The sequence below is a fragment of the Microbispora bryophytorum genome (assembly GCF_006874465.1).
In the GTDB taxonomy this organism is placed as follows: domain Bacteria; phylum Actinomycetota; class Actinomycetes; order Streptosporangiales; family Streptosporangiaceae; genus Microbispora; species Microbispora bryophytorum.
The window spans coordinates 281560-369963 of sequence record NZ_VIRL01000005.1 but is presented as its reverse complement, the minus strand read 5'-3'; the positions used below and the strand labels follow the sequence as shown (position 1 = coordinate 369963).

The window sequence follows — 88404 nt, the reverse complement described above, 5'->3', positions numbered from 1 at the left end:
CAGGGCCGTGAGCAGGAGCAACAGCATCGTCACCGCTGTGGTGTAGCGCGCCTGCAGCGAGTGCAGAGACGGCATCGGTCTCACCATTCTCCTGCCGCACCCGTGGACGGCCGGCACCTTCGAGGAAGACTTGGACGATTCCGTCCACTTTGATGCTATTTGCCCGATTCTGTCAAGCGGGTGCACATGTCCTGACGTGGCCTTTCACCTGGCCCAACGCCATGTCGAGGGCGACCATGAGGGGCCGTTCGCCCTGCATGGTCTCGGCGAGCAGGTAGCCGCCCTGCAGGGCGGCGATGACCGCGACGGAGAGTTCCCGGGGATCCGCGCCGGGGTCGAGCTCGCCGCTTTCCCGCATCCGGGTGAGACCGTCCGCGAGTAATCCCTGCCACCTGGCGAAGACGGCAGCGAGAGACTGGCGGGCGTCGTCGCAGCGGCAGGCGAGCTCGTTGGCCAGTGCGCCGATGGGGCATCTGTAGGGTTCGCTTCGGCCGTAACCCTGCGACTAAGGGCGGCCTGCCCCCAGGGCACGGGGCGCCGCGAGGCGAGCTCAATTCTCAAGCGCTCACATGCTCACTCTTCAGCGGGAGTACCGCCCGCGGATCCGCCACGGATGCCAGGGGCGGCCCGTACTTTGCATCGGAGAACGCTCCCTATGGCGGCCAAACCGGCCGAGAGACTCGTGCATCCGGTGCCGGTGCGACCCACAGCGAGGAATGAGGGTCTCAGTCACGGCGGCCCATCAAGAATCTCCGCCGCGTCCTCGACGGCGGCATGGCATCCCTCGGTCATGTGCACCCCGGCGGTGTTCAGGATGACCTCGTCCACGCCCGCCCGCTCGTATTCGCCCAAGGCCGCTCCTATCCGCTGCGGGGTGCCGAAGAGGAAGATCCCGTCCTCGACGATCCGGTGCGCGCCGGACACCGGATCGTACGGATTAACATCGCAGCCGGCTTGGCGCGGCTCCGTACCAGAGGCTGGTGCGTTCGCAGGTCGATGTCAGCGGCGTGTGTAGGAAGTTCGCGACCGAGACGGCCCCCGGCCAGGGCGCCGGAATCTCCGCCATGTTTCCGGGCCATCGCCGGTCAGTCCGGGAACGGCGTGCCGGCGCCCCCGGTGAGGTGCTGGTACACCTCCCAGGCGTTGCGCTCGACAAAGTTGTGCAGCAGCGTGCCGTCCTCGGCGACGGCCCACACGGCGGTCCCGGTCATGCGGATCGGCTCCTGCCTCGGTGGCGTGCCGAGGACGCCGTTGTTCCCGCCGGTGAGGATCCACCGTGAGCAGACCCGGCTGCCGTCCTCGTTCTGGAACGTCTCGACGGTTTCCAGGCGCATATCGGTGATCTTCGATTGGAAGGCCACGACCCATTCCTTGAACGCCTGGCGGGAGACGACGTCCACGCCGCCCGTCGTGATGACGAAGTCCTCGGCGACGAACCGGTCGATCGCCTCCACGTCGTACGGCGGGTTCCACACCGTCCGCCAGAAGTCGTGCACGATCTCCACGGAGTTTCTGCGCCTCATCCCCGGTCGCCCCCATTCGCCGTGCCGTCCCTTTCGGGTGTCGATACCCCAGGTGGTCGGGGCATACCGGCGGCCAGGGCGGCGAACTCGGCGACGAGCGGGTCGCGGCGGCCCGACACCCAGGCGAGGGCCACCTCGTTGGGCGGGATGTCGAGGATGGGGACGTAGACGACGTCGGGCCGCTGGTAGTACATGGCCGTCGACTCCGGGAGGATGCTGATCCCCCGGCCGGTGGTCACGAGTTCGAGCTTCTCCTCCACGGTGCGCTCCGCCGTACCGGCCGGGACCTGGCGCGGCTCGCGCATCTCCGGGGCGACGCGGCTCCACTCCGGCACGGCGTCCGGATGCTGGAGCAGATGCTCGTCGGCGAGGTCGGCGATGCGCAGTGACTCCTCGCCGGCGAGCACCAGTTCGGCGTCGGCGACCAGCTGCTCCCCGGCCGCCGTCAGCGCGGTCCGGCGCTTGTCGCGGGTGAACAGCGGCAGCCCGGCGCGGTCGCCACCACCGGTGTGGGGCCGGCACCGCGCTCGAAAGGGGCCGTCCCCGGAGCGCGGAGCGGGTGAGCCTCCCGGCCCTGACGTCAGGGAGCGCGTCGCGCCGCTCCCGCCAGGTGTGATGCCATGGGTGGCGTGGAATTGCGGGAACTGCGGGTGTTCGTCGTGGTGGCCGAGGAGGGTGGCATGTCGGCCGCGGCGCGCCGGCTGCACATCAGCCAGCCCGCGCTGTCGCAGACTGTCGGCATGCTGGAGCGCCGGCTGGGGGTGAAACTGCTGGTCCGCAGCAGCGCGGGAGTGCGGCTCACCGAAGAGGGGGTGACCCTGCTCGCAGAGGCGCGAGCCGTACTCGCCCGGCACGACCGGGCACTGCGGACGATGGCCGCGTACACGAGCGGGGACGGCGGGGTCCTGCGGGTGGGGATTCCCCTTGAGCTGCCGTCCGACCTGCTCGGACCGGCGCTGGACCGGCTTGCGGTGGCCCATCCCGGCACCCGTACGCAGGCTCGCCACCTGTCCACGGCAGCGCAGCTGGCCGCGCTGCAGGCCGGCGAGCTCGACGTGGGCCTGCTCCGGGAGCGCCCCGCCGGGCACGAGTTCGACGCGATGCTCGTGGCCAGGGAGAAGCTCGGCGTGCTCCTCGCCGCCGAGCAGGCCGCCGAGCTGCGCGGTCCCGGCGGCATCCGCTTGGATGCGCTCACCGGGCTGGAATGGGTGGGCTTCCCGCGCTCGGGCAGCCCTGCCTGGTTCGACGAGCTGACCGCGATCCTGCGCAGCCACGGCCTGGATCTCGGTCCCGCCGCCCCCGAGGGTCAGGAGCTGATCGCGGAGGTCAAGCTCGCCGCCGTGAGCGCGGGCAGGGCTTTCGCACTGGCACCGCCGAGGTGGCCGCAGCCGCTCCCTCCGGCCGTCGCGTGGTCGGCCCTGGTCGGCCACCCGCTGATCCGGCGCACCTGGGCGGTGTGGCCGGCGACCGCGCGCCGCCGCGACCTTGCCGACTTCGTCGCGGGCTTCCGTGAACCGGGTGACGACCAGCCGAGATGACCGTCGCGGCCACACAGAGCCACATAGAGACCGCGCAGAGACCGCACGAGCCCGGCCAGGGACCCGCGCAGGGGATCGAGCGCGCTGATAACCGGAGGCACCAGTGGCATCCGGGCGCGCGCCCGCCCGGATGCCGGCTCGGCTCGGCGACGGAAGATTGGGCGACGGGCTTCACACACGTGAGCGGCCTCCCTCGGCGGAGGCCGGGCGCCCGGCGCTCGTTCGGTGGGATACGTTCTGACTGGACGCCGGAACGGCGAGCGCCACGGCCAGGCAAGACGAGGAGATCAGGCACATTGCCCGACACGCACGACCGCGGGGACACTCGTGGAAAGGCCCCGGCCGACTCCGGCGGTGCACGGACCGGTCTGCGGGCCGACTGCGCGAACTGCTTCGGGCTGTGCTGTGTCGCGCTGCCCTTCGCCGCCTCGGCCGACTTCGCGATCAGCAAGGACGCCGGGCGGCCGTGCCCCAACCTGCGGGACGACTTCCGCTGCGGCATCCATTCACGTCTGCGGGACAGCGGCTTTCCCGGCTGCACCGTTTACGACTGCTTCGGCGCGGGGCAGAAGGTCTCGCAGGTCACCTTTGGTCGCAGCTGGCGCGACGAGCCGCGGACCGCGGCACGGATGTTCGAGGTCTTCCCCGTCGTACGGCACCTGCACGAGCTGCTGTGGTACCTGGACGAGGCGATGTCCCTGCCGGAGACCCGCCCGATCCACGCCGAGCTGCGCGGCGCGTTCGAGGAGACCGAACGCCTGACCATGGGCACTCCCGACGACCTGCTGGGCGTGGACGTCGCCGCCCACCGCGAGAAGGTCAACGTGCTGCTGCTGCGGACGAGCGAGCTGGTGCGGGCGTCGGCCGGGGGCCGTGCCGCCGATCGTGCCGCGGATCGTGCCGCCGACCGCAGAGGAGCCGACCTCATCGGCGCCCGGCTCAGGAAGGCGGACCTGCGCGGAGCCAACCTGAGGGGCGCCTACCTCATCGGCGCGGATCTGCGCGGGGCCGATCTGCGCGGCGCGGATCTCATCGGGGCGGATCTGCGCGGGGCCGACCTCGGCGGCGCCGACCTCACGGGGAGCGTCTTCCTCACCCAGGCCCAGGTGAACGCGGCCAGGGGAGACGACGCCACGAAGCTGCCCCCGGCCCTCACCCGTCCGGCGCACTGGTCGGGCCCGCAGGCCGGCCCGGCCTCCGCGGCGGGCCGGGCCTCCACCCGCAGCCCGCGCCCCCGCCGCGGCCGCGGATAGTCCGCGAAGCTGCCGGAAGTCCTGAGGTCTTCCGGCCCCGGGATTCAGGCGAACGCGGTGCGGTGATCGTTCGCCCAGGTGGAGAACGTACGAGCCGGACGACCGAGCACGCGTTCCACGTCCTTGGTGACTATGGCGTTGCCCCCCTGTGCGACCATCCTGGAGCCGTTGACCGCGATCTCGGCGAAGGCGGGATCGACGCCGGCGGCGAGCATCCGCTCCTTGTAGACCTCCAGCGGCACGTCGGTGGCCGTGATGCGGCGTCCGATGACCTCGCCCAGGATCGCGGCCTGGTCGGGGACGCTCAACAGTTCCGGCCCGGTCAGCGTGAGGACGCTGCCCGCCTGATCGTCGGACGTCAATGCCCGCACGGCGGCTTCGGCGACGTCACGAGGGTCGACGAGGCCCTGCCTGCCGGTCCCCGTCGTGTTCGGTATCGGCTTTCCACGGCGGAGCTGACCGGCCCAGCGCAGCGCGTTGGAAGCGAAGCTGGACGGGCGCAGTATCGTCCATCGCAGGCCGCTCGCGCGTATGGCCCGCTCTCCCGGCAGATGCCAGTCCCCGACCTTGACCTCGGTGTTCTGGCCCGTGCCGATGGCCGACACCTTCACCACCTTGCCGACCCCGGCGGCACACGCGGCGGCCAGCATCGCCTCATCATGCTCGGCCAGCCGCGGCCCTGGGGCACTGAGCAGGAAAAGCGATTCCGCCTTGTCCGCCGCCCGCGCAAGGGAGCCCGGCTCGCCGAAGTCGCCCCGCACGACCTCCACGCCCGGTGGCGGCGTGATCGCCGCCGGGTCCCTGGTCATCGCCCGCACCCGCTCACCCATGGCCGCAAGCAACCGGACCGTCTCACTGCCGATGGTGCCCGTCGCACCTGTCACAAGAATCATGGTCACCCACCGTGTCAGCCCAGGTGCCGTGATCCATAGGAACTTTCGGCATGGTCACAGTGCCGAGCGCCGCTGGGTAACGTGAGGCCGTGCCTCTCGAACTCCCGATGGCCGTGCCGGGCCCGTTGCGGTGGCTGGTCAGCGAGATCACCTCCATAAGGGCCTGCGCGCCGTATGAGCGGACGCCGCTCGTCCACGTTCCCGACGCCGACACCTCGCTGATCTTCCGGACGACATGGGCGCGGCGCAGCGCTTTGCTGGTGGCCGGGCCGCGCACCCGCGCCTCCTACCATGCGGGCAAGGACTTGCCGGTCTGCCTCAGGTTCAGGCTGCGCCCAGGCGCCGCCCGGCTCCTGCTCGGAGTCCCGATGACCGAGCTGGTCGACCGGGTCGTCGACCTGGAGGAGTTGTGGGATGGCGCAGCGGGGCTGACCGCCGAGCCGGCCCGGCCGGGAGACGACGTGAGGCGCGTCCTGCAGCGTCTTCAGGCGGCGTTGCCGGCCCGGATCACCGGCCGGTCCAGTGCGGACCTGGCCCGCGGCGAGCTGGTGCGCGCCACCGCGCAAGCCCTGCGCGACCAGGCGGGGCAGCAGCGCGAGCCCATCGCCGTCATCGCCCGGCGGCTGGCCGTCAGTGAGCGTCATCTGCGTGATCTGGTCCGCGACGGCATCGGCGTGCCGCCCAAGCGCTTCGAGCGCATCGAACGCGTGCGCCGGGTGCTTGCCGGCGGCAGGGCCCACACCGCGTGCTGGGCGCAGCTCGCCGCGACCGCCGGTTTCTACGACCAGTCCCACATGGCCGCCGAGTTCCGCACCCTGATGGGCGTGCCTCCGGCCGCCTTCTTCGCGGGCCGTCTCCCCTCCCTGCAGCACTGCTGACCGGCTCACGACCGGTTCGGCTCGGCCCCGAGAGCGCCCCCGAGAGCGGCGGCGAGGTCGTCCAGGTGCGCGGCCACCGGGCCGAGCGTCAGCACGCCGCTGCCCGCCCCGGCCAGCTCCCCGGCCGCGGGCAGCAGCGCGGCGTGGGCGCGTTCCATCGTCGTGCGGTCCCCGAGGGTGAGGGCCGCCCGGGCGGTGAGGCACCACAGGGCCTCCGTCAGCAGGTCGCGCGGCGGTTCCGGGAGCGCGCGCAGCGCTGCGGCCGCCTCGGCGCGACGGCCGCGCGCCAGCAGCACCACGGGCCGGGCCCACGGCGCGTACGGCCCCCAATCGGCAGGTTCGACGTCGGGCGGGTGCTGCCCGTGCCGCAGGCGCAGGCACAGCAACGCGAGCGGCAGCAGGCCGTGCTCCATCCCGGGCATGCCGGCGCCGTCCAGCCGGGCGGCGGCGTCGCGGTAGGCGGCCTCGGCCTCCTCCGCCGTCGCCCGGCCGGTCGCGTCGAGGCGCAGCGCCCGATACCACGCGGTGAACACCCCCACGAGGGGCCGCTCGTGCCGTACGGCCAGGCGCTCGGCCTCGGCGGCGTGGGCGTCGGCGGCCGTGAAGTCCGCGAGCGCCGACCTGGCCTGCATCCGGATGAGATGCCCGAGCACCTCGAAGGTGACCAGGCCGTGCCGGGCGGACAGATCCACCAGGTCGGCGCCGATCTCGTCGCGGCGGGCGGCCAGGCCCGTCCGCTCGAAGGTCTGCATGAACAGGCCGCTCAGCGCGAACGCCAGCAGCGCGGGGTCGTTCAGGCGGCGGGCGATCTCCTCGGCCTGCCGCGCCGCCCGCGGCCCGTCGCCGAAGCGGTCGCCGCGCGACTCCAGCGCGATCGTGGCCAGCAGGCGGGCCCGGGCCGCCTCGTGATCGGAGGGCAGCGTGGCCAACGTGGCCAGGGCGGCCAGCGTGCGACCGGCCGCCGCGACGATGCGCGCCGCCTGCCCGGGGTCGTCGGACCGGGTCCAGATGGCCGGGACGTCGAAGGCGCCGATCACCCTGGCGGTCAGCTCCGCGTCGCCGAGCTCCTCGGCCGCCTCGACGGCGGCCATACGGTGCTCGCGCGCCGCCCGCAGGCCGCCGCCCCCGGTCACGGCGAGGTCGCGCAGCAGTCCTGCGGTCGACTCAAGGCGGGCCCGCGCCCCGGAGGCGACCGTGCGGTCGTACGCGGCGGTCACCTCGGCCCACACCCGTTCGGCCGTGCCGCGCACCGAGGAGCCGAGGTGGGAGGATTCGAGGTGATCGGCCTGGCGCAGGATGTCGGTCTCCAGGCGGCGCAGCCCCGGGCCCGGGTCCACTCCCAGCTCGTCCACCAGCAGTGCCCGCGCCCGGCGCAGCACGGCGAGCGCGTCGCCCTGCCGCCCGCTGCGGTACAGCGCGAGCGCGAGCAGCCGCCAGGCCTCCTCTCGCCAGGGGTGCCCGGCCGCGTGCGCGTCCAGGTCGGGCACCGCCTCGGCCGCCCGGCCCAGGGCCAGTCGCATCCGGGCGTGACGCTCGACCGCGTGCAACCGGAGCTCGGCCAGGCGGGAGCGCTCGGCGCGGGCCCAGTCCTGGTCGGCGAACTCCGCGTAGGCGGGGCCGCGCCACCACCCCAGCGCCTGCTCCAGCCGTCCGAGCCCGTCTTCGGGGGACAGATCCGCGGCCACCGCGTGCTCGAAGCGCCAGGCGTCCACCGCGTCGGCGCCGGCCCGCAGGGCGTACCCCGGTCCCTCGGTGACCAGCAGCCGTGCGGGGGTGCGGGGCGGCCGGTCGGGTTCCAGCGCGCGGCGCAGCGCCGCCACGAACGTCCGCACGGCCCCGACCGCGCCCGCCGGCGGTTCGTCCCACAGGTCGTCGACCAGGCGGGTGACCGGGACGACGCGGCCGCGGGCGACGATCAGCCGGGCCAGCACCGCCCGGTGCCGCGGCCCCTTCAGGGCGATCGCGCAGCCGGCGCCGTCCCAGGCCGTCACCGGCCCCAGCACTCCGAACGCGATCCCCACCTGCGGCCCCCTCCAGGTCACGGCACCTGTCACGGCACCTGTCACGGTAGCGCGCTGACCGGATGCTCATTCAGGCCCGGCAGCCTGGGGGCATCTGATCCCGCACAGAAAGGGGGGCGCGTCATGGCGCCTGTCCTTCCCGATTTCGACTACCTTCGCGTGCCGGTCGCCGACGGTGTGTCGCTGAACGCGGCCGTCGCCGGGGCGGGGAGCCCCATCGTGCTGCTGCACGGCTTCCCCCAGACCCACCTGATGTGGCGGCACGTCGCCGCCGACCTGGCCGCCGGTCACACCGTGATCTGTCCCGACCTGCGCGGGTACGGCGCCAGCGACAAACCGGCCGAGGCCGGTCGCGAGACCTATTCCAAGCGCACGATGGCCGCCGACGTCGTCGCCCTGGCGCGGGCGCTGGGACATGAACGGTTCGCGCTGGCCGGGCACGACCGCGGCGCGCTGGTCGCCTTCCGCGCCGGGCTCGACCACCCGGCTTCGATCAGCCACCTGGCGTGCCTCGACGTGCTGCCCACGCTGGACATGTGGGAGGTGATGCACGGCGCGGGCGCCGCCGTCGGATTCCACCTGTACCTGATGGCCCAGCCGCCCGGCCTGCCCGAGCGGATGATCGGCGCGAGCGCGGACGCCTTCTTCGGCCACTTCCTCGACGTCTGGACCCTCGACCGCGAGGCGATCCCCGCCGGCGTACGCGCCGCCTACCTGGACGCCTGCCGTACGGCGGTGCCCTCGATCGTGGCGGACTACCGCGCGTCGGCGGGGATCGACGCCGACCACGACCGGGCGGACCGGGAGGCGGGAAACCGGCTGCGGATGCCGGTGACCGTGCTCCAGCAGGACTGGGGGGCCGCCCTCGGGTACGACGCGGGGGCGCTGTGGGGCGCCTGGGCCCCCGACCTGGTGCACACGACGGTCAAATGCGGGCACTTCATGGCCGAGGAGGACCCGGCTGGCGTCGCCGGGGCCCTGCGCGCCCTCCTCACCCGCTGATCGGCGGCGCGGGTGCGCCCGCGCCGCCGGTCCGGCGAGGGTCAGCAGGCGACGTCGGCGGGCGGGAGCGTCCCGATGACGAGGAAGGCGTCGACCCGGCCGTTGAGGCAGGCGTCGCCGAAGGCGGGGTAGGGCGCGTGGGTGTGCGCGTCGATGGTGACCATGCGCGAGCCCCGGATGCCCGCCGCCACGGCGCGGCCGTTGGCCACCGGCGCGGCCACGTCCCGCAGCGCGGCGGTCACCAGGACCCCGGGCGCCCGGCCGGCCGGCAGCCGCACCGGCTCGTCCGCGATCCTGGGCCAGAAGGCGCACGGCGTGATGTTGGCGTTGGCCGGGCCGAACAGCGGATAGCGCGCGCTGTAGGAGGCGAGATCACGCTGGTAGTCGCGGAGATCACGCGGCCAGGGGCCGTCCCCGCACCGGTAGGCCATGTTGGTCGCCGTGTGGTTGTCGGCCGGGACGCCGGGCACCCCCGGGGGCGGCAGCGGGCGGACGGGGAACGGCACGTAGGGCTCCCGCCCGGCGGCGACGTCGGCGAACGCCGCGGCGACCAGCCCGAAGGAGCGCTCGTCGTAGATGCCCGCAACGAGCAACGTCCCCAGCTCGCCCGACGTCCAGGCGTGACCCGCGACGACGATCGGAGCCGTCGCGGCGCGCCGGATCAGCCCCGCGACGGCGTCGGTGACCTCCCGCGCCGTGCCGCCGAGGCCGTACTCGGCGTCGCGCTCGGCCGTCCAGGCGGCGAAGGCGCCCGTCCCGGCCTCGAACGCCGGGGTGCGGTCCAGCTCGTACGGCCGCCACGCGTCGTCCGGGTTGACGGGGCTGTCCAGCACGAACCTGTCCACCCTGCCGGGGAACAGGGCGGCATAGACCGCCCCGAGCATCCCCGCGTACGACCCGCCGAGGTAGGAGATCTTCTCCTCGCCGAGCGCGGCCCGGATGACGTCCATGTCCCTGGCGGCGTTCGCCGTGGTGGCGTGCGGCAGGGCCCACCCGGAGGCGCGCACGCAGTCCCGCGCGTACGCGCGGGCCTCGGCCGCGTCGGCGGGGAGGCTTCCGGGGCCGGCGGTGCGGACCCGGTAGCCGCCGGGCTCCTCCACGGCCTGGCCGCAGCCGATGGGCGTGCTCCGCTCGACGAACCGGATGTCGAAGCCGATCAGGTCGTAGCGCGCCCGCACCTCGGGGGACAGCAGGGGTGCCAGGCTCGACGGCAGCGGCACGCCCGGCCCGCCGGGGCCACCTCCGGTGGTGAGCAGCACGCCGCGGCGCCGCGCCGGGTCGGTCGCGGGCAGCCGCGAGATCGCGATCGTGATCGTCCGGCCGCGGGGACGGCGGTGGTCGAGCGGCACGGTGACCTCCGCGCAGCGCAGGGCGGGGTCGTCGACCCCGGCGCAGTCGCCCCAGCGCAGGGGCCGCGCCGGATGCCGGTGCGGCCCCTGCCACGGATGCTGCTGCGCCTCCTGCGGGGGATCCTGCTGCGGATTCCGATTCGATGAGAGGGCCGCCGTGTTCACCGCGCCTGCCGCCGGGTGCGCCGGCGAGAGCAGCACGATCGATGCAGCGACGGCCACGATCCGCGCCGCGCCTGCCCAGTACGTCATGCGACCCACACTGATCAACGGGAGCCGCGCGCGCCACCGGCCGGCCTCCGTGCGCCGCTCGGCGGGGGAGCACGCGCTGCTCCGGGGCGCGGCCCCCACGCCCGCGCGTGAAACTTTCCCGGCCTGCCCTCGCTTGATGCGACAGCTTCGACCGGGTTGACAAGGGGCGGATGAATCCAACACCCTTTCACTATTCAAATAGTGAAAGGGTGGTGCCGCTTGATCGAGTTCAACCTGGACCGCGGCTCGGGGGTCTCGACATACCTGCAGCTCGTTCACCAGGTAAAACAGGCGCTCCGGCTCGGTACGCTGCGGCCGGGCGACCAGCTGCCGACCGCCCGCGAGGTGGTCGAGAGCCTGGCCATCAACCCCAACACCGTGCTCAAGGCATACCGGGAGCTGGAGCGCGAGGGGCTGGTCGAGGGGCGGCCGGGGATGGGGACCTTCGTCCGGCAGGGCATCGCGGGGGCGACGCTCGCCGAGCACACGCGGCTGCGGCGCGGTCTGGAGGCATGGGTGCGCGAGGCCCGCGCGGCCGGGCTGGATCAGGAGGACCTCCGAGCGCTGTTCGCCGTGGTCCTGAGCGACGCCGCGAAGGAGGGCGTGGCATGAGACCGGCGATGGAGGCGACCGGGCTGGGGGTCCGCTACCGCCGCACGTGGGTGTTGCGCGACTGCTCGCTGTCGGTGCCCGCGGGACGCGTGGCGGCGCTCGTCGGGCCCAACGGCGCGGGCAAGACGACGTTGATGCACGCGGCCGTCGGGCTGCTGAAGCCCGCGCTGGGAAGCGTCCGCGTGGCCGGCGAGGTGGCATTCGTGGCACAGGACAAGCCGCTGTACGAAAGCTTCACCGTCGCGCAGATGCTCGCCTTCGGCCGCCGCATGAACACCCGCTGGGACGCCGCCGTCGCCGCCGACCGGCTGGCCGGGCTGGGCATTGCGCTGGAGCGGAAGGTGAGCGGGCTGTCGGGCGGGCAGCGGGCGCAGGTGGCGGTCACGCTGGCGCTGGCCAGCCGGCCCGATCTGCTCGTGCTGGACGAACCGCTGGCCAACCTCGACCCCCTCGCGCGTCACGACGTGATGCGCTCGATCATGGCGGAGGTGGCCGGGCGGGAGCTGACCGTGCTGCTGTCCTCGCACGTCGTCTCCGACCTTGAGGAGACATGCGACTGGCTGGTGGTGCTGAACGGGGGCCGGCTGCAGGTCAGCGGTGACATCGAGGAACTGCTCGACGGGCATCTCGTGCTCACCGGGCCGGACGGGGTGCCGGCGGCGGGGACGCGGGTGGTGAGCGCGAGCCGCACCGGCAGGCAGGTCAGCATGCTGGTCAGGGGCGCGCCCCCGCTCGATCCGCGCTGGCGGGCGCGGCGCCCTGGGCTGGAGGAGCTCGTCATGGGCTACCTGCGCAGCCCCGAGTCGGCGGTGCTGCCGCATCTGGCGGGGGTGGACGCGTGATCTGGGTGACGTGGCGCCAGCACCGGCCGCAGATCTTCGTGACAGCGGCCTTCCTGGCGCTGCTGGGGGCGCTGCTGCTGGGGTCGGCGGTGGAGGCGAGCTGGTACGTGAGCGCACACGCCCGGCCCGGCTGCCCGGAGCCCGCCCTGTCGTGCGGCGACCTGGCGGCGGCGCTGGCGCGGCGCTACGACGCGGTCTACTCGGTGTTCGGCTGGATGCCGCTGGTGGCGCCGGCGTTGATCGGGGCGTTCTGGGGTGCGCCGCTGCTCGGCCGCGAGTACGAGCGCGGCACCCACCGCCTGGCCTGGACCCAGGCCGTGCCCGTGTGGCGGTGGCTGGCGGTCAAGCTGTCGGTCCTGGGCGGGGCGGTCGTGGCGGGTGGGCTGCTGCTGTCGCTCATGGTGAGCCTGTGGCGTCCGGTGTTCAGGTCGGGGGGCGACTCCACGTTCGGCAACATCGGCGTGTTCAACATGGTCGGGGTGGAGCCGGCGGCGTGGTGGTTGTACGCGTTCGCACTGGGCACCGCGGCGGGCGCCCTGTTCCGGCGTACGCTGCCCGCGATGGCGCTGGTCGTGATCGGGGTGACGGTGACGATGTTCACCCTGTTCCGGCTGAGCGACCACTACGCCGAGCCGGCCCGTGTCGAGCTGTCCGGCACCGTGGTGCTGGACGACCGCGACGCCCGGCTGGTGAGAGCCGCCTGGGTGGAGCCGTCCGGGAGGGAGATCGCCGAGCCGCCGGACAGCGGCTGCGCACGCCGCGTGGACGTGGGGCAGAGCGGCAAGAACGCGGAGGCGTGGCAGGCGTGCCTGTTCGGCAAGGGCTACCGGTACGCGGTGTACTACCAGCCGCCGTCCAGGTTCTGGCGCTTCCAGTGGACCGAGGCGGGGATCCTGGCGCTCGCGTCGGCGGCCCTCGGCGGCCTGGCCGTGCGCCGCACTCTCCGCCGCCCCGGCTGACAGGCGAGGTCCGTCCGATCACCCGGCGGGAGTGAAGCGGGACAGGTCGTAGATGCCGAGCGCCTTCTCGATGTCGGCGACCTGGCCGACCACGCCTTCGAAGCCGCGCGGCCCGAAACGCCGGTGCTCTACGTCCTCGAAGAGCTCGGCCAGGCGGAGGAACTCCTTGGCGGGCACGACCTCACGGAATGCGGGAAACACCACCGTGTCCTCCCGCGCCTCGTGCGGCTCGTACATGCGGACGAACGCCGCCATGTCGGCGACCAGGGTGTGGGCGGCCCCGGCCCCCGTCGCGTGCCGGGTGGCGGTGAGGATGCGCCCGGTCAGCGCGCGTCCTCGGCGGTGTTGCAGCAGCAGGACCGAGACGGTGCCGGTGAGCCTGCCGGCCTCGCACAGCCGGGGGAAGACGTACTTCTCCTCCAGATGCTCGTGGTAGTCCTCGATGAAGCCGCGGATGATGCGGGCGGCGGCGTTCAGCGGCTGCGCGGGCGTCCGCTCGCCGGCCTCGATCCGCCGGATGCCCTCCCGGTAGACGAGCAGGATCCGCTTCAGCACGCCGTGCTCGCGCATGAGGTCCTCGGGCGGAGTCACCTCCGCCTCCTGCTCAGGCACGGCCGCCGCCGCGGGGACCGCGACGGTCACCGCACCGGCGAGGGCCGCGGCGGACAGGCCGAGCAGGTCGCGGCGGCGCACCGCCGGTGAATCACGATCGTCCACGCCGTCTCCGTCCCTCGCCCGGTCGTCGGGTGCCGCCCGCGCGCTCGCGTGCGATCGGAGACTCCCCGGCGCGGCCGGACGCCATGCGGCGGCGCGGGTAAACGCTTCGCCTGGCGCCGGTGGTGGGAGCGCCGGAGGTGACCGGCCCGGCCCGCCGAGGTCAGGACCGGTCGGCGGGCTGGAACAGCTCGACGAGATTGCCGGCGGGGTCGGGGAGCAGGATCTGCCGGCCGCCGGGGCCGGTGACCACCTCGCCGTGGAAGGACAGTCCCGCGGCGTGGAGCCGGCCGATCTCGGCGTCCAGGTCGTCGACGACCAGCAGGATGCGGTTGCGGCCCGCGCCGGCGGCCTCGGGGGGTGTGGCGCGGGCACCGGAGCTGGCGGGCCCGGACAGCAGCAGCCGCAGCGGCCCGCGCACCACGTCGGCGAAGGCGGGTCCGGCGCCGCTGTTCAGGGTGAAGCCGAGATGGGTGGTGTAGAAGCCGACGGCCGCCCGGACGTCGTCGACGAGGTAGCGGACGCTGGCGTAGTGGCCGGTCACGGTCATGAGTGAGCCTCCGGAGTATGAGCCAGGACGGGCAGTAGGTAACGGATGCGCGTGTCGATGTCGGCCGCCGCTCGGACGAGCGCGGCATGGACGTCCTGCTCCGACCGGCCCGCCGCAGCCGGATCGGGGGTGCTCCAGTGGATCCGCCGAACGTGGTCGCCGAACTCGGGGCAGACTTCGCGGACCTTGTCGCACAGCGTGATGACGTAATCGAACCGGTGGCCGCGCAGCGTGTCCAGGTGGCGGGGCCGCCGGTCGGCGATGTCGATGCCGTACTGCTCGCGCAGCACGCGTACGGCGTGCGGGTGCATCCGAGCCGCGGGCCGGCTGCCGGCGCTGGTCACGGTCACGCGACCGGCGGTGTGATGGCGCAGCAGGGCTTCGGCGATCGGTGAGCGGGCGCTGTTTCCCGTGCAGGCGAACAGCACCGAGAGGCGGGGCCACCGCGACGGAGGCTCCGGCGGCTCCGAAACGCCCCGCAGGTCGGGATGCAGGGCCGGATGCAGGGCGGCCCCGGCGCCGGCCAGGGCCTGCGCGCAGCGGTCCAGGTCGAGCCGGTAATAGCTGTCGCGGCCGTCGCGGCTGCTGCGGGTCGCGGTGACCAGGCCGCCGTCGCGCAGCAGCCGCAGATGATAGGAGACCAGATTCTGCGGCGCCTCGACCAGCGTCATCAGCTCACGGACCCGCAGGTCGCCTGCGGCGAGCTCGGTCAGCAGCCGCCAGCGCAGCGCGTGGCCGGCCAGCCGCACGAACGCCGGAAGGGCTTGATCGGACGACGCCATGAGCCGGACAATACATCAAATCGATTTGATGAAACAGCGTTTGATGGAACACTGCCGACGAGGCGGATTCCCGGCCTCGTGGCGGTGAGCCTGACGGCTCGAAGTGGAGGAGTGATCGTGGGGGAGAGCGTCGCGGTGGGGTCGATTCGTGAACTGTTGCGGGGGCTTGCGGTCTTCGACACCGAACTTCCGGGGTTCGACGCCGACGCCGCGCCGTCCGACCCGGTCGCCCTGTTCGTGGAGTGGCTGACCGCGGCGGTCGAGGCCGGGGTGCGTGAACCGCATGCGATGTCGCTGGCGACCGCCGACAGCCGCGGACGGCCATCCTCCCGCGTGCTGATCTGCAAGGATCTCGCGGCGGACGGCACCTGGTATTTCGCGACGGGCGCGGGCAGCCGCAAGGGACGGGAGCTGGCCGTCACTCCGTACGCCGCTCTGTGCTTCCACTGGCCCGAGCAGGGCCGTCAGATCCGGGTGCGGGGCACGGCCGTCCCGGAGGACGCCGAGCGCGGCGCCGCCGACTTCCTCGCCCGTTCCCCCGGCGCGCGTGCCGACGCGCTGACCGGCCGCCAGTCACAGGTCCTTGACCACCCGGCCGACCTCGACGCCGCCCTCCGCGCGGCCCACGCCAGGATCGAGGCCGACCCCGGGGTGGTCGCGCCGGAATGGACCGTGTACGGCGTGCACGCCGAAGAAGTCGAGTTCTGGCAGGCCGACCGCGACCGCCGGCACACCCGCCTGCGGTACACGCGCGAGGAGACCTCCTGGGCGCGGCACCGCCTGTGGCCCTGAGACAAACCACCGTGAGCGGACATCAATGGAGGTCGCCATGGGCACACCGGCCCGGGCAGGGGAGGGGCCGCTGGAGCGCCGGCTGGGCCTGACCGACGCCGTGGTCATCGGGCTGGGCTCGATGATCGGCGCGGGGATCTTCGCCGCGCTGGCGCCGGCGGCGAAAGCGGCCGGGTCCGGGCTGCTGCTCGGGCTGGCCGCCGCGGCGGTGGTCGCCTACTGCAACGCGACCTCCTCGGCCCGGCTGGCCGCGCGCTACCCCGCCTCCGGCGGCACCTACGTGTACGGCCGGGAGCGGCTGGGGGAGTTCTGGGGCTACCTGGCGGGGTGGGCGTTCGTGGTCGGCAAGATCGCCTCCTGTGCGGCGATGGCGCTGACCGTCGGCTCCTACGTGTGGCCGGAGCAGGCCCACGCGGTGGCGGCGGCGGCCGTGGTGGCGCTGACCGCGGTCAACTACGTGGGAATCCACAAGAGCGCCTGGCTCACCCGGGTCATCGTCGGGGTGGTCCTCGCGGTGCTGGCCGCCGTGGTGGTCGCCGGTCTGACCTCCGGCGCCGCGGACCCGGCACGGCTGGACGTCGGCTCCGACGCCACCGCCGGAGGGGTGCTGCAGGCGGCGGGTCTGCTGTTCTTCGCCTTCGCCGGTTACGCCCGCATCGCCACCCTCGGCGAGGAGGTGCGCGACCCGGCGCGGACCATCCCCCGCGCGATTCCGCTCGCACTCGGGCTCACCCTGGTCGTCTACGCGGCGGTCGCGGTGTCCGCGCTCGCCGTGCTGGGCAGTGCGGCGCTGGGTGACGCCGTCGCGCCCCTGGCCGCCGTCGTGCGGGAGGCCGGGCATCCCGGCCTGGCCCCGGTCGTACGGGCGGGCGCCGCGCTCGCCGCGACCGGCTCGCTGCTCGCGCTGATCCTCGGGGTGTCCCGCACCACGCTGGCCATGGCCCGCGACCGGCACCTGCCGCACGCGCTCGCCGCCGTCCATCCGCGCTTCAAGGTGCCCCACCGCGCCGAGCTGGCCGTCGGCGCGGTCGTGGCGATCCTGGCCGCGACCGCGGACCTGCGCGGCGCGATCGGGTTCTCCTCCTTCGGCGTGCTGGTCTACTACGCCCTCGCCAACGCCGCCGCGTGGACCCTCAGCCCCGATGAGGGACGGCCGCCGCTTGCCGTGCCCGCCGTCGGTCTGGCCGGGTGCCTGGTCCTGGCCTTCTCCCTGCCGCTGTCGTCGGTGGTCTCCGGGGCCGCCGTACTGGCGGCCGGCGCCGCCGTCTACGCCCTGCGCCGGGCCGTCACCTGACGAGCGGCGCTTGAGACTCGCGGGCCGTTACCATGAGCGGATGCGACCCGAAGCCTCAAGTCAGGTGAACCGCAGGGCGCTACGCCCGGTCGATCTGGCGCGGGAGGCGGGGGTCTCCACCCAGCAGATCCGCAACTACGCCGACGCGGGAATCCTCCCGCCCGCCGAGCGGACGGCCGCCGGCTACCGCAGGTTCGACACGCGGCACCGCGAGGCCCTGCTCGCCTACCGGGCGCTGGCCAAGGGGTACGGGTGGGAGGCCGCCCGTTCGATCATGCTGGCCGTGCACGACGGCGACCTCATGGGCGCGCTCGCCCTCGTGGACGCCTGCCATGCCGCGCTGCATCAGCAGCGGCTCGCCCTGCGGGCGACGGGGGAGGCGCTCGAAGCGGTCGCCGGGCAGGATCCCGGTGGCCCGGCCGCGCCGCAGTCCGCTCTGCGGATCGGGGAGGTGGCCGCCCTCCTCGGCGTACGCACCTCGGCGTTGCGGGTGTGGGAGGCCTCCGGGCTGCTGACGCCGCAGCGCGAGCCCGGCACCGGCTACCGGTGGTACGGCCCGGCCGAGGTCCGCGACGCCCGGATGATCCACATGCTCCGCCAGGGGCGATATCCGCTCGCGCGGATCGGGGACGTGCTCGACGGCCTGCGCCGCACCGGCAGCACCGAGGCGCTGCGCGCCGCCCTGTCCGAGCGCGGCGCCGCCCTCGCCGCCACGGCCATCGCGATGCTCGAAGGATCGGCCCGCCTGCACGACTATGTCGCCGGCGCACGCCGACAGGCCTGATTCGTTGATCCTTATGGCCTCTTAACAACTAGACTCCTAAAGTACTAGGAACCTAGTTGAATAGAGGTTCCAATGATCGAGTTCTACCTGGACGGCCGGTCCGGTCTCTCGCCGTACCTGCAGCTCGTCCAGCAGGTGCGGCACGCGCTGCGGCTGGGCCTGCTGGATGAAGGCGATCAGCTTCCGACCGTCAAGGACGTGGTGGCGCGGCTGGCGATCAACCCGAACACGGTGCTCAAGGCCTATCGGGAGCTCGAACACGAGGGGCTGGTGGCCGCCCGGCCGGGGGTCGGGACGTTCGTGACCAGGACGCTGACGGACGCCTCACTGGCCGCGCACGGCCGGCTGCGGCAGGACCTGCGCCGATGGCTGACCAAGGCCCGCCTGGCCGGCCTCGACGACGAGAGCATCGAGGCGCTGTTCATGACCACCTTCCGGACCGCCTCCCAGGAGGGCATCGCGTGAGCCCCGTCTTACAGGCCCGGGACCTGGCCAAGAAGTACGGCAAGCGGTGGGCGCTGCGCGACTGCACCATCGACATCCCGGCCGGCCACGTCGTCGGGCTGGTGGGCCCCAACGGCGCGGGCAAGACCACCCTGCTCAAGCTGGCCGCCGGCCAGCTGACGCCGACCTCGGGAACCATCACCGTGCTGGGCGGCCGTCCTGTGGGGGACCCGGCGCAGCTGGCCAGGATCGGATTCGTCGCCCAGGACACTCCGGTCTACGCGGGGCTGAGCGTCGCCGACCATCTGCGCCTGGGCGCCCGGCTCAATCCCGGCTGGGACGCGACGCTCGCGCGAGAACGCGTCGAACGGCTCGGCCTCGATCCCCGGCACCGGGCGGGGAAGCTGTCGGGCGGGCAGCGCGCCCAGCTCGCCCTCACCCTGGGCCTGGCCAAACGGCCCGAGCTGCTGATCCTGGACGAGCCGGTCGCCGCGCTCGACCCGCTGGCCCGGCGCGAGTTCCTGCAGGGCCTGATGGAGGCCGTCGCCGAGCACGAGCTCAGCGTGGTGCTCTCCTCCCACCTGGTCTCCGACCTGGAGCGGACCTGCGACTACCTGATCGTGCTGGTCGGCTCGCACGTGCGGGTGGCGGGGGAGGTCGAGGAACTGCTGGCCACCCACCACCGGCTCACCGGCCCGCGCCGCGACCCCGACCGCCTGCCCTCCGATCAGCATGTCGTCTCCGCCAGCCACACCGACCGGCAGAGCACGCTCATCGTCCGCACCGACGCCCCCATCCACGACCCCGCCTGGCGCGTCAGCCAGGTCACCCTGGAAGACCTCGTCCTGGCCTACATGGAGGCACCCGCCCCCACGCACCTGCGACCGGCCCTGGAGGTGCAGCGATGATCTGGCTGACCTGGCGCCAGTTCCGTGTCGCGGCCGGGGCGACGGCCGCCGCGCTCGTCGTGCTCACCGTCGCCCTGGCGCTGACCGGGCCGGGACTGGCCTCCGGCTACTCCGCCGGGATCACCGCCTGCACCAGGGACGGCGACTGCGCACGCTTCTTCGACCGGTTCTTCGACGACTACCAGACACCGTTCCTGGCCGTGACCGTCATCGTGCTGATCCTGCCGGCCCTGCTCGGTCTCTTCTGGGGGGCGCCGCTGGTCAGCCGCGAACTGGAGGCCGGCACGCACCTGCTGGTGTGGAGCCAGAGCATCACCCGCGCCCGCTGGCTGGCCGTCAAGCTCACGGTCGTCGGCGGGGCCGCCGTGGCCGCCGCCGGAGTGTGCAGTCTCGTGGTGACCTGGTGGTCGGCCCCTCTGGACAAGTCCGCCGCGCCGGGCTTCACGCTGATGGATCCCCTGGTGTTCGGCGCGCGTGGCGTCGTCCCCATGGCCTACGCGGCGTTCGCGTTCGTGCTCGGCGTGACCACGGGGCTGATCGTCAGGCGCACCCTGCCCGCCATGGCCCTCACCCTGGCCGTCTTCGCGGCGGTTCAGATCGTCATGCCGTTGACGGTCCGCCCCCACCTTCTCCCTCCGGTCGCCTCATCCTTCGCGCTCGGCCCGGAGAACGTGGACGCGTTCAACAAGTCCAGCGACGAGGAGTTTCCGCAGGTGATCCTGGATTGGGCGATACCCGGGCACACGGGCGCCTGGGTGCTGTCCAGCCGCCTCACCGATCCGTCCGGACGCGTGGCCGGCGGCGACGGCGCCCCCGTCACCGTTCGCGTGTCCATGACGTCCGGACCGTGCGCGCCGTCCCAGCAGGCCCAGGATCCGGGCCGGGGCTTCGACGCCTGCATCGCCGAGATCAACCGGCTGGGCTACCGGCAACGGGCGACCTACCAGCCGTTCGAGCGTTTCTGGCCGTTCCAGTGGATCGAGACCGGGATCTACGTTCTCCTCACCGCCGGCCTCGCCGGTCTCTGTTTCCGGTGGATCCGCGGGCGCCTGTCATGACCGCCAAGTCTGTGACGGCCGGGCTCGTGCTCTTCCTGGCGGCGGCCTGCACCGCGACACCGCCGCGGACCCAGCCCGCCGCGACGACCACCGGCGGATCGCCCGTCTGCGCCGAACCCCAGGGAAATCCCCCCCCGGAGACGCCCACCACGATCGACGTCGTCGAGCAGGCGTACTTCTGCATCCTCGCCAACTACTACGGCAGGGCCACGCTGGACACCCGCGCACTGCTGACCGCGGGATTCGCCGCCTTCACCCGGGAGCTCAACCGCGGCGGACGCGACCTGCCCGAGGCGACGATGCCGGCGTTGACCGGTGACCGCCACGCCGACTGGGCGGCGTTCGAGGCGGCGTGGCGGCGCGTCGCCGGCCGACTGCCGGACGACGCCGAACTCCAGAGCAGGCTGGCCGCCGCCACCCTGCAGGCCATCGTGACCGGCCTGGGTGACGACCACGCCCGCTGGGCGCACGGCGCCAAGCGGCCACCGGACTCCTATGACGGCGACCAGTACGGCCTGGGCCTGCGCGCCAACGTCGGCCCCCAGGTGAGCGCCGACCCGGGGACCGCCCTGCCCCCGCTGTTCGTCACCGCCGTGCTGGGCGGACCGGCGAAGGAGGCCGGGCTGCGCCCCGGCGACGTCATCGAGTCGATCAACGGATCGGCGCCCTTCGTCGACGGAGCGGTCACCCCGGCCGCCGTCGCCGCGCTGTACCCGCGATATCCCGAAGCCAGAGCGGTCCGGCTCCAGATCCTGCGGCAGGAAACCGGCCGGCGCCGGACCGTGACACTGAAGCCGGAGCTGTTCCAGCCCGATCCGGCCACCCTGCAAGTGGTGACGACGAAGCTGCTAGGCGACGGCATCGCCTACGTACGGTTCAGCGGCTTCGCACCCGACGTCGCGAACCGGACCCTCAGGGCGATCTCCAGGATGAGGACCGGCCACACGCTGACCGGCCTCGTGCTCGACCTGCGCGGCAACGGCGGCGGCAGCCCCGACGAGGCGAACCGGCTGCTGGGCGCGTTCGCCCACGGCAAGGTCACCGCGTACCAGTGCGCGGCTTCCTTGAGCACCGGGGACGGCGCGTGCGACCCCATGCGGACCGACGACAGCGTGCCGCTGCTCGGCCTGCCGCTGGTGGTGCTCATCGACCGCGGTTGCGCCTCGGCCTGCGAGCACTTCAGCTCCGCCGTCAAGGACCTGCGTCTCGGGCAGCTGGTCGGGACGCGGACCGCGGGCGCCGTCTCTGGCCCTGCGCGGCCGTATCTCCTCGGGGACAACACCACCCTGACGCTCCCGTCGACCCACCACCTGGCGCCCGGCCGCGAGGTGATCGACCGGGTCGGCGTGGCGCCCGACCACCACGTGCCGCTGACCCCGCGGGACGCCGCCGCCGATCGCGACCCCGCCCTCGATAAGGCCCTCAACCTGCTGCACACGTGACCGGCGCGGCGTGAGCACGCCCCGCACGAAAGGACGGACCGCTTCATGAGTCATGCCGTGAAAGACCTGGCGGTCGCCGGGCTGGTCGTCCTCGCCGCGGCCTCCTGCGCCGCACCGGCCCCGCCCAGGTCCGTCGCCGCCACCGCTCCGCCGGCCACACCCACCGGCGCCGCGGCCCTGCCCGCGCCCACCGGCACCCGTCCGGTCGGCGCGACCACCCTGTATGTGAAGGACACCTCCCGCACCGACCCGTGGGTGCCCGACGGGAAGGTCAGGGAGCTCATGGTGACCGTGTGGTATCCGGCTCAGGCGGGAGAGGGGCGGCGGGCCCCCTACATGACCGCCAAGGAGTCCGAGCTCACGCTGAAGGGTAAGGAGGTGACCGGTGTGCCGTACGACGTGCTGAGCCGCACCCGCACCAACGCCGTCGAAGACGCGAAACCGGCCGGGCGCACGGGCGGCCTGCCCCTGGTGGTGCTGTCACCGGGGTTCACCATGCCCCGGAGCACGCTCACCGCCCTGGGCGAGGAACTGGCCAGCAGGGGATATGTGGTGGCCGGCGTCGACCACACCTACGAGAACTACGCCACGACGTTCCCGGACGGGCGGGTCGCCGAGTGCGTCGCCTGCGACAGCGACACCGACCCCGGCTTCGGCGCGAAGGTGGCCGATGTCCGCGCGGCAGACGTCTCCTTCGTGCTCGACCAGCTGACCGGCCCACACGCGAAGTGGGAGGGCTCCCCCCTGATCGACCCGTCCGAGATCGCGATGGCCGGCCACTCGATCGGCGGGGCCGGCTCCGTGGCCGCCATGATGAAGGACTCGCGGGTGCGCGCCGGGATCGACATGGACGGCACCACCTACGCCCGGATCCCGAAGAGCGGGCTGTCGCGGCCGTTCCTGTTCCTGGGATCGGCCGGACACCAGCCCGGAGGCCGCGACAACTCCTGGGACCGCGACTGGAAGCTCCTGACCGGATGGAAACGCTGGCTCGTCCTGCCCGGCGCGGACTACCAGTCCTTCACCGACGTGCCGCTCCTGGCGGGCGCTGTCGGCGTCGCCGTCCCGGACGGCCTGTCCCCGGCCCGCTCCGTGGAGATCACCCGCGCGTACGTCCGCGCCTTCCTCGACCGGCACCTGCGTCACGAGCCGCAGCCCCTGCTGGACGAGCCGTCTGCGCGCTACCCCGAGGTGCGGTTCTGCACCCCGGGCGCGACGTGCCGGTAGCGCCGGCCGACCGGTGGAGCCTGAGCACAGCCCGAGCCTGAGCACAGCCCGAGCCTGAGCACAGCCCGAGCCTGAGTACAGCCCGAGCCTGAGTACAGCCCGAGCCGGCCCGAGCTCACGACCGCCGCCGGAACGGGGCGAGCGTGGCCCGCACGAGGTCGGCGGCACCCCAGTCGGGGTCGAACTGGGCGATCACGGCCAGATGCTGGCGTAGCTGGAGGATCGGCATGCGTTCGCGCCAGCCGCGGTCGAGCCCGGTCAGCTCCGCGTACAGATCGAAGAACACGTGCGCCTCGGGCGGCGGCGCCGTCGTCCACACGTGGGCCAGGTCGACCTCGGCCCACATGTACGACACGGCCGGGTCGATCAGCGCGGGCCGCCCGCCGGGGGTGGCCATGACGTTCAGCGCCCACAGGTCGCCGTGCGTCAGGCACGCGGGCCTGACCGGCAGCAGCTCGGGCAGACGGTCGCACAGCCGCTCCAGCGCCGCCCGGTCCGCGGCGCCGAGCGCCTCCTGGACGCGAGGCTCGCCGAGCCAGCGCAGCAGACGGTGCTGGGCGAAGAACGCGAACCCGTCGTCATCCCAGGTGTTGACCTGCCGGCGACGGCCCAGCCAGTTGTCCCGGTGCCACCCGAAGCGGGGGGAGCGCGTGCTGGTGTGCAGGTGCGCGAGCGCATGCGCGAACCGCTCCCAGAAGGCCTCGGTGTCCGGCCGGGGCCGCAGCGCCGACAGCACGAGCAGGTCGCGGCCCGCGAGGACGATCTCGGGCGTGGCGACGCCGCCCGCCTCGCGCAGCGCGGTCAGCCCCTCGGCCTCCGCGGCGAAGACGTCGTCCGACGGCGGCTCGCCGGACGACTTGACGAGCCCCCCGACGAACCCCCCGACGAACCCCTTGACGAACCCCTTGACGAACCCCTTGACGAACACCGTCGTGCCGTCACCGCGGCGGGCGAGCCCCGCGGTCGCGGCGAGGCCTCCGGCGGCCGGCTCGACCGCGACGACGTCGGTCAGGCCGGCCGCATGCAGGCGTTCCAGCAGGAAGGACGTCACGTCTGTCATGGGCACACTCCTCCGCTCCCCGAGGGCCCGGACAAGGGCGCCCGGAGCCGATCAACCGGTTGTCCCGCCTCCGTGGCCCGCTCGGCGACCGGAGCCTCGCCTGGTTCCGATCACGGCGGTCGCGTCGAGTTCCTCGTCGTACGTCAGACGCGCGGCGAGCCCCGCGCGGGCGACGGCGTCGGCGGTCTCCGGGGCCTGGGCCTCGCTCGTCTCCACCAGCAGATGACCGCCCGGCGCGAGCCAGACGTCCGCCCCGGCGACGACCCGCCGCACGACGTCGAGCCCGTCGGCGCCGCCGTCGAGCGCGACCTGCGGCTCGTGCACGCGCGCCTCCGCCGGCAACAGCCCGATCGCGCCGGTGGGCACGTACGGCGGGCTTGCGACGAGCACGTCCACCCGGCCCCTCAGGGCGGCGGGCAGGGCGGCGTACAGGTCTCCCTCGTACACCGTGCCGCCGGCCGGGGTGAGGTTGCGGCGGGCGCAGCGCACGGCGGCGGGGTCGACGTCCACGGCGTGCAACTCGACCGGGCCCGCGGTGGCGGCCAGCGCCGCGCCCATCGCCCCCGAGCCGCAGCACAGGTCGACGACGACGGCTCCCGGCCGGGCCAGTGCGGCGGCCTGGCGGACCAGGAACTCGGTGCGCGGCCGGGGCACGAAGACCCCCGGATCGACGGCCAGCCGAAGCCCGCAGAACTCGGCCCACCCGATGACGTGTTCCAGCGGCAGGCCGCCGGCGCGCCGGTCCACCATGTCGTCGAGTTCGGCGGGGGTACGCGCGGCGGAGACCAGCAGGCGGGCCTCGTCCTCGGCGAACACGCATCCGGCGGCCCGCAACCGGGCCACGACCGAGGGAAGAGCAGGGGAGAAGGACAGTGACAAGGGAGAGCCTTTCGGAGTGCCGAGGGCGCTCCCGCGGTCGTCTGTCTCTACGCGACCGTACGCATGGGGAGAAGGGAGCACCCTACCTGATCAGCGGTGATGGGGCCCACCTCCTCGTGTCGTCGCTGTGACCGGCACCCTACCGCACCGGACGGGCCATAACACGGCCGGGCCCTACCGCGGCCCGCGCCAACTTGCGGTTACCGCGTTGCGGCGGCCAGTGCCGCGCGGATGGCGTCCTCGCCGGCCGGCTGGCCCTTCTGGTTCGAGAACGGTCCGTACGGTGTCCCCCACACCGGCGTGCCCGTCGCCTGCTGCCAGCTATCGGCCAGTGGTCCCGCGTCCACGACGCTGTACCCGATGGATTCGATGAATTCGGTCACCGCCGCCTTCGCCGGCGCGGAGTCCCCGGCGATCGGTAGGTACGAGCGGTCGGCCGCCTCCGCCGGGCGGGCGAGTGACAGCAGGTGCTTGAAGAAGATGTTGTTGAACGCTTTCACGACCATGGCGTCCGGGATGTACCCCAGCAGCAGTTCGCTCGAGGTGAGTGACTTGCTGTCGAGCTCCGGGATGTGCCCGTCACGTTCGGGGCCGTAGTTGCACGTGTCGATGACCGTCTTCCCGGCCAGTGGCGCGGCGGGCAAGTTGGGGAAGGCCTTTACCGGCACCGTGACCACGACGATGTCACCGGCCGCCGCGGCCTCCCCGCTCGGCGCCGCGGACGCCCGCGGCCCCAGTTCTGCGACCGTGTCCGCGAGCGTTTCGGGACCGCGCGAGTTGCTGAGCACGATCCGGTGCCCGGCCTCGATGGCGAGCCGCGCGATGGTACTGCCGATGGATCCGCTTCCGATGAATCCCACAGTCGTCATATTCTTAGCGTCCCTCCAGAAGAGCGGAACCTTGTCATTTGCCGGGCTCGTCGCGATTCGGGTCCCTGCCGTCAGCTGGCGGGGAAGTAATGGCCGTTGTCCAAGCCGGCGAGCAGGCCGGGCTGAGCGGGTTCCCAGCCGAGGGTCCGGCGGGTGATGAGGTTGGACGCCGGGTAGCTCTGCGTGACGATGTTCGCGAGGAACCCGAAGTATCCCGGCAGCACCAGTTCGTCCACGGGAACGCTCACGGCGGGCAGGCCCAGACGGCTGCCGATGGCCTCGGCGATCTCCCGGAACGGGATGCCCCCGTCGTCGACCGCGTGCCAGTATCTGCCGGCCGGGCCCTTCTCCAGCGCCAGGCGGAACAAGGAGGCGACATCGCGGATGTGCACGGCGTTCCACAGGTTCGCGCCGTCTCCGGGGTAGCCGATGAAGCCCTTCTCCTTCGCGAGCGCGATCAGCTGCACGAGGAAGCCGGCACGATCGGTCGTGCTGTGCGCGATGTTGGCGATCCGCACGACCGAAGACCGCACGCCCTGCTCGGCGAGGCCGATCACGGTGGTTTCCACGACGTTACGAGCCCGCAGGGTGCCCTTGTGCTCATCGCCACTGGGAAGGGCCGGGTCCTCCTCGGTGGCCGTCCGGCCCAGGAATCCCTGCCCGGGCGAGCCGATGCTCCCCGCCGCGACCAGCGGCTTTCCGGTTCCCGCCAGTGCCTCGCCGTAGGCGAGCATGATCGGGAGCTCGGCGGCGGCCACGGCGTGGATCCCGCCGGAGAAAAGCAGGTCTTGCCGGTGCGCGACGTGGATGACGCCGTCGGAGTCCGCAGCCGCTTCCTTGAGGTCGTCGAGATCCCCGAGGTCGCCGCGACGCACCTTCGCGCCGAGCGCGGACAGCGCCGCCGCGGCAGTGTCCGACCGGGCCAGGCCGGTGACCTCGTGCCCGGCGGCGATGAGCTCGGGGATGATGTACGAACCGGAATGGCCGGTCCCGCCAGTGACGAAAACGCGCATGCTACTGGTCCTTGTTGGTTGATGTGGCGTGAGAAGTGGTGGTGCGGGCGCGCTCAGGCAGAAGTGTTGACGCCGAGGGTGAATTCGAAGCTTCCCGCGCCGTAGCGGCCCAGGCCTGTCATCAGGCGGGCCCAGCGGTCACGTCCGCCCGGGCCGAGCGACGGACGGGGACCACGTGACCACGCCGGTGTGCCAGCCACATGAGCACGACGGTGGCCACCACGCCGAAACCCACGGCGTACACACTGCCCTCCGGTCCGAAGTCGCCGCCCGTGACCAGCGCGGGACCCGACATCGTCGCGTCCAGCAGGCCCTGCGGGGTGTTGCTGCCGGACACCTTGGTGCTGAAGATGGCGCTCGCGGCAATGTTCCAGCCGAAGTGCAGACCGATCGGCACCCACAGCTTGCGGGTGGCGATGTACGCGGCGGTCAGCATCCCGCCTGCCTCGATGGCGATGGCGATGGCGCCCCACAGGGTGGCGTTCGCGTTGAGCAGGTGGATCAGGCCGAACAGCGAGCCGGTCAGCACGAGCGCGATCCAGGTTCCGGTCCAGTGCTCGACGTTCCGGAACAGGACACCGCGGAAGACCAGCTCCTCGGTCACGGCGGCACCCGCCATGATGCCGAGCAGGCCGACGGCGCTCGCCGGCGTGCCCAGGCCGTTGATCGTGTAGTCGCCTAAGAAGGCGATGTTCGCGATGACCGCCCCGAACAGCGCGATGCCGAGCAGCGTGCCCCAGCTGATCCCCGCGCCTGCTCCCTTCAGCGACACCTCGACGGGAGCCCGGTGCTCGGTGCGCCGCACCACCCAGCCGTAGACCAGGACCGCGACGACGGCCGTCAGCAGGCCGACGACGAGCGCCAGCCAGGGGGTGTCCTTCACCGCCGCGGTGCCCAGACTGCCGAGGATCCAGACCGCCACAACCGCCAAGAGCTGCCATATCAGACGCACGATGACTCCTTCGTGAGAATCCGCGGCGGGAGCGCCGCGGGCCACTGGCAGGGGTGCGCTCAGCCGGGGAGGTCGACGCGGAGGGCGACGTCGAAGGTCCCCGCGCCGTTGCGGGCCAGGCCCATCAGCAGCGGCCCGACCCCTTCCAGCCAGCGGGCCATCTCCAGGCCGCCCACATCGAGCGGGCGCAGTCCGAGGCTCTCGATGAACGCCGACACGTCGGCCTTGGCCCGCGCGTCGTCTCCGGCGAAGAACACGTCCAACGCACGCCCCTGGGCCAGCACGTGGCCGAAGACCGTGTTGAACGCCTTCACGACGTGCGCGCTCGCCGGGACCGCCTTGGCGATCTCCTGCGCACCGGACGTGCCGTCAGGGATGACGAGCCCGGTGGCGTCGGCGTTGAACGTGTTGGAGATGTCGATGATGAACTTGCCGGCCAGTGCGTCCCCGTACTGGGCGACGACCGGCACGGCGCTGGCGTATGGCACGGCCAGGACGACGATGTCGCCAACCGGGACGGCGCCGAATGTCCCGACCGTGGCCCCGCCGCCGAGCGCGGCGGCCAGGTCCTTGGCCTTGGCCGCGTCGCGGCCGATGAGCTCGACGGCGTGGCCGCCCTCGATCGCGCGGGCGGCAATGGCGCGGCCCATACCCCCCAGGCCGATGATGCTGACGCTGCTCATGGAGTGCCTGCTTTCCGGAGCTGGATAAGACGCCATGCCCACCCGTCGTTGTCAACGGCTGAGGCATCGACGCCCCCCATTTGGTTAACGTGTGAACCAAAGGTACGTGGCACTTGGTTACCATGTCAACCAGACGGTAATGTGACGTGCGTGACCGAGCCGCGGTGGTTGGACGAGCGAGAACAGCTGGCCTGGCGCAGCTTGATGAAGATGCAGGACGGGCTGTCGGAGTTCATCGAGCGGCAGCTGCGTAACCGGTGCGGGCTGTCCGGCGCTGACTACCAGGTCCTGGCTCATCTTTCTGAGGCGCCCGAAGGCCGGCTGAGGTCGTTCGAACTCGGCCGGTTGCTGCGCTGGGAGAAGAGCCGCCTGTCTCAGCACCTGGGCCGGATGCAAAATCGCGGCCTGGTGTCCCGCGAGCGGTGCCACGCCGACCAACGGGGGGCGGTAGTCGCCATCACTCCCCGGGGCAGCGAGCTGATCAAGGTCGCGGCTCCGCAGCACGTGGCCGACGTCCGCGACGTGCTCATCGATCATCTCACCGCGGAAGAGATGGCGATGCTCGTCACCATCGGCGACAAAGTACGCGAACGGCTGGCGGCGCTGGAACACAAGCACTGACACCCGATCCCGGACCTCATCGCTCACGAACTGCGTGCGTGTCAGACCGCTGCCTACGGAAAACCGCGAGCGCCGGCACGGCTGTTCCTGCGGCCATTGCTCCTCGTTCTCCCAGGCTTGATGGTCTCCATCGATCCCGGTACGAGACAGTTCACCGCTCCGCTCCTACTGGCGGGCCTTGCTCTGCCCCTGGTGGCGCCGACCCGAGTGGGGGCCTACTCGCGGCGCAGGGGCGGGCGGCGGGCCCAGGTGGCCCAGCGCCACAGCCACTCCAGCGGGCCCTGCCGGTAGCGGCGCAGCCACAGCGTGGACCACGCCCACTGCACGGCGAGGACGACGCCGGCGATCAGGGGCACGGCCGGGGCCGGCCAGGTGTGCGGCGGGCCGTCGAGGGCGCGGCCCGCCGCCAGCACGAGGACCGTCGCGGACAGGTAGTTGGTCAGCGCCATCCGCCCGAGCGGCGCGAACACGGCCCGCAGCACCGGCCGCAGCGGGGTCCTGAGCACGACCAGCAGGGCGCAGACGTACACCCCGGCGATCAGCAGTCCGGCCCCGGCCAGCGAGATGCCGAAGCCGCGGTCGGCCGAGTCGAACCGGGTCTGGAGCCAGAGCACGGGCGCCGCGGCGGCCGCCAGGACCAGCCCGAGCGTGGCCGGCACCCGCGCCGACTGCTCCAGCCGGTCGATCACGCCGTACCGCACCAGTGCCGAGCCCAGCAGGAACAGCCCGGCGATCAGGGCGAACCGGTCGCCTCCGACGAGCAGCGACACCGCGACGAACGCGGGCGCGAGGGCGGCGACGGCCAGGCGGGGCAGCCAGGTCGAGGGCAGCAGCACCAGCAGGCCGATGACGGCGTAGGTGCTGAGGATGTCGCCGTGCCACAGCAGCACGAAATGCGCCACGCCGAGCGCGAGCAGCGCCAGGAGCCGGCGCAGCAGGACCACGCGCGGGTTAGCGGCGCGGGCGGCCGCGGAGTCCAGCAGCAGCGAGAAGCCGACGCCGAAGAGCAGGGAGAAGATCGGGAAGAAACGCTGCTCGACGAGCAGGCCCAGCCAGGCGGCCTCACTACCCCCGGGACCGGACGGCTCGATGAACGCGCCGGTCGCGGCGATCGGCTGGACGTTGGCGAGCAGGATCCCGCACAAGGCGAATCCGCGCACGACGTCGAGCGCGGCGATGCGGGGGCGGCCCGCCGAGGTGGTGGCGTGGCCGGCCTCGCCGGGCCGGAGGCGCACGGCGGGGGAGGCGGAGTTCTCACGATGCATGGGGCCTCATCCTGCGGGCGGCGGCCCCCTGCCGTTATCGGCCGGAAGCATGGTTCGCGCCGCCCGCGACCGTACTTCCGGCCGGTTCCGCGGGCCGGACTCAGCGTGCCGGACTCAGCGTGCCGGGCCCCGGCCGGCTTACCGCGCCGTCTGCTCCGCCAACTGCTCCGCCGTCTGCTCCAGCCGGTTCCGGTAGCTCTCCCACCACTCCTGATCGCCGGAGGGCAGGTTGAGGTTGCCGTCCCGCAGCCCGGCCTCCCCGTCGATGAGCTCCCTGACGATGTCGGCGTGGCCGGCGTGCCGGTTGGTCTCGGCGATCACGTGCACCAGGATCTGGTGCAGCGTCACCTCGCTCCGCTCGTCCGGCCACCACCGCACGTGGCCGGGCGCGTCGAGCGCCAGCGTGTCGATCGTGCCGTCCGCATGCTGCCAGACACGGTGGTACAGCCCGACGATGTCGTCGCGCGACTCATCCGCTGTGGCCCACATGTCCGCGTTGTCCTCGGCGTCGTCCTCCGTCCACGGCAGCGGTTCGCCGAACGGCCGCCCGAAGGTCTCGCCGAAGTAGCCCGCCTCCACCCCCGCGAGGTGTTTGACGAGCCCCAGGAGGTTGGTGCCGGTGGGGGTGAGCGGGCGGCGGACCTCATACTCGGACAGCCCGTCGAGCTTCCACAGCAGCGCGTCGCGGGCGGCCTGCAGATAGCGGTGCAGATCATTCTTCGGTTGTGGTGCGATCATCCGCGCAGTCTCCCAGCCGGCGCCTGCCGCACGCATCGGAGTTTTCCGGCGGGGGCGTCGAGCCGCGCGACGATGGGAACGATCGCGGGCGTCGCGACCTGCCGGACACGGCCGGGAGCGGTGGTCTCCTGCCACGCGGAACGCCCCGCCCCCGGCGGGCGCCGGGGGCGGGGCGTGGCGGAGCCGGGTCAGCAGACGATGAAGATGCTCTTCCACCCGACCGGAGTCCTCTGCTCCGCGTTCCTGTCGGCGGCGAGCGTGAAATGGGCCACGCCCTGTGCGTCGGGCTGGTTGTACATCCGGCCGCTCTGGCCGTCGCCGTACCACCGGTACGAGCCGTGGAAGGGGATGTTGGACATGCCGCAGCGGTCGATGACCACCGACCTGCCGCTGAAGCCGGGCCCCTCATAGGCGACGTACTGGGAGGCGTAGGCGGCGCCGGCGCTGATCGCGATCGTCGCGGCCGTCAGGGCGGGGACGAGGACGAACCTTTTCATGACGCTCCTAAGGCAGGCCGAGTTCTGCTTTCAGTAATCGGATAGTAACGCAGAGTGCTCGACCCGTCACCCCACGTACCCGAGGGGCTGCCTAGGGATCCTAGGAGGATACATAATGAATTGCCGCTAAAACCGGGTGCCGGTAGGTTCGTGCCTATGAGGCCAATTGCCGAGCGCGAGATCCGCGCCTCGTTCGTCAACTGCACCAAGGGTGAGGCCAAGCGCCTTGCCGTACCGAGGGACCTGGATGTGCGGCCCTGGGACGACCTGGACTTCCTGGGCTGGCAGGATCTCTCCTCTCCGGGCCGTGCGTACCTGGTCGCCGAGCAGGGTGACCGTCTGGTGGGGGTGGCGCTCCGCCGGGCCACCTCCAATGCCGGGCACGTACGACGCAGCATGTGCTCGCTCTGCCTGACCACCCACACCGGCGACGGCGTGTCGCTGATGACCGCCCGCCGCACCGGTGGCGGCGGCAACTCCGTTGGCGCCTACATCTGCACCGACCTGGCCTGCTCCCTGTATCTGCGGGGCAAGAAGGACGTCGGGCCCGGCGGGCGGATGCCCGAATCGCTCACGCTCGAAGAGAAGATCGGCAGGACCGCGGTCAACGTGAGCGAGTTCCTCCAGAGGGTGACCGTCTGACCGGTGCTCCCGCACGCGAGGCCTCCTGCGCACGCCGAGGCGGCAGGGCTCGGCAGGGTGCGGCGGTGGAGGGTCACCCCGGCGTGATGATCAGCTTGCCCCGCTTGGCCGTGCCGTTCCGTTCGAGCTCGGTGAGGGCGGGGATGGCTTGCGAGAGCGGGACGGTGCGGGCGATCGGTAGCCGCAGTGATCCCTGGCCGGCGGCTCGCGCGACCTCTTCGAGGTCTTCGGTGACCGGTTGGGCGATCAGAACGTGGAACGGCCCGGGCAGGACACTTCTTGCGAGGTTCGACGGGGTGGGCAGGACGCTGACGATGCGGCCCCCGGGCTTGAGCATCGTCCGCGCGGCTTTCACCGGGAGCGTGCCGGCGGTGATGAGGACGAGGTCGAACCGCCGTGCGAGCGAGGCGGGGTCGAAGCCGAAGCCGACGGCCGGGTCGACACCGAGGTCGCGCGCCTCGGACCGGGCGTTGTCGCGGCAGCTACCCGCGACCGTGGCCTGGTGGGCGAGGGCGATCTGCACGGCGGAGCGGCCGACTCCGCCGAGGCAGCTGTGCACGAACACGGCCTCGCCCGGCTGCAGCCTTCCCTTCGTGATCAGGGCCTGCAGGGCGGTGATCCCGACCGTCGGGACAGCGGCGGCGTCCTCGAACGAGAGGTTCTCGGGCTTGTTGACGACGCCCTTCTCCTGAGCGACGACCACGTCGGCGAACGCGCCCGCGGACTTGATCGGCGTCCCGCCGAGCACTTCGTCGCCGATGTGGAGCCGGGTGACGCCGTCGCCGACCGCCTCGACGACGCCCGCGAAGTCATAACCCATCGCGCGCGGGAAGCGCCGACCGGTCACGTGCTTCATGCGGCCGGCGCGGATCCCGAAGTCCATCGGGTTGACCGCGGCTGCGCGCACCCGGACAAGGACCTCGCCGGCGCCGAGCGGCGCCGGCTCGAAGGCTTCGAGCCGCATGACCTCCGGCCCGCCGTACTGGTGGTACTGGATGCGCTTCATCGCTTCCATGGGGGACTCCTCGCAGAACGAGTGACGGGACTTGGTTCCATCACCGTAGCATGTGATGGAACCAAGTCCCGTACACTGTGTTCATGGCACGCTGGGAACCGAACGCAGCAGAACGGCTCGCGCACGCCGCCCTCGACCTGTTCGCCGAGCGGGGCTACGAGAACACGACCGTGATCGACATCGCGCAGCGCGCGGGGCTGGCGAAGACCACCTTCTTCCGGCACTTCCAGGACAAGAGGGAGGTGCTCTTCGGCGGCGGCTCGATGAACGAACTGCTCGTCGAGGCGATAGCCGCAGCCCCGGCGACCGCCGCCCCGCTTGAGGCGGTCGCTCATGCGCTGGACGCGGCCGGCAGAGAGGTCTTCACGCCCGAACGCCGCGAATTCATCACCCGCAGACAGGCGGTGATCGCCGCCAACCCCGAACTGCAGGAACGCGAAGCGCTGAAGAACCTCGCCCTCATCGCGTCAATGATCGACGCGCTCGAACGGCGCGGCGTTCCCGGCCTGACCGCTCGGGTGGCCGCGGAGCTCGGCGCACTCGCCTCCACGATCGCCTACGAACGCTGGAGCCAGACGACGGCCGGGGACGACTTCGGCAAGGTCGCGCGACAGGCGCTCGACGACGTGCAGGCGTCTACGGCCTTTTGCTGACACGGCGACTGCCGCCGGACGACAGCCTGAACCAGCCGTTCGTCCTGTTGTGCATCGGGGGGTGTTTCATGACCATCAAGCTGGTGCTGCCGCGGGCTCAACAGTGCTTCGACAGCGACATGCTCTTGATCAGCGGGTACAGGCTCGGGTCGAACTGACCTTTGGCCAGCCACCGGTACTCCTGCCAGGCAACGGGCAGGTTCTTGACGAACTTGGTGCTGTTGCTGCCGGCCACCCGTATGTCGGCGAGGATAGCGCCATTCGCGTCCTTGAGGTGCGCCCACATCAGCCAGGCGTCGTCACCTGAAAAGCTGTCGACCGTGCCGTCGAACTGCGCCGTGCCGTTCGGATAAAGCGTCCACTTCGCGCCGATGTACATGTTGCAGTGGCCCGCTGTCGAGCCTTTCCAGGTGAACGACTTGGAGGCCGTAGACGCGCCGGCCGAGCCGTTTGAGGCGCCTTTGGCCACCCGGCCGGCCGCGGCGGCGTTGTCGGCACGCACCTGCTGGCGGACGGTGGGGGTGACGCAGACGTCGTCGCCGGAGAACGCCTCACGCCAGACGTATCCCCGGGCGCAGGTGTGCGGGCCATACGCGCCGGAGACCCAGCGGGAGGCCTTCATCTGGTTGTCTCGCGCGGTTTGGTCCCGGACCGCGGGGGTGACGCAGACGTGGTCGGTGGGGCGGGCCCCGCGCCAGACATAGCCCTGAACGCAGGTATCCGGGGCGGCGGCCGACATCGTGGCAACGGACGCCGCGGCAGCGGAGGCCGAGGTGGCGGGAACGGCGACGGCCAGGCCGGTGACGGCGAGAGCGAGCAGGGTGCGCTTCATCTTCTTCTCCTGAGGCGAGTGCTTTCCCGGTCCGTTCCTTGGCACCCGGGGCTTCGTGGACTCAGTAAAGAAGGGGCCGCCTGCACGATCATTGATTTTCGCTTGACCAACCGCCGCAAGCCGTCTGAAAGTCGTTCAAGTCGCCTCGCGCCGGGACGGGGAAACGGGGCTCGTCCGGCTACCGAGACCTACTTTTCGGCTGGTGTCTGAGCTAGGACACCAGGGCCTGTCGGCAAGCCCGTCCAGGCCGCCGGTGCTCTAGCCGAGGCCGACTACCTCCGCATCCGGCCGGCAGAACGCGCTGGCGGCGGCGCTGCCGGCCGGATCGGGGCAGGGAGCGGATGCGATCACGACTCGGTGTTCACTCGCGCTGATCCATCCGCGGCGGAATGATGACGTTATGTCACCGCGTGGAGCGAGGTGGGCCGGTGGGGTCAGGGTCGGGCAGGGAACTCGTCGTCATGTGAAAGGCCCGTCGCTATCTCTGCTCCGGGGTCAGGACGCGTCGGGTCCGGTCCCCGGTCCAGGCCGCTTCGAGGATCGCGTTCAGGCTGGCGATGTCGGTCGGGCCTGGATGGTTCTGGACCAGGCGGGTGACGCCACTGGCCATCTCCGCGAAGCGCGGGAGGTCGGCGCGTGCCACGCCGATGTCCGCCAAGGTGGCAGGGATGCCGATGTCGGCAAGGAGCCGGTCGAGCCAGGTGAGGAACATATCTGCGGCCTCGGCATCCGAGGCGTCGGTCACGTCGAGCCCGCACACCCCGGCGAGGATGGCCAACCGGTCGGCGATGGCATCCTTGGCCGCGTCCAGCGCGTAGGGCAGCAGCATGCCGACGCCCAGGCCGTGCGGCGTGTGGGTGGCTGCGCCGATGGGGTACTGGAGGGCGTGCGGAGCCGCGGTGCCCGCGTGGGAGAACGCGAGCCCGGCGAGCATGGACCCATAGGACATGTCCGCGCGCGCCTCCTTGTCACCTCCGTCCCTGACGACATGGGGCAGGCTGCGGGCGATCCGCTCCGCGGCCAGGAGCGCGTAGTGATCGGTGATCGAGTTGCGGCCGAGGAAGACCTGCTCCACCGGGTCGCGCGGTCCGTGAGGCCGGGGCCGCGCGGTGTAGCTCTCCACCGCGTGACAGAACGCGTCGATCCCGGAGTGGGCAGTGACGGTCGCAGGGCAGGAGTAGGTGAGCTCGGGGTCGACGATGGCGAAGTCGGGCACGATGTGGACGCTGGAGACCCCCACCTTCAGCTCGCGGTCCGGGTCGGTCAACACCGAGACGGGCGTGAGCTCGGAGCCGGTGCCTGACGTCGTCGGGACCGCGACGAGAGGAATCGTCGGCCCCGGCACCTTCGACTCGCCGTAGAAGTCGCGCGGCGTCCCACCGTGGCGCCGGATGACGCCGACGATTTTGGCGAGGTCGATCACCGTGCCGCCCCCGATGGCGAGGATCACGTCGGCGTCCACCTCTGCGGCGACCGCGACGGCCAGGTCGACATCGGAGAGTGGCACGTCCGGAGTCGCGTCGGCGAACACCCCGACGACTGCGACCTTCTCCCGCACGGCGGCCACGATCCCGGCCACGCTCGGCTGTCCGAGAAGAACCCGGTCGGTCACGATGAGGACTCGCGAGCCGCACTCGGCCACCACTCGTGGGATGTTCTGCGCGACCCCTTCGCCCACTATCAGCTGGCGTGGTCCGCGGACGGTCTCAAGCATGTCAGTGCCTCTCTGGAACGTCGGCGGTGATTTGCGGGGCGGACGTCCGGGTCACCTGCGAGACCGGGACGGCGTCGGCGGCGTCCCCGGGTGCCGGCGGATTCGTGCCGGCCATGGCCCGGGGCCCGCCCCACGGGTGGAGGCCGGTCAGGTCATGCGTGCACAGGGCGCGGTGACCCTCGGCGGGCACCCGGAGCAGCAGACCGGTCACGGTAGGTCGATCGCCGCGTAGGTGACGTCGAGGTACTCAAGGATGCCCTCGTGCGACCCCTCCTTGCCGATCCCGGACTGCTTCACGCCTCCGAACGGAGCCGACGGGTCCGAGATCAGACCCCGGTTGATGCCGACCATCCCCGTCTCCAGCCCCTCGGCGAACCGGAGCGCCCGCTGGAGGTCACGGGTGAAGACGTATCCGACCAGGCCGTGCTCGGTGTCGTTGGCCTTCGCCAGTACCTCGTCGTCGGACGTGAACGAGATGATCGGCGCCACCGGGCCGAAGATCTCCTCCTCCAGGATCGGCGCGTCTTCGGGCACGTCGACGAGGACCGTAGGCGGGTAGAAGTGGCCCGGCCCATCCGGACGCTCGCCGCCCACCAGGACACGGGCGCCGCGATCGACCGCGTCGGTGACGAGCTCGTCGATCTTGTCGACCGAGGCCTCGTCGATCAACGCCCCGACGTCCACGCCGTCATCGAGACCATGGCCCACCGAGAGCGCGCCCATCCGCTCGGCGAAGCGCGCCGTGAACTCCTCGCGCACCGGCTCCTCGACGTAGATTCGGTTGGCCGCGATGCAGGACTCCCCGATGTTGCGCATCTTGGCCACCATGGCGCCGTCGATCGCGACGTCCAGGTCCGCGTCGGCACACACGATCAAGGCCGCGTTGCCGCCCAGTTCCATGGAGGTGCGCAGCACGTTGTCCGCCGCCTGCCGGAGCAGCACGCGCCCGACCTCGGTCGACCCGGTGAACGAAAGCTTGCGGGTCCGGCGGTCGGCCAGCAGCGCTGAGACCACCTCGCCGGAACGCTTGGTCGTCACGACGTTGACGACGCCCGGGGGAACGCCGACCTCCTCCATGATGCGGGCCAGCAACAGCATGGTGAGTGGTGTCTGGGCTGCCGGCTTGGTGATCGTCGTGCAACCCGCCGCCAGCGCGGGAGCGATCTTGCGGGCGCCCATGGCCAACGGAAAGTTCCAGGGCGTCACGAAGACGCACGGTCCGACCGGCTTCGGCACGGTGAGGATGCGATATCCACCGGCGGGAGCGGTGTTGTAACGCCCCTCGATGCGCACCGCCTCCTCGGCGAACCAACGGAAGAACTCGGCGCCGTAGGCCACCTCTCCCCGAGCCTCGGCGAGCGGCTTGCCCATCTCGAGCGTTATCAGCCGGGCGACCTCCTCGGATCGCTCGGTCAGTGCCCGGTACGTCGCCCTCAACAGCTCTGACCGCTTTCGCGGCGGGGTCGCCGCCCACTCCGCCATTGCCTTGTCCGCCGCGTCCAGAGCGGCGAGCCCGTCGACGACGCCGGCGTCCGCCACCTCGGCGATGGTCTTGCCGGTGGCCGGGTCCTCGACGGCGAAGGTGGCTCCGCCGGCGGCGTCGCGCCAGGCGTCGCCGATCCGGAGCCGCCGGTGCTCAGGGGCCAGGACGTTCATCGGGTCACTCATTACGTCGCCTCCTGTGATGTTCTTGGTGATGTCCAGCGTGACCTCGGCGATCGCGCCACGCGCGTTGACGAACGGGTCACACGACCTCGTCGGTGCCGAGGTCGCCGAGCGGGTCGAACGTCGCCTCGGCCCTGGCCGCAGGGCGGCGCCCCGCGCCACCGATCGCCTTGCCGGGCCATGGCTGCTTCAGCGTCGTCAGGCCGTGCTCACCGGTGACGGTCCGCCGAGGCTCGATGGCCACATGCGGGCGCATGTCGACGTCGCCGCCCCGCGCGGCTACCTCCCGGCCTCGGCCAGCGCCAGCCCGGTGCTCGCATCGAACAGGTGCACACGGTCCAGGTCGACCGTGACATGCAGCCGCTCGCCCGGCGTACCGGTGATGGTGGGTCGTGCCTTGACCTTGAGGATCTCCGTCCCCACTCGGACGTCGACCACCGTCCGGTCACCGAGCGGCTCAAGGCCGTAGAGCTCACCCGGCAACGACGCGTCCCCGCGCTGCTCGACGGACAGGTCCTCTGCGCGCAGGCCCAGCAGCAGCGGCCGGCCGTCTTCAGCCGTGGTCCAGCGGGGCCGCGGCAGCGTCCAGCCTTCCGCCCCGACCAGACGATCTCCCTCGGCGTGGCAGGGGAGGAGGCTGATTGCCGGGCTCCCCACGAAGCCCGCGACCCACTGGTTGGCGGGACGCTCGTACACCTCGGTCGGCGTTCCGACCTGTTGCACCGTCCCCTCCTTGAGGACCGCGACCTGGTCGGCCATGGACAGGGCCTCGACCTGGTCGTTGGTCACGTAGACGAAGGTTCCCCCGAGGCTCCGGTGGATGCGGGTGAGCTCGGTGCGCATCTCGACGCGGAGCTTGAGGTCGAGGTTCGTCAGCGGCTCGTCCATGAGAAACGCGCGCGGGCGACGGACCAGCGCCCGGGCCAGGGCGACACGCTGCATCTCGCCGCCCGACATCTGCGCGGGACGACGCTGCAGCAGACGTTCGATGTGCAGCAGGCTCGACATCTGCTCGACGGCGGCGGCGATCTCGCTCGAAGAACAGCGCCGTGCCCGCAGCGGCGAAGCGATGTTCTCGTACGCCGTGAGTCGCGGGTAGAGGGCGTAGCTCTGGAAGACCATGGCCAGGTCGCGTGCGGCCGGGGGGTCGGCGGTCGCGTCCCTCCCGTCCAGATGCACCGACCCGGCGTCAAGCTTCTCAAGGCCGGCGATCGCTCGCAGGGTCGTCGTCTTGCCTGCCCCGGAGGGCCCGAGCACGACGAAGAACGAACCGTCCGGCACGTCCAGCGTCACCCCGTCCAGGGCCTGGACTTTGCCGAAGGACTTGCGCAGCCCCTGCACTGCCACGGTTCCCATCAGGCCACCAGCTCTTCCGTGCTCACGTCGTAGACCGGCGGGGGCCCGCCGGTGTGCCGCAGCCCGACCGGTGCGTCAGCGGCGAAACGGACAGTCGGCGGCATCCGGACCCGCACGTCGCGCTGGCCGCCGTGGTCGACCACGTAGATGATTTCGTCGCCCAGCCACTCCGCCGAGACCACGCGTGCCGGGACCGAATGTTCCGCCCCTTGTTCTGTGACTTCCAGCGCCTCCGGCCGGACGCCTGCGACCAGGCGACGGTCGCGCGGCAGCCCTGGCGGTGGCGTGAGGACCAGTCCGCCCTGACTGCGCAGCTTCCCGTCGGCCACCTCGACCTCGATCAGGTTCATCGGCGGGGAGCCGATGAACGCGGCGCAGAAAAGACTCGCCGGACGGTCGTAGACCTCCAGCGGCGTGCCGATCTGCTCGACGCGGCCCTTGTTGAGGATGGCGATTCTGTGGCCGAGCGACATCGCCTCGACCTGGTCGTGGGTGACGTAGACCATCGTCGTCCCCAGTTGCCCCTGGAGGTGCTTGATCTCCGTGCGCATGTCCGCCCTCAGCTCCGCGTCCAGGTTGGTGAGGGGTTCGTCCATGAGGAACGCGCGCGGTCGTCGCACCAGGGCGCGGGCAAGCGCGACGCGCTGCTGCTCCCCGCCGGACAGCCGGTGCGGTCGCCGGTCCAGGAGCGGACCAAGCCGCATCAGCCGGGCGGCCTCGTCGACCCGCTCGTGCACCTCCGACTTGGGCAGTCCCTCGGCCCGCAGCGGGAACGCCAGGTTGTCGCGGGTTCTCAGATGCGGGTAGAGAGCGTAGAACTGGAACACCATGGCGATGTCGCGCTCGGCGGGCGGCAGGTCGTTGACCAGCGTTTCGCCGATGCGGATGTCGCCCGTCGTCTGCCTCTCCAGGCCGGCTATGGCCCGCAGCGTGGTCGTCTTGCCGCAACCCGAAGGGCCGAGCATCACGAACAGCTCGCCGTCGCCGATGGACAGGTCCACGTGCTCGACCGCGACCGTGCCGTCCGGGTAGCGCTTGTGCAGGGCGGTCACCTCGATGCCCGCCATCAGCGTCGCACCGCCCCGAGCGTCACACCGGCGACGAGGTGCTTGCGCACCAGGTAGGCGAAGATGAGCACCGGTAGGGCGAACACCAGGGAGGCGGCGGCCACGAGACCCCAGTCCACAGTGGTTCCGCCGATGAGGCCGGCGATGGCGGGTGGGGCCGTCCGCACGCCGTCGCTGGAGGTGAGGAAGATGGCGAACACGAACTCGTTCCACGAGAAGATTAGTGCGAAGACCGCCGTCGCGGCGATCCCGGGCAGGAGCAGGGGAAGGGTAAATCGCCAGAACGCCTGCAAGCGGGTGTAGCCGTCGAGCATGGCGGCATCCTCGTACTCCGCGGGCACCTCGTCGACGAACCCCTTCATCATCCAGATCGTGAACGGGACGTTGAACGCGGCGTAGATGAGGATCAGGCCGAGCTTGCTGTCGATGAGCCCGACTTGGCGGTACATGAGGAAGATCGGGATCACGACCACCACAGGCGGCATGAAACGGGTGGACAGGATGAAGAACAGCTGGTCCTTCTTGGCCTTCACGGAGAAGCGTGAGTAGGCCCAGGCCGCCGGGACTCCCAGCACGGTGGCGAGCACCGTGGAGACCCCGGCGACCAGGACGGAGTTGAGGAACGAGACGGACAAGGCCGAGCGACCGCCGCCGGAGGCGACGAACACGTCCTTGAAATGGTCCAAGGTGACCTTGAAGTCGAAGAACTTGGCCGGGATGGCGTAGACATCCCGGTTCTCCTTGATGGACGTCTCGATCATCCACAGCACCGGAAAGAGCATCACGACGGCCAGCACGGCCAGCAGCGCGACCTCCAGCACGGTGCGGCCCAGGCCGCCACGGCGGCGCGCGGAGCGCGTGCGATCCGGCGCAGGACCTGTGGCCACGGCCTCGTCGACGGAGACGGCCATCAGTCCTCCTTGAGCTTGTTGAGGTAGCGCAGGTAGAGCTGCGTGAGGACCATGACGATGAGGACCATGAGGATCCCGTACGCCGAGGCGGTTCCGGTGTTGAAGCCCAGGAACGCGACCTTGTAGACGTGGAACGACAGCGTCTCCGTGGAGACCCCCGGACCTCCGCTGGTGAGGATGTAGACGAGGTCGAACAGCCGGAAGGCCTCGATGGCCCTGAACAACACGGCGATGAGGAGCAGCGGCCACACCAGCGGAAGAGTGATGGTGCGGAACCGGAACCACTCGGACGCCCGGTCGATCGAGGCGGCCTCGTACAAGTACTTGGGGACCGCGGTAAGGCCGGCGAGTGCGATGAGCATGATGAACGGCGTCCACTGCCACGTGTCGACCACGATCAGGGAGAACAACGCCGTCTGCTGCCGGGTGAGCCACTCCACCTGCCCCAGGCCGAGCGAGCCGAGCATGCTGTTGATCACGCCGAACTGCGCGTCGAGCATGAATCGCCAGAACAGTCCGACCACGACCGGCGACAGCATCATCGGAACCAGGAACAGAGTGGTCAGCAGTCCTCGCCCGTGCGTACGCCGTGAGATCAGGTAGGCGATGGAGAAACCGAGCACGGTCTGCAGGGCGACCGCGCCGACCACGTAGATCAGCGTCGTCAAGGCCCTCAGGTGGACCTGCGCCGAAGCCAGGATGGCGGTGTAGTTGCCGAACCAGACGAAATTGGCGGGCCCCCCGCGGGTGGCCGAGTAGTCGGTGAAAGACAGGTACAACGCCCATAGCAACGGGAAGACCGACATCGCCAGCAACAGCAGCAACGCGGGGGAGATGAAGACCACCGCGAGCCAGCGGTCGCTCAAGTGGCGGGACCGGCCCGGAGCAGGCGGCGTCGCGGACGCCACCTGCCCGGGGCGGTCGGTCGTCAGAGGGGCGGGGTCACTCACAGTCCGCCGCCGCCCTTGCGGCCGCTGGAGTCGAGCACGCTCTGCTGCTCCTTGGCGATGTCGTCGAGCGCGTCCTTCGGCTGCTTCGCGCCGTTGAGAGCCGCGTTGACGTTGGTGTTCTCAATGTCGATGAGGCGCGCGTACTCGGGGACGTTCCACATGTCCCGCATCCGCGGAACCGAGTCGGCGTACACCTTGTTGAACGGTCCGGCATTGAGGAACTCGGGCGACTCCAGGGCGTCCGTACGCGCCGGCACGCCGCCGGCCGCGGCCCACTTCTTCTGGATGTCAGCCTGCTCGAACCACTTCATGAAGTTCAGAGCCTCCGCCTGCTTCTCCTTGGAGGAGTAGGCCGACACGTGCATCCCCATGCCGCCGAGAGGCACCAGGTTCGTCTTCTGGCTCGGCAGGGTGGCGAATCCCAGCTTGCTGAGGATTTCCTCCCGCGTGGAGCCGAGCGTCGACTGCTTCGGGTCGAGCAGGCCGCCGCTCGCGGCGATCCAGTTGAACGCGATGCATGCCTTGCCCTGGGCGACCGCCGCGTTCACCTCGTCGATGAACCAGTTGCCGGAGCCCTTGGCGGTCAGCGGCTTCATCTTGTTGACCAGGACGTCCATCGCCTCCTGGCCCGCCGCGTCGTTGATGACGCCATCGATCTTGCGCGCCTTGGAGTCCCAGAGGTTGCCGCCGTAGAGGCCGTTGACCGTGTTGTAGGTCACGGCCGCGGCGTCGGAGCCGTTGGCCTGGTGGAAGGCCAGCCCGCTGATGCCGGGGTTGTCGGCCTGGCACTTCTCGGCGGCTGAGATCATCTCGTCCCAGGTCTGCGGTGCCTTGTCGCCGATCAGATCCTTGCGGTAGATCATCGTCCAGGTGTCACCGAGCAGCGGCAGTCCGTACAGGCTGGCGTTTTCGTCGCGCTTCCCGGTCTCCGCCTGGGGGAACTGGCCGTAGGCCGCCAGGAGGTACGGGTTGTAGGCGTTGACGTCGATGTTCTTCTTGACGAAGTCGGTGATGTCGAGGATGTTGCCGTTCGTCACGGCCTCGCCGATGTGCTGCGAGTCCAGGACCGGAATGTCGAAGTCGGTCTTGTGCGCTGCGAACTGGGTGAACATCGCGTCGTGCCAGTTCGCGTTCGGCACGGTGTTGACCTTGATGGTCACATTCGGCCGCTCCTTGGTGTACTCCGCGTTCGCGAAGGTTTCCAGGGCGTGGGCGGGGGGCCAGTCGAACCAGATGAAGCTGAGGGTCAGCGGGTCCTTGGTGAGCTCCGGGATGGTCGCCGGCGCCTTGGGGGCGCTCGCACTCGCGCCGTCGTCCTGGCCGCCGCAGGCCGCCATGGTCGTGGCCACCAACATGGCCGCCGTCGCCAGTTGCGCCGTTCTACGGGGAACGGACAGTCGTCCGCTTCGCCTTAAATACCGCATCTTCTTGCCTGCTTTCTGGGTGGTGACCTCTGGACCCTTGCTGCGTGCTTCGCCGAGCAGTTGCTGGGGGGGTGTTCAGGCGTGTTGCCGGCTGTCGCAGGGGCTGACCCGCAGACCGGCGTCACGAGTACGCCGCGACGTAATGGCGCTTCAAGCAGTCGAGAGGTCCTTCGGCCCTTGTGCGGCCCGGTGGCGAACCGAGTAGGACGTCGAGCGTGCTCATAGGAGCTCCAACTGATCGAAGAGGAGCGATGGCGGAAGGTTCCGCGATGGGTGCAGGATGGCTGGCATCCGCCACCTTTCCTATACGATCCGGGTGGGGGCGTCAACATCCCGCAGCGTTGCGACGGACGTCAACAGGTTTCTGAAAACACCAGAAAGGACCTCACGTCACGATGGACGACGAAACGATGATCGCGCGGCGCCGTGGGGTCATGACGGGCGGAACGCCGCCGCGAAGATCTCGCGGCCGGCTTGCCGACGAGGTGTACGACACGCTGCTCGGACAGCTGATGTCGCTACGGATCGAGCCTGGCTCCCGCGTCACGATCGACGTCCTGGCGCGAGAGCTGGGGGTCTCGCAGACGCCGATCCGAGACGCTCTGAACCGCATGGAGGCCGAGGGCCTGGTCGTGCGGGTGCCCCATGCCGGCTATCGCATTCCCCCCCAGATCACCCGTCAGCGATTCGAGGACATGCTTGAGGTCCGCCTGCTCCTCGAGCCGGCAGCGGCGCGCAGATCCGCAGAACGCGCATCGTTGAAGCAGGTGGCCGGTCTGCGACGGATGCTGGAGGAGATGGCGGAGCTGGAGGGGGGCAACGGGCTCATGGCCTATGGCGCCTTCGGGCTACGCGACGCCGCTTTTCACGATCTCGTCGCCCTGAGCGCGGAGAACCAGGTCATCCGCGAAACGCTCGCTCGCCTGCACACGCACGTGCACCTGTTCCGGCTTCTCCACGACACCCAGGTCACCCACTTGGCCATGGCCGAGCACGAAGAGGTTCTGGCCGCGGTCGCCGCACGTGACCCCGACGCCGCCGCCTACGCCATGCGCCGGCACATCCTGCTGTCCGGCGAGCGGTTCCGGCGATTGTTCGACGAAGTCAAGGACGCGGACGGAATCGCGTAAAGGCTTGACGAGCGGGCCGAGCCAGGGAATGCTAACGCAATCGGATCGGATCGGATTGGATCCACCTCACCCGCCCGAGATGCGAGGAGAAGTAGGTGCCTAGAGCACTGCTCCTTACCGGCGATGCCGCCGAGGAGCTCGACACCATGTATCCGTACTATCGCGTGCAGGAGGGCGGCTGGGACGTTGACGTCTCGTCACTGACGATGCGTGACGTTCAGCTGGTCATCCACGAGTTCGACCCCAACTCCGACGCCTACGTGGAGAAGAACGGTCGAAAGCTGCCGGTCGACGTGCCCTGGGCCGAGGTCGACGTCGAGCGCTATGACGCCCTCATCATCCCCGGGGGCCGTGCCCCCGAGTGGATCCGGGTCAACGCCGACGTCAGGCGCATCACCGAGCACTTCTTCGCGCGCAACCTCCCGATCGCGCTGGTGTGCCACGGCGCGCAGGTGCCGGCTGTGTACGGGCTGCTGAAGGGTCGAAAGACGGCGTGCTTCCCCCCCATCACCGGTGACATGGAGAACGCGGGCGCGACGGTCATCGACGCTCCCGACGTGGTGGACGGCAACCTCGTCTCCTGCCGGGGCTGGCCCGACATGCCGCAGTTCGGCAGGGCGATGATGGAGGTCTTCTCGAAGTCCATCGGCTCCGCATCGGCATGAGCACACCTGACCTGTCCCGGTGACGGCACTTCGGACCGTCACAGTCGACGGCTCTCCCGTCCACGTCCTGGAGAGCGGCACCGGGCCCGCAGTGCTCATGCTGCACGGCTCCGGACCCGGTACGACCGGATCCGGAGCCTGGGCGACGACGGCACAGGCGCTGGGCACGTCCTGGCACCTGGTGGCTCCTGACCAGGCGGGGTTCGGCAGTACACCGATACCGTCGGGCTCGAGGGGTGGGCTCCGGCTGTGGACGGAGCAGGCCGCGGGCCTGATGGACGCTCTCGGTTTCGAGCACTACGCCGTGGTGGGCCACTCCATGGGCGGCGCCGTGGCGCTGGCGCTGGCGGCCGCGCGTCCCCAGCAGGTCACCCGTGTCGTGGCGGTCTCGACGATGGGTGCCCCCGGGGCGCCCCTGTCCGCCGATCTCGACGCGGTCTGGGCCGCCCCCGCCGGCCCGCTCGGGGCACGAGACATGTTGAGTCGCCTCGTCCTCGACCAAGCGCTCGTGACCGAGTCGGCCGTCGCCGCCCGTGCGGCCGCGATGCGAGCGGGGGCGGACGCATACGCGACGTTGTTCCCTCCGCCCAGGGCACGTTGGGCCGAGGACCTCACCCTCTCGGCGCAGACGCTGGCAGGGGTCCGCGCGCCCGTGCTGCTCGTCCACGGCGCCGAGGACCGAGTCACCCCGCTCGGGACGTCGGCCCTGCCCCTGCTCGAACACCTGGCCGATGTCCGTCTGCACGTCTTCGGCCGATGCGGGCACGTGCCGCCGCTTGAGCACCCGCACGACTTCAGGCGACTCCTGTCGTGCTTCCTCGGCCGGGAAGGAGGTCACTGATCGCTGCGACAGGTCCGCAGCCCGTGCTCAAGCAGATCGGCATGAAGCAGGCGTGATCCCCCCCACGCGCGTGCCGGAAGGCGCGAGCGTATCGGTGTGAGGTGATTCGGCCGATCGTGCCGACACCCTCATCTGCCCGGCATCTGCCCGATCAGCCTCGGTGACGGCACCGAGGCTGCTCGGCTCGCACCACGTCCGGCCGCGCCGGGCGGGTGCTCCCTCCGCCCGGCGCGTCGTGCGCGTCCTCCGGCTCCGCGAGCCGCGGCGTCCGCCGTGTGCCCACGGCGGACGCCGCGGCCCGGAACCCTCCTGTCATGCCCGGATCGGCCAGGTCAGACGGTGGTGATCGTCCACTGGTTGTTGGTGTTGCCGTTGGGTGTCCACATGCCGACGGCGGAGCCGGCGGTGGTGTAGCCCATGCCGTCGAGGGACGTGCCGGTGCCGCGGTTGACGATCTGGTAGCGGCCGTTGCCGAGGTCGTTCAGGCGCCACTGCTGGTTGTTGCCGCCGTTCCAGGCCGACTGCCGGGCGTTGGCGCCGTTGGCGGTGTTGCCCCAGCTGTCGGCGACCATGCCGTTGGTGCGGTTGACGATCCGGTACCAGCCGCCGCCCAGGTCGACCAGCTGCCACTGCAGGTTCGTGCTGCCGTCCCAGTTCCACTGCTTCAGGTTCGACCCCGACGCCACGTTGCCGCCGCTGTCCAGCGCCAGGCCGGTGGTGGCGTTGGCGATCCGCACGTAGCCGGTGGGGGTGCTGCCGCCGCCGGACCCGGTCAGGCGATAGGTGCGGCCGGCCTGGCCGGGCAGCGCGATGACGTCGGCCTCGGGTTTGGTGACGGTGACGGCGCCGCCGGTCTCGGCGTCGACCACCTGGTAGGTGCCGCTGAAGATCCGGTTGCGCACGTTGACCGTGCCGGTGCGGTCGAACTTGACGAGGATCTCGGTGTTCCCATTGGAGCTCCACGTCGCGTCCACGGTGTAGCCGCCGCGCCCTCGCAGGCCCTGCACCTTCCCGCTCGGCCAGGCCGACGGCAGCGCGGGCAGCACGTTCAGCTCGCCGGTGTGGCTCTGCAGCAGCATCTCGGCGATGCCGGACGTCGCGCCGAAGTTGCCGTCGATCTGGAACGGCGGGTGCAGGTCGAACATGTTCGGCGCGAGCCGGTCGGTCCTCACCAGCAGGCCGATGAGGCTGCGCGCCTTGTTGCCCTCCTCCATCCGCGCCCAGTAGTTGATCTTCCAGGCGAGGGACCAGCCGGTGCCGTCGTCGCCGCGTAGTTCGAGGGTCCGCCGCGCGGCGTTGTAGAGGGTGGGGGTGCCCCGCTTGGTGATCTGGTTGCTGGGGTGCAGGCCGTACAGGTGGGAGATGTGGCGGTGGTTCTGCTCGGTCTCCACCCAGTCGTACAGCCACTCCTGGATGTTGCCGCGCGAGCCGACCTTCATCGGAGGAAGCCGGTCCCGGGCGGCCAGGACCTGGCTCCGGAAGCTCGCGTCGGTGCCGAGGACCTCGCTGGCCTTGGCGCAGCCGTTGAACAGGTCGCGCAGGATCTGGTTGTCCATCGTCGGGCCGGCGCACACGCTGACACCCGAGTGGTGGGGAAGCTCGGGGGAGTTCGACGGGTTCGTGACCAGGTAGCCCAGGCTCGGCTCCTGCACCAGGGTCTCCAGGAAGAACTGCGCCGCGCCCTTCATCGCCGGGTAGTTCTGCCGGAGGAACTCGACGTCGCCGGTGAACAGGTAGTGGTCCCAGATCATGGTGGACAGCCAGGCGCCGCCGGTCTGCCACATGCCCCAGAGCGCGCCGTCGACGACCGAGCTGCCCCGCCACGCGTCGGTGTTGTGGTGGGTCACCCAGCCGCCGGCGTTGTACTGCACCCGGGCGGTGCGGGCGCCGGTGACCGTGAGGTCGTTGATCATCCGGAACACCGGCTCGTAGCACTCCGACAGGTTCGTCGTGTCGGCCGGCCAGTAGTTCATCGGGAGGTTCGCGTTGAGGGTGTACTTGGAATCCCATGACGGGCTGAGGGAGTCGTTCCAGATGCCCTGCAGGTTGGCCGGCTGGCTCCCCGGCCGCGAGGAGGAGATCAGCAGGTAGCGGCCGAACTGGAACAGCAGCACCGAGAACTGCGGGTCGTTGGTGTTCGCGTGCTGCGCGATCCGCACGTCGGTCGGCTGGTCGGCCGCCGAGGTGCGGCCGAGGTCGAGCGTGGTGCGCCCGAACAGCCGCTGGTAGTCGGCGACGTGCCTGGAGCGCAGGTCGTCGTAGGTCCTGCCGTTGGCGGCGTTGAGGTACCCCCGCGCGATGCCCTGGTAGTCACCGCTGGTGTCCTTGTAGTTCACGTAGCTGGAGCCGATAGAGATCAGCACGGTAACGCTGTTGGCGTTCCGCACCTGCAGGGTGCCGCCGGAGCTGCTGACGCTGCCGCCGTCGGCGACGGCCTTGGCCAGCGCCAGGAACCTCACCTTGCCGGACAGGCCCCGCTGGTCGCCGGAGACGCCGTCGAGCGCCACCGTCGTGCCGTCCGGGCTGGAGCGCGTGGTCCGCTGGGGGCTGTCGAACGTCGCGGAGAACGTGATCGAGCCGCCCCTGTCGGCGGTGAGGCGGATGGCGATCACCTGATCCGGCGCGCTCGCGAGCACCTCACGCTTGTACCGCACGCCGTTCTGCAGGTACGACGTGGTCGTGGTGGCCGTGGTCAGGTCCAGGACACGGCTGTACTCCGAGACTCCGCTGCTGCTGCCGAAGGTGAGCCGCAGGTTGCCGACGGTCTGGTACGCCAGCTGGGCCGAGGGGTTGCCCAGCATGTTCTGGTCGATGAGGCTCTGGGCCTGGCTCCACTGGTTCTGGAAGACCAGCTGCCGGATCTGGCCGAGAGCTCCCGCGCCCCTCGTGTTGCTCTGGTCGTACGGGCCACCGGCCCAGACGGTGTCCTCGTTGAGCTGCAGCCGCTCGGTGTCGACGTTGCCGAACACCATCGCGCCCAGCCGGCCGTTGCCGATCGGCAGCGCGCGCAGCCAGTCGGTGCCGGCGCTCTCGTCGTACCAGAGGGCCAGGTCGTTCGCGGCGCTCACCTCGGAAGGGGTCGCCGCCGCGGCCCGGGCGACCGCCGTCCACTGGAACGGCGCCAGCGCGGCTCCGGCTCCGGCCGCGCCGAATCGCAGCACTTGCCGTCGGGTGAAATCAGACAATTCAGTTCTCCAAGTCCACGGGGGGTACGGACACTCAGAATCGTTTCGGCCGGGAGCTCCGCTCCGGCGAGACGCAGCGGGTGCCAGGGGGATGACCTGCGACCCGAAGGCCCTGAGCAGGGCCCTGAGCGAGGTGGCGGTGAGGACGGGTGTTCTCCGGCAGGGTCTCCCACCGCCATGAGAGGCCCTGCCCGGAGTCATTGGGACATCGATCGGCACAACGTGCCGGGATCGGTTACGGGCTGGTGCAGGTGAGCGAGGGGGTCGACGGCGTACCGGTGGCGAGGAACCCGAAGGTGGCCGAGCCGGACGCCGGGATCGAGCCGTTGTAGGAGGCGTTCTTCACCGTCACCGCGGAACCGCTCGTGCTCAGCGTGCCGTTCCACAGCTGGCTGATCGTCTGGCCGCCGCCGAGCGTCCACCTGACGGTCCAGCCGTTGACCGCCGTGCCGCCCGCCGTGACCGTGACCATCGCCTGGTAGCCGCCGGGCCACGAGTTCATCGTGCGGTACTCGGCCACGCAGGCGCCCGGCGGCGGGAGCGACGGACTGGCGGACGGCGACGGGGACGGAGATGGGGACGGAGATGGGGACGGAGATGGGGACGGTGACGGGGAGGGAGAGGGCGACGGCGAGCGCGACGGGGTGGACGAGGGGGAGGCGCTCGGCGACGGCGACGATCCGCCCGGCGGCACGTACGGGCATTTGTCGCGGTACATCGAGATGCCGGTGGAGTCCGCCAGCGGGCACAGGAACTGGGTGTACCGGGTGTCGTTGTCCACCCAGATCTTCAGCCAGGGGATCAGCACCCGCATCTCGGTCGTGTTGGCCCGCGTCGCGAACAGGTGGTCCACCCCGGTGATCTCCACCCACGCGCTCGGCGTCGTGGCAGGCAACGTGCTGTACAGCCCGTTGAGATACGACTGCGTGACCGTCGTGTCCCGCTGCCCGGAGATGAACATCGTCGGCACCCGGTCGCTGTACAGGTCGTAGTTGCCCACGGGGGAGCCGGGCGCGAGCCCGACCCCGGCCTTGAGGGAGGGCCGCCGGAGCAGCGCGCTGAGGACTCCCGCGCCGCCCGCCGAGTGGCCGACGACCGACAACCGGTTCGGGTCGACCCGGTCGCGCACCGGACTGCGCTGGGTGAGGTAGTCCAGCGCGGCGAGCAGCTCGGTCCCGCGGGCGTCCGCGCTGTCGGTGCGGCTGTTGGTCTCGATGCCGATCACGACGAAGCCGAACGAGGCGAGCCAGGGGCCCATCCAGGCCTCTTCGTCGGCGAACAGGGCGGAGTAGCCCGGCACGATCGCGACCCCGCCGAACGTCCCCTGGCTGGTGTCGGTCGGATAGTAGACGACTCCGCCGCCGAAGCCGTTGCCGGCCGGCACGCTGGTCTGGGCGGTCGCGAAGGTCCCCCTGGTGGCCGCGACGCTCGCCACGGTCGGGTTCGGCCCGCGCTGGAAGGGGTTGTCCGCGGCCGAGGCCGGCCGGGTCACGATGGCCGCCGAGAACAGCCCGAGGACGGCCACCGCCGCCGCCATCGTCCGGCCAACCGTCCGGCCCATTGTCCGGCCAATCGCCCGGCCCATCGCACGCCGGAGCGACCGGCTCCGCGATCCGGGGCCGGACGCGGACGGGTCCGCGGGGGGCCACCGGGTCTCCGGCGGCGGAACGGCGGGTGCGCTCATGCCTGAGCCTCCATGACTGCGACCAGAAAAAGGGGGAAACGCGCGGCATCAAGCGATGGACGCCGTGCTCCCGTACAAGGGAGCGCACACCACGAGGGCGTCGCGAACGGCGGGCCTCCGCCCCGCGCACCACCACCGGACAGCGGGAGACCGTCTCGGGGCTCAGTGTGGAAACCTCGCCGAAATGTGTCAAGAGCAGGGGGCCGCCGCGAAAGGCGGAGCCGCGTAAATCACCTCGTGATCCCGGAACCGCCGTGGCCGGTGCGCGCTCCGGTGGCGCAGTCATCGGATGAACGTTTCAACCGGTCGCCGCCGCCGGCGAAGCCGGACAGTTCCCTGATGCGGCAGTTGGGGTGCCTCCGCACCCTCCCGCGTTCGCGTCCGGAAGCACCGCGCCACTTGACACCGTGCCCTCTTCTCGGCTTTGCTCCGCTCCACCACCACCGGTCGATCTGTCGAAGTGGAGGAGGACGATGGCGACTTCAGATTGTTAACGCTAACAATCATCCGAGGTGCACGGCTGCCAACCATCCGAGGGGTCAAGAGGCACCCGCTCGCGGTCACGGCCGAAGCCGTACTCGTCCGTGCGCAGGCCGGCGGCGACGCGCCGCTCGGACTCGCGGACGGTCGGCTCGTCGGCGACGGGCGAACCCGCCCGCTCCGAAGGCGGCGCGCATCCGGTTGAGGTGGTCACAGGCGGGCTCGCGGACAGGCGCGAGCGCCTTCAGCCCCCCAGTTTGCCCCCGGCGACCACGTCGATCGCGATCCGGTAGAAGCTGGAGATCGAGTCGCCGCCCTCCGTACCGTTGCGGAACTGCTTGCGCACCTTCGCGAAAGGGTAGGCCAGGCAGCCGTTCGGGAAACGCACGCCCCAGCCGTTCTCGTCGCTGTAGTGCCAGGCGCCGCCGGCCGCCGCGATCAGGCAGGCGCCCAGGAACGAGCCCAGCACGCCGGTCAGGCCCTCCACGTTGTCGGGGTCGAACCCGGGACGCTCGCGCTGGCGGTCGATGAAGCCCTCGACCCAGGCGACGGACTCCTCGTTCAGGCCGAAGGGCACGTCGCTGAGCGGGCCGAGCCTCTCCATCGCGAACGCCACGTTGGCCTCGATCTTCTCCATGCTCATCCGGGCATCGTGGCACGCGGCCGAATGCCCGATCATCAGGATTTCCACGGACGACGGGGCGAACCGGTCGCCCGCCTCACCCAGTGGGCCTTCGCGGCGGGCTACACCGTCACTTCCAGGGTGGCCCGCGGGGTGCCGGTCATCGCGGTCAAGGCCAACGCCGTCGTGCCTTGCGAGGCCCCCCTGACGCCGTCGGTCATCCCGGCCCGCTCGTGCCGGGGGAGGCGGACCGCCGCAGCCGGGTCGTGTCGCGTACGGCGGGGGAGAGCACCGGCCGGCAGCAGCTCACCGAGGCCGACATCGTCGTGTCCGGCGGTCGCGGTCTGGGCGGAGCCGAGCAGTTCGCCCGGGTCGAGCGGCTCGCGGACGCGCTGGGCGGGGACTGCTCGGTGTCTCTCCCCGGCTGCCGTTCTTCGTGTATGGCGTGACGGTCGCCATCGCGACCGTCGCGCTGGCCCGGGCCGCGCTGGTCACACCGCCGCCGCCCCCCGCGGGGAGCGCCCGGCCGGGCATCTCGCTGGCGCGGGCGCTGTGGAGCCGGCAGAGCCCTGAAGCGCTCGACTGCGTATGGAGTTGCAACTTCTTCGTTGTCAGTCTCCGGGACGAGTCTCCTGCGCGGCGGCGAACCGCCGGAGCGCGTCGAGGGCCGACAGGCCATAGACGTCCTCGACCGCGTCGGCCAGTAGATGGCACATCCGGAATCTGTCGAGCGGGGTCAGGCCCATCCGGGTGAGGTGCAGGTAGGTGTAGTTGAGCAGCACCCGGTAGCGCAGAAAGCCTGGGTCGGCGAAGACCGCCTCGTGGTAGGCCGGGCTGTCGAAGATCAGGCGCTGGAGCTCGTTCGGCTCGCGCCGAGGCACCGGCAGGTCGCCGAGCCTGGCCTCGAACGCCTCGCCCGGCTTGGTCGTCGGCTGGACCAGCCGGCCGTCGTCGATCAGGGCGCCCGCCCGGCCGCGGTACCGCTCCAGTAGCGCCGCCCACTCCCGCACGAACGGCGCGGACGGGACGGACGGGGCGGACGGGTCATCGAGCGCGGCGACCACGTCCCGCACTCGCGACGTCAGCGCCTCGCGCCGCTCACGGAAGTCGCGCTCGAAGGCGGCCCGGGTGGCCTCGGGGTCGGCCGCCCAGGTGATGTACCCCTCCGCGTGCATCCGGTAGGACAGGTAGCTGCGGGTGATGGGGTGCGAGGTGTGCGCGACGGTCAGCATGAGGCTCATCGCCAGGCCCAGTTTGCTGTCATCGCCCCCGCGCACATGGTCGAGCATGGCGAACAGCAGCGGCGTGCTGTCGGTGTAGAACGAGGTGAGCAGGTCGACCGCCTCGTCGCTGCCGAGGACGTGCCGCCGGGAGTCGTACGGCGCGTCCCGGATGGAGTTGTCGGGCGGCCACGGGGTGAGTGGCCCGTGCTCCTGCTCGCGCACGGCGAGCAGGCGGTGCCGCGTCAGACTCTCGTCCGGGTCGAGCACGGTCGTGGAGGGATGCTCGTGCAGGTAAGCCCCGACGACCTGGTCGACGCGCGGGCGCACGACCTCCTCCCACAGCCGGGACGTCGCCTTGACGTTGATCCGCACGTGGGGGCCCTGCCGCCAGTGCCGCAGCACGTACGCCGCCTCCACCTGGCCGCGCAGTCCTTCCAACAGGGGGCGTACGGCGTCGAGCAGCAGCCCGTCCTTGTCGGGGGCGTGGTAATAGACGTGGACGCAGTGCCAGATCGGGGCGTCCTGCGTGAGCGTGCCGGTCAGGGGGACCACCTCCTGGAGCCGGCCAGGCCGGCGAGGTCGGTGAGGGCGCGGGCGACGAGGAAGGACAAGTGATGCTCGGTTCCCGCGCGCAGCCCCAGCCGGTTGTGGAACAGATGGGCGCATCGCAGCAGGATCAGCGGCACCGTGCGGCGCTCGGGCGGCACGGCGGTCGCGAGGAAGGCGTGCGGCGAGCCCGAGTCGGACGGCCTGCACCTGCCTGCGGCGTGCAGCGCGTCGAGGTCGTCGCGCAGGGCGCGCACCGACGACGCCCACGTGCCGAGCAGGCCGCCGTCGGAGCCATGCGGATCACCGCGGTTCGGCAGATCCCACAGCGCGCGGGTCTGGGCGAGCAGGGCGTCGCCGCGGCGCAGCCAGTCGTTCTCCCCGCCGGGGATCTCGGGCCGCCGGTCCGCCTCCCGGATGGTCTCCGCGAACGCGCGCACGGCGGTGAGCAGGTCGGGCTCGCAGGCCGCCAGCGCGATGGTGAGCGCGGCGAGCCCGATGGCGGCGCGCTGCTCCATCGGCGCTCCCGCTCTCAGCACGTCGAGCGCGAGCGTGCTCGACACCGTGAAGTGCCGCTCGGCGGCCTCGACGCAGGCCGCGTCACCGTAGGCCGTGTGCTCGGGCCGGTAGGCGACGAACTCCACCGAGTCGGCGGGGCGCAGCCGGTCGTCGTACCGCTCGCGCCGCTCGCCCCGGGCGACGGCCGCCGCGAACGCGCGGTACGCCTCCAGGTCGACCGGGGGAGAGGGGTGCGCGGCGAAGTGGGCCGCTGCCCGCTCGCGCACGAGGCGGTGAACGCGGGAGACCCGCGACGGGTCCGGAACCTCCAGCCGCAGCCGCACATGCTGGCCGCCCTCCCAGTAGCGGAGGAAGAAGTGGCCACGCGCCGTCCCGTTCGAAGTCAGCTCCCGGACGGCCGGGTCCACGACACCGGTGACCAGGGCGTCGAGGTCGCCGAAGTGGAACAGGTGGGCGCTGACCCAGCGGCCTCCGGCCTGCTCGGCGGCATCCGTCCGTGTCGCCGTCATCCGACCGGCCTCGCCGACAGCTGGACGACGTACTCGGTGACCCGTCTCCCGGTGCCGTACAGGGGGGCGTCGGCCGGGTCGGGCAGGGCCTCCTCCAGCACCACGAGTGATCCGGGATCGCGGAGCGAGCGCACGAACCCGGCCAGCAGCAGCATGTCGGCGACATCGACGTACATCGGCTTGCGGTCCTTGCTCAGCAGCCCGACCAGGAGGCCGTCCCCGAGGCCGACCACCCGGGCGAAGAAGCGGCGGGGAACGCCGTGCATCGCCAGCCACCCGGCGAGCCGCGGCAGGTAGGCGGCCTCGCTTTCGCCCTTGTCGGGCACGGGAAAGTCGCCTGCCCGCAGCCGCCAGGCCGCACGGGCGAGCGTCACCCGCCCGACGTCCATCCGCGGCCACCGCTCCACTTCGCCCTCCGCCGGCACGTCGCCGCGGGTGCGGAAGACCCAGCCCGGCACCATGGCCGTGGACGGCTCGCCGAAGGCCCGTACGAGGAACTGCAGCCACGGCGGCAGCCAGTGCTGGGCGGTCATCCCCAGATGGACCGGCCGGACGGTGCGGCCCTGTCGGTCGAGCAGCGCCAGCCGGTCGCGCCCGGCGTCGTAACCGACCGCGAGGTGCGCGGGCGCGAGGGGCGGCAGGTCGGCGTCCCCCGGCGCGAAGGGGTAGTCGAGGGCGAGGTCGGCCGTCGCGGGGCGCACGTTGAGCCCGCCGCCCACGAGTCCCCGGCACTCCGCCACCAGCACGTCACCCTGGTCGGCCCGCAGCTCCTCGGCGGGCGGGACCTCCCCTCCGGCCAGCGCGACCAGCCGGTGCAGCCGCGACAGCCCCCGGCCATACCCGGCGGAGACCGAGTTGACGACGGCGCGCACCCCGTCCGGCCCGTCGGGTACGGCCTGCAGGTAACAGCAGATTGACCCGGGCGGCTGGACGAAGCGCGGCCACGAGGCGGCCAGATCGACCAGGCGGGCAGCGGCGGCCTGGACCGTCGCCTCCCGCGCCGAGGGTCCTGCCCCCATCAGCTCCCAGAACCCCCGCCGCAGCTCGGACAGCTCGCGCAGGCCCAGCGGGGGCTCCTCCCCGGGCACCGCGCGGGGGGCCGCGACAGGGTTGCGCAGCATTCCGCGCAGCAGCGCGCCGCCCGCCCCCGGGGCTCCGGAGTGAATCTGGCGGTAGAGGTCCAGGGCGGAGATCCGGGCTCCGGGGCCGTGCAGGTCGAGGAAGAAAGCGGTGGCCGCGATCTTGACGGGCAGGTCGGGGTCGAACAGGCCCAGCAGGCGGCGTACGGCGTCGAGGTCGTCGAACACGTGCCGCCACGCCGTCGCGTTCAGCCGTCCCGCGACGCCGGGGATGACGGCGCTGTGCCAGAGCAGGTTCTTGTCGGGCAGCGACGGCCCGGCCGGCAGCACCTCCTCCAGCGCCTCGCGCGCTACGGCGGCGGGGTCTGCGGTCTCCTCGTGCGGCATGCGGGGCGAGGAGTGACCGGCGGCCTCCCGCAGCGCTTCGGCGATCCGGACGACCGCCGCCGCGCGCGGCGCCGCCGCCGGGCCCTCAGCGAGCCAGGACGCCAGCCGGCCCACCGGATCGGCCGCCTGCTCGTCGTACGGCGGGACCAGCTCCAGCAGCCCCGCGTCGACCAGCGGCTCGATCCCTGGCGCCTCGGTGAGGGTGGGGAAGGGATGCGCTCGGACCCAGTCGAGGGCCCGGCGCACAGCGGGGCCGGCGGCCACGCTCGTCAATGACTCGTCGGCGCCGGGACCGAGGAACCAGATCCGGCTCCCGTCGTCGGCCGCCGACGGGTTGACCCGCAGCCGCGCCCGCTCGCGCACGGCCCGGTGCCGCGTGAACGCCGACCACAGCGGGCGCAGAACCGCCCGGTCGAGCTCCGCGACGACCTGCCAGGACGGCTCGCCGCCGCTTCGCACCGCGGGCCCGCCCGCCGTCCACCGGCCGAGGCCGCTGAAGGTGAACGTGGCGTACGGGCTGGTCTTGACCGTCGCCCTGGCGACGTACCTGGCCAGCCGCAGCAGCTCCTGCCGGCCCGGCGGGCTGTCCGCCGGACCCGCGAGCCACGCCTCGAGGCGTGCGGCCAGCACGGGGCTGCCCAGAGCGAGTCCGCGCCGGAAGGCGGGGCCCGCCACCGCCTCGCGCAGCAGGGCCGTCTTCTCCCGAGTCTCCTCCGCCAGCAGGGCGGGCAGTGCGGCCCGCAGCGTGTCGGCGTGGTCCCTGCGTACGGTCCACTGCCTGATCCGCTCGGCCAGGTCCTGGGGGAGAGTGGCCATCACCTCGGCGGAGATGGCTCGGCCGGACGGCCGGCGCCCGGTGAACACCGCGCGCCGCAGGGCGACCAGCCCCGCCCTGCGAGAGCCCGCCCCTGTTTCGCCGATCACGTCGTGCAGCGGGCCGGACAGGTCGGCGCCCTCCCGCCGCAGCCACGCCGAGACGTCCGCGAGCTCATCCACGACCGCCCAGGTGCGGGTGCAGCGCAGCCGGTCGAGCCCTGCCAGGGGCAGGCCCGCGACGCGTACCGCGAAGATCGGCGACACGGCATAATCTCGACCGGCGAGCCGTGCGGGACCGCCGCCCTCGGTGACGGGGGCGGCATGCGCTGAATGCGTCAAAGGAACGCGCTCCTCGTGTGGGTCGCCGGGGGCCGAGGGCGCCCGTGCCGTGGGCGCCCTCGGCCCTGCTGCTCGTCTCACCGGCGGCCCCGCGGGGTCACCGGTCCTGATCGCTGCCCGGGGCTCGCGGCCCGGACGCCGCGGGGCTTACGCCTCGGGAGCCCAGCAGCTGGTGGCCGACAGGTAGGAGGAGCAGTAGCCGGCGGCGGAGGAGGCGCCTGTCTCGACCGCGCCGTGGCCCTCCGCCACGATGGAGTCGGCGGACAGCACGTCGATGGAATCGACGTCGAGGCCGCGCAGGTCGAGCTTCAGGCTCTCGTTGGACATGTGCGTCTCCTTTTTAGGTCACTGCTTGCCGTACTGTTTTCCGCTTGCCGTACGAGGCCGTGCGCCGGAGGGCACGGCGTCATCCTGTGGTGGGCCTCACCTCCTCGTGTGAGTCGGCCGGGATCCCGCGGGCCACGAGGGGCCCGCTGGTCAGGGGCGTGCCCATCGCCAGGAAGGACAGGCTCCGCAGCGGAGTTCCGGCGATCCCGAGCACCTCGTCGGTCGTGTCGTTCGCGCCGTCGGAGTGGATGCGCGCGGCCAGGCCGAGGGCAGCGGCGGTCAGCGCCGCCCGCTGGGCGGCCAGGCCCGCCTCGGCCTGCTGAAGGCGGTACCAGCGGTCACCGAAAAGGCCGGCGCCCGCCAGGGGATCGCCTACCGGGACGAGCACGGCGGCCGCTCCCCGCAGGGCGGCCCGGGTGTTGCCCAGCAGGCGTCCGGCCACCACCGCGGGCATCGGGTCCTGGCCGGCGGCCTCGTGCAGCATCCGCCGGTCGTGGTCATACCAGTACGCGCCGCGGGGTAGCCCGTGCACACGAAGGGCCAGCAGGCACAGGACGGTCGCCGCGAGTCCCGTCCCGGCCGCGGGTAGGTCGGCGGGGTAACCACCGCCCGCGGCCGCCAGGATGGCGCCGAGCTCGCCCGCCCGAAGGGGGACCGGGCGGTAACCGGCCGGCGGGGACGCGCGGCGCGGCACCCCCGCCGCCAGGCACACCCCAGGCGCCGGCTCCGGGACGGGGATGGCCGGGCCGACCCCCGGGGGAGGGGCGGGCCGCAGCCGGGTGGAGGAAGACGAGGACGCGCCGCCGCCGGCCGTGCTTGCCCGGTGCAGAGTGGCGGCGGGGCCGTCGGGCATCGGCAGGGGGAGCGGCATGCTCTCCCCGGCCGCCGGTCGCCGTGTGCTCCCGCCGCGGGGGGTCCGCGGGACTTCCCGGTTGACGAGAGAGCCGTGTGCTCGGGGCAGCGTGAACGTGAGCACGGCCATCGCGGCCTCCCGCGCGCCGTCAAGCCCCACTAGGCGGTCGACCTCCTCGTCCGAGAATCGCAGGTGCGCCCGGCCGGCCACGCGCAGCCGTCCGGCGACGGCGAGCGCTTGGGCGATGAGCACACCGGTCTCCTGGCAGATCAGGCGGTAGCCGAAGTCGCCGTACTTGAACATCGACCGCCAGAACACCGCCGACAGCACGAGCGTGACGTCCGGGTCCGGCGCGTCCGCGACCAGGCCGGTGAGAGCCGGGGTGTGGTCGCCCTCCCGCACGCGTTCCAGCGCGTGGTGGACCGAGTCGTAGTGGTACAAGGCGGCGGGCAGGCCGGGAACGCGGCGCTCCCCGGCCGCGACGTACGCCTCGATCGGGTAGAGCCCGCCCCCCGACGGCGCCGGGCGGCCGAGGAGGAACACGGGCGGCTCCCCCAGGGGGTCGCCGAGGTCGTCCATCGGGTGATACCAGACCACCCTGGCCAGGCCGAGCAGCTCCCGCAGCAGCTCGCCGACCAGGCCGAGGGCGGTGCCGTCCCGGGTGGCCCAGGGCAGGACGACGCGCTCGGCCCCCGGGTAGCGCTTGTGCCGGGTCGGTGCGTTGGCCCAGTCGATGGACAGCGGGCCCCGGTCACGCATCGCGGCCAGGTAGCGGCGCGTGGCGTCACCGGACGCGCTCGTCGCCGTGATGCCGTGCATCCGGTCTGCCTCGCTTCCTTCGTCGGTGCCGATGGGGCGCGTCATGGGAAGGGATGGGGGTGCGGGTTGAGGTCCTCGGGCCGCAGGTCGTCGTCCCGGTAGCCGAGCAGTCGGGGCAGGGACAGCAGTCGCGGCAGGCCGTGGACACGCCGGTACCGGTGCCCGAACGTCATCGGCATCGCCCCCGGCACGATGACCTTCGCACCGGCGAAGCCGCCCGCCCGGGCCTCGGGAGAGGTGATGTCGACGGCGATCACGTCGAGGCCGCTCGCCAGGTAGCGCCCGGCCAGCTCGGCGAGGTCCGCGGTGAGGTCGTCGTGCTCCGGCCAGCCGAGCCGGGCCGTGACCTCCGCCACCGTCAGGGCGGGCCCGTCGACCGGCAGGAAGCCCAGCCGCCCGAACGCCTCCGGGTGACCGTAGAGCAGAGGATGGTGCTCCAGGAGCCGCACCTCGCCGGGGTCGGCCGCCAGCCTGGCCGCCTCCGCCGGGTCGTAGCGCTCGATGTGCCCCACCAGCATCGGGCCGAGGTCGTCGAGCGCCCGGCGCAGCGCACGCTCGGGCATCAAATCGGCGGCGGTTCCGCACAGCGCCCGCGGCCGATCCGGTCGCCCCGTCGCCTCGACGGCCATCACCCAGAACACCGGCACTCGCTGCTCCAGCATGGCGGCGAACGCGTACACGTCGTAGCCCAGCCGATCCCGTACGCGCTGGGCGATCATGGGGATGCGCCGGTCGTGCGCCGACGCCAGGTCGACGCGGGGGATGGGCATCCGGGCGTACCACGTGGTGAGGAACGCGTCCCGCTCGGCCACCTCGAGCAGGCCGTGAAGGATCGCCTCGGCGGGGTGCCCGCCGAGGGCGCACCCGTTGGAGCACTCGTAGGCGAACCCGAGGTCCCCCGCCGGCCGAGGGCCGAAGTACGCGTAGCTCTCCGGCACCAGAACCGGCTCGTCCCGCTGGAACGAGTACGCCCACACCCACGACGTGGGCAGCTCCGGCCGGAAGCGGGTGAACCAGAAGTCGGGCTGGTCGTACCAGTCGTCGGGGTAGAGGCCAAGTGTCTTCGGGTCGAGGGCACGGTCGGCGACGTCGGCGTACGCGGCGCGCACGACGGTCCGCCGCCCGCGCGGATGGATGCCGGCGATCCGCTCCAGTGCCTCGGCGACCGCGGTCGCCCGCGCCGAGGCGAAGTCGTCGCTGCGCCCGTACCCGTGGTGGCTTTCGTGCGCGGTCCGCGCCGGGCTGAGCCGGGCGACCGCCATGGCGCTGCCGCCGCGCTCCTCCGCGACCAAGGCCTGCACGATTCCGGTCTCGGCGTCGACGAACCGCCGTTCCAGCTCCCCGGCCCTGCCGCTGATGGCGCCGACCCTGAACGCCCCCGGATGCGGTTTGGGCGCCGGCGCGGGGACGTAGCGGCCGGCGTCGGGCCCGTCGTCGGGTCGGGCGCCGCAGTCCGGGCAGAGCGGGTCGGGCAGGAACAGATGACGGCGCACCGTGCCGGTCGGCACGTGGACCCTGAGCAGCGCGCCCGTGGTCCGCGCGGACATGGGGTCGCGCCACAGCCGGTCCACCTCGTCGGCCACCAGCGCCGCGACCGCTTTCGCGACGATCGGTGTGAGGAGGGCGCAGGGCCGGGTGTCCAGCTCCGCACCGTACCGCTCACGCAGCGCGTCACGCCCCAGCGCGTCGGGCCGGTTGCCCCTGCGCCGCCGCTCGACGCAGCTCGGGCAGCCCGGCAGCGGCGGGCGCGCCGCCGGGCCGACCAGCACCCAGCCGGCGTCGACCCGGACCGGCAGCCACGGCACACCCTGCTCGGCCGCGCGGCGCGCCACAGAGGGATAGGGCCGGACGTCGTCGGCGTCGCTCGCGACGACGATCGTCCCGCCGCCCGGACCGGCGGGTCCCGGAGCCGTGACGGCCGCGCGGATCGCGGCGCGCAGCCTGCCGGTCCCCAGCACGGTCACGAGGGCCGGTGACTCGGCGAGCGCGCTCGCCGGCGCGCTCTCAGCCCTCAAGGAGCACGACCTGTGTGACGTAGGGGAGCAGCCGCGAAGCCTCGGGATCGCCGCCGAGCGGCACCGCGACCGGCACCCTGCCGGTCGCGCGCAACGCGCCCGCCATCAACCGCACGGCCTCCGCGGGGTCCCCTGCGGGCGCCCAGAGGGGACGGGCCCCGGCGTAGGCGCTCTGCCCTTCGGCCCGGGACTGCCAGCGCAGCAGCAGCCGTTCGAGGCCGTCCCGCAGCGCGGCCGGTGCAGTGGCCGCGGCCGACACCAGGACCGGCCCGCCGGGAACGGTGAAAGACAGAGCGGGTACGCCGAGGACGGACGTGTGGTCGCGCACATCCGGTCGCTCGCCGGCCAGCGCGAGCTGCCGCGCCGGCCCATCGGCAGTGAGATCCACCGGTAGGCCCGCTTCCGCCGTAGGGTCCTGCCGCAGGCGCGCGGCCAGCAGGGTTTCGCAGTGGGTCCGCAGCCCGGCGGCGACCGCCTCGGCCCAGCTCAGTCCTGCCCCCGCGCCGTCGGAGACCTGGAGCGCCCCGGCCCCGGCGAGGTGTAGGGCGGCCACAGGCACAGAGCGCGGCCGGCCGCCCGGCAGCTCGACGCCCCATAGGACGTCCTCCCCACCGGCGCGAGCGGCCGGCCCGGCGGCGAGGACGCCGTAGGTGGTGAGCGCGGCGAGCAGGCAGCGTAGCCGCGCCGTCCGCCGGTCCTCGCCCCACCCGACGACCCGAGGAGGCGGTGTCCAGCGCGGCAGCGCCCCGAACGGGTCGGAGACGGTCGCCAGGCAGACAGACACCGGGGCCTGCGCCAGTCCCCGCTCGTCCAGCATGCCGAGGAGGCCCAGCCGGGAGTCGACCGCTTCCGCCGCCCGGTCGAGCAGTTCCCCCGCGTCGACCGAGGCGCCCGACGCCGGCGACCGCACCGCGTCCCGCACCGCGTCCCGCACCGCGTCCCGCACCGCATCGGCGCGCGGGGCGGCCGCACGGGCGCCCGCGCGGGGATGGGGGACGAACCGGTGCGGGACGGTGTCGAGGTTGCGCAGATCGACTCGGGTGAGCTGGAGCTTCTGGCTCGTGCCGACGGCGTCGAGGCCGGTCAGATGGGAGAAACAGGCCAGGGCCAGCATGGAGGCCACCACCGCGGGCACCGGGCCCACCAGCCAGTCCTCGCCTGAGTGGGGCGGGGTCACGGCGGGCATGGCGGCCAGCCGGTACCAGCCCGACTCGGCAGCCGTCATCGAGGGCCTGCCGACCTGGCCGAGCCACACCTCCGCGGGGCGGACGAGGGCCTGCCCCAGGACGACTTCGGCCGCCTCGCAGGCGCGGGCGCTCGTCACGAGGGTGTCGATGTCGGTGCCGACCTGGAGGACGACGTCCGCGTCCCGGGTGAGGGCGCGGGGGTGGTCCTCGGCGGAAACGGCGTGTATCTCCTGCCCCGGATCGCGGCGGGCGCGGTCCGCGGCCTGGGCGACCGCCTCCGTGTCGGGGCATATCACGGTGATCCGTTGCCAGCCCGCCCCGGCGCACGCCTCCAGGAGCGCCACCAGCAGTGGACCGTCGCCCGCGAGGACCAGCCGGGAGCGGCGGAGCCGCTCGAACCGCCACTCGGGGGAGTCGAGTACGTAGCCGATGAAGGCGATCTCCTCCGCGTACGTGCGCCGCTCGGCCTCGGTCAGGCCGTGGGGCCGCGCCTGCCGCGCATCGACGACGAACCGCTGCTCCGCCAGCCGGCGCACCAGGCCCTCGACCATGTCGCGCTTGTCGTCCGGCAACTGCGCGGTCAGCTCCGCCAAGCTGTGCCGCCCGGTGAGCACCGGAGCCAGCCTGCTGAGCCAGGCGTACGCCTGGCGGCCCCGCAGCGTGCACGATCCGTAGTCGCTGTGGACGTACACCCCCTCTGGGCATTCGACGAACCGAACGTCGTCCCGCAATCGCGGCCGCATCGCCGTATCGGCGTGTGGGAGCGCTCCCATAGGCTCGATATTAAGATCGAATGACATTTAAGTAAAGTATGCGGCAATCTTTTTTGCACATCCGTTTCCATGTAAAATCCCCAGTTTCCAAATTCGCCACGTCTCGGGCAATGACCGGAAACATGATCAAAGAGGCATCCGGTAGAAGGTCTTCTCGCACAGGCCGACCTCACGGTGGCGATCAGACGGTCGATCGTCATTTTCGAGCGCGGCGGGGTCTGGCTGTCAGGCACCACCAGCCGATGCCGCAGATGAGAGGCCGTTTCCACGTACATGAACGGCGGTCGGGGCTAACCGGTGGCGGGCTGCCCCGCCCGGCGATGCAGCCAGGTGTGCAGCGGGTCGCGGGCGCCATCGCGGGTGACCAGTGGTGCCGTGGTCAGCTCGAAGCCCGCCGATCGGGCGACCGCCGCGCTGGCGCTGTTGCCCGGCGGGATGCGCAGGATCACGCGGGTGGCGTCCAGGGTGTCGTAGGCCCAGGTGGTGATCAGCTGGACGGCTCGGACGGCCAGGTGCCGGCGGCGGTGCGCGGCGCCGACGGCGTAGGCCAGCTCCACCTCCCGGCCGGCGCCGGTGGGGAACAGCAGGATCTCGCCGAGCGGCTGGTGGCCGTCGGTGGTGATGGCGAGCTGGAGCCGGGCGCCGTGCGCGCGCCGCCGGCGGGCCTGATCGAGGTAGGCGCGGGCGGCCGTCTGGTCGAAGGGGGCCCGGAGCGGGGTCCACCGGTCGACGGCCTGGTCGTCGAACAGTTCGGTCATGGCGGGCACGTCGCCGTCGTCCCATTCGCGCAGGATGAGACCTGAGCCGGTGAGCTGGAGGTGCGCTGGGACGGTGATGCCGCCGGGCGTTGTGGTCATGGCGCAGATCAGCTTTCTGTGCGGCTGGCGGCGACGGCGCGGCGCCAGGCGGCGTCGCGAAGCAGACGCAACCCGTTGAGGCCGACGATGACGGTGGAGCCTTCGTGCCCGGCCACGCCCAGTGGCAGCGGCAGGTCGCCGAACAGGTCCCAGGCCACCAGCACGGCGATGAAGGTGGTGGCGATGACGAGGTTGGCCATCACCAGGCGGCGGGCCCGGCGGGCGAGCGCGATCACCGCCGGGACGGCCGCCAGCTCGTCGCGGGTGATGACCGCATCAGCGGTGTCCAGAGCCAGGTCCGATCCGGCGCGGCCCATCGCGATGCCGACGTGGGCGGTGGCCAGCGCGGGGGCGTCGTTGACGCCGTCGCCGACCAGCGCCACCTGTGCGCCGCCGGCCTGCAGCTCGCGCACCGCGGTCACCTTGCCGGCTGGCAGCAGGTCCGCGCGGACCTCGGCGATGCCCGCTTGGGCGGCCAGGCGCTCGGCGGCGCGGGCGTTGTCGCCGGTCAGCAGTACCGGTCGGGCCCCGGTCAAGTCGGTCAGCTGCGCGACCGCCTCGGCGGCGCCGGGGCGCATCCGGTCGGCCAGCGCGAGCACCCCGGCCAGGGCGCCGTCGACGCGGACGACGACGGCGGTGTGCCCGCTGTCCTCCAAGCCGGCCACCACCACTGCCGCGGCGGCGGTGTCCTGTCTGCGGTCGCCGTGGAGCAGCTGGGCGGGGCTTCCCACCTCGACGAGGTGGGCCTGCACGCGGGCTCGCACCCCGCGCCCGGGCTCGGAGCCGAACTCCTCGGCGGGCGCCGGCATCAGACCGCGGTCGCGCGCGGCCCGCACCACCGCGCGCCCCAGCGGGTGCTCGCTGCCCTGCTCGGCCGCGGCCGCCAGGGCCAGCAGCCGGACCTCGGACACCTCGGCGCCGGGCAGCGCGTGCACGCCGGTCAGGTGCGGGCGGCCCTCGGTCAGCGTGCCGGTCTTGTCGAAGGCCACCTGGGTGATGTCGGCCAGGTGTTCCATCACCACCGCCGACTTGACGAGCACTCCGTTCCGGCCGGCGGTGGCGATCGCGGCCAGGAGCGGCGGCATGGTGGCCAGCACCACCGCACATGGCGAGGCCACGATCATGAAGGTCATCGCGCGCAGCAGGCTGTGGTGCACGCTCGCGCCCCACAGCAGCGGCAGCGTGAACAGCGCCAGCGTGGCGGCGACCATGACCACCGAGTAGCGCTGCTCGACCTTCTCGATGAACAGCTGCGTGAGCGCCTTGGTGGCGCTGGCCTGCTCCACCATGGCCACAATCCGGGCGATCACGGTCTCACCCGCCGCGCGGGTCACCCGCACCCGCAGCACGCCGGTGCCGTTGACCGTCCCGGCGAAGACCTCGTCGCCGGCCTGCTTGTCCACCGGCAGGCTCTCTCCGGTGATGGATGCCTGATCGACCGGGCCGGCCCCCGACAGCACCCGGCCGTCGGCGCCGACGCGTTCCCCGGGCCGGACCAGGATCACCTCGCCGACCTGCAGCACCGCCGCGTCGACGATGTCCTCCCGGGCGTGGTCTCCGGCCCCGGTCAGGCGGGTGGCCTGCTCGGGCGTCAGATCCAGCAAGCCGCGCACCGAGTCGGCGGTGCGTTTGGTGGCCACCGCCTCCAGGGCGCCGGAGGTGGCGAAGATGACGATCAGCAGCGCGCCGTCGAAGACCTGCCCGATCGCCGCGCCGCCGATCGCCGCGACAACCATCAGCAGATCCACATCCAGCGTCCGCTCGCGCAGCGCCCGCAGCCCTGCGAGGCCCGGCTCCCAGCCGCCGGCCGCGTAGCAGGCCAGATACAGGCTCCACCACAGCCACGGCGGCGCCCCGGCCAGATGGGAGATGCCGCCGGCGGCGAACATCACGGTGGCGGCCGCCGCCCAGCGCACCTCCGGCAGCGACCACGCCCCGGACCGCCACCACGCGCCGGCGGCCGGGGGTGATGCGGCGGTCGCCGGCCGGGGATCGGCGGTTGTCAGTTCGGTTATCACCGCGCCATCGTACATGCGCACTCACGCAGATACGCAAGTAAGAAGGTGGTGGGTAGGATGGGGGTATGCACACGTCGCTGCCGGACTTCGACATGCCGAACGAGGAACAGGTGCACCTGGCCGCCGAGTCGTTCCGGCTGCTGTCCGACCCCACCCGCATTAAGATCCTTTGGGCGCTGCTGCAGGGCGAGTCCAACGTCGCCTGCCTGGCCGAACTCGCCGACGCCGCGCCCACCGCGGTTAGCCAGCACCTGGCCAAACTCCGCCTGGCCGGCCTGGTCAAAGGCCGCCGCGAGGGCACCTTCGTTTACTACAGCGCGGCCGACGAGCACGTCCGCCGACTGCTGACCCAGGGCATCTACCACGCCGACCACATCGACCGGCAGGACACCGACCGCGCGGCCGGCCTTGCCACGGTCGACGGGCCCGCTGCCGGGTAGTCGCAGCAGCTCCCGGGTGTCCGGGGCGTCAAGCCTGGCGAGCGCGTCCCATCGCTCGTCGCCGCGATCGAAGAGTTGGGCATCGCGAACGCCACCGGGCCACAAGGTCATGCGGGCACTCAGAGCAGACGGCTTGATGTTCCAGAGCTCGGATGCGGCACGAACCAGACGTGCGTCGAGGACATGCGCCGACGCTATCCGGCCCTCACCCTGGCCGAGGTTGGCATGGGCCCTTCCCGTGTTGCGTCACGTCCGCCATGTACCGGGCTCATGCATGAGGAGCCCCCGGGGGTGAATCGCCGGGGGTATACGCGTGGGATCAGCTGGCGAAGCCGAAGATGGCGGCGAGCATGCCTCGTACGTCGGCGAGCCGCGCCTCAGGCAGGTCGCCCACTTTCTCCTTCAGCCGGCCGCTGTGCACGGTTGCGATGCGGTCGACCATCGCCGCCCGGCCTCCACCGACGTCGATGGAGAACGCCGTCAACGCGCTGGCCATGTCGGCGGCTTCGACGTATGCGGTGAGCACGTTGTCGCCGTAGAGGGTGTGGTAGAAGTCGCCGGATACGACGAGACGTACCTCTTCGCGGTCGCCGAGCTGGACCGTCCAGAGTTCCCCGAACCGGTGGCTCACGCGGCGGCCCCGCCCTGCTTGTCCTTCAGATGGGCACGGATGTCGTCGTGCAGAGCGGCCTCGTCGGCCTCCTGGGCGGCGATCGCGGGGGAGCCGTAATACGCGGCGCGCGCGGACTGGTCGTGGGATGCGGCGAGCTCGCGCAGGATGCCCCGTTCGATGACGGCCGACACGCTGAGCCCGTTCGCCTCCGCGTGCGCCCGCGCCTTCTCCAAAATCCAGGGGGCGATGCTGATTGAGGTCTTATCCTTCGCCATACCCAGAGTGTAGCCATCATGTATTACCTAGGGTAGGGAAGCCGAAGAATGCGGTCGGTCCCAGCTGCTTCTTTAATACTTTTTTGACGAACGGGTGCCGCACCTGCCCTAGATGTACGCCGGTTGAGGCGCTGTGGCCCTGGCCGCTCAGCTCAGGTCGGACATGTCGAGTACGAAACGGTAGCGGACATCGTTGCGGCGGAGGCGGTCGAGGGCCTCGTTGACCTGCGACGAGGGGAGCAGTTCGATCTCGGCGGTGACGCCTTTGTCGGCGCAGAAATCCAGCATGGCGGCGGTTGCGGGACGGCCGCCGCTGCCTGCGGAGGTAAGTTTCTTGCGCCCCACGAGCAGGTCCATGGTCTCCACCGTGAGGGGTCCGAGATGCCCAATGTGGCTGAGGGTGCCGTCCAAGGCGACCAGTCGCAGGTACGGGCTGAGGTCGTGCGAGGTGGAGATGGTGTCGATGACAATATCGAACCCGTCTCGGGCCGAGTCCAGCTGTTCCGGATCTGTGGACACGATGAAGCCGTGGGCGCCGAGCCGGCGTGCGTCGTCTGCTTTGTCGGGTGAGCGGCTGATGACCGATGCGGTAGCGCCGAGCGCCACTGCCATCTTGACCGCGAGATGCCCCAGGCCGCCCAGCCCCGCCACGGCGACGCGGCTGCCGGGACCCACGCCCAGCGCGTGCAGGGGTTCCCAGACTGTGACGCCGGCGCAGAGCAGGGGAGCGGCGGCCGCCGGGTCCAGACCGGGGGGAAGCGGGTAGGCGAACCGGTCGCGGACGACGTACTCGCGGGAGAATCCCCCCAGGGTGGTCGATCCGTCCTGCCGGTCGGTGCCGCCGTAGGTCAGGGTCGGGAAGGCGTGACAGAAATTCTCCTGACCGGCCCGACACATGGGGCACTCGCCACATGAATCGACGATGTTGCCGACCGCGACCCGGTCGCCGACGCGAAAGCGGGTGACCGCGGGCCCGGTCTCGGTCACCACGCCGGTGAACTCGTGACCCGGCACCAACGGATGCTCGGCCGCGCCGTCGTGGTCGCGCAGCGCGTGCAGGTCGGTGTGGCAGACGCCGCAGTAGTCGATCCGCACAGCGAGATCGTCGGGGCGCAGGTCGCGCCGCTCCAGCGGGGCCCGACGCAGCGCCGCCGCCGGGCCGTCCGCCCGCCATCCGATCGTGGTACGCACAACAACTCTCCTTAAACAGACTGTTCGGTCTATTAGAAGAGTACGCGCCATCCACCATCGCAACAAACCAACCGTTCTGTCTGGTAGCGTCGCGGCATGGTGGACCAACCCGTGACCTCGCGCGGAGCCGCGACCTACCAGCGCATTCTCGACGTGGCTACCCGGGAGTTCGCCGAGCATGGCATCGCCGGGGCCCGCATCGAGCGGATCGTGTCCGCCGCGCGCACCAACAAGGCCCAGCTCTACGCCTACTTCGGCAACAAGGACAAGCTCTTCGACACGATCTTCTTCGGCTCGCTGGAGCGGATCGTGAACGTCGTCCCAATCGACGCCGCCGACCTTGCGGACTGGGCCGTACGCCTCTACGACGAGTATCTCCGCCGCCCCGACCTCATCCGGCTGGCCACTTGGGCGCGACTGGAGCGCCGGCCAACCGGCCACCTCGTGGAGGACCACGATCGCCTCGGCGATCACAAGCTGCGTGTCATCGCCGAAGCCCAAGCCGCTGGGCGAGTGCGCCAGGGAGACCCGTTCGACGTGATGGCCATGGTCATCGCCATGTCCATGGCCTGGTCACCGGTCAGCAACGTCTATGCGGCGACTGCCCAGGAGCCCTCAGACGTACACGAACGGCGCCGCACCCTGCTCCACGAATGTGTTCGGCGCGCGGTTGCGCCCAAGTGACGCCAGCGGACGGCCTCGCCCCTCGCCGAGATCGCGGCAGGCGTCAGGCCTTGAGTAGTTGCTCGCTCAGCTCCCAGAGCCGCCGCGCCGACTCCGGATTGATGGCGTGCGGCACGACGTTGGACGAGACGATTCCCTCGGGGCCGAAGGTGACGGGCTTCGGATCGTGATCCAGCGGCGAGATGTCGTTGTTCCTCAGGTAGACACCGCCGATCTCGGCGAGCAGTGGGCTGGTCGCGGCGAACACGATGGTGCTGGCCCCCTGCTGCGGCGTCTTCTTCTCACGGTCGGGGTCGATGATCGGCCGGCCGGACTCGTCGATGAGTCCCATGGCCAGGTTGACGGCCCGCGCTTGGTCCTCGGGCATCGAGCTTCCCAGGTTGGTGCCAACGATGATGCCGGGGTGTACGGCATAGCCGCGGATTCCCTCTCCGGCCCATCGGCGGTCCAGCTCGACGGCGAACAGCACGTTGGCGGTCTTGGACTGAGCGTAGGCGAGGCCGCCGTCGTAGCCGGTGGTGAAGTGCGGGTCGTCCCAGCGGATGTCGGAGATCCGCTGGGCGCCGGACGTCACGTTGACAACCCGGGCGCCATGGGCGGCGCGCAGCGCGGGCAGCAGGGCCAGTGTCAGCTGGAAGTGGCCGAGATGGTTGGTCGCGAAGTGAGATTCGTACCCGCGCGTGTCTCGGACCAGGGGGCCGCCCATGATGCCGGCCCCGTTGATCAAGATGTGAAGTGGACTGCCGGAGTCGAGGTAGCGGGCAGCGAAGGCGTCGATCGACGCAGGGTCGAGCAGGTCCAGCCGGCCGATCTCCACGCGCTCGATGCCGGCCAGCTCAGGCCCGGCACGGTCTGGGTTGCGCGAGCCCACCGTGACGGATGCGCCGGCCTTGCTGAGCGCACGGGTGGCCTCCCGGCCCAGCCCGACGTGGCCCGCGGTGACGACGACGTTCGTGCCGGACAGGTCGATGCCTTCGAGAACTTCGTCAGCCGTCGATGCCGCGGTGAAGCCGGATCCAATGGGGTGCTGCTTATGTGTCATGCCAGCAGTCTGCGTACGGCTGCTCAAACTCTGAATAGTTGTCCGTTCGCTTTTTTTGCGCGATAGTACGGAAATGGTCGCTGATCCCCTGTCGGAAGTGTTCGACGTCGTCAAGATCCGCGGCCTGGTGTCAGGCGGTTTCGCGGTGCGGGGCCCTTGGGTGGCGCGCGCGCCCATCGAGGACCCGCTGAAGCTCATCGCGATGGTGTACGGCCGGTCCCGGCTGATCGCTGACGGCAGCGACAGGCCGATCGAGTTGGAAGCGGGCGACGTCGCCATCCTGAACAACCGGTCGTGGCTGGAGCAGGAGGGCGGCATAGGCGACGAACCACGCCGCGAGATCAAGCCCGAGGAGAACTTCGCCCGACTCGTCGGTGCCGACCGCGGCACCGACGACGTCGTCATCGGAGTCGCAGTCGACATCAACCCGGCAGGTCGGGCGCTGATGCTGCAGGCGCTTCCGCCGCTCGGCCACGTCCGGGCCTTGGCTGCCACGGCGAGGAACCTGCGCGGCACGCTCGACCGGCTGTTCGACGAGGTGACCGGGAACCGGCTGGGCTCGGCGTTCGCGATTCGGCAGTACGGTCAGCTCCTGCTGCTCAATGTGCTGCGCGCCTACGTCGACCAGGCCCAGCTACCCCCGGGATGGCTACAACTGCTGACCGACGAACGGTTGCGTCCAGCACTCAGCCTCATGCACGCCCAGCCTGGAAGGCACTGGAGCTTGGAGGAGTTGGCGCGGACTGTGGCAATGTCGCGGACGTCGTTCGCCGTACGCTTCCGGGCTGTGGCGGGCGTACCGCCGCTGACCTACCTCAACCGCTGGCGGATGCTGCTGGCGCAACGCGCTCTTCGTGACGGCGATGTCCGCGTCGGGTCACTGGCGGCCGAACTGGGCTACGCGTCGGAAAGCGCGTTCAGCACCGCGTTCAAACGGGAGGTAGGGGTGTCACCGCTGCGTTACCGATACCGGGTCCGCGATGAAGTGACGCACGCACCAAGTCGGTAGAGGTACTACCTGCTTGACCGGAACCTCTCTGCCTGCTGCTGCAACAGGGGCGCAGCCGGAATATGACACAAAGACACCGCGGAGCCTGACGGCTGGTCGTTAGGTGGCCGTCGTCGTGTTGGCTCCCCGTAATCTCTTCAAGGCAGCGTGCAGTTCCTCCTTGCCCTGCTCCAGTGCGTCCGCCGCGGTCGGCGGTTTGCCCACCAGGCGGCAGTACTCGCTGCGCCGGGGCGACCACTGCTCCGGCGTGTACAGGTAGGTGGCCGGGTCGGCGTAGCGACGCGAGCCGGGCACGAAGACGTCCCCCGAGCGCAGCCCGTCCCGCAGGCACAAGATCTCGCACAGTTCCCAGTAATGGCGGTAGGCGGTGTCCTCCTCGGACTTGCGGGCCTTGGCGAGGTAGTCGGCGTATTTTGACGGTCGGCTTCCCTGCAGGCACCTTGGCCGCCGAGCCGGTTCATCTCCTTCACAACGACCACAGCTTCCATCAGCTCGCCCGTGCCCGGCCCCTGGAAGTCGCTCGTGGCCAGCACGTTCGGGGTGAAATGGCGCAGATAGGTGTGGCGCGCTCGACCAGCGCCTCGTCGGTCTTGGACTTCACCCGCGACTCCGAGCGGACACGGCCTGGTCGAACAGGGCCACCACCTCCTCGAGCTGGTCGACCGTGGCCTGGGCGACGAACGCCAGCATGATCGGAACTTACGCTCTTGCGCCGCTCCAGCCCCTGGTTGGTCGAGCGGCGTGCGACCTGCGCCGGGAACCGGCGGCGCTCGTTCGGCAGCACCGACACATCCATCTGGTGCGCGTCGATCGCGGGCAACCAGGTCAGCTTGTCAATCGCGGTCTTCACCGACCTCGCCGCGGCGTCCCGGGCCGGGGTGAACAGCCACTCCAGCCGGGTCATCCCCGGTCCCGCATCCACGACCAGCATCCGTTCCAGGTCGGCGCGGATTTCGGCTGTCAGCAGGTGCCCCACGTCGCCCACCTAACCGAAGGTCACGGGCAGGCCGTCGACGTCCTGCCCGTTGTAGGCCAGGTAGGCCCTGGACAGCAGTTCTTTCTCGGCACTCACGACGGTCCCCTGGTCCTCGAATTGCCGGCCCGGCTCGTCGGTGGCTGCCGTCACAGGCTCAGCAGCAGGTCCCGGACCGCGGCGGGCTGGGACAGGAACGGGTGGTGGCCGGCCTCGAGTTCGACGACGTTGCCGGCCCGGCGAGCGAACTCGCGCTGTAACCGCGGCGGGGTTCCCCGGTCCTGGCCGCAGATGAGGTACGTCGAGGGCACCTGCTGCCATGCGGCCGCCCCGACCAACTGTCCGGTCACCTGCACGCTTTGCCGGGCGAGGTGGTCCGCCGCCTGCGCCTGGACCACGGGGTCGCAGTCCTGAAGGAACGTGTCCACGAGCAGCTCGGGGCGAACCCCGAAGGTGCCGGCGTCGGGGTCGACGTCGAGGAACGGGGCGGGGCCGCCGTCCCCGAACTCCGACAGGCTCTGCCCCACCTCGGGCAGGTAGCTGGAGACCAGCAGCAGGTGGCGTACCGACCCGATTCCCGCTGCAGCTTCCGCGGTGATGATGCCGCCGTAGCTGTGGGCGACCACGACGGTCGGCTCGTCGCTTTCCTGCAGCACCTGCCGCACCGCGGCAACATCCTCGGACAGCCCCGGACCGTCAGCGCCGCCGGGCAGGCCCGCCTCGCCGCAACTCGGCAGCGCCGGGGCCACGCTCGGCACCCCTCGCTCCTGCAGCAGCTCGGCGGTGCGGTGCCACCACCACGACCCGTCCCGCACGCAGGCCCCATGCACGAACACGACCCTCATCGCTACCTCCACGTCTGCCTTGACTGCTTTAGACCAACGGTAGACGTAATAGTCGTTACGTGAAATTGTGGGGTTGTGGGCAGACGACCGGAACCGCATATCAAGGAGAGGCTGCTCGATGCCTGCGCTGATCACGTCCTCGCGCATGGCCTCCCCGACCGGCTCGAGCCGCTGGCCACCGCCACCGGCACCTCAGCCCGGATGCTGATTTATCACTTCGGCACCCGCGACGCCCTGCTGCGGGCCGTCCACGGGCGCGCGAGGCAACGTCAGCTCGACACATTCGGCGACCTCCTGCGGGTGCGACCCGACGAGCCGTACACGGCCACCCTGTATCGCGCCTGGACCTCCATCACCGGCCCGGACGGGCAGCCGTACCTGCGGATGTTCGGTCAGCTGCGCGAGAGCGCGGAGCAGAAGTTGTGGCCCAACTTCCGGCGCACCGCGACGACCGACTGGCTCGGCCCGCTCGAGGACGGCCTGCGCAGCATCGGTCGCCCGGATCTCGCGACGCTCGTTCTCGCCGTCATCCGTGGTCTCCTCATGGACCTCGATGCCACCGGCGACACCACCCGCACCGACCAGGCCTTCCACGACTTCCTCGGCGCAGTCGAGCACCTGTCCAGCGACGGAAACGAAGCGACCCGGGCGGTATCCGACTTGCCGATGTGAATGAGCACCACCGGTAGACGGCGTCCAGCGGCCGGTTCCGCCACTTGGGCATGCCGTCCCGCCCAACCTGGGCTCGTGTTGAACCCGCCGGAGACGGGGGAGACCGCTCGGTTCGATAGCTTGCGGGAATTACCCTTCTCACAAGCTATCCGAGTGGCATCGGCGCGCAACGGATCTTCTTTTCTGTTTTCTATTTCCAGAAATTCGATAAATCGCTACGCTGGGCCTCCGTGAAGACCTCCGTGACCGTCACCGCGTGCAAGCACTGCGGTGCGCCCATCGAGCAGCCGGCCCGGCGGGGCAGGCCGCGGGAGTACTGCCCGGACGGCGACTGCCAGGCGGCGGCCAAGAGGGAGCGGGAGCTCCGCCGCGCCACACCGGGCCTGGAGGGCGCGCTGGCGCGCGTGGAGGACCTGTACGAACGCATGGAGAAAGGCCTGGCGGCGGCGATCGAGCCGCTGGCGCAGGTGCTCGCCCAGGAGCTGAGCCCGGCAGGGGTCGAGGCGAAGCTGAGCGCGATCCAGGCGGAGGCGCACACGAGTGTCGCCATCGCCCGCGCCGAGCGCGAGCAGGCGCTGGAGCAGGTACGGCTGGCGCGCGAGGCCGCCGAGGAGGCCAGGCGGGAGGCGGAGGAGGCCCGCCGCCGGACGGAGGAGGCCTACGCCGAGCGGGACAACGCCTTCGCCGACGCGGAGACCGCCCGCGAGCAGGCCCTGGCCGCGCTCCGGGAGGCGGCGAGCACGGAACGCCGGGCCAGGCAGGAGGCCGACCAGGCCGTGCACCGGGCCGAGACCGCCGAGGCCGCCCGCGAGCAGGCCGTACGGGAACTGGCCGACCGGGTGGACCAGGCCGCGGCCGAGGTCCGCCTGACCCGGGAGCAGGCCGAGCAGGCCGTTCAGGAACGCGACGCGGCGCAAGCCGACGCGCGGACGGCGCGGACGGAGGCGGAGCTGGCCCGCCGCGCGCATCGCGAGGCCGAGCAGTCCAGCGCCGCCGCGCTGGCCCGCGCGCAGGCGGCCGAGGCCGAACGCGACCGCGCGGTCGCGCGGGCGGAGGCCGAACGCGACCGGGCCGTGGCGCAGGCCCACGACGAGCGTGACCGGGTGCTGGCCAGGGCCGAGGCGGCGGAGGCGGCCCGCGAGCAGGTCGTCGCGGAGGCCGCCAGGCTGCGCGCGGAGGGGGCGCAGGCCGAGGCGCGCGCCGGCGCGGCGGACGCGGAGGCCGCTCGGGCGGAGCAGGACGCCCGGGCCGCCACGGCGGAGCGGGAGCGGATCCAGGCGGAGCTGTCGCTGGAGCGGGCCCGGCTGGCCGACCTGCGCGCGCAGCTCGACGTGGCCAGGGCCGAGGCGGCCCAGCTGCGCGAACGCGCGGTCGCCGCGGAGCTGCGGCTGCGACCGGAGGCTCCCGAGCTCCCGCCCGGCCCGTGACGACGCCCCGTCGCCTGCCCTGTGGCCTGCTCCGTCGTCTGCTCCGTCACCTGCTTCGGCCGCCTGCTTCGCGCTACGCCGACGCCTTGACGGCCGAGCCCGCCGCGGCCGGCTGCCGCGTGACGCGGCGGCGCCGGGTGGGCAGCCCGAGCGTCGGGTTGGCGACGCCCCAGGCGGCGCCCTTGCAGACCAGCTCCTTGTAGACGGCGGCCGGCCATCCGGTCAGGACCGCCCGGACGGCGCGGTCGTCGGCGGTGACGTACTGGATCAAGCCCTCCTTCCGGCCCAGCGAGATGCACTGGTTGAAGTAGCGGATCGGCGCGTTCGGGAGCTTCCCGCCGGTCAGGCGCGCCGCGATCGCGTCGGCGGCCTGCCAGGCGGCCGGGGTTCCCGAGGCGCACGACATGCGCAGCGGCTTGTTCCCGGGGCCCATCGCCATGGCGGCGTCGCCGATGGCGTACACGTCCGGGTGGGAGACCGAGCGCATGGTCCCGTCGACCACGATCTGGCCGGTGCCGGTGACCTCCAGACTCGTGGCCTTGGCGATCGGATGGACCGCGAAGCCGGTGGTCCACACGGTGACCGCGGCGGGGACGGCCGTGCCGTCGGCGGTGAGCACGCGCTCGGCCTCGACGCCGGTGACGGTGGTGTGCTCGTGCACGGTGATCCCGAGCGTGCCCAAGACCTTCCGCAGGTGCTCACGGCCCTTGGGCGACAGCCAGTCGCCGAGTCCGCCGTCGGTGACGACGGAGGCGTGGAGGTCCGGCCGGGCTTCGGCGATTTCGGTGGCGCACTCCAGCCCGGTGAGGCCGCCGCCGACGACGACCACGGTCTGCCCGGCGTCGAGGCGGGTCAGGCGCTCGCGCAGCCGGAGTGCTCCGGGCCGGCCGGCGATCTCGTAGGCGTGCTCGGCCGCCCCGGGGACGGCCTGGGAGTTCCAGCCGCTGCCGAGGGCGTAGACGAGCGTGTCATAGGCGAGTTCTTCGGCGCCGGACCCGGGCGCGGTCACATCGGCGCCGTTCGCGTCGGCGTCGGTGACGGTTACGGTCTTGCGGTCGACGTCGACGCGGGTGACCTTCGCGAGCCTCAGTTCGACGCCGGTGCCCGCGAACATCTCGCTGAACGGCCGGGGCCTGAGGTCCTGGCCGGTCGCCAGCTGGTGCATGCGGACGCGTTCGACGAAATCGGGCTCGGCGTTGACGAGGGTGATGGCGACGTCCTCGCGGCGGAGCCGCTTGGCCAGGCGCCCGGCGGCGATGGCTCCGGTGTATCCGCCTCCGAGGACGATGATGCGGTGCTGCATGCCCATGCTCCTGTCTTGCGCGTTTTGCCTCTTGAACCGGGCGGCGCGCCGTTTCCTGACAGGAACGCGGTGTGAAGCACCTCACACTGCGAAGGGGTTCCCAGGGGTGGGTGGCTCAGCCGCGTGCCGCGGCCTCGATCGCCTGCTTCATCTCCCGTGCGCCGTGCTCGACGCGAATGCGGACCTCGGTGGCGCGCGTGTGCGGCAGCACGTTGGTGGTCCAGATCAGCCGGCCCGCTTCGTCGCCCTCCGGGCGAACTTCGAATGAGGCGTGGTGGTGCTCGAGCGGAGGTCTCGCGCCGTCAACAACCGAATAGGCCAAGCAGCGGGAATCGTCATCGATCGCGACGATCAGCTCGCGGATGACGTGCCCGTCAGGGAAGGTCAGGAACCGCTGGTCGCCTTCCAGCCGGGTTTTCGTGACACGGCCCGGCAGCAGGCGCTCGTGTACGGCTCCGACGTCGCGCAGCACATCCCAGATGTGCTCAGGGGACGCGTCGATGACGATCTCGTGGCGGATGGAGGCCATGAGGTGGGGGACTCCTCTCGGGATGGGGCGGTTCCTCGGCGGCAGGCAGGGGACGCCACCCGTGGCCGGCGTCTTCTTCGGCGCGCGGTGCGACGGGTCTGTTCCTGAGCGGCCGTGATCACGGCTGCTGTCCGGTCTGGCGCAGACGGTCGGCGAGGCGATGCTGGTTGGCGGCCAGCCGCAGGCACAGGTCGCGCAGAACGACCAGCTCTTCAGGGGCGAAGCCGTGGAACATCGCCCGCATGGCAAGCTGCGACGGTTTGCGGAACGCCTTCATCCACGCCCGCCCGGCAGGTGTGATCTCGGCCAGAACCGAACGCCGGTCCTTCGGGTCGGGGACCCGGCGGACCAGCCCGTCGTGCTCCAGCGTGTCGACCAAGCCGGTGGCGTTGCGGGAGCTGACCCCAGCGGTCCGGGCCAGCTCGCCGATGCTGATGCCGTGCTCGCTGCCGTTGAGGCGGATCAGCAGGTCGAGCGCGCCCGCGCTGGCCCCTCGTCCCTGGGAGCCGTGGGCCCGCATGCGCTCGACCGCAAGGTTGGCGGTGCGGACGGCGGCACCCGCCTCGAAGGTGAGCAGATCGTTGTCGGTGTCGGTGAACTGGGTCATCGCGGCCCTGACCCGGGGATCGTAGAGGAGGCCGTCAGAGTCGCTTTCGTAGGTATTTACGTCCTTCATTATGTGGCACGACATTAGTACGTGCTTCCAGATTTGCCAATCCGCGCGTGACGTTCACGCTCACTCAACGCGCCGGCTCGCGTAGGTGCGCGGGCCGCAGCGGCCGCTTTACTCCTCGGACCACCTGAGCAGCGGCTCCCCGTGGTCGGCGGCCGCCCACTGCGCGGTCGCGCGTTCGAGCTTGTCGGGATTGACCTGGCTGCGGACCGCGGAGATGCCTCCGGCGGTGACCTCCAGGCACATGACCCCGACGACCCGGCCGTCCACGACGACCACGACGGCGGGCTCGCCGTTGGCGGTCCAGATGTAGACCTCGGGCGAACCGCCGACCAGGGCGCGCTTGACCTCGGCCGGTTTGAACAGGCCTCGCAGGAACTTCGCGACCGCGACGGCGCCCTGGAACGCCTTGGCACGGGCCGGGATCTTCCCGCCGCCGTCGCCGACCGCGACGGCGTCCTCGGTGAGCAGGCGTACGAGCGACTCGATCCGGCCGGTGGTCGCGGCCGTGAGGAACTCCTCGACGATGCGCCGGGCGGCGGCCTCGTCGGTCGCGGTGCGGGCCTTGCCGTCGGAGACGTGCTTCTTGGCGCGGTGGAAGATCTGCTGGCTGGCGGCCTCGGTGATGTCGAGGATCTCGGCGATCTCCCGGTGCGGGTAGTCGAAGGCCTCTCGCAGCACGTACACCGCCCGCTCGTTGGGCGACAGGCGCTCCATGAGTGTGAGGACCGCGTACGAGACCGATTCGCGCTGCTCGGCGGTGTCGGCCGGGCCGAGCAGCGGGTCCCCGGCGAGCAGCGGCTCGGGGAGCCACTGGCCCACGTAGGTCTCGCGGCGCGCCCGCGCGGAGGTGAGCTGGTTGAGGCACAGGTTGGTGAGGACCTTCGTCAGCCAGGCCTCGGGGACCTCGATGTGGTCGACGTCGGTGGCCTGCCAGCGCAGGAACGTCTCCTGCACGGCGTCCTCGGCCTCACCTGCGGAGCCGAGAAGGCGGTAGGCGATGGCCTGCAGGCGCGGCCTGGAGGCCTCGAACCGGTCGACGTCGTCCACGGTCAAGGGCATGACCCGATCCTAGATCGGGCGGCATGCACCGTCGCCGGCCGTCGGGTTTGAGCGGTATCGCTCGGTGGCGAGGGGGAGACGCAGGACGAAGCGGGCTCCGCCGTGGTGTTCGGCGGCATACAGCCGGCCACCGTGCTCCTGGGCGATCTCCCGGGCGATGGACAGGCCGAGCCCCGACCCGCCGGGATCCCGCACGCGGGCCTCCTCCCGGCGGTAGCGGCGCTCGAAAACGCGTTCGCGGTCCTCCGGCGGGATGCCCAGCCCGTCGTCGAGGACCTCGAGGACGGCGTCGGGAGGGTCGGCGGTGACCACTACCTCGATCTTGGTGTGGGCGTGCCGCTCGGCGTTGGTCAGCAGATTGCCCAGCAGGCGGGCCAGGCGGATAACCGAGGCGCGTACGCACACGTGCGGATCGAGGCGGCTGAGGACGGGGGTGCCCGGAGTGCGGCGATCGAGCTCCTCGCCGACGAACACGGCGAGTTCGATCAGACGCTCACTCTCGCGCGTCTCGCTGTTCACCCGGGCGAGGGCGAGCAGGTCGGTCACGATGTCGTTGAGCCGTTCTGCGTCCCGCACCAGCTTGCGCAAGATTGTCTGCAGGTCGATGCCGGGATCGGACAGCGCGACCTGCAACTCGGTGAGCAGGCCCGCGATGGGGTTGCGCAGGTCATGTGAGGCGTCCTGGACCAGCCGCCGCTGCCGTTCGATGGCCTCGCTCAGGGCGGAGGTCGTCTCGCACTGCTCCCGATGCGCCCGCCTGAGCTGGTCGTTGAGGGTCTGTAGCTGCAGGGCCAGGGAGTCCTGTTCGCAGGCCGCGCCAGAGCGCCGCAGTGCGCGGACGAAGTCGGTGACCTCCTCACAGATGAGGAGGATGCACCGCACTTCGCCGTGCGAGCCGAGCACGGGCGTGTTGACCGTGCTCCAGTACCGCTCCTCGAACACGCCGGGCCGGTCCGCCATCTCGACGTCGTACCTCTGCAGAGGCATGAAGTCCCGGCGGCGGGTGGTCATCACCTGCTCCAGGGACGTTCGCAGCATCTGCGCACCCTGTTGCTCGGAGTCCTCCGGCGCGGCGGGGTTGGGCGGGAAGACGTCGAAGAGGTCGCGGCCCAGCAGGTCCTCCCGGCGGTGCCCGCTCACCTCCAGGAAGGCGTCGTTCACGGCGACGATGACGAGGGTGGGCGTCAGCACCGCCGACAGGGCCGGGCCGGTCCTGAACACCACCTCATAGTCGATCTCTGACCTCATGACCACGGGGCCTTCCCAAACCTCGTCCTCCGGTCTAGGCAGTCGGGCATGCGAGGCCGCTCACCCGCGGCCGTACCGCGTCCCATTCCCGCGAGAGCCCGGGTCAACGGGGTACGCCCCCGGCCGGGCGACGGAAAAAGAGATGAACGCGCCCGAGACCATCACGCCGAGCGTTCGTCGGTCGCGCCTCATCGGGCCGGGCGACGGGCCGGCCGTGCGACGGCGACGGCCGCCGCGGCGCAGACCACGGCCGGCGCGATCAGCGCGTACGCCGCGCCGTGGTGTCCCTGATCGGGAACGCCGACGGTCACGAACGCGCCCGTCACGGCGACGCCGATCGTGGCGCCGCACTGCCGGGCCGCGTTGAGCAGCCCACCGGCCAGGCCGGCGGCGCCTTCGGGAGCCGAGGTCACGACCAGGGTGGCCAGGGCGGGCAGCGCGGACGAGACACCGAGGCCGGTGGCCACCAGCCCGGTCAGCAGGAGCGGGTAGGAGGCGCCCGCCCAGACGGCCGCGCCGAACGCGACACCGCCCGCCGTGAGCAGGCCGAGCCCTGCCAGCACCGGCGGCCGTGGCCCGGACCTGGCGACGATTCTGCCGGTCAGCAGCGGGTTGACCGCGAAGGGCAGCGTCATGGGCAGCAGCGCCGCCCCGATCTGCCCCGGCGTCAGGCCCAGCGCCTGCTGGAAGAGCAGCGGCAGCACGAACAGCACCCCGCTCATCGCGAAGTTGACCGCCGCCCCCGCCAGCAGTGCGCCGGGGACGCCGGGCCTCCGCAGCACGGCGGGCGCCAGGACCGGCATGTGGCCGTGCCGCTCGCGTACGGCGAAGGCGCACACCGCCACGGCCGTGGCGCCCGCCGACCATGCGGCGTGGACGAAGGAGTGGGCGCCGAGCGCGATCAGCGTGTCGGTGAGCAGCGCCACGGCCGCGCAGGCCAGGATCTGGGCGGCCCAGTCGATACGCCGGTCGCCGCGCGGGCAGCGTACGGCGGCTCCGGCCGTGAGCGCGAGGGTGACGGCGGCGAGCGGGGCGTTGATCAGGAAGATCGCCCGCCAGCCCGCCAGGTCGGTCAGCGCCCCGCCGGCCACCGGACCGGCCACGAGCGCGGCACCGCTGGTCGCCGCCCAGACGGCGACGGCCTTGGCCCGCTCGGCGGGCACCGGGTACAACCGGGCGATCATCGCCATCGATGCGGGTACGCAGCCCGCCGCGGCCAGGCCGAGCAGCGCCCGCAGGCCGACGAGCGCCCACAGCGACGGCGCGAACGCGCTCAGCAGGCTGCCGAGGCCGAAGGCGGCTACGGCCGCCTGGAACACGCGGTGCGCGCCGTACCGGTCGGCCACCGACCCGGCCGTCAGCAGCGCGGCGCCGAACACGAGGGTGTAGCCGGTCACGGTCCACTGCAGCCCCGCGACGCCCGCGCCGCCGAAGGACCGGGCGAGGTCGGGCTCGGCCACCGACAGGACGGTGGTGTCGAGCAGCACCATGAAATAGCCGAGCGCGATCCCGGTCAGCGCGCGGGCCCGGGCGGGCGCCGCCGGGGGAGCGGCGGAAGAAGTCGACGTCACAAGGATCTCCAGGAGGTAGACGAACTGGGGGTCACTGTGGCGTCGGACGCCAAAGGGCTCCACCGCCCGGGCCGCAGGCGGCGTTCGGAATAACCGAACGCTCCCGGCCTGTTCGGTGCGGCATGGAACTGCGGCAGTTGCGCACCTTCGAGGCGGTTGTGGCACACCGGACGGTCACCGACGCCGCCGTCGCCCTGGATCTCGCGCCGTCGTCGGTGTCGGAGCAGATCAGGACCCTGGAACGGGACCTCGGAGTCGCACTGTTCGAGCGGGGTCCGCGGGGGATGCGCTTGACCGCGGCGGGCGAGCGCCTGCGCGGCTGGGCGCGCCGGCTGCTCGACCAGGCCGACCAGGCCCGGCGCGACGTTCAGGAGACCCGCCTGGTGCTGCGGCTCGGCGCCCTGGAGACGATTGCGGTCGTGCACGTGCCCGCGGTCCTGGCCCGGCTGGCCGAGCGCCGTCCCGACCTCGTGGTGGAGGTGCGGTCGGACGGCGCCCGCGACCGTCTCATGGACGCGGTCGCCGCCGCGGACCTCGACGCGGCGCTGCTGCTCGACACCGGGAACGATCTGGGCGGGCTCGGCTTCGGCGCGCCGGCCGCGCCGCTGGCCTTCCTCGATCTCGGTCCTGTGCCGCTCGCGCTTGTCGCCGCGCCGGACCATCCGCTGGCCGGCGCGTCCCGCCTGCGCAAGGAGGACCTGTACGGCCGGCGGCTGCTGGTCAACGTGCCCGCGTGCTCGTTTTGGCTGGCGGGGGAGCGCCTGCTGGGCGACCGGGTGGAGCGGGTGCGGGCGGGCGGCGTGCCCGTCATGCGGGCGTGGGCGGAGCGCGGCCTCGGGATGACGCTGCTGCCGTGGTTCGCGGTCGCCGACGGGGTCGCCGCCGGCGCCCTCGCCCGGCTCGCGTTCGACGTCCCCGGCCTGAGCCTGCGCCTGGTGTGGAGGGCCGACCGCGAGGCGCTCCCGGGCCTGCGCGAGATGCTGTACGCGAGCGCCGCCTCCGAGGCGGCCGGTCTCCCTTCACCGGCCGATCAGGGGGTCGCCTCGCGGTGAGGGCAGGTGGAGAATCGAGCCCGGCCTCGTTCCTGCTCCCTTGAAGGTGTCGGGTAGCGGCGGTCAGCGGACCGGTGGCGTGGAGACGCGGGTCAGCCCGTCGTCCAGCGACGGAGTTTCTCGGGGTTGCGTACTACCCAGATGCGCCTGATCCGGTCGCCCGCGACGTCGAAGGCGTACACCGTCACGGTGACGCCGTCTTGCTGAGCCACCAGGCCCGGCTGACCGTTGACCGTACGTTCCAGGAACGTCATGGCGCCGGTCCTCCTGCGGGCGATCTCGATCCAGGCGTGCGCGATCTGCTCGCCGCCTTCGATGGGGCGCAGGAAGGTGACGGCGAGGCCGCCGCCGTCGGCGATCGCCGTGGCGTCGGGGTCGAGCAGGCCGATGAGGGCGTCGATGTCCTTGGCCTCCCACGCCTGCTTGAAGTCCCTGACGATGCCGGCCCGATGGGCCGCCGGAGTCGCGGAAGGCTGCGAGGCCCGGATGCGGCGGCGGGCCGAGGAGGCCAGCTGACGGCACGCGGCCGGGGTGCGGCCGACGATCTCGGCCACTTCGGCGAACGAGTGGCAGAAGACGTCGTGCAGGATGAACGCGACGCGCTCGGCCGGGGTCATCGAGTCGAGCACGACCAGGAAGGCCAGGTTGACCGACTCGTCCAGGGTGACCCGGTCGGCCGGGTCGACAGTGGCGCCGCCCGGCCGGCCGGTGCTCCGCTCCGTACGTTCGGGGAGCGGCTCGGGGATCCACTCGCCCACGTAGGTCTCTCGCCGGGCCCGGGCGGAGCCGAGCAGGTTGAGGCAGATACGACCGGCGACCGTCGTCAGCCAGGCGCCGGGAGATCGGATGGCGTCCTGCTGCTGCGGCGACATGGCATACCAGCGGGCGTAGGTCTCCTGGACGGCGTCCTCGGCCTCGGCCAGGGAGCCCAGGAGCCGGTAGGCGATGTTGATCAGTTGGCCCCGCTCGCTCGTGATCGCGTCCAGGCCGGGATCGGGCCGGCCGTGTCCCGGCCGGGATTGGGTGGTCATGGTGCCGACGGCTCCCTCGGTCGCGTCTTCCCTCACCGGTTCGACAAGGCGGCGCACCGGAATGTGAGGCCGGTGCGCCGCCTCACATTCCAGGGGGCTGTGTTGTCGGACCGCTGAGACGAACACACGTCATCCAGCGAACAGGAAGTTCAGACATCATGACTACCTCGATGCCGGCGGCGCCCTTCGCCGACCCGGCGCCCGCGCCGCGCCTGGAGCGGGCGGCCGCTGCGCTCACCGCGCATGGGTTCACCGTCGAGATCCTCGACGACGCCGCCGCCGCGCGCACCCGCGTCAAAGAGCTGATACCCGAGGGCGCCAGCGTCTTCACCGGCGCCAGCGAGACCCTACGCCTGTCCGGCATCGATGAGGACATCAACGGCAGCGGGCGATACGCGTCCGTCAAGGCACGCAGCACGACCATGGACCGGGCCACCCAATTGGGCGAGATCTGGCGGATGATCGCCTGCCCGGACGTCGTCGTGGGCAGCGTCGCCGCGGTCACCGAGACCGGATCCCTTGTGGCCGCCTCGGCCAGCGGAAGCCAGCTGGCGGGCTACTCGGGCGCCGCGGCCCGCGCGATCTGGATCGTCGGGGCGCAGAAGGTGGTGCCCGACCTGGGCACCGCGCTGCGGCGCGTCGAAGACCACTGCCTTCCGCTGGAGAACGAGCGCGCCATGAAGGCCTACGGGCAGCCCAGTGCCCTCAACCGCCTGCTCATCCTCAACGCGGAACCTCACCCCGGGCGCGGCACCGTCCTGCTGCTCCGCGAAGCCATCGGCTACTGAACCATGGTGGCGGCCGGGTCGCCGAGCACCTGAGTGATCTCCGCATGCCATGGGCCGCACGCGGACGTTCGGGTCCGTCTGATGGGGTGGCGTCGGGGCGAGCCGCGGTGAGCCGGCCGCGCCGCAGGTCAGGAGGCAGGTGCACGTCGCCCGGCACGCCGGATTGTCGGTGGCAGGACGTACGCTTCTCGCGTGAGCAGCAAACCCGCCCCGGCACAGTACCTGCGTGATCTCGCGCTGCTGCGCCGAGTCCGCGACCGGATCGACCGGGAGTACGCCCAGCCGCTGGACGTCGAGGCGCTCGCCCGGGGCGTGAACGTGTCCGCCGGGCACCTCAGCCGCCAGTTCCGCCTCGCCTACGGGGAGTCGCCGTACAGCTATCTGATGACGCGGCGGATCGAGCGCGCGATGGCGCTGCTGCGCCGTGGCGACATGAGCGTCACCGAGGTCTGTTTCGCGGTCGGCTGTTCGTCGCTGGGCACCTTCAGCACCCGCTTCACCGAACTGGTCGGTGTGCCCCCCAGCACCTACCGGCGCCAGGCGGCGAGCGGGACGGCCGGGATGCCGCCGTGCCTGGCGAAACAGGTGACCAGGCCCGTCAGGAATCGAGAAGCGCGCGCCACCGAGCCGCAGCTAGCGTGACTGCCATGGACGTCACCATTCACTCGGCCTTCCTCCCGCACGACGACCCCGACGCGGCGCTGGCCTTCTACCGCGACGTCCTCGGGTTCGAGGTCCGGGGCGACGCCGGTTACCGCGGGATGCGCTGGATCACCGTCGGCCCCGTCAACCAGCCCGGCACGTCCATCGTCCTCTACCCGCCGGGCGGCAACCCCGGCATCACCGACGACGAGCGCCGAACCATCGCCGAGATGATGGCCAAGGGCACCTACGCCATGATCACACTGTCCGCCGAGGACCTCGACGGCCTCTTCGAGCGGCTGGCGGCCCACGGCGCCGAGGTGGTGCAGGAGCCGATCGAGCAGCCGTACGGGGTCCGCGACTGCGCCTTCCGCGATCCCGCCGGCAACCTGATCCGGATCAACGAGCTGCGCTGACCGGCCGCGCCGCCGGGTCCGCGTCCCCCACGCCGGCACGAGAACCAGACGGAGAACCACACGTACCGCTCGAAGCTGCTTGGATCGAGCCTGGCGACGCCGACGGAGACCGCTGAGGCGGCCCCCGCCTGAACACATGGAGAACACGATAAGCATGACCACCAGGACGGATGCGCAGTCCCCCGCGCTGCACGTTGCCGACACCCACGATCTGATCCGCGTCTACGGCGCGCGCGAGAACAACCTCAAGGACGTCAGCATCGAGATCCCCAAGCGCCGGCTGACGGTGTTCACCGGTGTCTCGGGTTCGGGCAAGAGCTCACTGGTGTTCAGTACGATCGCCGCCGAATCGCAGCGGCTGATCAACGAGACCTACTCCGCGTTCGTGCAGGGTTTCATGCCGACGCTGGCACGGCCCGAGGTCGACGTGCTCGACGGGCTGACGACCGCGATCGTCGTCGACCAGGAGCGGATGGGCCCCAACCCCCGCTCCACGGTCGGCACCGTCACCGACGCCAACGCGATGCTGCGCATCCTGTTCAGCAGGCTCGGCCGGCCCCACATCGGCTCGCCCCAGGCGTTCTCCTTCAATGTGGCCTCGATCAGCGGAGCGGGCGCGGTCAAGTTCGAGCGCGGCGGCAAGACCGTGAAGGAGCGGCGCGAGTTCACCGTCACCGGCGGCATGTGCCCGCGCTGCGAGGGCCTGGGCCGGACCTCCGACATCGACCTGTCCCAGCTGTACGACGACTCCAAGTCGCTCAACGAGGGCGCGCTCACGATCCCCGGCTACAGCGTCGACGGCTGGTACGGCCGCATCTTCGGCGGCTCCGGTTTCTTCGACCCGGACAAGCCGATCCGTGACTTCACCACGACCGAGCTCCACGACCTGCTCTACAAGGAGCCGACCAAGATCAAGGTCGACAACATCAACCTCACCTACGAGGGCCTGATCCCACGCATCCAGAAGTCGATGCTGTCCAAGGACAAGGAGGCGTTGCAGCCGCACGTCCGGGCGTTCGTGGAGCGGGCGGTCGCGTTCACGACCTGCCCCGAGTGCGGCGGCACCCGGCTCAGCGAGGCCGCCCGGTCGTCGAAGATCAAGCAGATCAGCATCGCCGACGCCTGCGCGATGCAGATCAGCGACCTGGCCGACTGGGTGCGCGGCCTCGACGAGCCGTCGATCGCGCCGCTGGTCACCACGTTGCGGCAGCTCCTCGACTCGTTCGTGGAGATCGGGCTGGGATACCTGTCCCTCGACCGTGCGTCGGGCACGCTGTCCGGCGGCGAGGCGCAGCGCGTCAAGATGATCCGCCACCTCGGCTCCTCGCTCACCGACGTCACCTACGTCTTCGACGAGCCCACGACGGGCCTGCACCCTCATGACATCCAGCGGATGAACGACCTGCTGCTGCGGCTGCGGGACAAGGGCAACACGGTGCTGGTGGTGGAGCACAAGCCGGAGATGATCGCGATCGCCGACCACGTCGTGGACCTCGGCCCCGGCGCCGGCACGGCGGGCGGCACGGTCTGCTTCGAGGGCACCGTCGAGGGGCTGCGGGCCAGCGGAACGATCACCGGCCGCCATTTCGACGACCGGGCCGCACTCAAGGAGAGCGTGCGCACGCCCACCGGCACGCTGGAGATCCGCGGCGCGACGGCGAACAACCTGCGCGACGTCGGTGTCGACATCCCGCTCGGGGTGCTCGTCGTCGTCACCGGAGTCGCCGGGTCGGGCAAGAGCTCGCTCATCCACGGTTCGGTCCCCGGCGGCGCCGGTGTGGTGTCGGTCGACCAGGGCGGCATCCGCGGCTCGCGGCGCAGCAACCCGGCGACGTACACCGGACTGCTCGACCCGATCCGCAAGGCGTTCGCGAAGGCCAACGGGGTGAAGCCGGCGCTGTTCAGCGCCAACTCCGAGGGCGCCTGCCCCGCCTGCAACGGCGCCGGCGTCATCTACACCGACCTGGCGATGATGGCGGGGGTCTCCACCACCTGCGAGGAGTGCGAGGGGAAGCGGTTCCAGGCGGCGGTGCTGGAGCACAAGCTCGGCGGGCGCGACATCAGCGAGGTGCTCGCGATGCCGGTGGCCGAGGCCCAGGAGTTCTTCGGCTCCGGCGAGGC

General features: G+C 71.6%; 88 protein-coding genes (1 of these 88 only partly in view). 32 read left to right on the top strand and 56 right to left on the bottom strand.

What is annotated here, in order from left to right; genetic code table 11:
* Nucleotides 1-172: 172 nt before the first annotated feature.
* The 4 genes from FLX07_RS13725 to FLX07_RS38395 form a co-directional block, all read right to left on the bottom strand.
* A complete protein-coding gene (locus FLX07_RS13725; protein ID WP_142571126.1) occupies nt 173-466 on the bottom strand; it encodes an LmrA/YxaF family transcription factor in 294 nt (97 codons plus the stop codon).
* Nucleotides 467-729: 263 nt separating this feature from the next.
* The gene (locus tag FLX07_RS13720) at nt 730-924 is read right to left on the bottom strand and encodes a hypothetical protein (RefSeq protein WP_142571125.1); all 195 of its coding nucleotides are present in this window, start codon (nt 922-924) and stop codon (nt 730-732) included.
* Nucleotides 925-1085: 161 nt separating this feature from the next.
* Nucleotides 1086-1523: a nuclear transport factor 2 family protein gene (locus FLX07_RS13715; protein ID WP_142571124.1), complete on the bottom strand. Its 438-nt coding sequence runs from the start codon at nt 1521-1523 to the stop codon at nt 1086-1088.
* Nucleotides 1520-2230, bottom strand: coding sequence for a LysR substrate-binding domain-containing protein (locus FLX07_RS38395; RefSeq protein WP_268239465.1), 711 nt, complete (start codon nt 2228-2230; stop codon nt 1520-1522). The genes FLX07_RS13715 and FLX07_RS38395 overlap by 4 nt, the downstream gene beginning before the upstream one ends.
* Here FLX07_RS38395 and FLX07_RS13705 point away from each other — a divergent pair.
* The gene (locus FLX07_RS13705; protein ID WP_142571123.1) at nt 2144-3061 is read left to right on the top strand and encodes a LysR family transcriptional regulator; all 918 of its coding nucleotides are present in this window, start codon (nt 2144-2146) and stop codon (nt 3059-3061) included. The genes FLX07_RS38395 and FLX07_RS13705 overlap by 87 nt on opposite strands.
* A gap of 368 nt (nt 3062-3429) precedes the next feature.
* A complete protein-coding gene (locus FLX07_RS13700; protein WP_223854382.1) occupies nt 3430-4314 on the top strand; it encodes a pentapeptide repeat-containing protein in 885 nt (294 codons plus the stop codon).
* Between the two features lie 44 nt (nt 4315-4358).
* Here the strand turns inward: FLX07_RS13700 and FLX07_RS13695 are convergent, their stop codons facing one another.
* Nucleotides 4359-5207, bottom strand: a complete 849-nt coding sequence (locus FLX07_RS13695; protein ID WP_142571121.1) for an NAD(P)H-binding protein — start codon at nt 5205-5207, stop codon at nt 4359-4361.
* Nucleotides 5208-5296: 89 nt separating this feature from the next.
* On the opposite strand from FLX07_RS13695, the gene FLX07_RS13690 reads away from it, so the two are divergent.
* On the top strand, nt 5297-6085 hold the full coding sequence (locus FLX07_RS13690; RefSeq protein WP_208762200.1) for an AraC family transcriptional regulator: 789 nt from the start codon (nt 5297-5299) through the stop codon (nt 6083-6085).
* 5 nt (nt 6086-6090) lie between these two features.
* Here FLX07_RS13690 and FLX07_RS13685 read toward each other — a convergent pair whose 3' ends face one another.
* The gene (locus FLX07_RS13685; protein WP_373292492.1) at nt 6091-8139 is read right to left on the bottom strand and encodes an AfsR/SARP family transcriptional regulator; all 2049 of its coding nucleotides are present in this window, start codon (nt 8137-8139) and stop codon (nt 6091-6093) included.
* A gap of 90 nt (nt 8140-8229) precedes the next feature.
* On the opposite strand from FLX07_RS13685, the gene FLX07_RS13680 reads away from it, so the two are divergent.
* Complete coding sequence (locus tag FLX07_RS13680; RefSeq protein ID WP_142571120.1) at nt 8230-9108, top strand: alpha/beta fold hydrolase; 879 nt, start codon at nt 8230-8232, stop codon at nt 9106-9108.
* A 41-nt stretch (nt 9109-9149) separates the two neighbouring features.
* On the opposite strand, the gene FLX07_RS13675 is transcribed toward FLX07_RS13680, so the two are convergent.
* Nucleotides 9150-10709 carry an alpha/beta fold hydrolase gene (locus FLX07_RS13675; RefSeq protein ID WP_142571119.1) on the bottom strand — a complete coding sequence of 520 codons (1560 nt, stop codon included), beginning with the start codon at nt 10707-10709 and terminating at the stop codon, nt 9150-9152.
* Between the two features lie 219 nt (nt 10710-10928).
* Between FLX07_RS13675 and FLX07_RS13670 the strand changes: the two genes are divergently transcribed.
* From FLX07_RS13670 to FLX07_RS13660, 3 genes are read left to right on the top strand one after another with little or no spacing between them, the layout of a single operon-like run.
* The gene (locus FLX07_RS13670) at nt 10929-11321 is read left to right on the top strand and encodes a GntR family transcriptional regulator (RefSeq protein ID WP_142571118.1); all 393 of its coding nucleotides are present in this window, start codon (nt 10929-10931) and stop codon (nt 11319-11321) included.
* Nucleotides 11318-12163, top strand: coding sequence for an ABC transporter ATP-binding protein (locus FLX07_RS13665; RefSeq protein WP_142571117.1), 846 nt, complete (start codon nt 11318-11320; stop codon nt 12161-12163). Before FLX07_RS13670 ends, FLX07_RS13665 begins: the two co-directional genes overlap by 4 nt.
* A complete protein-coding gene (locus tag FLX07_RS13660) occupies nt 12160-13122 on the top strand; it encodes an ABC transporter permease (protein ID WP_142571116.1) in 963 nt (320 codons plus the stop codon). The genes FLX07_RS13665 and FLX07_RS13660 overlap by 4 nt, the downstream gene beginning before the upstream one ends.
* 18 nt (nt 13123-13140) lie before the next feature.
* Here FLX07_RS13660 and FLX07_RS13655 read toward each other — a convergent pair whose 3' ends face one another.
* From FLX07_RS13655 to FLX07_RS13645, 3 genes are all read right to left on the bottom strand, one after another.
* On the bottom strand, nt 13141-13839 hold the full coding sequence (locus FLX07_RS13655; RefSeq protein ID WP_142571115.1) for a hemerythrin domain-containing protein: 699 nt from the start codon (nt 13837-13839) through the stop codon (nt 13141-13143).
* A 160-nt stretch (nt 13840-13999) separates the two neighbouring features.
* Nucleotides 14000-14386 (bottom strand): VOC family protein, encoded by a 387-nt coding sequence (locus tag FLX07_RS13650; protein WP_189104917.1) that lies wholly within the window; start codon nt 14384-14386, stop codon nt 14000-14002.
* Nucleotides 14383-15168, bottom strand: coding sequence for an arsenate reductase/protein-tyrosine-phosphatase family protein (locus tag FLX07_RS13645; RefSeq protein WP_142571114.1), 786 nt, complete (start codon nt 15166-15168; stop codon nt 14383-14385). Before FLX07_RS13645 ends, FLX07_RS13650 begins: the two co-directional genes overlap by 4 nt.
* A 117-nt stretch (nt 15169-15285) precedes the next feature.
* Between FLX07_RS13645 and FLX07_RS13640 the strand changes: the two genes are divergently transcribed.
* The 8 genes from FLX07_RS13640 (at nt 15286) to FLX07_RS13605 (ending at nt 23117) form a co-directional block, all read left to right on the top strand.
* Complete coding sequence (locus tag FLX07_RS13640; protein ID WP_208762199.1) at nt 15286-15960, top strand: pyridoxine/pyridoxamine 5'-phosphate oxidase; 675 nt, start codon at nt 15286-15288, stop codon at nt 15958-15960.
* 37 nt (nt 15961-15997) lie between these two features.
* The gene (locus FLX07_RS13635; RefSeq protein ID WP_142571113.1) at nt 15998-17254 is read left to right on the top strand and encodes an APC family permease; all 1257 of its coding nucleotides are present in this window, start codon (nt 15998-16000) and stop codon (nt 17252-17254) included.
* 40 nt (nt 17255-17294) lie between these two features.
* Entirely contained in the window at nt 17295-18038 is a 744-nt protein-coding gene (locus tag FLX07_RS13630) for a MerR family transcriptional regulator (protein WP_142571112.1), read from the top strand.
* Between the two features lie 72 nt (nt 18039-18110).
* Nucleotides 18111-18503, top strand: coding sequence for a GntR family transcriptional regulator (locus FLX07_RS13625; protein WP_167748235.1), 393 nt, complete (start codon nt 18111-18113; stop codon nt 18501-18503).
* Complete coding sequence (locus FLX07_RS13620; RefSeq protein WP_142571110.1) at nt 18500-19390, top strand: ABC transporter ATP-binding protein; 891 nt, start codon at nt 18500-18502, stop codon at nt 19388-19390. The genes FLX07_RS13625 and FLX07_RS13620 overlap by 4 nt, the downstream gene beginning before the upstream one ends.
* The gene (locus FLX07_RS13615) at nt 19387-20448 is read left to right on the top strand and encodes an ABC transporter permease (protein ID WP_142571109.1); all 1062 of its coding nucleotides are present in this window, start codon (nt 19387-19389) and stop codon (nt 20446-20448) included. The genes FLX07_RS13620 and FLX07_RS13615 overlap by 4 nt, the downstream gene beginning before the upstream one ends.
* Nucleotides 20445-21890, top strand: a complete 1446-nt coding sequence (locus FLX07_RS13610; RefSeq protein WP_142571108.1) for a S41 family peptidase — start codon at nt 20445-20447, stop codon at nt 21888-21890. Before FLX07_RS13615 ends, FLX07_RS13610 begins: the two co-directional genes overlap by 4 nt.
* Before the next feature lie 45 nt (nt 21891-21935).
* Nucleotides 21936-23117: an alpha/beta hydrolase family protein gene (locus tag FLX07_RS13605; RefSeq protein WP_142571107.1), complete on the top strand. Its 1182-nt coding sequence runs from the start codon at nt 21936-21938 to the stop codon at nt 23115-23117.
* Between the two features lie 115 nt (nt 23118-23232).
* Here FLX07_RS13605 and FLX07_RS13600 read toward each other — a convergent pair whose 3' ends face one another.
* From FLX07_RS13600 to FLX07_RS13575, 6 genes are all read right to left on the bottom strand, one after another.
* Nucleotides 23233-24177, bottom strand: a complete 945-nt coding sequence (locus FLX07_RS13600; protein ID WP_142571106.1) for a fructosamine kinase family protein — start codon at nt 24175-24177, stop codon at nt 23233-23235.
* 51 nt (nt 24178-24228) lie between these two features.
* A complete protein-coding gene (locus FLX07_RS13595; protein ID WP_208762198.1) occupies nt 24229-25056 on the bottom strand; it encodes a putative protein N(5)-glutamine methyltransferase in 828 nt (275 codons plus the stop codon).
* A 200-nt stretch (nt 25057-25256) separates the two neighbouring features.
* The gene (locus tag FLX07_RS13590) at nt 25257-25925 is read right to left on the bottom strand and encodes an NADPH-dependent F420 reductase (protein ID WP_208762197.1); all 669 of its coding nucleotides are present in this window, start codon (nt 25923-25925) and stop codon (nt 25257-25259) included.
* A 71-nt stretch (nt 25926-25996) separates the two neighbouring features.
* Entirely contained in the window at nt 25997-26938 is a 942-nt protein-coding gene (locus FLX07_RS13585; protein ID WP_142571105.1) for an SDR family oxidoreductase, read from the bottom strand.
* 121 nt (nt 26939-27059) lie between these two features.
* A complete protein-coding gene (locus FLX07_RS13580; protein ID WP_142571104.1) occupies nt 27060-27890 on the bottom strand; it encodes a CPBP family intramembrane glutamic endopeptidase in 831 nt (276 codons plus the stop codon).
* 59 nt (nt 27891-27949) lie between these two features.
* The gene (locus FLX07_RS13575) at nt 27950-28573 is read right to left on the bottom strand and encodes an NADPH-dependent F420 reductase (RefSeq protein ID WP_142571103.1); all 624 of its coding nucleotides are present in this window, start codon (nt 28571-28573) and stop codon (nt 27950-27952) included.
* A 150-nt stretch (nt 28574-28723) separates the two neighbouring features.
* On the opposite strand from FLX07_RS13575, the gene FLX07_RS13570 reads away from it, so the two are divergent.
* The gene (locus tag FLX07_RS13570) at nt 28724-29194 is read left to right on the top strand and encodes a MarR family winged helix-turn-helix transcriptional regulator (protein WP_142571102.1); all 471 of its coding nucleotides are present in this window, start codon (nt 28724-28726) and stop codon (nt 29192-29194) included.
* A gap of 215 nt (nt 29195-29409) precedes the next feature.
* Here FLX07_RS13570 and FLX07_RS13565 read toward each other — a convergent pair whose 3' ends face one another.
* The 3 genes from FLX07_RS13565 to FLX07_RS13555 form a co-directional block, all read right to left on the bottom strand.
* A complete protein-coding gene (locus FLX07_RS13565; protein ID WP_142571101.1) occupies nt 29410-30459 on the bottom strand; it encodes a DUF418 domain-containing protein in 1050 nt (349 codons plus the stop codon).
* 138 nt (nt 30460-30597) lie between these two features.
* Nucleotides 30598-31197 (bottom strand): DinB family protein, encoded by a 600-nt coding sequence (locus FLX07_RS13560; protein WP_142571100.1) that lies wholly within the window; start codon nt 31195-31197, stop codon nt 30598-30600.
* 188 nt (nt 31198-31385) lie between these two features.
* Nucleotides 31386-31694 carry a MiAMP1 family antimicrobial peptide gene (locus tag FLX07_RS13555; RefSeq protein WP_142571099.1) on the bottom strand — a complete coding sequence of 103 codons (309 nt, stop codon included), beginning with the start codon at nt 31692-31694 and terminating at the stop codon, nt 31386-31388.
* A 156-nt stretch (nt 31695-31850) separates the two neighbouring features.
* On the opposite strand from FLX07_RS13555, the gene FLX07_RS13550 reads away from it, so the two are divergent.
* On the top strand, nt 31851-32336 hold the full coding sequence (locus FLX07_RS13550) for an FBP domain-containing protein (protein WP_142571098.1): 486 nt from the start codon (nt 31851-31853) through the stop codon (nt 32334-32336).
* A 73-nt stretch (nt 32337-32409) separates the two neighbouring features.
* On the opposite strand, the gene FLX07_RS13545 is transcribed toward FLX07_RS13550, so the two are convergent.
* A complete protein-coding gene (locus FLX07_RS13545) occupies nt 32410-33351 on the bottom strand; it encodes an NADP-dependent oxidoreductase (protein WP_142571097.1) in 942 nt (313 codons plus the stop codon).
* Between the two features lie 83 nt (nt 33352-33434).
* Here FLX07_RS13545 and FLX07_RS13540 point away from each other — a divergent pair, with 83 nt between their 5' ends.
* Nucleotides 33435-34004, top strand: coding sequence for a TetR/AcrR family transcriptional regulator (locus FLX07_RS13540; RefSeq protein WP_142571096.1), 570 nt, complete (start codon nt 33435-33437; stop codon nt 34002-34004).
* A 97-nt stretch (nt 34005-34101) separates the two neighbouring features.
* Here the strand turns inward: FLX07_RS13540 and FLX07_RS13535 are convergent, their stop codons facing one another.
* The 9 genes from FLX07_RS13535 to FLX07_RS13500 all read right to left on the bottom strand — a co-directional run bounded on the left by FLX07_RS13535 (nt 34102) and on the right by FLX07_RS13500 (nt 43848).
* Nucleotides 34102-34836 carry a DUF6294 family protein gene (locus FLX07_RS13535; protein ID WP_142571095.1) on the bottom strand — a complete coding sequence of 245 codons (735 nt, stop codon included), beginning with the start codon at nt 34834-34836 and terminating at the stop codon, nt 34102-34104.
* 478 nt (nt 34837-35314) lie between these two features.
* On the bottom strand, nt 35315-36550 hold the full coding sequence (locus FLX07_RS13530; protein WP_142571094.1) for an iron-containing alcohol dehydrogenase: 1236 nt from the start codon (nt 36548-36550) through the stop codon (nt 35315-35317).
* A 207-nt stretch (nt 36551-36757) separates the two neighbouring features.
* Complete coding sequence (locus tag FLX07_RS13525) at nt 36758-38218, bottom strand: NAD-dependent succinate-semialdehyde dehydrogenase (RefSeq protein ID WP_142571093.1); 1461 nt, start codon at nt 38216-38218, stop codon at nt 36758-36760.
* Nucleotides 38219-38294: 76 nt separating this feature from the next.
* Nucleotides 38295-38459 (bottom strand): hypothetical protein, encoded by a 165-nt coding sequence (locus tag FLX07_RS36440; RefSeq protein WP_167748234.1) that lies wholly within the window; start codon nt 38457-38459, stop codon nt 38295-38297.
* A gap of 35 nt (nt 38460-38494) precedes the next feature.
* Complete coding sequence (locus tag FLX07_RS13520) at nt 38495-39571, bottom strand: ABC transporter ATP-binding protein (protein WP_142571092.1); 1077 nt, start codon at nt 39569-39571, stop codon at nt 38495-38497.
* Nucleotides 39571-40638: an ABC transporter ATP-binding protein gene (locus FLX07_RS13515; RefSeq protein ID WP_142571091.1), complete on the bottom strand. Its 1068-nt coding sequence runs from the start codon at nt 40636-40638 to the stop codon at nt 39571-39573. The genes FLX07_RS13520 and FLX07_RS13515 overlap by 1 nt, the downstream gene beginning before the upstream one ends.
* Nucleotides 40638-41549, bottom strand: a complete 912-nt coding sequence (locus tag FLX07_RS13510) for a carbohydrate ABC transporter permease (protein ID WP_142571090.1) — start codon at nt 41547-41549, stop codon at nt 40638-40640. The genes FLX07_RS13515 and FLX07_RS13510 overlap by 1 nt, the downstream gene beginning before the upstream one ends.
* A complete protein-coding gene (locus FLX07_RS13505; protein ID WP_208762196.1) occupies nt 41549-42415 on the bottom strand; it encodes a carbohydrate ABC transporter permease in 867 nt (288 codons plus the stop codon). Before FLX07_RS13505 ends, FLX07_RS13510 begins: the two co-directional genes overlap by 1 nt.
* Nucleotides 42416-42495: 80 nt before the next feature.
* On the bottom strand, nt 42496-43848 hold the full coding sequence (locus tag FLX07_RS13500; RefSeq protein WP_208762195.1) for an extracellular solute-binding protein: 1353 nt from the start codon (nt 43846-43848) through the stop codon (nt 42496-42498).
* 470 nt (nt 43849-44318) lie between these two features.
* Here FLX07_RS13500 and FLX07_RS13495 point away from each other — a divergent pair, with 470 nt between their 5' ends.
* From FLX07_RS13495 to FLX07_RS13485, 3 genes are all read left to right on the top strand, one after another.
* Nucleotides 44319-45053 carry a GntR family transcriptional regulator gene (locus FLX07_RS13495; protein WP_142571087.1) on the top strand — a complete coding sequence of 245 codons (735 nt, stop codon included), beginning with the start codon at nt 44319-44321 and terminating at the stop codon, nt 45051-45053.
* 95 nt (nt 45054-45148) lie between these two features.
* Entirely contained in the window at nt 45149-45718 is a 570-nt protein-coding gene (locus FLX07_RS13490) for a DJ-1/PfpI family protein (RefSeq protein ID WP_142571086.1), read from the top strand.
* Between the two features lie 19 nt (nt 45719-45737).
* Nucleotides 45738-46559, top strand: a complete 822-nt coding sequence (locus tag FLX07_RS13485; protein WP_142571085.1) for an alpha/beta fold hydrolase — start codon at nt 45738-45740, stop codon at nt 46557-46559.
* A 332-nt stretch (nt 46560-46891) separates the two neighbouring features.
* On the opposite strand, the gene FLX07_RS13480 is transcribed toward FLX07_RS13485, so the two are convergent.
* The 3 genes from FLX07_RS13480 to FLX07_RS13470 all read right to left on the bottom strand — a co-directional run bounded on the left by FLX07_RS13480 (nt 46892) and on the right by FLX07_RS13470 (nt 52551).
* Complete coding sequence (locus FLX07_RS13480; protein ID WP_208762194.1) at nt 46892-49720, bottom strand: glycosyl hydrolase family 95 catalytic domain-containing protein; 2829 nt, start codon at nt 49718-49720, stop codon at nt 46892-46894.
* Nucleotides 49721-49979: 259 nt separating this feature from the next.
* Nucleotides 49980-51305 (bottom strand): poly(ethylene terephthalate) hydrolase family protein, encoded by a 1326-nt coding sequence (locus tag FLX07_RS13475; RefSeq protein ID WP_142571083.1) that lies wholly within the window; start codon nt 51303-51305, stop codon nt 49980-49982.
* Between the two features lie 847 nt (nt 51306-52152).
* Complete coding sequence (locus FLX07_RS13470) at nt 52153-52551, bottom strand: hypothetical protein (protein ID WP_142571082.1); 399 nt, start codon at nt 52549-52551, stop codon at nt 52153-52155.
* 170 nt (nt 52552-52721) lie between these two features.
* Here FLX07_RS13470 and FLX07_RS13465 point away from each other — a divergent pair, with 170 nt between their 5' ends.
* Nucleotides 52722-52979 carry an FAD-binding protein gene (locus tag FLX07_RS13465; RefSeq protein WP_223853369.1) on the top strand — a complete coding sequence of 86 codons (258 nt, stop codon included), beginning with the start codon at nt 52722-52724 and terminating at the stop codon, nt 52977-52979.
* Between the two features lie 162 nt (nt 52980-53141).
* On the opposite strand, the gene FLX07_RS13460 is transcribed toward FLX07_RS13465, so the two are convergent.
* The 9 genes from FLX07_RS13460 to FLX07_RS13420 form a co-directional block, all read right to left on the bottom strand.
* A complete protein-coding gene (locus tag FLX07_RS13460; RefSeq protein WP_167748232.1) occupies nt 53142-54305 on the bottom strand; it encodes a thiopeptide maturation pyridine synthase in 1164 nt (387 codons plus the stop codon).
* On the bottom strand, nt 54293-55327 hold the full coding sequence (locus tag FLX07_RS13455; protein ID WP_142571080.1) for a lantibiotic dehydratase C-terminal domain-containing protein: 1035 nt from the start codon (nt 55325-55327) through the stop codon (nt 54293-54295). Before FLX07_RS13455 ends, FLX07_RS13460 begins: the two co-directional genes overlap by 13 nt.
* Complete coding sequence (locus FLX07_RS13450) at nt 55324-57948, bottom strand: lantibiotic dehydratase (RefSeq protein ID WP_142571079.1); 2625 nt, start codon at nt 57946-57948, stop codon at nt 55324-55326. Before FLX07_RS13450 ends, FLX07_RS13455 begins: the two co-directional genes overlap by 4 nt.
* Nucleotides 57949-58095: 147 nt before the next feature.
* The gene (locus tag FLX07_RS13445; RefSeq protein WP_142571078.1) at nt 58096-58275 is read right to left on the bottom strand and encodes a thiopeptide-type bacteriocin; all 180 of its coding nucleotides are present in this window, start codon (nt 58273-58275) and stop codon (nt 58096-58098) included.
* 79 nt (nt 58276-58354) lie between these two features.
* Nucleotides 58355-59992 carry a SagB family peptide dehydrogenase gene (locus tag FLX07_RS13440; RefSeq protein ID WP_142571077.1) on the bottom strand — a complete coding sequence of 546 codons (1638 nt, stop codon included), beginning with the start codon at nt 59990-59992 and terminating at the stop codon, nt 58355-58357.
* The gene (locus FLX07_RS13435) at nt 59989-61962 is read right to left on the bottom strand and encodes a TOMM precursor leader peptide-binding protein (RefSeq protein ID WP_142571076.1); all 1974 of its coding nucleotides are present in this window, start codon (nt 61960-61962) and stop codon (nt 59989-59991) included. Before FLX07_RS13435 ends, FLX07_RS13440 begins: the two co-directional genes overlap by 4 nt.
* Nucleotides 61952-63922 (bottom strand): hypothetical protein, encoded by a 1971-nt coding sequence (locus FLX07_RS13430; RefSeq protein ID WP_142571075.1) that lies wholly within the window; start codon nt 63920-63922, stop codon nt 61952-61954. Before FLX07_RS13430 ends, FLX07_RS13435 begins: the two co-directional genes overlap by 11 nt.
* A gap of 290 nt (nt 63923-64212) precedes the next feature.
* Nucleotides 64213-64779, bottom strand: coding sequence for a GNAT family N-acetyltransferase (locus tag FLX07_RS13425; protein ID WP_142571074.1), 567 nt, complete (start codon nt 64777-64779; stop codon nt 64213-64215).
* A gap of 8 nt (nt 64780-64787) precedes the next feature.
* Nucleotides 64788-66797, bottom strand: coding sequence for a heavy metal translocating P-type ATPase (locus FLX07_RS13420; protein WP_373292487.1), 2010 nt, complete (start codon nt 66795-66797; stop codon nt 64788-64790).
* Nucleotides 66798-66862: 65 nt separating this feature from the next.
* On the opposite strand from FLX07_RS13420, the gene FLX07_RS13415 reads away from it, so the two are divergent.
* Complete coding sequence (locus tag FLX07_RS13415) at nt 66863-67237, top strand: ArsR/SmtB family transcription factor (RefSeq protein ID WP_142571072.1); 375 nt, start codon at nt 66863-66865, stop codon at nt 67235-67237.
* 319 nt (nt 67238-67556) lie between these two features.
* Here FLX07_RS13415 and FLX07_RS13410 read toward each other — a convergent pair whose 3' ends face one another.
* The 3 genes from FLX07_RS13410 to FLX07_RS13400 form a co-directional block, all read right to left on the bottom strand.
* On the bottom strand, nt 67557-67868 hold the full coding sequence (locus tag FLX07_RS13410) for a type II toxin-antitoxin system PemK/MazF family toxin (protein ID WP_142571071.1): 312 nt from the start codon (nt 67866-67868) through the stop codon (nt 67557-67559).
* Nucleotides 67865-68125, bottom strand: coding sequence for a hypothetical protein (locus tag FLX07_RS13405; RefSeq protein WP_142571070.1), 261 nt, complete (start codon nt 68123-68125; stop codon nt 67865-67867). The genes FLX07_RS13410 and FLX07_RS13405 overlap by 4 nt, the downstream gene beginning before the upstream one ends.
* Nucleotides 68126-68272: 147 nt before the next feature.
* Nucleotides 68273-69367, bottom strand: a complete 1095-nt coding sequence (locus FLX07_RS13400) for an NAD(P)-dependent alcohol dehydrogenase (RefSeq protein ID WP_223853368.1) — start codon at nt 69365-69367, stop codon at nt 68273-68275.
* A 45-nt stretch (nt 69368-69412) separates the two neighbouring features.
* Here FLX07_RS13400 and FLX07_RS13395 point away from each other — a divergent pair, with 45 nt between their 5' ends.
* Nucleotides 69413-70000: a TetR/AcrR family transcriptional regulator gene (locus tag FLX07_RS13395; RefSeq protein ID WP_142571068.1), complete on the top strand. Its 588-nt coding sequence runs from the start codon at nt 69413-69415 to the stop codon at nt 69998-70000.
* A gap of 43 nt (nt 70001-70043) precedes the next feature.
* On the opposite strand, the gene FLX07_RS13390 is transcribed toward FLX07_RS13395, so the two are convergent.
* The gene (locus FLX07_RS13390) at nt 70044-71069 is read right to left on the bottom strand and encodes an SDR family NAD(P)-dependent oxidoreductase (RefSeq protein WP_308424389.1); all 1026 of its coding nucleotides are present in this window, start codon (nt 71067-71069) and stop codon (nt 70044-70046) included.
* A 46-nt stretch (nt 71070-71115) separates the two neighbouring features.
* Here FLX07_RS13390 and FLX07_RS13385 point away from each other — a divergent pair, with 46 nt between their 5' ends.
* Nucleotides 71116-72051: an AraC family transcriptional regulator gene (locus FLX07_RS13385; protein ID WP_142571067.1), complete on the top strand. Its 936-nt coding sequence runs from the start codon at nt 71116-71118 to the stop codon at nt 72049-72051.
* 99 nt (nt 72052-72150) lie between these two features.
* Here the strand turns inward: FLX07_RS13385 and FLX07_RS13380 are convergent, their stop codons facing one another.
* The 4 genes from FLX07_RS13380 to FLX07_RS13370 all read right to left on the bottom strand — a co-directional run bounded on the left by FLX07_RS13380 (nt 72151) and on the right by FLX07_RS13370 (nt 73869).
* A complete protein-coding gene (locus FLX07_RS13380; protein ID WP_142571066.1) occupies nt 72151-72384 on the bottom strand; it encodes a hypothetical protein in 234 nt (77 codons plus the stop codon).
* Between the two features lie 154 nt (nt 72385-72538).
* Entirely contained in the window at nt 72539-73027 is a 489-nt protein-coding gene (locus tag FLX07_RS13375; protein WP_142571065.1) for a hypothetical protein, read from the bottom strand.
* A gap of 9 nt (nt 73028-73036) precedes the next feature.
* The gene (locus FLX07_RS36435; RefSeq protein WP_167748231.1) at nt 73037-73177 is read right to left on the bottom strand and encodes a hypothetical protein; all 141 of its coding nucleotides are present in this window, start codon (nt 73175-73177) and stop codon (nt 73037-73039) included.
* Complete coding sequence (locus FLX07_RS13370) at nt 73174-73869, bottom strand: alpha/beta fold hydrolase (RefSeq protein WP_142571064.1); 696 nt, start codon at nt 73867-73869, stop codon at nt 73174-73176. Before FLX07_RS13370 ends, FLX07_RS36435 begins: the two co-directional genes overlap by 4 nt.
* A gap of 75 nt (nt 73870-73944) precedes the next feature.
* Here FLX07_RS13370 and FLX07_RS13365 point away from each other — a divergent pair, with 75 nt between their 5' ends.
* Together FLX07_RS13365 and FLX07_RS13360 are read left to right on the top strand one after the other, a co-directional pair.
* Nucleotides 73945-74541, top strand: a complete 597-nt coding sequence (locus FLX07_RS13365) for a TetR/AcrR family transcriptional regulator (protein WP_142571063.1) — start codon at nt 73945-73947, stop codon at nt 74539-74541.
* 230 nt (nt 74542-74771) lie between these two features.
* The gene (locus FLX07_RS13360; protein WP_142571062.1) at nt 74772-75968 is read left to right on the top strand and encodes a coiled-coil domain-containing protein; all 1197 of its coding nucleotides are present in this window, start codon (nt 74772-74774) and stop codon (nt 75966-75968) included.
* A 73-nt stretch (nt 75969-76041) separates the two neighbouring features.
* Here FLX07_RS13360 and FLX07_RS13355 read toward each other — a convergent pair whose 3' ends face one another.
* From FLX07_RS13355 to FLX07_RS13330, 6 genes are all read right to left on the bottom strand, one after another.
* Nucleotides 76042-77271 (bottom strand): NAD(P)/FAD-dependent oxidoreductase, encoded by a 1230-nt coding sequence (locus tag FLX07_RS13355; RefSeq protein WP_142571061.1) that lies wholly within the window; start codon nt 77269-77271, stop codon nt 76042-76044.
* 115 nt (nt 77272-77386) lie between these two features.
* Nucleotides 77387-77800 carry an SRPBCC family protein gene (locus FLX07_RS13350; RefSeq protein ID WP_142571060.1) on the bottom strand — a complete coding sequence of 138 codons (414 nt, stop codon included), beginning with the start codon at nt 77798-77800 and terminating at the stop codon, nt 77387-77389.
* Nucleotides 77801-77918: 118 nt separating this feature from the next.
* Nucleotides 77919-78476 carry a MarR family winged helix-turn-helix transcriptional regulator gene (locus FLX07_RS13345; protein ID WP_142571059.1) on the bottom strand — a complete coding sequence of 186 codons (558 nt, stop codon included), beginning with the start codon at nt 78474-78476 and terminating at the stop codon, nt 77919-77921.
* A 108-nt stretch (nt 78477-78584) separates the two neighbouring features.
* Nucleotides 78585-79535, bottom strand: a complete 951-nt coding sequence (locus FLX07_RS13340; protein ID WP_142571058.1) for an RNA polymerase sigma-70 factor — start codon at nt 79533-79535, stop codon at nt 78585-78587.
* A 9-nt stretch (nt 79536-79544) separates the two neighbouring features.
* A complete protein-coding gene (locus FLX07_RS13335; RefSeq protein ID WP_142571057.1) occupies nt 79545-80783 on the bottom strand; it encodes a PAS domain-containing sensor histidine kinase in 1239 nt (412 codons plus the stop codon).
* A 188-nt stretch (nt 80784-80971) separates the two neighbouring features.
* A complete protein-coding gene (locus tag FLX07_RS13330) occupies nt 80972-82354 on the bottom strand; it encodes an MFS transporter (RefSeq protein ID WP_189104916.1) in 1383 nt (460 codons plus the stop codon).
* Between the two features lie 122 nt (nt 82355-82476).
* On the opposite strand from FLX07_RS13330, the gene FLX07_RS13325 reads away from it, so the two are divergent.
* Nucleotides 82477-83406 (top strand): LysR family transcriptional regulator, encoded by a 930-nt coding sequence (locus tag FLX07_RS13325; RefSeq protein ID WP_142571056.1) that lies wholly within the window; start codon nt 82477-82479, stop codon nt 83404-83406.
* Nucleotides 83407-83498: 92 nt separating this feature from the next.
* Here FLX07_RS13325 and sigJ read toward each other — a convergent pair whose 3' ends face one another.
* On the bottom strand, nt 83499-84437 hold the full coding sequence (gene sigJ, locus FLX07_RS13320; RefSeq protein WP_142571055.1) for an RNA polymerase sigma factor SigJ: 939 nt from the start codon (nt 84435-84437) through the stop codon (nt 83499-83501).
* Nucleotides 84438-84595: 158 nt separating this feature from the next.
* Here sigJ and FLX07_RS13315 point away from each other — a divergent pair, with 158 nt between their 5' ends.
* The 4 genes from FLX07_RS13315 to FLX07_RS13300 form a co-directional block, all read left to right on the top strand.
* Nucleotides 84596-85225 carry an LUD domain-containing protein gene (locus FLX07_RS13315; RefSeq protein WP_142571054.1) on the top strand — a complete coding sequence of 210 codons (630 nt, stop codon included), beginning with the start codon at nt 84596-84598 and terminating at the stop codon, nt 85223-85225.
* A gap of 192 nt (nt 85226-85417) precedes the next feature.
* Nucleotides 85418-85867 (top strand): helix-turn-helix transcriptional regulator, encoded by a 450-nt coding sequence (locus tag FLX07_RS13310; protein ID WP_142571053.1) that lies wholly within the window; start codon nt 85418-85420, stop codon nt 85865-85867.
* Between the two features lie 5 nt (nt 85868-85872).
* Nucleotides 85873-86283, top strand: coding sequence for a VOC family protein (locus tag FLX07_RS13305; RefSeq protein ID WP_142571052.1), 411 nt, complete (start codon nt 85873-85875; stop codon nt 86281-86283).
* Between the two features lie 154 nt (nt 86284-86437).
* Nucleotides 86438-88404: the 5' portion of an ATP-binding cassette domain-containing protein gene (locus FLX07_RS13300; RefSeq protein WP_208762193.1), read on the top strand. It continues 418 nt past the right edge of the window; only the first 1967 of its 2385 coding nucleotides appear in the window; the start codon lies at nt 86438-86440; its stop codon lies off the right edge, out of view.

Coding starts and splice junctions, on each gene's coding strand:
- FLX07_RS13615 (WP_142571109.1), top strand. CDS start 19,387: ATGATCTGGCTGACCTGGCGCCAGTTCCGTGTCGCGGCCGGGGCGACG.
- FLX07_RS13395 (WP_142571068.1), top strand. CDS start 69,413: ATGGTGGACCAACCCGTGACCTCGCGCGGAGCCGCGACCTACCAGCGC.
- FLX07_RS13575 (WP_142571103.1), bottom strand. CDS start 28,573: ATGAGCAGCGTCAGCATCATCGGCCTGGGGGGTATGGGCCGCGCCATT.
- FLX07_RS13430 (WP_142571075.1), bottom strand. CDS start 63,922: ATGGGAGCGCTCCCACACGCCGATACGGCGATGCGGCCGCGATTGCGG.
- FLX07_RS13530 (WP_142571094.1), bottom strand. CDS start 36,550: ATGCTTGAGACCGTCCGCGGACCACGCCAGCTGATAGTGGGCGAAGGG.
- FLX07_RS13510 (WP_142571090.1), bottom strand. CDS start 41,549: ATGGCCGTCTCCGTCGACGAGGCCGTGGCCACAGGTCCTGCGCCGGAT.
- FLX07_RS13665 (WP_142571117.1), top strand. CDS start 11,318: ATGAGACCGGCGATGGAGGCGACCGGGCTGGGGGTCCGCTACCGCCGC.
- FLX07_RS13555 (WP_142571099.1), bottom strand. CDS start 31,694: ATGAAAAGGTTCGTCCTCGTCCCCGCCCTGACGGCCGCGACGATCGCG.
- FLX07_RS13455 (WP_142571080.1), bottom strand. CDS start 55,327: ATGACGGCGACACGGACGGATGCCGCCGAGCAGGCCGGAGGCCGCTGG.
- FLX07_RS13635 (WP_142571113.1), top strand. CDS start 15,998: ATGGGCACACCGGCCCGGGCAGGGGAGGGGCCGCTGGAGCGCCGGCTG.
- FLX07_RS13545 (WP_142571097.1), bottom strand. CDS start 33,351: ATGGAAGCGATGAAGCGCATCCAGTACCACCAGTACGGCGGGCCGGAG.
- FLX07_RS13540 (WP_142571096.1), top strand. CDS start 33,435: ATGGCACGCTGGGAACCGAACGCAGCAGAACGGCTCGCGCACGCCGCC.
- FLX07_RS13425 (WP_142571074.1), bottom strand. CDS start 64,779: ATGACCACAACGCCCGGCGGCATCACCGTCCCAGCGCACCTCCAGCTC.
- FLX07_RS13705 (WP_142571123.1), top strand. CDS start 2,144: ATGGGTGGCGTGGAATTGCGGGAACTGCGGGTGTTCGTCGTGGTGGCC.
- FLX07_RS13440 (WP_142571077.1), bottom strand. CDS start 59,992: ATGACGCGCCCCATCGGCACCGACGAAGGAAGCGAGGCAGACCGGATG.
- FLX07_RS13520 (WP_142571092.1), bottom strand. CDS start 39,571: ATGGGAACCGTGGCAGTGCAGGGGCTGCGCAAGTCCTTCGGCAAAGTC.
- FLX07_RS13680 (WP_142571120.1), top strand. CDS start 8,230: ATGGCGCCTGTCCTTCCCGATTTCGACTACCTTCGCGTGCCGGTCGCC.
- FLX07_RS13585 (WP_142571105.1), bottom strand. CDS start 26,938: ATGCGCGTTTTCGTCACTGGCGGGACCGGCCATTCCGGTTCGTACATC.
- FLX07_RS13610 (WP_142571108.1), top strand. CDS start 20,445: ATGACCGCCAAGTCTGTGACGGCCGGGCTCGTGCTCTTCCTGGCGGCG.
- FLX07_RS13415 (WP_142571072.1), top strand. CDS start 66,863: ATGCACACGTCGCTGCCGGACTTCGACATGCCGAACGAGGAACAGGTG.
- FLX07_RS13650 (WP_189104917.1), bottom strand. CDS start 14,386: ATGACCGTGACCGGCCACTACGCCAGCGTCCGCTACCTCGTCGACGAC.
- FLX07_RS13470 (WP_142571082.1), bottom strand. CDS start 52,551: ATGAGCATGGAGAAGATCGAGGCCAACGTGGCGTTCGCGATGGAGAGG.
- FLX07_RS13715 (WP_142571124.1), bottom strand. CDS start 1,523: ATGAGGCGCAGAAACTCCGTGGAGATCGTGCACGACTTCTGGCGGACG.
- FLX07_RS13315 (WP_142571054.1), top strand. CDS start 84,596: ATGACTACCTCGATGCCGGCGGCGCCCTTCGCCGACCCGGCGCCCGCG.
- FLX07_RS13525 (WP_142571093.1), bottom strand. CDS start 38,218: ATGAGTGACCCGATGAACGTCCTGGCCCCTGAGCACCGGCGGCTCCGG.
- FLX07_RS13305 (WP_142571052.1), top strand. CDS start 85,873: ATGGACGTCACCATTCACTCGGCCTTCCTCCCGCACGACGACCCCGAC.
- sigJ (WP_142571055.1), bottom strand. CDS start 84,437: ATGACCACCCAATCCCGGCCGGGACACGGCCGGCCCGATCCCGGCCTG.
- FLX07_RS13630 (WP_142571112.1), top strand. CDS start 17,295: ATGCGACCCGAAGCCTCAAGTCAGGTGAACCGCAGGGCGCTACGCCCG.
- FLX07_RS13355 (WP_142571061.1), bottom strand. CDS start 77,271: ATGCAGCACCGCATCATCGTCCTCGGAGGCGGATACACCGGAGCCATC.
- FLX07_RS13600 (WP_142571106.1), bottom strand. CDS start 24,177: ATGACAGACGTGACGTCCTTCCTGCTGGAACGCCTGCATGCGGCCGGC.
- FLX07_RS13645 (WP_142571114.1), bottom strand. CDS start 15,168: ATGGCGTCGTCCGATCAAGCCCTTCCGGCGTTCGTGCGGCTGGCCGGC.
- FLX07_RS13565 (WP_142571101.1), bottom strand. CDS start 30,459: ATGCATCGTGAGAACTCCGCCTCCCCCGCCGTGCGCCTCCGGCCCGGC.
- FLX07_RS13590 (WP_208762197.1), bottom strand. CDS start 25,925: ATGACGACTGTGGGATTCATCGGAAGCGGATCCATCGGCAGTACCATC.
- FLX07_RS13340 (WP_142571058.1), bottom strand. CDS start 79,535: ATGCCCTTGACCGTGGACGACGTCGACCGGTTCGAGGCCTCCAGGCCG.
- FLX07_RS13350 (WP_142571060.1), bottom strand. CDS start 77,800: ATGGCCTCCATCCGCCACGAGATCGTCATCGACGCGTCCCCTGAGCAC.
- FLX07_RS13400 (WP_223853368.1), bottom strand. CDS start 69,367: ATGGCGCGTACTCTTCTAATAGACCGAACAGTCTGTTTAAGGAGAGTT.
- FLX07_RS13370 (WP_142571064.1), bottom strand. CDS start 73,869: ATGAGGGTCGTGTTCGTGCATGGGGCCTGCGTGCGGGACGGGTCGTGG.
- FLX07_RS13550 (WP_142571098.1), top strand. CDS start 31,851: ATGAGGCCAATTGCCGAGCGCGAGATCCGCGCCTCGTTCGTCAACTGC.
- FLX07_RS13535 (WP_142571095.1), bottom strand. CDS start 34,836: ATGAAGCGCACCCTGCTCGCTCTCGCCGTCACCGGCCTGGCCGTCGCC.
- FLX07_RS13675 (WP_142571119.1), bottom strand. CDS start 10,709: ATGACGTACTGGGCAGGCGCGGCGCGGATCGTGGCCGTCGCTGCATCG.
- FLX07_RS13495 (WP_142571087.1), top strand. CDS start 44,319: ATGGACGACGAAACGATGATCGCGCGGCGCCGTGGGGTCATGACGGGC.
- FLX07_RS13515 (WP_142571091.1), bottom strand. CDS start 40,638: ATGGCGGGCATCGAGGTGACCGCCCTGCACAAGCGCTACCCGGACGGC.
- FLX07_RS13385 (WP_142571067.1), top strand. CDS start 71,116: ATGGTCGCTGATCCCCTGTCGGAAGTGTTCGACGTCGTCAAGATCCGC.
- FLX07_RS13345 (WP_142571059.1), bottom strand. CDS start 78,476: ATGAAGGACGTAAATACCTACGAAAGCGACTCTGACGGCCTCCTCTAC.
- FLX07_RS13560 (WP_142571100.1), bottom strand. CDS start 31,197: ATGATCGCACCACAACCGAAGAATGATCTGCACCGCTATCTGCAGGCC.
- FLX07_RS13475 (WP_142571083.1), bottom strand. CDS start 51,305: ATGGGCCGGACGGTTGGCCGGACGATGGCGGCGGCGGTGGCCGTCCTC.
- FLX07_RS13605 (WP_142571107.1), top strand. CDS start 21,936: ATGAGTCATGCCGTGAAAGACCTGGCGGTCGCCGGGCTGGTCGTCCTC.
- FLX07_RS13335 (WP_142571057.1), bottom strand. CDS start 80,783: ATGAGGTCAGAGATCGACTATGAGGTGGTGTTCAGGACCGGCCCGGCC.
- FLX07_RS13405 (WP_142571070.1), bottom strand. CDS start 68,125: ATGGCGAAGGATAAGACCTCAATCAGCATCGCCCCCTGGATTTTGGAG.
- FLX07_RS13625 (WP_167748235.1), top strand. CDS start 18,111: ATGATCGAGTTCTACCTGGACGGCCGGTCCGGTCTCTCGCCGTACCTG.
- FLX07_RS13695 (WP_142571121.1), bottom strand. CDS start 5,207: ATGATTCTTGTGACAGGTGCGACGGGCACCATCGGCAGTGAGACGGTC.
- FLX07_RS13445 (WP_142571078.1), bottom strand. CDS start 58,275: ATGTCCAACGAGAGCCTGAAGCTCGACCTGCGCGGCCTCGACGTCGAT.
- FLX07_RS13325 (WP_142571056.1), top strand. CDS start 82,477: ATGGAACTGCGGCAGTTGCGCACCTTCGAGGCGGTTGTGGCACACCGG.